Genomic DNA, 115343 nt, shown 5'->3' on the forward strand with positions numbered 1-115343 from the left:
GGCACCGGCACCGGTTTGAAGTCCCACTTCGTACCCGCAGGAATAATGGGATCTTCCTGAGATGGATAATCGGGAAACAGATCGTTCGTTACCACGGCTCCGTACTTTTTCAGTACGTTACTCATGTTCAGGTCATCAGCGCCCAGCGCCAGCACACCCGACATATATTTCAGAAAGTAAGCGCATTTGATCGGTTGCCAGGGTTCCGGCGCATATCCAAGAAGTTTGTACTCAAGTGGGTATTGAGCCGGTTTTAACTGCTTGATATAGGTGTTGATTCCGGCGGTATAGGCCTCGATCGACTCACGAGAACGCGGATCGGCCAGCATGGCCTTTACGGCCTTTTCGGCACCGAAGCCCATTCCCAGTCGCCGATTGTAGCGATCCAGCTCCAAAGCTCTGTCACCGACAATTTCAGCGACCCGACCAGCCGCGGCATGCGTTTGAAACTCCATTTGCCATAGCCGGTCACGAGCCGTCAGGTAACCCTGAGCGAAGTACGCATCGTAGTCGTTTTGCGCGAATACGTGCGGAATGGCCAGATCGTCGAATACGACCGTTACCGGCGCTTTGGTGCCCTCCAGCTTAATTGTTTCGTCGGCACCCGTGTCGATTGTTTCCGCATTTTGCCAGAATCCAACAAAAGGGCTTAATAAAGGACCAAAAGCCGGAACACTTCCCCAGGGGCGATTTAATGCCCAAACAAGCGCTATGGTAATGATTAAAAAGAGACCAGCTTTTACGTATTGCATGAGTCGTTGAACTACCGATGATAATCGAGTCGCAAGTTTACTATTGCACCCTACAAATAAAAAGTATTCTTTTCCTAATTAACTATTTCTTTTTTTATATTTGTATACAGCGAATGTCAGAAGCTGGGTTAGCTCCCGCCGTTCGTAAAGCCTCTAATTTATGTACGTGGAACTGACAGATTGGGAACTGGCCCTGCGCCTGACGCAGAACGATAAGACAGCGTTCAAAACCCTGTTTTATCGCTATCATGGGCATTTGTATACTATAGCCAGCCAATATCTGAAAGATCCCGTATTGGCAAAAGAAGCTTTACAGGACGTTTATCTGAAGCTATGGAACCAGCGACATAGCCTGGATTTGTCGCAACCCATTAACGACTACCTGGCAACCGCAATGCGTCGCTATGTTCTTAACCATATTCGTAACGATCGTCAGGCTATTCTTCGCCACATCGAACGTCAGCATAGCTTAACGCTTATTGACACGCTCACGGACGAACAGCTCATTTTTGACGAATACAATACGGTTGTTCGGCAGGGTTTGGATAAACTACCGGCCCAACGGCAGTTAGTATTTATTCTTCGCTCGGTTGATAACTTAACCGACGCAGAAGTGGCTTCTAACCTAGAGATTTCGATCAATAGCGCTAAAGTTCATTACCAGCAGGCCTGTCTTTTCCTGCGGGATTACCTCCGGCAGCATACCGGGGTTGAAACGTTACCCGTCTTGGCACTCTCATTCGTTAATCTACTACAACCTGCCCTCCTCTTCGACTAATCCGGTACACCACATCCTGTACAACCTTTACCTATGACCGAACAATTACTACAGCGCTATTTTACGAATCAGGTATCTGCTGATGAAGCCCGCTATGTACTGGACTGGTTTACCACGCACGCTGGCAAGACGTATCTGACGCGTCAGCTTACGGCTCAGTTGAACGATACCGACTGGCACGTACCTCCGGTCTGTAACGTACCAGATGCGGATCAGCTATTCCAGCGAATTCGCCAGCAAATGGAAGTGCCTACGCAAAGGCTTATTTTTGCTCAGAAGCAAACCTGGTTTAATGATTCCATGCGCTGGGTGGCTATGCTGGTTGGCGCTGCCCGTGTTCACAAGTGACTATTGCGTGCTTATACCAGGCTCATTGCTACCTATCAGCATCGCGAAAAGATAACCGACCAATTACGCTTCTAAACAGTACGACTACGTATCGTTCCTATGGCTGACAAATCCAAAACCGGATGATTGCCAGCTGCGGCTCTACGACAGGAGCCACGAATTTTGTTTACCTTTCCTCCATGCGAGCTTTTTCTATTCTGACCGGATTCCTCTTCCTTACTCTGGTCAGCTGTACACATACCTCCTCACGCTTTGAGCGGTTACCGGCTAGTCAAACAGAAATCGACTTTACGAACGAAATCATTGAAAGCGACACGCTGAACGTAATGGACTTCGAATACCTCTATAACGGCGGGGGCGTCGGTGTGGGCGATTTCGATGGAGATGGCCAAAGCGATTTATTTTTCGCGGGAAACCAGGTATCAAGCCGGTTATACCTGAATAAGGGGAAGTTCAGATTTGAGGACGTAACGGAATCGGCAAACGTAGCTACCCGCAGCTGGTGCACAGGCGTAGCGGTTGCCGATATTAATCAGGACGGCCGACAGGATATTTACGTCTCCACCATTCACCCAAAACGCGACAAGTCGGTTCCCAATCTGCTCTTCCTCAATCTGGGAAATGACGCCAATGGCGTACCGCAATTTAAAGAGGTGGCCCATGCCGCTGGACTGGCCGATTCGAGTTACACTTCTCAGGCTACATTTTTAGACTATGACCGCGACGGCGATCTGGACGTTTTTCTGTTAACAAATGCCCTGGAGTCTTTTAATCGCAACAACGTAATCGGCCCCAGAAACGACGGCTCCGCCCGAAGTGTGGATAAACTGTACCGAAACGACGGCCTCTCAGCCGACAACATCCCTCATTATACCGATGTATCGAAGCAAGCCGGACTAATTCATGAAGGATGGGGCTTAGGGGTACTTGTCAACGACATTAACCAGGATGGCTGGTCAGATATTTACGTAGCCAATGATTTCCAGTCGAACGATGTCTGGCTGATCAATAATCACGACGGAACCTTCACCAACCGCATAAGCGAAGCCCTTAAGCACCAGAGTCACAACAGCATGGGCGTTGACATAGCGGATATCAATAACGACGGCTTGAATGACCTGATGGTGGTAGACATGCTGCCCGATGACAATCTGCGCCAGAAAACCATGTTTTCCAACGTACCTTACGACCGCTTTCAATTAGGTCGTCGGCTGGGTTATCAAACGCAGTACATCCGAAATGTGCTTCAGCTTAACCGGGGATTTCGTCCGCCATCTGCAGGTTCAGCACGTAGCGTCACGTCCCCCAGCGGGCCAAATGATGTGCCTTTGTTCAGCGACATTGCTTACCTGACCGGAACAGCGGCTACCGACTGGAGTTGGAGTGCTCTTTTCGCTGACCTCGACAACGATGGCCTCCGCGATTTGCTGGTCACGAATGGGTACCGCAAAGACATCACCGACCTTGATTTCACCACCTACAACCGGGAGGCCAATGTCTTTGGCTCGGATGCGGATCGGCGGGCTGGTTTACTAAAACGGATTAACGATTTAGAACCTGTTTATAAACCGAACTTTCTGTTTCATAACGACGACAGTCTTCGATTCTCGAACGTAGCCGACAGTTGGGGGCTGGCAGATCCTTCCTTCACGAACGGAACCGCTTATGCCGACTTCGACAATGACGGTGATCTGGATCTGGTCATGAATAATATCAATGATCCGGCTTTTATCTACCAAAATCACACGATTGATGCCGACAACGAATCGCCCAGGCCCCATTACCTGAAGCTGAAGCTCATTGGCAAGCAAGGCAACCTGGAAGGCTTAGGGGCACAACTAATCGTCTGGACTGGTCAGCGTATGCATTATGCCGAATACACCCGGCAGCGTGGTTACCAATCGACGATGGAAGCAGGCGTGCACTTTGGCTTGGGTAATTCGGCCAAGATCGATTCACTGAAAATTCGCTGGCCAAGCGGAGTCGGTCAGGTGCTCCGCAACATCTCCGCCGATCAAACGCTGACGTTGACTGAACGTCAGGCGACTGCTCAACCGAATACGTTTATGCAGCGCCAGCAACCGGCCAGCGCCTTACTCACCGACGTATCAACCTCAGTTGGTCTTGCGTTTCAGCATCAGGAAGATGACTTTGTCGATTATAAAGCGCAGCAGACCTTACTGTTTCATAAGCATTCTCAGATTGGTCCGGGACTAGCGGTGGGCGATGTCGATAACAACGGCTTCGATGATATTTATGTCGCGGGTTCAGCGAATAAAGGTGGGACATTCTTTTTACAACGTCCGGACGGTACGTTCCAGCGGAAAGATCGGCCTGCCAAACGGGCCGAAGAAACGGGGGTGCTTCTGCTCGACGTTGATCAGGACAATGACCTCGACTTATACGCGGTGCATGGAAGTACTGAGTTCGGCAAGAATCCGGCTCTGTATCAGGACAGCCTGTACCTGAACGATGGGAAAGGCAACTTCAAGGTTGCGCCGGGAGCATTACCACGTACCGAAGCCAGTGGCTCGTGCGTAATTGCCGCCGACTTTGACCAGGATGGCGATCTGGACTTGTTTGTAGGCGGCCGGGTTGTGCCTCAGCGTTATCCAGAACCGGCGCGAAGCTATTTGTTACGTAACGATAGCCGCCAGGGCCAGGCTCGTTTCACCGACGTTACCGATCAGTTAGCCCCCGGTTTAGGTCAGGCGGGTTTGGTCTGTGCTGCGCTCTGGACAGATGTGGATAACGACAACTGGCCGGATCTCATGCTGGCCGGTGAGTTTATGCCGATTACGGTTTTCAAAAACCAGAAAGGCCGTCAGCTGTCGCAGCTGACCATGCCGTCTCTGGCAAGTACCGTCGGCTTTTGGAACAGTCTTACCGCCGGCGATTTTGACAACGACGGCGATATGGATTACATCGCGGGTAATCTGGGGCGAAATAACCGCTTTCAGGCTTCTCCCGAGCGGCCCGTATCCGTATACGCGGCCGATTATGATAAAAACGGAACGCTGGATCCCATCCTAAGTTTTTACAATAGCAATACGGAGTATCCTGTTCATCCACGAGATGTGTTAACCGATCAGATACCATCGTTTAAGAAAAATATGACCTCCTATGCTGCCTACGGGAAACTTACGCTGGATAAATTGCTTTCGGTGGATCAACGTAAGGAAGCGATCACAAAACGGGTTACCTACGTATCATCGGCGTATATTGAGAACCGAAATGGTACGTTTGTTATCCATGATCTTCCCTTAGAAGCGCAGTTTTCACCCGTGTTCGGAACGGTGGCTACGGACGTTAATCAGGACGGGAACCTGGATATACTGCTGACCGGAAACGATCACGCTATGGAGGTATTGTCGGGCTGGCAGGATGCAGGCTTAGGGCTGTGTTTGCTGGGTGACGGTACAGGGCATTTTAAGCCCCTAAGTCCTGAACAGTCTGGCTTTGTCGTGGATGGCGATGCCAAAGCGTTCGCGTCCGTTCTGCTGGCCAACGGGCGCATTTGTTACGTAGCAGCGAATAATAACGGTCCGCTCAAAGCCTTTGAAATTACCAACAGCCGCGCCGTTTATAAACCTGTTAATGGACACGTATCTGGTGGTGATCCGAAGCGTCAACCCAGGGTCGAATGGGGGGGTGGTTACCTTTCGCAGTCGTCGCGGTTTATGGCTGTTGTCCCTTAACTACTAAAAGAAATTGTACTTTTGAGCCGACCGTTCATCCATCTGCATGCGCTTCATTGGACTTTTTGTCGGTATGATAACTACTGTATTTGTCTCGTCACCTCCGTCCCAATTCGATCTACAGGGACATCGAGGGTGCCGGGGCCTTATGCCCGAGAACACAATTCCGGCGTTTTTGAAGGCCCTGGATTTAGGGGTTACAACGCTCGAACTGGACGTAGTTATCAGCAAAGATCGGCAGGTGGTCGTATCGCACGAACCGTATTTCAACGCAGCGTTTAGCTATAAACCCAATGGTCAGCCGGTCAGCAAGAAAGAGCAGAGAGGCCTCGTGCTCTACCAGATGAATTATGCCGAAATACGCCAATTTGATGTCGGCTCGGCTGGCAATCCGGCGTATCCTGAACAGCAAAGGTTAAAGACATTCAAGCCTTTGCTCAGCGAAGTGATTGAGCAGGCAGAAGCGTATCGAAATACGAAGAATTTGCCGCTCTTCTCGTATAATATTGAGATTAAAAGTGAGCCATCGGAGTATAACAAAAGCCAGCCGGAGCCTGCTCTCTTCTGCGACCTTGTACAGGCCGTTATCACTAAGCTTCTTCCTCCGGACCGCGTTGTGATTCAAAGCTTCGACTTTGCCATAATCAGGCATTGGAAACAACAGGCGGAACGTATCGACAGACCGGCAGATAAATATCCTTCTGTTCAACTATCTGCTTTAGTAGAAAATCTGCGTAGCCCCGAGAAGAATCTAGAAGAACTTGGCTTTACACCAGATGTATACAGCCCACACTACCGCCTGCTCAGTCAGGATCGAATTCGTCGGCTGCACGAACGGGGAGTTAAAGTTATTCCGTGGACAGTAAACAGGCGGGCGGATATGAACCGACTGAAGAATTGGGGCGTTGACGGCCTTATTACCGACTACCCCAACCGGGCAAGTGGTTTGTAAACTAAGCCACACTTTTGTAAGTTTCTATGATTAACCGACGTTGGCCAGCCGGTTACCAATCCTGTTGATAAGACTATGACCTTTTTAAACACTACACTTAAATGGCTTCTGCAACGGCGCTTGCCGCGCATTGAAACCATGATGACTCAGCCCGGTGTAGTGCAGCAAAAGGTGTTTAATCAGTTGATCCGTTCGGGCCGCCGAACGGAGTGGGGCCGAAAATATGATTACAAATCCATTCGTAGCGTACAGGATTTTCAACGTCAGGTTCCCATATCCAGCTACGAAGACTTGTACCCGTATATCGAACGGGTCATGAAAGGCGAAAGTAAGGTACTGTGGCCGTCGCCGGTTCGCTGGTTCGCTAAATCGTCGGGTACGACCAACGCCCGCAGCAAATTCATCCCGGTCACGCCCGAGTCTTTGGACGAAAGTCATTTTAAGGGCGGCAAGGACATGATGGCCTTATACATAGCTAATAACCCGGATAGCCGAACGTTTGAGGGCAAAGGCTTATCCATTGGGGGCAGCTTACATCAGAATCCATTCGGCTCGAACAGTGCCGCGGGCGATGTATCGGCCGTGGTGATGAAAAACCTACCCAGCTGGGCGCAATTCATACGTACTCCTTCCATTGAGATTGCCCTGATGGACGAGTGGGAGTCTAAACTGGAGCGAATGGCTGAGATAACCGCGCAGGAGAACGTAACGAGCATCTTGGGAACACCAACCTGGGGGCTGGTGCTTATCGACAAAATTCTGGCAAAAACCGGTAAGACAAACATCCTCGAAGTGTGGCCGAACTTTGAGCTGCTGGTACACGGAGCCGTTAATTTCCAACCCTACCGAGATTTGTTTCAGCAACAGGTATTTCCGTCGAAAACGGTTCGATACCAGGAAGTTTACAACGCGTCCGAAGGTTTCTTCGCCATTCAGGACGATCTGAGCCGCGTTGGCGAAATGCTGCTGATGCTTGACTATGGAATCTTCTATGAATTTGTGCCCATCCACGAAGCGGATCAGCCTTTCCCGAAAGCGTTGACGATTGAAGAGGTTGAAGTCGATAAGAACTACGCACTTATTGTCTCTACCAACGGGGGACTCTGGCGGTACCGGGTCGGTGATACGGTACGGTTTACGTCGCTCTACCCGCACCGTCTGAAAGTCAGTGGTCGCACAAAACATTACATCAATGCGTTTGGTGAAGAGGTCATTGTAGAGAATGCGGAGGCCGCTATCACGCGGGCCTGCGAACTGACGGGTGCCATCATTACCGACTACACAGCGGGTCCTATTTATATGAGCAACGGCACCAACGGCTGCCACGAATGGGTTATTGAATTTGCTCAGAATCCCGAGAGCCAGCAACGGTTCAACCAGATCCTCGACGAAACGCTCCGCCAGGTCAATTCCGATTATGACGCCAAGCGGTATAACGATATGGTGTTAAAACGGCCCCGTGTGCATGTGGTGCCGCGTGGTACGTTCTACGCCTGGATGAAGCAGCGGGGCAAACTGGGTGGCCAGCACAAAGTACCCCGCCTGGCCAATACGCGCGAGTATCTGGATGATATTCTTGGGCGAGTGCTTGAACTTTAACTCCCGAATTATCGATTAGATTCTGACAGCCAGTGAAACTGCCGTTCGGCAAGCTGGAAGTGCCGCTTCTGCCGTTTAAGCGCAATCGAAATTGTATCGTTTCGGATCAGCCCCCGCAAGAGTAAATGGTTAGTGTCGGGCATGGTATAGTTCAGCGTGAACAGTGAACTCGTATCTGAACTAAACTTTTTGAACGCAATGATATTTTTGGCGGAATCCAGCGCATACGAAAAATATCCCCGACGATAGCGTTGCCGCAGCAGCGTATCCGCTGTCAGAATACTGCCCGATGTGTTCTGTTCGAAAATCACGTCTTTCCAGCGAAGGCTATCAGCTACGTTTCCCTGAAAGCGTTCAACCTCAAAATAGCCAGTAGTTAACCTGCCCTTAGCTCCGGAATCAGTATACCTCGTCATGTTGTAATACATACCCCACAAAGGCAGAACCAGAAACAGCACAACAAAGGCCACTTTCAGACCAGTTCGCGTCATTCGTAACCGCCGGTTTTGCAGGACTATCCGGAACGCCGGTTGGGTTGGCTTATTCAGAACAAAGAAATTTATCAGCCGCTGGGCATCTCCCAATAGCAGGAAGTTACTCATTATAAACAGGTGAATCGAAAACAGCTTCACCGGAATGTCGTAGCACAGATTCATCATCATAACATTCAGGAAAACGCCCGTTGCTATAAACGCTCCCAGGGTGCTCGTTCGCCGGAATAGCAGCAAGACGCCCGCCAGCACCTCGATTGCCCCCGAAAAAAACTGGTATGGAGTCGAATACCCGATAAAAAACCAGGAGAAACGCATGGGTAGGAAATCTCCTAATGGAGTGGCTAAAGCACTTAACGACGGAAAGACCATTTGCTGCCCAAACAGTTTGATGATGCCGTACCGTAGCGCAACCATAGCTACGTAATACCGTACCCCGACCGGTAGCCAATAGTACCCAACATCGTAGTTCTTGCGCTTATCCAGACCAGTCCAGATTACGGTTCCAACTACAGCCAGTAGCGTGAACAAACATAACTGCGCGTACCCATACGACGTATCGCCACTACCGTTGAGCGGCACCAGTACGTCTTTGACATGAAACAAGTATGTGTTTCCCAGGTTAACCAGCCAGTTTTCGGCTTGGGCAAACAACTCCGCTATTACATTTAACAAGGGCAGATCGCCCAGCCAGCTCCAGGGCGACATATAGAGCAATAAATAGATGCATGAGAATCGAAACAGTACCTTACGCCACCAGGGCCAATGGTCAGCAAAACGTACTATAAAGCTGTTTTCGTTAGTCAACGACGAAGTCATATTTGGAAAAAGTTTAGGAATGACTTCACCAAATATAAGTAAAACAGCTATGCGCGTATCAGCTTCTTTTCCTTTAAAAATGAGTAAGTCATTACGTCCTTTTCGGGGTTGAGCACGACTTGTTTTACTACTTCACATACGAACAGTTCATGATCGCCAGCGTCGGTGCTGTGCAGAACGCGACATTGCACGTAACCAATAGCCTCAGTTAAATAAGGACAGCCACGGTCATCGAGCGCATAGGGCAGATTCTTAAACTTATCTGTTGTTCGGCCCGACTGTCTGCCAAGTTTCCGGATTAAGCGAGTCTGGTCTGTGCTCAACAGGTTAACGTTCAGAATACCACTTTCCCGCACCAGTTCGATTGTGTAATCAACCTTATACAGCGCTACGGCGATCACTTTACCACCCATAGCCGTCTGCATGATCCACGTAACGATGTTTGCATTCCTGCGGTCGCCAGCTACCGTTGTAACGCTTTGTACGTCATAGTTTTTGTAGGACAACAGTCGGTTGGGCATATCGCTAAATCGGTTGGTGACTCATGCAGACAGGTATGCTAGAAAGGGTTAGTTTTGTAGCGAACAAAGCGTGAAAAGCATTTGTTGAAATTTAACAGAGGTCAACCTTACAGCGCCATTACCAGCGGCCGGACGCGGCACAGATAACCAGCTACCGACAATGAAATCGTTCGATATACCCGAGTATTACCGGAGCAGCCTGATCACCCCGCTGAAGGAGTTTCGGCGAAAACGCGACAAACTCAAGCGCGATTTTACGCCGACTCTGCTTGACTTTGGTCCGATTCGGTTTCTGATTGCCCGTCACTTCGGCTTTTGCTATGGGGTCGAGAACGCCGTAGAGATTGCCTATAAAGCCATTGCCGAGAACCCGGATAAGCGCATTTTTCTGCTCAGCGAAATGATCCATAATCCCGATGTCAATGCCGACTTGCAGGATCGTGGGGTGCAGTTCATTATGGATACGAGCGGCAAGCAATTGACGCCCTGGTCGGCCCTGACGGCCGATGATGTCGTTATTATTCCTGCGTTCGGTACAACGCTCGAAACACAGCAACAACTAGCCTCTGTTGGGCTGGATATTGAGCGATACGATACGACCTGCCCTTTTGTGGAGAAGGTCTGGAATAAAGCCGGGCAAATTGGCCAGAAGGATTATACCGTTGTTGTGCATGGCAAACCGAGTCACGAAGAAACGCGGGCTACATTTTCGCACAGTAAAGAAGCCGCGCCAACGGTCGTTGTTAAAGACTTGAAACAAGCTCAGCAACTGGCCAAATACATTACCCGCGAATTGCCGGCTGAACAATTCTATCGGGATTTTGCCGGTCAATTTTCGGAAGGATTCGACCCAACCCGTCATCTGGAACGTATTGGCGTGGTTAATCAGACGACGATGCTGGCCTCCGACACGCAGGGCATTGCCGATTATCTGAAAAAGGTGATGATGAATACATATAATCTGACGTCTGATCAGGTTGAAGCCCGATTTGCCAACACACGGGATACGCTTTGTTACGCTACAAACGATAATCAGGATGCTACGTATGCGCTGCTAACGTACTCTGCCGATTTTGCCATTGTGGCGGGTGGGTACAACTCTTCCAATACGTCGCATATCGTCGAACTCTGCGAAGAAAAGCTTCCTACGTATTTCATTGAATCGGAGCAGAAGATACTTTCTAAGTCATTGATCCGTCACTACAGCGGACATACCCGGCAAGAGACGGTTACGGAGAACTTCATTCCTCAACACGACGAAGCCAATCCGGTTACGGTCTTACTGACCTGTGGCGCTTCGTGTCCGGATGCGGTTGTCGAAGGAATTTTGCTCAAACTGGTTAGTTTCTTCCCCAACGCCAGGTCGGCCGGGGAAGCTCTGCAAGCCTACCTGAATTGACGTTACGGTACTTTCACCACGACTTCTTTGCTTTCGTTGTGGAGTCGATCTAAAGCGGTTATTACGTAAGTATACTTCTTTTTAAGATCGGCCGTCTTGTCGACAAACCGCGTTGTTTCTTCGCCCATGCACCGGGCGACAATGCATCGGGGGTCTTCCAAGCGCATACGAGGCCGTCGGCCTTCAAATCGGTAGATAACGTATTGATTCGCGCCATCGCCATCCTGAGCTTCGGCTGGTTGATGCCAGAACAACTCAATACCTTCGGGCGTCATAGCGGCCTTCACCTCACGGGGCGGCAAGGGTGGAATACTATCCAGCCAGGGCATTGTTGGCACCAGCGCCGTATGTCGATAGAAGTTTGTTTGCAGAGAGTCCCGAATACCAAGTGGATTGTCCCTTAAACTTTTGGCGCTGAAAAACACGCTGCCTGCCACAGTTGGCTGCTGGCGGTTATACCGCATCTGATCCGGAAATTCAGTAGCCCTCCACCAGCCCGGATCACGTTCGGACCCCCGTCCGACCCGATAAGCGCCCTGTCCAATGTAAAGATGACAGTTTCCAGCGTTACGAGTCCACCACTCTACCAGAGTTTTGTAGGGCACCCGTCCAAATGCAGAGCTAAAATATACCTGTGGAACGATGTAGTCGATTAATCCTTCCCGTACCCATTTACGTGTATCGGCATACTGATCGTAGTAGGACTGACCGCCATTTGTTGGAGAGCCATCGGGATCATTGCTTTGATTTTTCCAGATACCAAACGGGCTTACCCCAAATTTCACCCATGGCTTGTTGGCCCGTATGGAGTCTCGTAGTTCAACGATCAGCTTATTGACATTGTCGCGTCGCCAGTCATTCTTCTTCATGCCGTTGTAGTTGGCCTGGTACGCTCCGTCGTCATTCAACGTTTGGCCAGCAACTACGTAAGGATAAAAATAATCGTCAAAATGAATGCCGTCTACGTCGTATTCGCGAACCACATTAGCGACAATACCAGCAATGTAGGAACGTACTGCAGGCAGGCCCAGGTTAAAGAGTTTACGCCCTCCGTAGCTCAGTATCCACTCCGGCTTGCGGTAAATAATATTCGTAGGTGCCAGGCTGGCGTTCTTACTAAACATAGCCCGGTCCAGGTTGAACCAGGCGTGAAATTCCATACCGCGCTGGTGGGCCTGTTCAATCATAAACTCCAGGGGATCATAAAACGGCGCAGGAGGCAGGCCTTGCTGCCCCGTTAGCCACTCTGACCAGGGCTCCGAACTCTTCGCGTAAAACGCATCGGCGGCCGAGCGAACCTGCACAACCACGGCGTTCAACCCCATTTGCTGCTGTTGATCAAACATCGCTACGATTTCGCGCTGCTGATCGGCAACGGGCAGCCCTTTCCTGGTTGGCCAGTCGATGTTATCTACTGTGGCAATCCAGACAGCCCGGAATTCGCGTTTGGGGGGCGGAGGGGTCAGGTCGACGACCTCCTCAAACTCAACCGTATCTTCAGGCGGAACAACTACCGCCGTTGTTGGTTTGGGAGTCGTTGTCTTCGGCGCAGGAGGCTTGACAGCCACTGACTTTTGCGGAACGGTCCGGGCAGGAAGTGGTTTCTTCGTAGCAAATGGTTTAGACTGCCGACAACTACCCCATACTATAAAACTCAAAAACAGGCAAACGTAAACAAGTGAGCGCATGGGCAATGGGTTAATCGTCAAAATTAACGATAGTTCGCAGACCTACGTCGTCTGGGGCGTTTTTTGCCGTTTACTGGCAGCACGACAGGCATCGCTACAATATAGGACGTTGTCCCAGTCGCGCTCCCACTTTTTGCGCCAGCTAAAGGGACGATTACACACCGGGCAAGTTTTTGTGGGCAAATCGGACTTCTTACGCATTTTCATCGGTAAAATATGTTATTAGCTTACACAGTCCGTTTAACCGTTATGAAGAAACCCGAACCAATCCGCCTGACGAACATCGATATTGACCGCATTGTTGAAATGGCCTGGGAAGATCGCACTCCCTTCGACGCAATTACGGCCCAGTTTGGCTTGTTGGAACAGCAGGTGATTACGCTGATGCGTCGCGAGATGAAACCTTCCTCGTGGCGGTTATGGCGGGCCCGCGTGCAGGGCCGGTCTACAAAACACCTTGGTCTTTCGCAGGCGGCTGCGCTTCGGTTCAAAGCGGATCGTCAACGTGTAATCGCGCACAACAAGGTATCCAAACGGTAAGCCCCCAATTTGGCTACTCAATGATTTCGCTTAATTTTGTGCCGCTAAAGTCCAGAATAGGCTATATTTCTTCTGGTTTTTGCAAAAAACCAATATAGTTTAAGACGATTTTAACGTATTGATAGTAGCTTTGCGCAGTTCTGCAACAAAGTTTCAAAAAGATCACCTCGTTTATGAACCACAAATTAGATCATATAGATCGCAACGTATTGGAAATTCTTCAGGCCAATGCGAAAATCACCAACGCTCAACTTTCTAAAGAAATTGGTCTTTCTCCGGCTCCGACTCTCGAACGCGTTAAGAAGCTGGAAACATCGGGCATTATTCAAAGCTATCACGCTCAGCTTAACCGCGAAAAGGTTGGGTTAGGTGTAACGACTTTTGTAACAGTAACCCTGGTTAGCCACAAAAAAGATACGACCATGTTGTTTGTGGAGAAGGTGAATAAAATCCCTGAAATTATTGAGTGCCACCACATTACCGGCTCGGGCGATTTTATGTTAAAAGTTATCTCGAAAAATATTGCTTCTTATCAGGCGTTAATGCTTGACGTAATCAATGAGATTGAAGAAGTTGCCAGTACGCAAACCAGCGTTATCATGTCCACGTTCAAGGAGAGCAAAGTACTGCCTATCCCTTGATTGTCCGGCACAAAAGAAGGCGGATGTTAATGAGAGTCTCATTAACATCCGCCTTCTTTTGTTATAAAACATTGTTACTCTCTACGTTTCCGGCGCTCGTCCCGTCTCGACTTTTTCGCATCTTCCAGCGCTTTTTTGGCTTCCTTATATTGATTGGATTTGCGCTCGGCTTTGTCCATCACTTCCTTAAAATACGACTGCGCTAAATCATAGTTCTTTTCTTCCGTGGCAATCTTAGCCAGGCCCAATACCGACGACCAGTAATAACCGGCATTCATGGCATTTGTCTGCTTCGCAAAATCAATAGATTGCTGGTAGTACTTCTTGGCTTCGGGTAGGTTCCTGTAGAACAGATGGTTGACATAGGCCAAGATATAAGCTGCGGTTCGTCCACTTACGCCTTCGTAGCCCGACTGGGTACGCGACACTTTTTCCAGAATGTCTTTAGAAATACGTTCCGCTTCGTTCAACCGCCCCTGCACAAAGGCGGAACGGGCGTAATAGCGCTCGAAAAACGGATTATCAGGATACTGTTCAGCCATGTACTTCGCCATCTCATAGGCTTTGTCATACTGATTCTCCATGCTGTAAATCTGGAGTAAAAAGTACCGGGCCTCAACCCGGGTATAAAACGCCGTATTCGCCGTTTTTTCCAATTGCTTTATACCACTCTGCTTATTTCCTTTTGGAAAAAACACCAGAATTGGCTTCAGCAAGGGATAATTCTCGGGTATCCACTGGGCGTAGTAATTGTACATACCATCGCCGAATAGCAACTCTGGGCTGAAGTCAGCATTCCCTTTGCACTTTTCAAAATATTTGAGTGCGCTTTTACCCGCCAATGTGGCCTTGGCCCACTTCTTCCGCTCGGAGTATAATCGACCTTTAAAGGCGTAGGCAGCGGCCAGGAAAAAAGAAGGTTCAAGCTTATTGTCGCTCTCTTCGTACAGATTTTCCGCTAACGTAATGGTGGAGTCCATATACATCAGGCACTTTTCATCGTAATCTGTTACGTCGGTATTGGGCACAATTTTCCACCACTCAGCCAGGCCCATCAGGAAGTAGGGCATCGGATGCTTCGGGTAACGAACGCGCAACCACCGAAACTCTTTGTCAGCCTCGTAAAATTTATAGTTATACATCTGGTTGATAGCTTCCGCCGATTCAATCTGAACCCCTGGATGCTTCAACAAGCCGTCATATTTTTTGTCAAACGCCGACGGATCGTACAGTTGGGCCTGTGCAAAAGCAGCCAATCCTGTCAGCCATACCGTCAACAATAGCTTTTTCATTCGTTTTTAGTTGCTTACCGCTTATATCAACGTAATCAGTCGACTGTACGTTTGCATTCGCTTATTTTTCGACGAAATTTTGTCGGCTAGCCTACGCCCGCCGTATCTTTGGCGCTTGCCGATGCTGCTATGTTAACAATTAAGGACAAAACGTTCGTCCCATTTATTGCCGCCGATGCCATTCAATCGCGAATACGGGAATTGGCCGGACAAATCAACCAGGCATACGCCGACAGGCAGCCGCTCATTGTGGTGGTCTTAAACGGAGCTTTTCTGTTTGCCGCCGATCTGATGAAGCACTTGACAATTCCGTGCGAGATTACGTTCATACGGGTAGCTTCCTATACCGCTACAGAATCGACGGGGCAGCTCAAACAGATCCTGGGCCTGAGCGAGCCGATAACCAACCGTGACCTGATTGTTATTGAAGATATTGTCGATACCGGCTTAACAATCTCCGACGTTTGTAATCAATTGCTTGGTCACAAGCCCGCATCGCTTGCGATTGCTACGTTACTGTTTAAACCAGCCGCCTTAAAGAACTCCATTGATTTACAGTACGTTGGTTTCGAAATAGAAAACCGCTTCGTCCTTGGCTACGGTCTCGACTACGATGGTCTGGGGCGTAATACGCAGGATATTCTGGTGTTGGAAGAAAGGAGTTAGCGACGGGAACGCGGCTACTTTCTACCGATCCACTTCTCCCATCACGACGTCGATTGATCCGATAATCGCAACCAGATCGGCCAGCATAGCTCCTTTGGAGATTTCGCTGATAACGGATAGGTTGTGGTAACAGCAGGAGCGGCAACGGCAACGTACGGGAATGTCCGCCCGGCCGTCGGTTCGGAAAAAGAAGCCCAACTCCCCTTTCGCGCTTTCGCCCCGAACGTAAAAGTCCATCGCCTTCGGCCGGATTTTCTTCGGCACAACGGCTTGCGGATCATACTCACGGTTGCGCTTATGTTCGCCGGTTAATTTATCCAGGCACTGCTCCACGATACGTAACGACTCCCAGCACTCCAGCACCCGAACGTTATTCCGGTCCCAGCAATCGCCTACGGTACCCATCTCCCCTGTGCCAATTGGAACATCAAATTCCAGCTCTGGATACACCGAATACCCATCGACCCGACGCAGGTCGTACCGTAGGCCAGAACCCCGCAGCATTGGCCCCGTACAGCCGTAGTTAATTGCTACCGGTAAAGGCAGAACCCCCACGCTGGCAGTACGTTTAATGAAGATCTCATTTTCAATTACCAACTGCTGCAATTCGACTAACTTAGGCTTTAGATACGTTACAAACTCACGGCAGCGCTCTTCAAAACCGACGGGCAGGTCATAGAAAAGGCCACCAATCCAGATGTAATTATACAACATGCGGGCACCACTCACCCATTCGAGCAGGCGCTGAATATGCTCCCGATCGCGCATAAGCCACAGAAAAGGCGTGTACGCTCCGATATCCAGCGCATACGTACCAACAGCCACAAAGTGAGCGGCTATCCGATTAAGTTCAGCGACTAGCACGCGGATGTATTCCGTCCGTTTTGGAATATCGTTCTCGATTCCGAGCATTCGCTCCACGCCCATTACAAAAGTGTGTTCCGAATTCATAGCCGCCAGGTAATCGAGCCGGTCAACAAACGGAATTGTCTGGTTAAACGGCAACGACTGAGCGTGCTTCTCGAAGCAGCGGTGCAGGTAGCCCAGATGCGGCACTACGTCGACAATAATCTCGCCGTCCGTAACGACTTCGAACCGTAACACACCGTGCGTAGATGGGTGCTGAGGGCCCATATTTAAGATCATTTCTCCTTCGTTGAGCATGTCAGGCCGGTACAGGCTCGGCTCTGACGCCCGAAAGTGACCGGGAGCGTATTCGTATTGGATCGATTGCGTAGTCATTTCCTATCCCGCCAATAGTAGTTAGCTACCGGCGACGTTATAAACTCAAAGGTCGCCAGAGCTTGCCCTAAAATCAACGCGTGTTGAGAATTTATCGGGTAACCAGCTACAAATCATTACTTTTTATTGACAACCTGTTTGTCAAATACCAGATAGTTCGTACCTTTGCGCTCCTTATCGAGAAAACGAACTTTAGCAATGGCAAAGAAAGGCGCCAATAGAATCCAGGTTATTCTGGAATGCACCGAGCAGAAAGACAGCGGTGTACCCGGCATGTCCCGGTACATCACCACGAAAAACCGGAAGAATACGCCGGCCCGTATTGAGCGGAAAAAGTACAATCCGTTCCTGAAGAAAGTAACGCTGCACAAAGAAATTAAATAAGAGTTGATCAGTTAGTGAGTGGGCTAGTGGGCCAGTATTTAATAACGAATCAACTGACAAACGAATTAACTGACAATTAAGTCATGGCAAAAAAGGTAGTTGCAACCCTGAAAACGAAGGACAACGGCAAATCATTCGCCAAGATTATCAAAGCCGTTAAGTCGCCTAAGACCGGCGCGTATACCTTCAAAGAAGAAATGGTTCCGGTTGACGAAGTGCAGACTGCTTTGAAAAGCTAGTTTTCACGAATCGCTACGGCGAACGAGTACCGCACAGAAATACAGGAAGTCCCACAGCCAGCATGGCCACGTGGGACTTTTTTTGCTAAAAAACAGTTAGGTCGTTAGTGAGTCAGGCAGTATCTGAGTAATTATGCATAAGTGACGGCCCGGCAAAACGACTGAACAACTCACTGCCTATCAATTCATATGGCTCTATTCGGCTTATTTTCAAAAGAGAAAAAAGAAACGCTCGATAAAGGACTGGAGAAAACTAAAGATAGTTTTTTTTCTAAGTTAGGTCGGGCGGTCGTCGGCAAATCGACTGTTGACGAAGAAGTGCTCGATGAGCTGGAAAACGTATTAATTTCGTCAGATGTCGGCGTTGAAACGACGGTGAAGATCATTCGCCGGATCGAAGAACGGGTAGCTCGGGATAAATACATGGGCACGGATGAGTTAGACCGTATTCTGCGCGAAGAGATCGCGGCACTGCTCTCGATCAATACTACAGCCACAACCGCTCGTGACGGTTCTGATGATTTTGCTCTGCCAACCGACAAAAAGCCGTATGTGATCATGGTCGTTGGTGTTAATGGCGTCGGTAAAACGACAACTATTGGCAAGCTAGCCGCCCAATTTCACAAACGGGGTAAGCAAGTCGTGTTAGGAGCCGGTGATACGTTCCGGGCAGCCGCTGTGGACCAGCTTAAACTTTGGGGTGATCGCGTTGGTGTACCGGTTATCTCGCACGGCATGAACACCGATCCATCAGCCGTAGCTTTCGATGCGGTGAAGAAAGGAACCGAAATGAACGCTGACGTTGTTATTATCGACACGGCGGGCCGTCTGCACACGAAAGTTAACCTGATGAACGAGCTGACTAAGATCAAGCGCGTTATGCAGAAGGTTACACCCGACGCACCGCATGAAGTACTTCTGGTACTCGATGGTTCTACGGGACAAAATGCGTTTATTCAGGCAACGGAGTTCACGAAAGCAACCGAAGTAACAGCTCTGGCCATTACCAAACTGGATGGTACGGCTAAAGGCGGGGTGGTGATTGGTATCTCTGACCAGTTTAAGATCCCGGTTAAGTACATCGGTGTCGGCGAAAAGATCGAAGACTTACAGACGTTCAATAAAATGGAATTTGTGGATTCATTCTTCAAGAAGTAAGCTAAATGCCGTATCAGCTTTCCTTCCCTGATCGCGGGCATTGAAAAGCCTTAAGAAGATACCTAAATCTGACGCTCAACGAGTACTTGACGCTTTAGAAGAGCTAGCTCAGAACCCTGACACTAACGTTAAGCGGTTAACTAATCACCCGGACGCTGTTTTCAGATTACGAGTAGGAGATTGTCGCGTTTTGTATGACAAGCAAGACATAGTGCGCATTATTGCAGTTATCGACGTTGGACATCGAAAAGATCTTTACGAATGACGCTTAACGCTCAAGTTATTCAATCTGAAGGAAAGCCGAAGTTTGCGGTTATTACGTATGAAGACTACCAGGCGCTGGAGAATAGCCTGGCTTCATTTGATAGCCTTGAAGACTTGTTCGATTACGTTCATGCGCTGAATGTAAAGAATGAGACCACGACTTGGCATTCGTTAGAGGAAGTGAAAAAAGAAACAGGCTTATGAGGGGCCTAAACGTCTCGTTTCGTAGTCAATCGCATTCATTTTTGACTCGACTAGCGTTACTTAGCGTAACCTTACTAGTAGCTCATACTACTTTCGCTCAAAAAAGCTCTCGTCAAAAATCCGCTACAGCCATTGTCAGACAAGGGATTTGCGGAACTGTCGTCGAGAAGCGTGGCAACTACATGCCAAGCCCCGACTCACCTCAGCCAGACTCAAACGGAACTCCCGCCGAGCGTGACGTATTGATTTTTCCGTTGCTGAACTTAGGCCAGATAGACGCGGGCGATAATGGCTTCATCAACTCGGTTCGTGGGGTGAAGCCAATTAAAACCATAAAATCGAAGAAAGACGGTACGTATTGCGTGAGCTTACCCGTTGGTCGCTACTCGGTTATGGTACGCGAGCCAAAGGGCTTGTATGCAAACCTGTTCGATAGCCAGAGCAACATCAATCCGGTTACCGTTACCCGAAACCGCCTGTCCCGAAACAGACTGGAGATAACCCATCAGGCCGTATTTTAGATTTCGGGTAAGCTTTTTTGTCTACTGACAATTCGTTCGGCTGCCCATCAATCCTGATTAGTACTCACTTACTGACCCGATTTAACGAACTTTGCGCATAAAACTGCCGTTCTTCCAATCACGGCATTGTACAATTACTGTTTTGAAAACAAAAGGCTTACGTACCAATAAAATTAATATAGTCACACTGGGTTGCTCGAAGAATCTGGTCGATTCGGAGGTGCTCTTTACGCAGCTCAGAGGTAACGGAATGAACGTGACGCACGAGTCGAAGAAGGATGACGCAAACATCGTCGTTATTAACACCTGCGGCTTCATCGACAACGCCAAAGAAGAGTCTATCAACACGATTCTGCGCTACGTAGACGCCAAAGACGCGGGCGTCGTTGACAAAGTATACGTAACGGGTTGCCTCTCGCACCGCTACAAAGATGAGCTGGAAGTCGAAATGCCAACGGTTGACGCCTGGTTCGGCACCAACGAACTGCCTCGCCTGCTGAAAACCTTAAAAGCCGATTATAAACACGAACTGGTTGGCGAGCGACTGCTGACAACACCGGCTCATTTTGGCTACCTCAAAATTGCCGAAGGCTGCGATCGTCCCTGCTCGTTCTGCGCAATTCCCTTGATGCGCGGTGGTCACATTTCCCGATCTATTGACGAGTTGGTAACCGAAGCGAAGTCGTTGGCTCGCCGGGGTACTAAAGAGCTTATTCTGATTGCGCAGGATCTGACGTACTACGGATTAGATCTGTACAAAAAACGGAACCTCGCCGACCTGATCAATCGGTTAGCCGACGTGGAAGGTATTGAGTGGATTCGGTTACAATACGCGTACCCATCGGGATTTCCGATGGATGTGCTCGACGTAATGCGTGATCGATCGAACGTCTGTAATTACCTGGATATGCCGTTGCAGACGGGTTCGACCGAGCTACTAAAACTCATGCGCCGGGGTATCACCCGCGAAAAAACTGAAGCGCTCATTCAAACGATACGTGATCGGGTGCCGGACATTACGTTGCGGACAACGCTTATTGTGGGTCACCCAGGTGAAACTGAAGCCATGTTTGCCGAAACCTACGACTTTGTGGAACGGATGCGTTTCGACCGGATGGGCGTGTTTACGTATTCGCACGAAGAGAACACGCATTCGTTCAGTATGCCCGATGACATTCCCGCCGATATCAAACAGGAACGCGCTGATGAGCTGATGGATCTTCAGCAGGGCATTTCGCAAGAGCTGAACCAGCACAAAGTAGGCCGGACGTATAAAGTGTTGTTCGACCGCAAGGAAGGGGGCTATTTCATCGGTCGAACCGAAGCCGATTCGCCTGAAGTCGACAACGAAGTACTCGTACCCGCCAGTCAGTACGTACGACTGGGCGGGTTTGCCCAAGTTCAGATCAATCGTGCCGAAGAATTTGATTTATATGGAGAGGTTGTTCTCTAAGTAATTTAAAACCCGCAAGGCAGGCAATATTGACCGAACCTTGCGGGTTTTCTCATTGTTGAGCCGAATAAATCCTAACCTTCAATGGACTGTCAGTACCTACCGCTTTCATCTACCGGCCAGTTTTCTCAGTTATTCCTTGATTACCTCGACCAGAAAGACAGTCTTAGCCCGTTCTATAGCCGTTTTCCTGAGTTAGCCGCTTTCAAAGAACAACTGCAGGATAAAACCTTTGATGAGTCGAAACGGCGGGTTTTGGTTAAAAGCCTGGAACGACAGTATCAGAACATCCCCAACAGGCCCGACTTTTCGGTATTGCTGCACCCCAATACCTTTACGGTAACTACGGGGCATCAGCTGAATATTTTTACCGGACCGTTGTACATCGTTTACAAGCTGATTACGACGATTAAACTGGCCCGGCAACTCAAGGAAGCCTATCCTGACTATACCTTTATTCCGGTGTACTGGATGGCGACCGAAGATCACGACTTCGCCGAAATCAACCACTTCTCCCTGTTCGGCAGAAATTACGCCTGGCAAACAGAACAACGGGGTGCGGTCGGTCGGATGAATCCGCAGGAGCTCAAAAGCCTGTTCAACCAGATTCCGGAAAAGCTGACCTTGTTTGAAGAAGCGTATCTGAAACAGCAGACACTGGCAGAGGCCGTCCGGTATTACGTTCATGAGTTGTTTGGTGCGGAAGGGCTTATCTGTCTGGATGCGGACGACGCTGCCTTGAAACGCGTTTTCTCGCCCGTTATGCGCGATGAACTGGTCTCTCAGCATTCGGGTCAGCTTGTTCAGGAGCAAACAGAGCTATTGGCCAACATGGGTTATAAGACAGTTATCGCTCCTCGCGATATTAACCTGTTTTACCTCGACGACCAGCTTCGCGAACGAATCGAGCGCCAGGAAGATGGTACGTACAAGGTAATCCATACGAAGATTCGGTTTTCGGAACCTGAGCTGCTGGCCTTGCTGGATGAGCACCCCGAACGGTTCAGCCCGAACGTAGTGCTACGTCCTTTATATCAGGAAACGATCCTGCCCAACCTGGCCTACATCGGTGGGCCGTCGGAGGTGCCTTACTGGCTTCAACTAAAAAAGGTGTTCGACCATTTTCAAACGCCTTTTCCAATGCTGATGCCGCGTAACTTTGCCATGTACGTACCCAACGTCTGTGCAAAGCGCATTCGTAAACTCGGCTTAACACCCGAGGAGCTGTTTAAAGATACGCTGACCTTGAAGCACGAATATGTCGATACGCATACCCGACATTCCCTGAAATTCGACAAAGAGAACAAGACGGTTAACCAGGCGCTTGATGCGATTCTGCACAAAGCGCAAATGGTTGATCCAACGCTTGAAAAAGCGGTACTGGCGGAAACAAAGCGGTTTGCCAATGCCGTTGTCCGGCTGGAGAAGAAGTTGCGCCGGGCCGAAGAGCGTAATCAGGAAACCGGACTGCGGCAGTTGTTGACCGTCAAAAACGAGCTTTTCCCTAACGGTGGCTTACAGGAACGCAGCGAAAACTTCCTGACCTTTTATCTGAACGATCGGGCGTTTTTGAAAAAGATGCTGGCTGCGTTCGACCCCTTCGATTATCGGATGCAACTCTGTTTAGAGTGAGCATGTATGGCAACCAAAGCTGAATTGAGAACGCACTTTTTGGCCCTACGGCGTTCTTTATCCACCAATGATGTCGATACGTCCAGTCGATTAATTACTTCTCTTTTTTTCGATACGATTGTGCTTGGAGGAGAATTCAAATCGTCCGCCAAGGCATTTGTTTTACATACTTTTTTGCCCATTAAGCGGCAGAACGAGGTGGATACCTGGCCCATTATCCACCAGATCTGGCAAGACTATCCCCACGTTCAGATTGCGGTTTCAGTGACCGATACACAATCCGGCCAGTTGGCTCATTACATCCTCACGTCCACAACGAAGTTAGCCGAGAACCGCTGGGGTATTCCGGAACCTACTGTTGACGATCAACGAGAGATCAGCGTTAAGCGTATCGACGTAGTACTCGTTCCGCTTTTAGCCGTTGACAACGCTGGCCACCGCGTCGGGTACGGTGGAGGCTTTTACGACCGGTTCCTTGCCGAATGTCGTCCTGATTGTATCAAGGTAGGTTTGTCGCTCTTCGATCCAGCCGGGTCAATTGCGGACGTTGAGCCAACGGACATACCGCTAGACTTCTGCATAACTCCCAACAAGCTCTTCAACTTTGGTGTATAATCTGAATTGCTATTAATTAACAGCTCCCTTTTAACTCTCATAAAAATAAGTACATTTTTTTATTCGACAGTCTGCTTGGTCTGCGTACACGACTACTTTTGCACCGATATCCGCAATATCATTCACTTTAATTTTCAGTTTCCATGACAAAAAGATTTACGCTGGTAGTCGCTACGTTGGTATTATGTAGCATGGCATCGTTTGCTCAAGTTCGGGTCGGTGTAACAGGTGCCGTTCAGTTCGCCAACCAAACGCTTAACTTTGGTAGTGTATCCTTAAAAGGCACCAATAAGATTGGCTTCCAGGCAGGCTTACTGCTCGACGCCCCGCTGAGCGAAAGCTTTTCGATTCGGCCCCAACTGCTCTATTCGGTAAAGGGTACCAAACTGGCCAATCTTAATTTCGGCTTAGGTGCGGGCGACGTTACCACGACGTTTAATTACCTGGAAGTTCCTATTCAGTTGCTGTACAATATTGAGGCTGGACCGGGTTTTGTTACGTTAGGCGCTGGGCCTTACGTAGCCTATGCCTTAAATGGCAAAACAACCGGCGAGGCCTTAGGGCAATCAGACAGTCAGTCTATTGAGTTTGGTTCGGGTGAAGACCAGACAAAACGGCTCGACTATGGCCTCCGGTTATCGGCGGGCTATGAGCTATCGTCAGGAATCAGCATCAGTGGTTACTACGCGCCTGGTTTAGGTAATCTGAGTAACACTTCTGGAGGGAAGGCGACTAACACCGCCTTTGGTTTATCACTTGGTTTTCTCTTCGGTGGTGAGTAATTAATTCAGGTTTCTCCCGTACGTAACGTTCAGACCGCTCAGGCATTTATACCTGAGCGGTCTCTTTTTAAGTATACTTTAACAACAATCTGAAGTAGTATTAGTCTAGAATTTATTAACTTATCATACTTTTCTAATTAAAACCCTGACGATTATGAAAACGATATTATTCCCTCTGCTCCTTGTTTCCTTTAAGCTTTTGGCTCAGTCACCTGTGGTGCCAAGTCTTATCCAGTCAGACACGCTGAAGCTGATTGAAAGTGAATTGCAACCCGGTTATTACAACCGGTATGGTCAGACTGTTCGGTCCCAGTACATGTACGATGGTCTGGATATAAAAGCGAAAAATCTGAAACCGTATATAATGGCCTCGGGTGACCCTGTGGCAATCCGTGAATTTCAATCCTACATGAATGGTCGCCATACGGGAGGCTGGTTAATTGCGGGCGGTATCACGTCTGCCATTATAGGCGCTATTATTATGGGGTCGAACGGGCCCAATTCCAACGGTAAGTTCATCGTACAGCAACCTATAGTTTGCCCACCCGGCTATGCCTGTGGTGGTTCTGCTACCGGTGGAAAGCTTGTATACGGTGGGCAGATCGCTGGATATCAGGACGTTATAGACACAAAACGTCAGAATACGTATGCGGGTGGGGGCATTACTCTTATTAGTGGAGCTATACTGGCTGGAATTGGCTGGTGTATGCAAATACCTGGTCCACACGTACGTCGAGCGGTTCAGCATTACAATCGCACGCTAAAACAACGGGGCGTATCCTGGCAGGTAAAACCTTACTCGTCGTTTAGTAATTCAGGTGTTGGCTTAGTAGGCCGATTTTAGATTTTTTCGATTTACAGCAGCTATCCGTCAACGTTTTACGTACCTTTGCGCTCAATTTCACAAAAATCAGAGTAAATCAGTATGAAAATCGCAGTCGTAGGGGCTACCGGCCTAGTCGGTGGCGAAATCCTGAAGGTATTGGAAGAACGTAACTTCCCCGTGTCCGAACTCATTCCCGTTGCTTCCGAGCGGTCGGTTGGTAAACAGGTTGAGTTTAAGGGTAAGCCATACACGGTTGTTAGCTTTGAGGATGCCATTGCCGCCAAACCGGCCGTTGCGATTTTTTCGGCGGGTGGCAGCACATCACTGGCGCTGGCTCCTAAGTTCGCCGAAGCGGGTATTACGGTGGTCGATAACTCGTCGGCCTGGCGCATGGACCCCACCAAGAAACTGGTCGTACCCGAAATCAACGCCGATACGTTGACCCCCGACGATAAAATTATCGCCAATCCAAACTGCTCGACCATTCAGATGGTAGTGGCCCTGAAGCCGCTGCACGACCGCTACAAAGTGAAACGGGTAGTTGTATCAACGTATCAGTCGGTGACGGGTACGGGTAAAGCCGCCGTTGATCAGCTTTTCGCCGAGCGGGAAGGTAAGTCGGATGTGCAAAAAGTATATCCGCACCCGATCGATCTCAACGTATTACCCCACATCGACGTGTTCCTCGACAATGGTTATACAAAAGAGGAAATGAAGATGGTCAATGAGACCAAGAAGATCATGGGTGATGACTCGATTCAGGTGACGGCCACAACGGTACGTATCCCGACGATCGGTGGTCACTCCGAAGCAGTGAACATCGAATTCGAAAACGAGTTTGAGATTGCTGACGTCATCGAGTTGCTGAGCAATGCCGAAGGCGTGATTGTGCAGGATGATCCGGCCAATAAAGTATATCCGATGCCCTTGACCGCCCACGGCCGCGACGAAGTTTTCGTGGGACGTATCCGCCGGGATGAAAGCCAGCCGAAAACGCTGAATATGTGGATTGTTGCTGACAACCTGCGGAAAGGCGCGGCCACCAACGCCGTTCAGATTGCCGAGTACCTGATGAAGCATGAATTGGTGGCTGCTACGGAGAGCGTAGCCCAGTAACCGATTATCCGAATAAATAACCTGGAGTCCCGTTTGGCTTGCTGCCGAGCGGGACTTTTTCGTTATCTTTCAGAGATGCTGCCCCTTCCAAATGGCGTAACAACTAGCGACATGAACTCCATTATCCAACTCCAGGACGTCTATAAATCATACGGGTCAACGCCGGTTCTGAAAGGCATAAACCTGAGCGTCGAAGCCGGTCAGGTTGTGGGCTATATTGGTCCGAACGGGGCCGGTAAGTCCACAACCATTAAGGTTCTGATCGGGATGCTACCCGACTTTTCGGGCGAAGCGACCGTGCTGGGCATGAACGTCAAGAGCCAGTCGATCGACATCAAACGCCGGATTGGTTACGTTCCCGAAAATGCCGCGCTCTACGATACGTTAACGCCCCTTGAGTACCTGCAATTCATTGGTCAGCTCTACGAACTGGATACCAGCCACATCGACCGGAAATCGCTCGAACTGCTCCGGTTGTTTCAGCTCAGCGACCACGCAACTGCCCGCATGACCACGTTCTCGAAAGGGATGCGGCAGAAGGTACTGCTTATCTCGGGCCTGCTGCATAACCCGGATGTCATATTTCTGGATGAGCCGCTCTCGGGGCTCGACGCTAACGCCGTTGTACTGGTTAAAGAAATTATCCGGCAGCTGGCCAATAGCGGGAAAACGATCTTTTACAGCTCCCACATCATGGATGTCGTCGAGAAGATTTCGGATCGGATTATTATTATCAATCAGGGGCAGATCATCGCCGACGGCACCTTCGCGGAATTGCAGCACCAGCGCCCCGAATCGCTGGAGCAATTGTTCGCAGAGCTAACCGGTAGCGATGGCCAGAGCAGCGTAGCCGAAGAGTTTATTCACACGCTGAACAACTAGCCCAATGACCAACGTAATACTTTGGGTGCTCGACCGGCTCCAGCCGCTGATTCGGGCAGCAGGAGCGGATTTTGGTCAGCTACGTGCCATCGTACAGGTGAAGCTCACGATGGACAACCGACGTAGCATGGGAACTTTGGGTAATTTCGGGAAGCAGTCGGGGGAGAGCAACAGCAGTTTCACCCGTATTCTGGTGATCTATCTGTTGGTGGGTGGCCTGATCAGCGCCGGTATGCTGGCGGTACCGCCGAAAGATACGCTGTTCTTCCCGCTGACGCTCCAGTTTTCCTACGTCATGGCCCTTTGCGCGATGACGCTGATCTCCGATTTTTCGTCGGTTATTCTCGACTCGTCCGATAACCAGATCATCTTACCCAGACCGGTGAGTAGCCGAACACTCTGGCTGGCCAGGGTCATTCACATCACCAGTTATCTGTTCGCCATTGCTTTGTCCTTATCGGTTATCGGCATACTGATTGTTGCGTATCGGTTTGGGGCACTGGCCGCACTGCTATTTCTGGTGTTAAGCCTGCTATCGGCGGTGCTAATGGTGTTTCTGACGAATCTGGTATATCTGGCACTCATGCGGTTCATCAGCGAAGACAAGCTACGGGAAGTCATCAATTACTTCCAGATCGTGATGGCCGTGCTGTTCTACGGCGGTTACCAACTGCTACCCCGGCTGATCGATTCCAGTATGCTTGGCCAGGCGTTTGCCCATAAGACCTGGCATTACGCTGTTCCACCTATGTGGATGGCAGGTGCCCTTGAACTTGTCATTGGCCCCGTGCTGGACTCAACCCATCTGGTGTTTCTGGGCCTGGCGCTGATTATGCCCTTCGCCGGACTGTGGTTTATGAATCGCTTCCTGACGACCAATTTCACCCAGACCTTAAGCAGTATCGATCAGGAAAATCGTCCCGCGCTCGCAGCAGAAGCGTCATTAAATACCCAGTTTAGTACGAGTTGGGTGGATCGGCTCTCCGCCTGGTTTACTACCAATACGTTGGAACGGGCCTCCTTTGCCTTTACCTGGCGCGTCACCAGCCGCGACCGCAAGTTTAAACTCAAAACATATCCCCAGTTAGGGTTTGGGCTCGCCTACGTAGTAGCCATGTCTTTTCAGACCCGAAGCCTGGGCGGCAGCAATTTTTTCTATCTCTTCGCGCTTTATTTCGCTGGCATCTACGTAATGGTGGCTCAATACCAGTTGAGCGTTTCAGACAACTACCGCGCTTCGTGGATTTATGGAAGCGCCCCCATCCGCGAGCCCGGAGACGTATTATCCGGCTCCTTAAAAGCACTCATCCTAAAGCTGCTCACCCCGTTCTACGCCGTACTGGCCGGGTATATCCTGTATCGGTATGGTCTTGATAAAATCAGCGACGTATTGCTAGGGTACAGTAACTCTCTGGTTATGCTGATCGGCGCAGCTTTGCTATCGACCCGACACATGCCGTTTTCCGTAGCGCAGGATGCTCTCAAGCAAAATAATACCGCGCGGGGCCTGATGGTCAGCGTAGTTCTGGGCGTTGTCGGCTTCTCCCATTACGGCCTGACCTACCTCCCCTACGGTGTCTGGGCTGCCATTCCCCTATCTATTGCGCTCTTCTGGCTACTGTTCCGGCTGTACCGACAAACGAGCTGGAATCAAATCGAAATGACGTAACGAAAAAAGCCCAACTGTATCGGGGACAGTTGGGCTTTAAGTACTATGCCAAGTTATAATATAGCCCATACGCCATTTTTTGCTCTAGGGTTGCGTTGGTCACTAAATATTTACTGGCGTAAGTGAGTGGGTAATCATCTTACATAAGAAAGGTCAGTTTGTCAACTGAACACAGTTCTGGCACCTGGCTAAACCAGCTAAACTTAATCAGATTAGCTATGAAGTAGATCACATAGCACTTGTGAAGAAAAAGAAAACGGTCTGTAAGATATCTTACAGACCGTTAGTGCCGAAGGCGAGACTCGAACATGTTTAATTTCTATTTTATTCTACCTAATAGAAAAAGCTTAAAATATGCCTTTAGTTAATCATATAGCCACATTTCTAAGTTACGCTCGATTAAGTAGAGTTAGTACCGATTAATATAAATTAAGCCATTCCGTCCCCCATTCCGTCCCCCGTTTGTATATTCGTGTCATACCAGTATTGCTAGTAGGTAAATGGCACGTACCGCAAATAGCCCAGTCAGTTATGTTCTCCGCGACCCGAATGGGAAAACTCCTACTCCCATCATTGGGCTGGTCCGCTTCAATAACGAGCGTATTAAAGTCGCCACGGGATTTAAAGTCAAACCAGCTCATTGGAACGACGATAAGGGACGGGTGAAGAACGTTGTCGATGCGTTTGATAAGGACGAGATTAACGGTTACCTGGAGCGGTTGGAGAAGGCCGTTGGCAAGATCGTTACGGACCTAAAAGCCAATCTCACTCCGTTAACGAAGGAGACGCTAAAGCAACGAATCGATGAGTTTCTAAACCCAGTCATAGAAGTCGAGAAACCTAAGACTTTACTTGATTTCGTTCAATGGTATGTTGATACCTGCCCGACACGGTTAGTCCGTGGTTCAAAAGCCCGAGCAGGTCGATTTATTTCTCCGGATACCATACGGCGATATAAAACGACGCTGAACGGCCTTAAAGCCTTCGCCCAGACATACCCCCGCACCCTTGACTTTGACAACATTGATGCTGGGTTCTATAAAGCATTCACAGCCTGGCTTACAGCAAGGGACTACGCAACCAACAACGTCAGCAAATACGTCGAAAACGTCAAAGGGTTTATGAGTGCGGCCGTTGATGAAGGCTTTACTGCAAATATGGCTTACCGCAAGTTCAACAATCTGCGAGAGGATGCTGAAAACATCTATCTGACAGAAGCGGAACTTCAGCGGATTTACGAGCTTGACCTAAGTGGGAACGTTCGGTTAGACCGGGTACGTGATCTGTTCATATTCGCGTCCTGGACTGGTTTACGATTTTCCGACTTTTCAACCCTGCAACCGGAACATATCAAAACCGATGAGGTTGGAAACCAGTACCTCGATCTGCGACAGCGCAAAACTGGTGGCCGGGTACAAATCCCCATCGTTCACGAAGCGATTACAGAACTGCTCGCAAAGTATTCGGGCAGTTTACCGGCTGGCATCTCTAATCAGAAGACCAATGATTATCTCAAGGAATTATGCCAGTTAGCCGAAATCAACGAACGTATTCTAAAGCACGTTACCAAGGGAGGAAAGGCAATGGTGAAGACCACGGACGGTTGGGGCAAGATGTCAGCTGGCGTTGAGAAGTGGACACTGGTCAGCTCTCATACCGCCAGGAGAAGTTTTGCTACTAATATGTTTAAACGTGGTATGCCAACAGTATTGATCATGAAGCTAACCGGCCATAAAAAAGAAAGCGAGTTCCTAAAATACATTAAGATTGATGCAGCTGAAACGCTTGATCTAATGCGCCAATACCTTGGCCGGAAGCAGTCTAACATTTAAGGTAAGATAATAAAGAAGCCTGCCATAATCTGGAACCCTATAACGAGCCAATAATCATATAATCAAAATGGTAAACGAAAATAATCCACAACATTTATTTGCAAAAAATAAATGGTTGGTTACAGATATCGATAAAGTAAACTCATTGTTCTACGATACCGTCAACGCCTTACCTTGGCATAAAATAGATCAAGCATATACATGGAGACACATACTACCTCCGCCTGTAATAGGGCCATCTGCTACAGAACTAGAACTTCGTACATACTTTCCTAAAGGAGCCCAGAGTGACGAAGAGATTATTAAGTCGAATAAAAATCTTTGGGAAGGCAAAGCTGATGAGTGGTTTAGTTATGCAACACTTGAAATTAGGTTGAAGAAACGACGGGCGAAGTGCGTCATAAGAAAAGGTTTACCTACTCTAAACAAAAGGCATCGTACTGATCTTGCAGTAGACGAAGTTTATGATATATGGGTAAAATCAATTAGACAGCTTACCTGGCGTGAATTTGAAAACTTAAGTGTAACAGACAAAATTATAGGTCCTGAAATAGGAAAGATTGTAAAAGAGTTGAGTGATAATTTTACTCCTAAAGCTCCCCCTGATCCTGATTATAAATCGTTTGAAGAATTATTTTATGACCCTAACGATATAAACAAGTGCCTTGAAGCATTACGCAACTTTCGTCCAGATAAGCCTGTACTTGGAGAGGGTAAAAATTGGACAGGAGGACCAAAAGACGTAGGTATACTTGTAGCATGGATTGATCGGATGGAAACAATGAAAAAAGCTAAAATACGTAAACTCACAGATCATCCTCAATTGGTATGTTTGCTCAAGCAATTCTTCGTTGGCCTTGATAAGATGGGTAAACAGGCACGAATATTTGACAACATAGTTAAAAAAGATCAACGGGACAGATTTATCGCATTAATGCCTGAATAGGCTAAACGTGCGAATGGTGCATTATCGCATCATTCGCACTTCCCCATTAAACAGACCCGCCAACTTGCGTCCATGTTCAACGCTAAACAACGCGAAACATGGAAATGGTACTAATGCCCGCAGACCAGTTGCGGACTATGATGATTGAAGCGGCCAGTATTGCCGTAAAGCACAATTTGCCACCTGTTGCTCCAGTCCCTCAACCTGATGAGCTACTTACTTGTGAAGAAACTGCTAAAGTTCTTAAGGTTTCCAAAGTCACAGTTTGGGATTGGTCCAAGCGTGAAATCCTGACTCCTCACAGGATCGGAAACCAAGTTCGCTATTTGCGTTCCGAAGTATTGGCCGCTGCCAAACCGAAAGGAGGTAAGGCGGTATGATTGTCTCCCAACCCCTCGATAATTCTATCAATCGACGTAAGAAAACGGCCGTACCCATTCTTGCTGGTGACGTCGCAAAAGAGATTAGGTCGGTTGGCGCATCAATCTGGCTTATTCAAAAGGCAGCATGCGGCCTTCTCTTTCGATGTGAGCTTGGGGCGCGCCAGTTTCGTCTCGTTCTGCCACCAATCAGTAGCCTATCTACTGAAATACCGCAAGAGGGGCGAGTTCCTCTCCATATTGTCACTGACCTGTCCAGTCTTAAAGATTGGTTGCAAGAGCTTTCCGCTTAAAATCCACCCCACAAAAAACGGGTAACAGCCCCCGCCGTTACCCGCCAAAATCTCTGTTATAATGATCGCCAAAGATACAGCATTACCGCCTTCTTTCGTCGGTTTGTCAGGAAACTTTTATATCCGCCAGCACCGAGCCGATGGAAGTGGATATTCCGATCGAGTTACGAAATGGCCGTCGGTTGACTCCTACAACAAACGTACGCCCGTTGCGCTTGAATTTTGCGATGTGGCCGATGCGCTATTGGACTTTAGTCACGAATTAAAAATTTATTCCGAAAGCTTAACAACGACCCCACCAGTTTACGAACCTGATCGGGATGAAAGTGACCGCGGCCTAACTCCTATCCGTAATATTTGGGCTGATCGATTGCAGCGCGCGAGGGAGGGCCGTAGCCATGTCGCATAAAGTCTCGGTGTATGCTACCGTTTCTCCCAGCTCGTATAAAGATGATTATACAGTTGAGGAGGTGCTGAAAGTAGTACGCTCACCAAAATTCAAAACACCAACTGAGCATCTACGATCGTTGGTTGACCCTGAGGAAGCCCGAATCTTCAAAGCTGGTCAACAGGATGAACAAGGACGCTTGATCAAAGCTGGCCATTTCTACGGGGTAACCTGGACGGGTCGATTTGAAGGCGGAAAAACTGCGGCTCACCTTAAAGAATATAGCAGGCTCATTTGTATGGATATAGATGGACTTACCGCCGACCAGGTAAGTGCATTGATTGAGCAACTTCGTGCCGACGAATACACCCATGCTTTATTTGTGAGTCCATCGGGTACTGGCGTCAAATGGGTGGTAAAGAATGATGTGCAGAACCTCGATGAGCACAAAGCCTTGTTCTACCAACTATCGGAATACCTACACGATAATTACCAGCTAACTCGGAAGCAGGATGTTGCAAAGGGCGCTAAGCCCCAGATTGATCCTAGTGGAAAGAACGTTGATCGCTTGTGCTTCCTGCCCTACGACCCCGATGCCTACCACAACCCCACTAGTTCGGTTATGCCGCTGGTGGAAGATTATCTATCCCAGCAAAAGCTCCATGCCGCACCCACTGAACCTACTGAACGATATGCCGCAACGGAACCAGTTGAGGACAAGACCCGGCGTCTGCTGAATGACTGTATAAGTGCGCTCCAGGCAAAACGGATTGATCTGACAGATACCTACGAGGCTTGGGTAGAAATCGGCTTTGCTTTTGCCAGCATGGGCGATGAAGGACGCATTTATTTTCATGAGGTCAGTCGGCTAAATGCTGGCTACAACTATCAGCAATGCGACGCTAAGTTCAGTGAACTACTCCGAAATCGAAATGGCAGCGTTTCAATCGGAACCTTCTTTCGCCGGTGCGAGGAAGCGATGGGGAGGACCTGGGAGCGGTCAAATACAATTACAAACAATGCCTCCCTTCAGAGAGCAGCCGTTGATTGGCCACAGCCAAAGCCGCTTCATACTCCCCTTTTGCCGGTTTTGCCGGTAACGCCCGATATGCTTCCTGATTCTTTACGCCCCTGGCTGATGGACATCGCGCACCGCATGAAATGCCCACCGGACTTTGTGGCCGCTACCTGCGTGGTTATGCTGTCAGCTTTGATTGGAACTCGTTTGGCTATCAAGCCTAAACAGCGAGATGACTGGACCATAATTGGGAATTTATGGGGCGGTGCAATTGGAGACCCTTCGACCATGAAAACGCCTTCTGTGGCCGAAGTCTTTAAACCCTTGTACCGGCTAATGGCGGAGTCAAGAGAGCAGTATGAAGAGCAGCTGATCGCTTATGAAGCGGAACGTATTGGTTATGAGACTCAAAAGAAAGTTTATCAAACCCAAGAACAGGATCGGCTGAAAGGCAAAGCAGTCTTATCGCCTGTTGAGTTTCCGACTCCTCCTCAGAAGCCCACCGAACGGCGATTTATTGTCAATGATTCAACGATCGAGAAGTTAGCTGAACTTTTAAACGAAAATTTAGCGGGACTGTTGGTTTGGCGCGATGAATTGACGGGGCTGTTAGCGGGTTGGGACCGCTCGGGTCGTGAGGAAGATCGGGCCTTTTACCTGGAAGCCTGGAATGGCAACGGGTCAAAAACAGTTGATCGGATTGGTCGGGGAACAACGCACGTTAGCAATCTGTGCGTGTCATTATTCGGAGGCATCCAGCCCGCCAAGCTACTCGGCTACCTGCAAGCGGCTACTGGGTACGACAACGATGGCTTTGTTCAACGATTGCAACTGGCGGTATATCCTAATAAGCCGCATTGGCAATATATTGATGAGCATCCTGACAGCTATGCACGGGATACGGCGTTTAACATCATCAAGCAGTTGGTTGAGACTGATATATCCCTGATCGGTTATGAAGCTGACCCCTATAACCGGTACCCTTATACGCGATTCTCGGAGGAAGCCCAATCCACCTTTAGACAATGGCTAACCGAATGGGAAACTCAGGTATTACCTGCGGAGAACGGACTGCTACTTGAACACTTTACGAAGTATCGTTCTCTGATGCCTTCACTGGCATTGGTCTTTCATGTCGTCAACTGCATTGCTCAGTCAGATTCACCAATTCCGTCAAAACAACCCGTCTCGTTGGAAGCGGCCCAGATGGCGGTTCGCTGGTGTGCGTATCTGCAATCCCATGCCCGGCGTATCTACGGACTACTTGACACCATCAACGTTACGGCCGCCAGAGAACTGCTCCGCCATTTAAAGGCAGGTGATCTGAAAGATGGCTTTAAAGTACGGGATGTTGCCAAGAAGGGCTGGTCAAATTTGACAACAGCCGACAAAGTAGAGTATGCCCTGGCAGAACTAGTTGCCAGTGGATGGGTGCGAGAAGTACAACCACCCGCTCCCGCTACTGGTAGACCAGAAGCACCTTATTACCTGATACACCCTAAAATTTTTCAAAACGAATAGGTGAGTTACCGGCAAAACCGGCAAAACCCCTTCTGCCGGTTTTGCCGGGTAGGCGAGTAATACATTTTACATAATTGGATGGCTTTAATCACATAGCCATCGATCTGAATTTTCACATAAACCAGCTTGAACTCATGGAAAACCAATCTGAATTTACCCCAACCCAGGAAATTAGCGATAATCAGTACCGCATGATTCTCTATTTGACAACGCCACCGACTAGCTACTTGGGGGGCGTAACCTGCGGGTTTGACCATCAATCGTTAACTTATCTACAGCATGCGGATTCGGTCGAGCTAGCCCTTAAGCAGTTCCTGGCGGGCATGACCACTGGCTACGACAACCTCAATAGTGAAATACAAGCTTTCATGGATGTCGATCAAAGGATAGCCTCAAGGCTTATTACCTCCGTAGTACGAACAATTCAGGAGGACATACTACGCCATGATTGGGTTGACCTTATGGCAGACTACCTACGCCTTTACCAGCACATCTTTCTTGAATTTGGCATCCTTGTTCCATGAGACCAGCTACTCCCTTCATTTACGCGGCCTATCATTACCAGCCCGCTTACGGGTGGCATCAGCAGCTTGACAATATAGAGTTGCCACCTCAAATCAAGCTACAACCGCCTATAGATACTCGGTTGTATAAAGGCATTGACACGGTGGCTAAGGCCCGCAATGGCTATCGCAACTGCCTCTGGTTTGCCGCCTGGCATAGCACTCCCCTGCCTGATGTTTTCTTCGAGGTTATTACCGGTGAGCAGGGGAAAGATTTGGCTTGCTTTTACCAACCCGTGCCAGGTCACAAGTGCCCGTTTTTTTTGGTTTTATACCGAGTGGACGAACACTTCCCCTCGGTTAAACAAGCCGGATTTTGGGCGATGGTGCGAACGCATCTGAACACGCTGCCTCCGCTGCTTACCGACGAGACTACTACCCGGCTCCCTGACTTACATCCTCATTCCTAACACCACACTTTTATGCAACCCACTCCCGTCAAGTCACCCAAATTACCCTCTCTGACCTACCCCCACGATGTAGCGGCTCGCATGAAAGCCTCAGGCAACGACCCGCTGGCCGCCGAACAACGACTGGCGGGTATGCCCCGTGACGAAGCCGAGACGACGTTAGCCAACGTTATTGATTATTACCGGCATAGTACCGATATGGCCAGCAAAGTTGCTGCCTACCAGGGAGCCTCACCCGCCTATCAGCAAGCCCGGATGCGAAAACCGGCCAACGAAAGCTGGACCACCTTTGACGATATGGGGTCTCGTTTTAAGAACTCGTTTATGGACCTGGCGCAAGGGGTGACTGATTTCATTCCCTCCACGGTTGATCTGGCTATGTCGGCGGTCTCCAACCCCAGCGACACAAGTTGGTACCGCCAGTGGGATAAGGCTACGGATGATTACTTCGCTAAATCCAAATACTACGTTAGCCCCGAAGCACAGGCCGCTTTGTGGGATGAGAAAACGGGCTTGAATTGGCGGGCAGTGGCGGGTATGGCGGGTAGTACGATGGGCTTCCTGACCTCGACTATGCTGCCTCTGGTGGGGCAGGTCGGCCGGGCCGGTCGGTTGATGCAGGGTGGTAGTTTACTGACCCGAGCCATCACCGATCCTCGCTTGCAGTCGGGAGCTATCGGCTATTTACAGTCGCTACCCGGCTATAAAGAATCGGCTCTGAACGCGGGCTTCACTCGTAACCAGGCGGCTGTTATTACTCCCGTCCTGTCGGCCGCGCAGTCGGTACTGGAATTTGCCGGAGCCGATGCCTTAATCAAAGGCGCTAAACTAGCCCCCGCACAGGCCAGCCGGATCGTTCGGCAACTGGGTCGGGAATCGGCGCTGGAAGGCTTTTCGTCGCTGGCCGGTCGGGAGTTAAGTGAAGAAGCGTTCCGCGATGTGATCAACGTAACGGGCAAACGTTTCTTTGGCAAACTCGCCCAACCCGAAGTTCGTCAGGCGATCTTGCAGAACATCAAAGCCAGGGCCATCACCGAAGGGCTGGAGGAGCTAACCCAGACCGCAGCCGAAAAGGCGATTGAAAAAATGGCTGATCTGTACTACGGTTACGGGGCTGAGGGCGGCAAAGGTTTCGATCCGACTGTCAAACAACTTCTCATCGAGTCGGCGGCTGGTGTGTTGATGGGCGGAGCCGTGGGTGGTTCGATGGGTGGTTTTCTAGGAGCGGTGCCTACGTCAGTAGGTCAGCAGACCATTTGGGGTAAGCTAGATAGCGATGTACGCAAGCTGCTTAACAACAATCCCGATCTGAGCCTAGAGAATAACAAAGCCGGACTGCCGATCTACCGCATGGCCGAAAGTCTGGCTCAGAAAGGTAAGCTCTCGGAGGAACAGTATTTTCAAGCAATGGCTAACCTCGACCACATGGCTAAGGTTAGCGAACGCCTGGCCAAAACAAGTAGCGCGGATGCACCAACCCGCTATGCTCTCTATAACTTGGACAGCGAACAGCGGAGTTGGTTGTCTACAACGCAAATGGAGGTTGATCAACCCCTGTACCGATTAGCACAACTAGCGGACGAACGTTCACCGGGTGAATGGTTTCCCAAAGCTGACCTTTCAGCCCTTGATTTGAATGAAGCCCATGAATTGATCAGCCAAAACCTGCCCCGCAAAGCACAGTTGGCGCAGACTATACAGCAGACCATCAACGAGTCGATTGCTGGGCTGGCCAATCCCCAAACCCGTCAGCAGGTGTTGGCCTCATACCGCCCCCGGCTGGATGCGCTGGCCGAAGAGTGGGACAATGGGCCGGTTGAAGCCGAGCAGGCACCCGATCGGTACAACGAAGATGAGTTATCTGGTCTGGTACAGACACTCGACACCCCCGATGGCCGGTTTGCGCTGGTTGAGAATGCCGATGGTCGGCAGGTAGTCCGGGTGGAAACACAAACCGATGGCGCACGTACTGACGTTAGTGAAGACAAAGACCCGGTAGTGGGTCGCTTCAAAGGCTACCAGCTTCCCTCCAAAGGGCAGCCGGTTGTTACGTTCCATACCATTGCCGACCAGACCCGTCACGATGAACTTCTTGATGCGTTTGAACGCAACAGCGATGCCGCCGAAGATTACGGTGCGTGGCGGTCCCGGCTGGCCGAAGGCTACGGTGATGATCAGCTAACGGGATTAGAGCAGGCGCAAACGCAGTATCAGCAGGAACGGGATTCGCTACCAGCCGATGCGCCGGACTGGCAGCGGCAGGATTTGGCCCGTAAGCAGAACTGGCTGAAAGCAGCCTATGCCTCCCGTGCATCCGACAGTAACGAATCCCGCTACGGCTGGGCGAACTGGGCAGAGCAGTATCTGGCCGACGAACTAAAGGCGGCTAAGATCGACGCTAAAACGTTGGCCAAGCTACCCACCCCCGCGCAGGCGCAGGTCGTTGATCTGTTGCAATCGGGAGAGCTGCAACAGGCGGCTGAACTAGTCAAGCAGGCACAAACCGGACAAACCAATATCTTCGATGAATCCTTACCAACCACCCCAGGAGCGACTGAGTTATCTACTCAACTTACAGCAGCGACAGAACGCGGCCGTAGCCTTGCGGCAGTCGAATCAGCTATCAACGCGGTACTTGACGGGACAGCGGGCCTTGACGAAGCTGAACGGTTTGCTGAGCCCCCAGAACACGAGCTTGATACCGAACAGCGACTTGTGGCTGAGTCTGTCGAAAGAGCGAGAGCATTGGCAGAAGAATCAGCAGCAATTGCTGCGCTTGATTCAAGCCAGTCCGGCGAGTTTGCTGGCGCTGAAACGGGAACTGGCGAGTCAGAAGCGGCAGGCGATTCAGTTGCCGACGAACTCGGTTTCCAGCCCGACGAGCAAACCGACGCGCAGACAACCGCCGAACGTGCGGATGAACTAGCGCGTCCGGCCAAACGCGATACGCGGGCCAAAAAAGAGCAGCCTATCGACCGGCAGCCGCAGGACTGGCGCGAAGCGATCTTGCAATACTTTAGTGGTGGGGGCCGGATGCGTCGGTCTGATCTGGTACGGTACGGGGATGCCAATATGCTCAAAGGAGCTAAGGGCGGTAACCCCTATTTGGTCTATACCGCAGGCGATGAGAAAGCGCCGGGTTTGGACACGTTAGTTCGTCAGTTGTGGGAAGAAACACTGGGTCGTCCGGCTGAACAACTGGACGAGCAGGCAGCTATGCAGGAAGTGATTGATCTGGTGGAGTCGTTTGCTAAAAACGGTACCCCTCGCCAGCAGTTAAGCCGCTACCAACAGGCCCAGACGCAGGCAGAATTAGACCAATCTGACGCCCAAGTAGCCCAACTGGCAGCCAGCACCCCGCTGGAGACACTGGAGCCGCTAATGAGCAGTATGGATCAGGTTGGGGTTCCTCTGTATATTCAGGACCAGTTACTGACTATTATTGCCGACAGCTACGTAACGCCCGATGGGCTGGACTGGGTGGGCGTCGTTCATTTGCTCCGGGCCAATGGCGTATTTGAACGGTATAATGAGTTGCGGGATGTGCTTTGGCCGATGATTGATGAAGCTGCCCGGCGTTTACCGATCACCAATAAAGAGTATGCAGACTGGTCACGGCTCGTATTGGCCGATCAGCAAGCCAGCCGCCTGAGCGCCGATGCCTGGGAACAGGTCGGCCATTTGCAGGCGTTATCCGATAATGACTATAACCAACTAACCGATTTATTTTATGGACCCCAACCAACCGACACCCCAGCCGCAGGAAAATCAGCCCGAGAACGCACCGATGGGCGAACCGACACCCAACCCGGAGAATCAGCCGGACCCCAACGTGGTCGGGATGGCGCAGCGGGCCAAAGCCCTGGGCTATCTGGCGCGGGAGATAACTCGTCGGGAAGCAGCGGGGCAGACGCCACCGAAAATCAACTGGGAGAAGCCCCAGAACTAACCTCCGCCCAGCAACAACGGGTCGATGCCGCCAACGCGCAGTTCGATGCCGACCGGGCTACTTTAGAACGCCACAACGACCGGCTCGAAAAGCAGGCTGAATCGTTACGTAAGCAACTAAAAAGCCGGGTGTCAACCGGCGAGTTGTTTGGTGATTCGCCAACATCTGCCTATAAATCAGCCCTAGCCGACTTACGAAAAACGGCACAAGTGGCGTTAAATGCCTATAACAATGGCATACCTCTGATTCCAAATACAACAGATCGGCTCGTTATTCGGGATGGTCAGATTGTAGATGTTGGCTATATGAATGGTCAGCAATTTGTCTCGTCAGGGGTTCCGGTAGGCCAGTATATAAAGAACAATCCAGACGTAGTTAGGACGTTTAACAGTATTCGCAAAAACCAAGCGGATTATCTTAACTTAATCAATGAAGGTTGGGCGGATACGTTTGTCAATGTAGCCGATAAGTCTTCTCCTGAAAAGATAGTCGAGTTAATAAAAGCTGCGCCTAGTCAAACCAGGAAGATATTTGAATCGCTGGAAAGTAATGTAAAACGTGAAAGGTATCGCCAGCTTGATCTAACCAGCGGTCAGCAAACCGGTATTGATGCCGAATCGGCGGTTAAAGAACGTCTGCTTGACATCGAGCGGCAGATTGCAGCCAATCAGGATCGGATCGAAAACCTGGAAGCCAGTCGGCAGAAAGCACTGGAAGTCGTTCGACAGGCAGCGGAGCAGACGGTTTTGTTCCAGCAGGATACGACAGCGCCAGCCCCACTTGATTCGGCTATCGTTGAGGGGCTGGTTAACCGGCTCAAGCAAACCTTTGGCTCACTGGTAAACGAGGTTACCCTGTTATCTCAAACCGAACTGGTGGCTAAAGCGCGGGAGCTGGCAGGCAGTCAATTCCAGGTTGTTCCGTTTCGGGACTTTACCTACGACGGAGCGTATTATCATTACCATGAGTATATAGATGCGTCTGGTGATCGAAAGGAACTATTTTCCCGCGACGGCAGTCCGATTACGCGTCAGCAATACGAAGCCCAGCATCATCAGGCGGAAGTTCTCGACGCCAGCAATGTTCCGTACGTCCTGCATACGGCCCCGTCATTTGACAAAGCCGTATTTAAACGCGTTATTCGTCAAACGGCGGAACAGCTGCCAACCAAACTCTATGAAGAGTCGGTCGTTAATGACCTTATTGCAAACGCTTTCGATCAATATGGACAACAAGGAATCGACTTCACCCAGCCCAGCGACAAACTCTTCGCCTGGGAAGCCATACGTCGTATCGTTGAAGCCCTGCCTGACCGATCAGCCACCGGTGAGCTACGGGGGCAAGCGCGTACACCATCCGATTCGGATAACCCGGTAGCGTTCATTCGCCGGTCCGACGGTACCCTCTATGGCTTCCTGCATCAGCAAACCATATATTTGAATGCTGACAGGCTGAATGCCAATACACCGATCCACGAGTTTGGTCACCTGTGGGGCCAGTGGGCCAAGCAGAACCAGCCTAAACTGTACCGGGAAGGACTTAAAAAAGCCCGGCAATCGCCCTACTATGATCAGGTAGTAAATGATTCCTTCTATCAGCAGCAGGCCGACGCTCAGCAGCTAACTGATCAGGCGAGAGCTAATTTCTTTGCCGATGAAGCCCTGGCAATGGCCATTGGGGATAAGGGGGAGGCATTCGTCCAACAAGCCGCCAAGAACGGGTTCAAAGGCTGGCTGGAGCGCTTATGGTCGGCGATTAAAGACAAGTTGGGGCTGGAGACCATGACCACCAGTGAGGTTGAGAACCTGACGCTGGATGAATTTGCCGAATCGGTAGCGGCTCGTCTATTGTCAGGAACCCCACTCGAATCAGCGGTAACACTAACCGCTGACTCAACCCCGCGTTATTCGTACGGCCCAGCGCCAACCGCTACTGATCAGCCTGTTCGGCCAGTGCAGAACCCAACCGCCCAGTCGATCGCAAGATTCGCGGAGGTGTTTGCCAAAAACTCAGCTGATCGGCAAACACTGCTCACTCAGTCGGCTCCTGATCTGGCGAACTTCCTACGGCAGACCTTTGAACCAATGGCAGGAATCATTCTGCGTTACGCCCCTGATTCGGCTGTGGCCAACGGACTAAAGAAAGTTAGAGGGGGCAATCTGACTCTAGCCTCTCCTGATGGCCGTTTCAACCCTTCCGTCTTAGATGCGCTGGCGGCTGAGTTAATCCGAAACAAGCCTAAAGGCAGCGAAGCAACGGGGCGACTGCGGGATATGATCTGGAGTGGAGAAGATGGTGAGCCAACCATCCTGACAGCCTATCGTACGCTGGTCACCCAGCAGGCGATTCTTAACGAAAACGGCGATTATGAGTGGCCCGATCAGGCCGAGGAAAGTCGGGATGTGCTGGCCAGTATTCAGGCGTTCGACAGCTCGGCGAGTGATCCGGCTGGAGTCCGATTGTTGAAAGGTCTGCTGACCGCAAAATGGGCGGGTAATGTCGTCAATCCCGAAACGGTGGGCAAGCTGCTTTCGCTGGGTGAAGGCAGTGCGCTCTCCCGGATCACGAAAGATATTCGACGGGTCTGGAACAACCGGGCCGCTGAGGTGCGTCTGCGTCGTAACCGGACGCTGGGTGATCTAAGTGAAGCCCTGAAAGGACTCTCCCGCTTTGCCTCCCCTTCGGGACAGGTGGGTGACATGAGCCAGACGGTGAAAACCCTGGGGCTGGGCGGTTATCAGGATGGCAAAGCCACTACGCTGGAGCTACCGATAGGTGATTGGCTGGACATCTACCTGACCATTCGCACCCAACTAGCCACCACGGGCCGAATGAATCCGGCTAAAGCAACCTCGACGGTGCTGGCGGATCTAGACCAGGCGGGTCAGCTGATTCCAACCCGATCGACCAAAGACCGTCAGCAGCAGCTTCGCACCGGTGCTTATGGCTATCAGTATACCGCTCCGGGGGAAGATCGGCCCAAAACGCTGCTTATCTCCCAGTCCATTTATCAGCAACTGGAGCAGACGCTGCAAACCGACTATGCCCATATGCTCAAGCTAGTGGAGCAGACGACGACCGACCCGGTTGCCCTTTCGTACGTTGGTGGCTTATATGAAGCGGAAAACGGCCTTGTGTTCCCAGTCGAAAAAGGCGGCACGTACTATCCGACGCAAAGCTGGACATCGCCTACTGAACGGGATAGCATCCCCACTATGGAGACGGTGTTGGAAGAGGCTCGTTTCTTGCAGCAGCGGACAGGCATCCCTCTTAAAGTGGTGGGTCGGGATGTGCTGGCCCGGCTCAAGACCTATGCCAACACCGAACACCGCTACATTGCTAACTCGGCTACCCGGCTGAATCTGACCCGCTGGCGCAAGCGCAATGCGGATGCGCTGGATCAGGCTCCAAACTGGCTGACGACGTATTTGATAAAGCTTGAACACGGTCTGAATAATCCGTATGCGAATCAGGTTGATGAACAAAGTCTGGAATTCGAGGTGCGGGGTGTTGATCTGGGCCTCAGGGCCTGGCTGCGCCGGTTCTCGCGGTCAACCTTTGCCTTCTCGCTGACAACGGGTCCTAAGCAGCTCATCACCTTTGCCAATGCATTTGGGCTGGGCATCATCGACAATACGTATCTCCAGCAGGCGAGTCGTGATCTGGCCCGACTGGCGGTTGATAGCTACAAACTGGCCAAACAAAATGCTGATCGAAGCCTGTTCGGGGGAGACTTGGCAGAAACCAGCTACTTGCAGGAAGCCGCGCAGAATCCATACCTAGCAACGGTGATGGATCGGCTGATTGGTTCGGATGAGGCTTATTTAGGCCGTCCGACCGGTGAGGACATGCTAGCCCTGCCCCTGGATGCGGGCATCGCCCTGGCTCGTCAGGCAACCCACGCCATCAGTGACGTTGGGCTTCGCTGGATCAGAGCCGCTGACCGGGCGGTTATCCTCTCCTTCTGGAAAGCCGCGCAGTATCAGGTTACCGATAAGGTGGCGAAGGGGCTATTGAAGGATACCTCTGGTCAGATCGTCACCGACACCAAAAGTGACTATGCGTTACGGGAAATTGCCCGATTGACGGAGGAGTTGACGTACGCAACCAACACGATGTCAGGCGAAGGGGATGCCTCTGCTCTGCAACGTGACCGCTCCATTACGGGCGCTATTCTAGGGTTGTATTCAGGTCAGCAGCAGCGGCTGTTCTCTACTTGCGTGTCGGCCGTCAACGACTGGCTCAAAGCCAGAGCGATCGGTGATCCAACCGTAGACCAACTCCGGGATCGAGCGATCTGGACCAGTGCCAATCTGCTGCTCTTTAACGCCGTTGGGGTGGCAATGGTCAATCTGCTTTATAAAGCCTTAACAGGTTTACTAACCGGGGAAGAGCCGCAGGAGGAGGTACTCGCTTCCCTGAGTTGGGATGTGGGCCGCAATCTACTGGGGTCAGTGCCGAGTGTGCCAACCGAGGTGCTGATTGCCGCCAGCAGTTGGGTCGATGGGCCGCGCTGGTCAGACGAGGTGCTGGATTACGCCCCCGGTCAATCGTTCGAGCAGGTGGTTAAAGGACTGGTGGCAGCCAAAGACTACCTGGAAGCCGATGATGAGCAAACGGCGGCTAAGCGCTGGAATACGCTGACGGCTAACCTCATCGACGGCGGAGCGCATCTAACGTCATTACCGGTACAGATACCCAAGCTCCTGCAAAAGATGAGTAAAGCCGAGCCGATAAACGAATCCGACTGGCAATAAGTCGCAACAACTCTATTCCTTAATATGGCTATACAATTTAGTGATCAAGAGATTGCCCTACTTGCCAGCTACTTGCAGAAGATTGAAGCTGGAGAGAACCAGTCGCTTGGATCGACGGAAGCATCGGCCGAGTGGAACCAGCTATTTCTGCTACTTAGAAAGCTTCTGGCTTATGGCGTCCATGCAGCGGTACCAACTAGCTCAACCGAAAGTTATACCGACTTGCAGACCAGCACTCAAAAGCCCAACGATATGCGGGTGGGGGTTCATGCTCACTATAGTCTATTTGAACGATTGCTGGCAACGTATATAGCGAACCATTAACGCATCTATCCTCACTGAGCAGGCAGCAGTCACTATCTCACACAGGTATGGCTGCTGCTTTTTACTGTATGAGTCAAACTCGGTAAAGACCGCAGAAGAAGACAGTCCACTTCTCTATTTTTTTCACTTTTCCTCCCCTTTCTATCGCCAAACGACGATTAGCCCAATGAAGCATACCTTTGTTGCTATGTCCTCAGGCGTTTGTTTGCAATGCGTAGAGGTATCCACACGATTCTGATGTATGGTAAGTATGTTTTCTTTTAGTACGGGCATAAATAAATTCTGTCTACTACCAATCTAGTTATAATTCTATTGTATCGTGATTAGCAGATAGCAGTAAGGGGGACCAAAGGTGGGGTTATTGTTAACCTATGAACAGTGACTTTATGACTATGAAGGTTGCTGAGTGAAACTGCGCAGTTGAAATCAGGCTTTTTGATAGAGCGACAAATAGCATTCAGTCACCTGTTAAACCGGCTTTTCAGCCTGATTGCCAGCGTTACGGGATTATCCCTATCCGCTTTTAAGCCTTCAGCGTTTTCTCGCCAGATTGGTAAGGTACTGCTTTTTTTGGCCGGTGCCGGTTTCTTCTCGCCCCCACCTACCTCTCTTTATTTGTCAGGAAAAGATAGTACTCTACATGCGCATTCAAGACAGCAGATTTAATACTGATTATCAGGCAAGTAAGATTTTCGTTACTCCCTCTTGATCAGGATCAGGTAACAGCCAGCAGGTGTACAGTCAGCAGGTATAAAACGATAGGAGTAAAAGAGTATCCCCCGCGCTGGCAGCAAGCCCCGGCCGTTTTTTACCTTCCCCCGGCCTGTTTGCGGGGATGTTTGATAAGGAATCCCTTCCAATTGAAACGTAGGCAGGTTGGCGTTTGATGATTCGTTTTTGAATCAGAACCAGCTAGCGAGTGGTGGGAGAAAAAGCGTAACGGCTGATTATCAATATAGTGTAACCATCTCAGTTCGCTCTTTAGCGCTGGCTATGAATGTGTAATTGCCTGGCAATCAGAATAACCAGAAAATCTGGTAATTGACAATACCAGACCAACAGAAACTAGTTGGGAGTGTTGTCATAGGTTTTTTGCCGCTCGGTTAATGCGCTGTTGAAGTGTCAATGTTCTGCGCTTATTCTTTCCTTTAATCACTCTTTCGGCTACGTAGCAGATGGTTTTGGTGACCACCAGAGAGGCTTTATTGTGGCTGACCGCCCGCATATCGTTCGCTCCTTTCAGCGAGTCCAGCGTTGGTTCTACATCCGCCAGTTGCCGGTGCCAGTTCTTATCCAGTTTTGGCTTTAGCTCGGTATGGAAATAGTTGCGCCAGTAGGCAACGGTGAATTCCTGATTGTCGGTTTGCATAGGCTGTAAAAGTTGAAGTATGAATACATATACTTAACTGTAAAAAGCTCTTATCGGCAAGCACTTACAGGTAAAATATACCGATTAATATATTTTAAATATTTTTAATGTAACATTATTGTTACGTAACAATAGTGTTACTATCTTTGATATAGTCAAACGAAAAGAGGTGGCAACTCTATAATCTCAGCACACAGACCTATGTCACATTCAGCACACAATTCGCAGGTAGAAATTGAGTTTCGTGTTTCAGCAAGTATTGCTCAAGAGTGGGGAGAGTCAGAATTCCAGATTCTTCTATTCGCCTTGGATAGTTACCGCGAGAAGATAATGGGATTAATGGAGCAATGGCGTAATGAAACGGATAGTGAGATTGACCATTACCGTATCCACGCCAACACGGTTCAAACGATCAATCAGATGTCAACACAGTTAGCTCTTAACTTGTGTCTTGCTCATCAGCAAAATCAATCACCCAAAACCAAGGTGTAGTAATGTCTTTTCTCCCACTTAAGGTAGTGGGGGATTTTGCCAACTACTGTTTAATAAAACCGCTAGCGAACCATGAACGAAGAATATAAAGAGTTATCCAAAGAGCAGTCTCGACAGGTGTGTAAGAACCTTGGCAAACTGGCTTCTGACTTAAAAATTACCCAGGAAGCTTTAGCCGCAAAAACCGGTTACCAACGTACTAGCATCAACCGTCTATTTTCTGGCCGCTTTGCTCCCCATCTGGACATTCTATTCTGCATATTGGCCGCAATCAACGAGCTGTCTGGTAACACCTTTTCCCTTAAAGACATTGATGCTCCTAACCAGGAACAGGCAGAGAAATAACTGGAATAGCAAAGTCCATAAGCGTCTACCATTTTTAAAAGCCCTAACGCTTGCTCTAAGTCAGACGTTAGGGGCACTAAGAACCTACAGAACTTGCAATCTTATGTCTAACCAAAATATTGTTTCCACAGATGATCGGCATTTCGCCAGTAAGTTAAGAGAGCTATGCGATAGTTACGGTCTTGATAAGTTCGTTCTATACGGCCGTACTACCGCTACCGTTGGGCCAAATGGTCTTCAGCCTAGCAATTCCCTGGTGGTCTTTGATAACGATCCTATCTTACTGGAAGAGGCATGCTACTATACGGACCAATACCGGCTGGAGTTGATGGAGTAACCAGAGAAGGATTTAATTTGTTGACAGAGAGCGTAGATACTAAAGAAGTCCTTGCCAGATTAGCAAGGACTTCTTTATGTACTTGATAATCAGGCTCATCAAAATTGATGAACGGCTAATTGGTTACGGGTGACAGTTCTGATTTCAAATCCTAGGTGCTAGCTAAACTAATAAAATTTGGTGTCTAGAAAGGCGTATCCCTGACGACATAAAGAATCAGTTAAACGGGAAATTTCCCGTATGAACATATTCTCTTAAGCGGTAGCTTCGGCACTTATGAAAACTTTTATATAATTCTCATATTCGATAAGTTACATTTTGGCCTCATAGGAGTAAACAAAACCACACAAATGAATTATAGCGACCGTATTGACCGGCAAAAAGAAGACGATAAATCCCTACTTAAGGCATTTGTAGAAGACCAGTTAGGAATCTTACTCACCATCTTTGGTGCTTTGCCATTACTTAGCGACTCATTTCGTAAGAATAATGCTCCTCCATTTTTAGAGGATTCGCTTAGCACCATCAACTTTGCTACTATACTTATTTGCGGATTGATCATAATTTTCGTTTATGGAGAACGTCAACGCTTTGTTGGTGAAAAACGGCTGTATGCATCCTTATTTTCACTACTCCTTTTCACGATTGGTATTTCGATGTGGGTGATTTCAATTTATCTATCTCAACATAACAAGGTAAGGCAACAGGTAGCGGCCCAAAACCAATCTGTTTCTGCTCCAGTATCAACTAGGTCAGCATCTACTACATTAGTTTCACCAGTTAACGTTTTAACTCAATCTCCTACATCAACTACTTCACTATCTACCTCAGTCCTTTCACCAAAGCCCAATGTCTATTATATCAGGTATGACTATTGGGTATTGATTATTCTATTCTTAGTTATTCTCTTTATTGGCATATATCAGATTCTCGACCGATTATTTTCATTAATTAATACATACGATATAAAAGGATTAACACTTGAAGAAGGCTTAATGAAAAGAAGTAAGCATCAAGATATGCCTTATAGTCGAGTGGTAGTTTTTAAACATTTGATTACCAAAAGTCGGCTCAACCGGTTTACTCTATCCTTACTAGGAATAGTTATTGTAGTTTATTTATTAACTATTCCGCTTTTTAAAGAATCTATTCCAAAGGCCGAATTTACAGCTGAGACACTGATGTTAATTCATATTCTCACCTATGTAGGTAGTTATCCATTCTTCCTTTTGGGTTCTATTTTCTTATTAATTATGATGCTAGTGAGTTATTCTCGCAAACGGAGCTTTTACCAGCAAATAGCCGGGCTGAGTGATCAATATTATGAACCGATCGAAAACATGGTTGATAGTTTGGTAAATTTTGAAGTTTGGTTTGATCAACAGGAAAAAATTTTACGAAGTAATATGCTATCGTCTAATAGGCAGAAAGACCAAAAATTGTATTCTGAAGATGAAGCAAAACGCTTAGCCCAACGTACTTTCATCTGGAAAGCTATACGAGAAAAGCTAAGCTTTTACAGTAATGTAGTCACTTTACTAGCCTCCAACCATAATCGGACTTTATATGCAGCAGGTGAGCTAATTGATAAAATCCTTCTCTACATGCCAGATAACCCTCAAGACATCAGTGAATTTAAGGCCGTCAGCCACGACGATCTTTATTTCTGGCGAAAGCGGGGTGAAGAGTACCTAGCTTGGAACCGAAGTATGTTTTTGAATAAAGTTCAAGTTGAACGTATCTTTCTTTTTAATAGCTCTCAAAGCTTAACTTATGAAGGCAATATTGTTTTTACTGAAAACCTACAAGCTATTATGCGTCAAATTGGCCTAGGCATTAATATAGGCGTTTGCTATATGGACAACTTAAAAAGCTATGATGGGAGTCAAGCCGAGCCTTATTTTGATTTTGGTGTGTATCCTAACTTTGCTATTTCCTTCTTCGAAAAACCTTTACATGTAGGTGGAAGAAGTTTAAGTATGAATTTTGACGAGAATTTTATTAAGAAATTGACACTTCATTATGACGCAATAAAACGTTCTTGCGAAGACACTTACTTGTCACCAGCCCAATCCAGAATACGTAAAGGTGAGAGCTATATTGAATGGCTAGACAGTTATGAAAAAGAATCTTTTCTACTGATTATGGATTTTGTCGATAACTTCGTCAAGCGATTCATTGGATCAGAAGATCAAAATTCTACGCCAATTGAAATTCATCAAAGTGTTAAAAACGCATTTGAAGGCTGGCTAGCCGAATATCAACGCCAGATCACAAAGGAAATTAGAGAATATATAAAGGATTGTTCAGATTCGGTTGAAGTAAACCTTTTAAACAATAGAATTATAACAAATAGCTTTGGGTTTTCAGCCGAAGAAAGCTTTAAAGAATTTGTTAGAGCAAAGGGCATTATCTTGCCTTGGGAAAGAAACAATTAAACTACTAACGAACTAAAGCCTTTTCAACAGCTAAATCTATCGCTCAACCTTAAAAAATCAGTTTGCAAGATTAGACTAATTTAACAAAATGTACTAACTGCTATTATAAGTTTATAAACCATGTAATCAGTGCATAAATTGACATGTAGTGAAGCGGTAAGCATATAGCAGCTATCAAGCCAACAATACCTGTCGCCAATTTAATAAACCACAGCAGGCCCAAATCAATATTGTCGTAGCGGTAACGAATACAAGCCGGGTCACTAAGGATATAAAGTATACTTAAGCTAATGGAGATGTATAGAATTGAGTTATAAGTCATTAAGCTTCTTCTTTTTTTCTGCTCGATTTTTCTCTTCCGCTTCTTCATTGCACATCCTCAATTCAAAAAGCCAATCCTCAGAGCCAATCGAAAACGAATAGTATAAAAACTCGGAACAATTGTAGGACCTAGAAGATGCAAAATAGCTAGTTGCGGAAATATCTTCATTGCCCCACTTTCTAGTATAAGTCTTTTCCAATCCACCACAGTTTGCAGATGGCTTTTGTTCAGCTTCCAGCTTCGATTTGCCATATTTTACATCAAAGGCATCGTCAAGTGTGTTAGAACCATCGCATCGTAAATAGATCAGCTTGTCATTGAGAAAGGTTAAAATGATATGCTCTAGTTTTATATCCGCTACTTTATAACTGCCAACCATAAACACCCTTGCCTTGCTGCATAGTTTGGCGTCTGAGGGTGATTCATCAGGATTCTTCGGGTTGTTAACGATTTCATACAACTTTCCAGAAGCGGCCTTGAAGCGGTTTCTGGAGTCAATTATTTGAATCTTAGTGCGCATCTCTTTTGCTAAGTCATCAATAATCGTAATCGTTGTCTGGCCAATCTTAAACGGACCAAGGCCTTCAACTTTATTCTGAGCATTGGCAGCAAGCAAAATTAGACTCAGTAGTGTGGATAATATTCCTTTCATATTTTTAGGGATAGTCTGCTACAATCATACGTAGAAAAGTAGTAAAAAGTAAACTAGATAAGTAATACTCAATAAAAAAGCCCGGCTGCATAGCGACCAGGCTTTCCTCCTACTTTATATTCATACGCACCAACAAAGGCGATCTGTCGCGGTTTATACTACCTCTACCTCATCGAATAGAACTGATCAAATGCTCAAGAGCCCGGCGCAGGTAGTGATCGGGTTTCTTTTTATGACCAAGACGTAAGATACAGGTCTTACTTTTTGAAAAGAATATTATGGGCATCATAAAGCTTTGGCCGGATTGGTTTTGGCTTTTTATGTATCTGATAATCAGTCTCATCAAAATTGACGAACGGCCAGTTAGTAAGGTATGACAGTTCCGATTTCAAATCGTAGGTGTTATTGAGTCATTATGTACCTGCTTACAGTACTTGTATTCTGGTAAGCATGGTACAGACTACTGCTCATACCTGCCGTTTTATCCGCTGTAGATACAAATCCAACCCCTGATCACTGCCCTTGCCTGAATCCAAAAAAGCCTTGGCCACTTGCTGGCGATCTTCAGGGGCGAGGGCAAGGGTGATCTCAAAAGTTAACTCTCTAGCCACCCACTGCTGATCCTGACCGGCCTGTCTGGCTTCATCAATAATAGCACGACTAAGCTGTTCAGCGCGGGTCGTATCGTTAAGGGCAAGAGCAAGCCCGTTATGAAGTTTGTTAAACAGGCTTAAGCTTTCAAGTGGCCTTGCAGGTTTTGAATCGTCCCAGCCTAGATTAATAAAGTCAACTTGCAGCTGCTCTAGTACTTCGCGCTCATTCATAGCTCAAACTTACTCAATCTTATCGGCTGTTTAGCTTGAGCTTCGTTTTTGTCAGCAAAAGACCTACCTTTGGGCACAACAGCGTACCAATCTTTGGTATGTTACGGTAGATTACCTAAGCCCTAGCTGCCATGCAGTTGGGGCTTTTTGTAGTTATAGGGGCAGTATTGCCGTGGTCAAATTCTCATCCGTCACCGGCTCAAAGAACGGCCACAGCGTCTCACTAACTAGGTAAACGGTTCGGATAGGTACCTCTACACCGGGACGGTCTGGATGCTCAATATGGCGGATATACGGCAGCATCGCTACCACGTACGTTTTCGGTTTAGGATTTATATCAAGGAAGCATAGTTCGAGTCTGGACTTATAGCTGTAACGACCACCGTAGACGGTTTCGTAATCAGTCCAGATGTCAGGGCCGAGTTGAGTTGCCCGCCTGCGGTTGATGTCGGTGTAAAGCATGAAGCGAATTAAGCCCTCGGCTTTTAGAAAGTCAACGTCACTGTTCATCGTATAAGTTGTTTGGTGTTAATGCACCACTCGGATATCCTTCCAGTTGGTGGTATAGCAAGGAGAAAGAAAGCGCTGCTTCATGTGCCAGTGCCTACTGAAGCCCTGGTTGGCCAGCCGTACCCGATCACGGCCAAAGCGCTGGTTGAGCTGATCAACGGTCTTGAACAGCTTGCTTAACCGTTGATCGGGCAGGTCGGTGAACAGCGATGGCTGCTCAAAATCGGCGGGCATCAGATCCGTCAGCCTCACGCCTACTTTCTGATAGTCGTAGCCAAACTTATAAATTGAATCCAGCGCGGCCAGGGCGTAGCGGGTTATCTCGGCCGTGCTGGCCGTCGGATGAGGCAATTCCACCGCCCGGCTGTTATAGTACTGCTTGGCCAGTTCGCCATTGTAAGAACGCTTAAAGCGGTTCGTATGCAAAAACACGGTGAGCATACCCGCAGCCGAGTTCTGCTTACGTAACTTCTCGCAGGCTCTGGCAATGTGGGTCGTGAGCGCTTCACCGATGGTTTTCTTGTCGGCCACTAGTTCTCCAAAGCTAGGCGCGGTGCAGATGGCTTTCTTGGCCGGTGGGGTAATCTCCAGCAGTTTGCAGGGCACCCCGCGAAGTTCATAGGCCAATCGAAGCCCGTTCACGGTCAGGTGCTGGCTGAGCCAGTCGTCGGGCAAATCTCTGAACTGAGCAGCGGTCTTGATCTTGTTGCGCCTGAGCATTGCCGCGTAGCGCCAGCCAATGCCCCACAGATCATCAATGGCAAAATCCTGTAAGGCATCCGCTATCTTATCACCCGTATCCAGCATCAGTACCCCTTCGTGCTGGGGTTGCCGTTTAGCGTACCAATTGGCCACTTTGCAAAGCGTTTTAGTCGGTGCAATGCCTACACTGACCGGCACCCGCTGACAGCGCTTAATCGTCCTTTTGATTTCCCGCCCTGTTTCCAGTAAGTCCGGGTAGAGGTGCTCACAGCCGTACAAGTCTAAAAAAGCCTCATCAATGCTGTACACCTCCGTAGGGGCAAAGGCGGCTAGCTTGTTATGAATTCTTGAAGAAATGTCAGCGTACAGAGCGTAATTGCTCGAAAAGAATATGATCTCGTGCTGGCTGCGTAGCTCTTCCAACTGAAAGAAAGGCTGCCCCATCTTGATGCCGAGTGCCTTAGCTTCGTTGCTCCTGGCCACCACGCACCCGTCATTATTGGAAAGCACAACAATCTCCTTTCCTTCCAGGTCTGGCCTAAAGATACGCTCACAGCTTACGTAAAAGTTGTTGCAATCGACAAGAGCTAGCATGATTAGAAAAACTTAAGCAAACTATGGGTAACGATGCCTATCACCTCCGCGTCTTCGCCTTCACGCACATAGATTGGCTTGTACTTAGGATTGGAAGGTACCAGTTTGACCAGGTCGTCTTTGACGTACTCGATTCGCTTCACCGTAAAGTCAGTACCTAGGCGAACCAATACGACTCTACCATCAATAATTTCCCTGGCTGTATAGTTGTTATCGACAATCAGCATATCACCCGGCTCAATCCGGTCGCCAATCATGGAGTCTGAACCAACTATGAAAAAGTAGGTATCGTCCTTGTTGTAAACGCACAATTCATTCAAGTCGCAGACCTTCTGAATGTGCGTTTCAGCGGGACTAGGAAAGCCAGCCGCTACGTGATGAGAAAATAAGGGAATGTTGTATTTAGTCTTGGCGACGACCTTAAAAACGTCACCTACTTTGATTTTATCGCGTTCGTCAAGCATAGCGGTCCCGGTCACGTAGAGCAAAGAACTGCTATAATATACTTTTGTTATATATGTTGCAACTTTAACATAAAAGCACCGCTACTGGTGGATTACCGGTAGCGGTGTAAGGCGGCTTAATAAATGATTCAAATCCACGTCGACTGTACGCATACTACATCGGATGGGCTGTGCTCCTTCAACCACTCGGACACGGCTTTAAGAAAAACAATTGAACAGAGAGCAACGGGCTCAGACTGTTGAATGGCCTTGGCTTTCTTAGCTTTCGAGTGTCATACGCTAACATCAGCAGCTACAATTCTGATTTACAGTCGATTATACCTCTACCTTTGATCCTTTGCCGGTTTGCCGGTTGTGATTCCTGACCAAATTGGCAATCATTTCGCGCACCTTGTTTGACATGCTAATTTCGCTCTCATCACAGATAGCCTCAAACTGCTGTTTTAGCTTTGGGCTTAGTAAAATGTGTAAGTGGCTGTTTTCCTTAGCCATTAGCTTAGTATTTTGGTCTGCTAAAGATAGTAAAAAAATGTTGAGAAGTACAACATTTTATTTGTGTTCATACCATGTACATGGTATCTTTACACTCGTTAAACGGACGTTCAACGAGTGTAAAATTTGACTGAAATGCAGCAAAAAAACTTTTCCCCTGATCCAGTATTGCCCAGTGAGGCAGACGCTAAGTCCATCGCTTTCGCCTTGTTGGGCATTGATCCAGATCTAAAAAGACGCAATTCACAGTATAATGATTTCCAGCTTGAGAATTTGAGTATTACAAGTCCAATTAATGCTGAGGGGAGATTTGTTTTGATTGAATTTTTTTTAAAGGAAAAAAGCGATAAGGGCGAGCAAGAGCAAACTTCTCAGTATAGGATTGTTATAAGTTGGCATGACCGGGCCAGTAATACCAACCCTCACGTTATCACAGTACAGCAGCATATTGAAGGTATATCTGGAATTGGCTTTGTTCAAGTTGATCCGCTTTATAATTTAAAGACTGTAATGTCTCTCTTAATTAAAGCTAGAGTTTGGTAACACTTTCAATGGCTAAGAAATCAACCTCAGCACTGGCCACCGTAAGTCCTGCCAAATATGTAGTCTATTACCGGGTATCCACCAGAGCACAAGGCGAATCCGGTTTAGGTCTGGAGGCCCAGCGCTCGGCCGTGGTTAACTTCGTGAAAGGGGTTATCGTTGCCGAGTATACCGAGGTCGAATCTGGAAAGAAGAACCAGCGTGAGCAGCTAGCCGCAGCCATTGAGAGGGCCAAGAAAGAAGGCGCTGTGCTAGTCATTGCCAAGCTCGACCGGCTAAGCCGCAACGCTTCGTTTATCTTTACCTTGAGGGATTCAGGCGTTAACTTTCAATGCGTTGATATGCCCGATGCCAATACACTCACTATTAGCATATTTGCTACCTTGGCACAGCATGAGCGCGAACTGATCAGTTCACGAACCAAGGCAGCATTAGCTGCCAAGAAAGAGCAGGGCGCGCAGCTGGGCAAACCCGAGAACCTGACGCCCACTGCTCAGGCAAAAGGTGTTGAGGGTAATGCACGCCGGGCAGCCCTGAACGAGAACAACCGCCGGGCCTCCTATATGGTGAATATGATGCTGAGGGCGGGCAAGAACTATACGCAGATAGCAACTGAGTTGAACCGGGCAGGTTTCCGTACTTCAATGGGTTGCGAGTTCCAGGCTACCCAGGTTATGCGTATTATTCAGCGCATTCAGAAGGAACCTGTCTTGTAAATGGTATTTATAGGGTGCTACAAGCTTTACATCTTGACTCTGTTTGAATGCCTGCTGCCTTCTCTGCATGTAGATTATCCTTTAGCTTGATTGAAAATATAAAAAGTTACACTTTGCCTAACATCAACCGGGAGAGACTTTATGAATAGGAAAGACCTACCAGAAAATGAAGAATTTCCTTTTTTTTCAATTCCCGACACGATTGGGGTTTTGAATGAATTTGAAAAGAAACATGCGCCAATCAAAGCTTATTATTCTGGCAACCTTGACTTGTTAAGAAAAGGGGGCCGTGTATCTGTAGTCGGAACCAGAAAGCCTACGCTCAATGGAATAAGAAGGGCAATGATTGTTTCAAAGCGGTTGGTTGAAAATGGTATTACCATTGTAAGCGGTCTTGCCGAAGGAATTGATACGGTTGCTCATCAAACCGCATTAAACTATAACGGTAGAACAATAGCCGTTCTGGGGACTCCTTTGAGCAAACCTTATCCAAAATCCAACCAAGAGCTCTTTAATCGATTGGCTAATGAGCAGTTAGTTATCTCTCAGTTTCCGTCGTATACTTCTTATCAGCCAAAAAATTTCCCGATCCGTAACCGGACTATGGCCTTGATAAGTCATGCAACGATCGTCATTGAGGCCTCTGAGAAGAGTGGAACTGTTCACCAGGGGTGGGAAGCATTAAGACTTGGAAGGCCTCTGTATCTATTAGAAAATCTTGTTACAGAAGGAAAGCTTTCGTGGGCTGAGGAAATGATAAAGTATGGCGCTCAGTTGCTATCGAAGGAGAGCTTTGATGATTTATTTTATACTATACCATCTGGCATAGCCAATGAAGAACGCTACGCAGATTTCCCCGGTTAAGTATGCGACGGTAGCCAATTATTCGCCAAGAGGAACTACTGATGTGTCAAAACGCTCGAGAGATACTTGCTACAGATTTAAAAATGGAAGTGCAGAAACATTGGAGAAATTTGCGAATTACCTCAAGGGCTTATATGAGGGGTCAGATATCTTTAATGACTTCTTTGGTGATGACGTTGTACTTGTTCCTGCGCCAAGTAGTTCTCTTTTAGTAGCAAATGGGCTGTGGTCGTCCCAATTGATTGCTACTGAACTTGTCAAAGCCGGTCTCGCCAAAATAGTTATGCCTTATCTCTATCGAGCTCGCGCAATAAATAAGTCTTCAAATTCTCCACAAGGCCATAGACCAACAGTCGAAGAGCAATACAACAGCCTAGCTGTGAAAAAAGTGGAAGTAATCACCCCAAAGCATATAACGGTAATAGATGATGTTCTAACCAAGGGAAGAACATCTTTTGCCTGTGTGTTACGTCTCTCAGAAGCTTTCCCTGATACAGAAATAAGGGTCTTTGCACCTATACGAACTCAAGGGCTTACACAGGATATTACTCACATCCTCGAGCCGGTTATTGGTGAAATAACTTTTGATGGAATCAGTGACGTAAGCAGACATCCTTAATTAGTGCTCACAAATGGGCGATTATCCCTTGTGACATTCGACTCCGAACAACGTAAGTCCTTGGTTCAATCGTAAACGATTAGCTTTATGCATCAAGATCTGCTTACTCAAGATGAAATCCTGCAAGTTTTAGAAGAGGCTAAAAAGCCGGACTGGTTGATGCCAAACCTTATGAATCCGATCGGAGGTAAAACCTCTATTTTTAGAGTGTTAGCAACCAAAGGGCTCATTATGGTAAATGGCAATGAGTCGACTGGCTTGCAACACATCGAACATAGGCACCGATTTGGACGGCAGGTCTGGAGGGAAGATAAAGACGAATTGGAAAATTCTTCAGAAATCCGTTTTGGCGTGGCTCCGTATGATTACATCACAATTGCAGGATCTATTTATAAGCCAGAGAATTTACGCCCTGAGTTGAACAAGCGACCGGATGACTTTGATTTTTATATGGGTGGTCATGTACACAGGAACGGCGACCTAGTGGAATACAGATTACTAACCTACAAAGGTACTGGCATCATTCACACCCTTTTTCCGTCCAAGTCTGATAACAAATCCAAGAAGCTTTTAAAATATCGACAGTGCGGTATTGGACTGGTCAATGATATAATGAGGGGTACTTATATCTATACCATTCCGTATAAAGACAAATCTGAAACGGAGGTTTTCAGGCTAGTAATTCGAGGCATACGAAGCCACCCCGTGGAGCGGTGGTATGTTCAAATAAACGAAGGCAACCCGGTAAATCCACAGACTATATTTTTAAAAGAGATTGTCTTATCTGCCCCTGTCCAGCATGGCCCCCTAAGGGCATTTTTTCTTTCAGATGCAATTAAGTATGAGTTTGAGCAGATTGTATTGAAGATACTCAGAGAGCAGTATAAGCCAGACCCAAAAGAAAAGTTGCATGTAACCGAGGGGCGGACAACCACCATTACACCCACTTACTTCGCCTGGTGATCCCTACCGCTTTTTGCTGCGAGTAATCTGCTCTTGTAGCCTTGCTCTGTTGCGGGCCTGGCTATTCTGCTCTCTGGCCTCAATGATTAAGGCCTGGTGTAAGTCTTTGTTGATAGGCACAAAGGTTTTGCTTTTGGGTTCAGTACTTACGTTCTTAAGCTGCCAGTAGTTCGTGTCCGAGGTGTCGGGTATCGAGGTGTATTGTGCTGTTGTGCTTATCCTTAAAGTTACGCTTTTGCATCCAAATAATTAAATGTTTAAAGCATCCAATGGCAACCACATCAACAAAGGGAGTGATGAGTTGTCGCCTGCTTAGGCCAGTGAAATATATTTCTCATCGATACTCAGTTTTGAGAAACATACTTCACTGGCCTAAGCAGGCGACACGGTGTCGAAACGTAGCGCGGTGTTGACCACATACACTGCTCAAAAGCAGTGTATGCATTTCTCGGATTAGACATAAGGAAAGTGGAAAATTATCCTCTGTTAGCCGCATATTTACGTGCCGTAGGGTTTTTCGATAATTGACGACCTCCCGCATGTCTTCTACGTTGTCAACCTTAAGATGAGAATCGGCATAATAACGTAACACTTCTTCCAAAGTAGCCTGTGTGCCCTCAATCTGAGACGATAGAACTGCTTCTTGAGTTGTAAGAGGGGATAGAAGGATGTTAGTATTTAGTATGCTTTGTAAGATACCATCGTATCGGGCTAAAGCTGCGTTAGCCTTTCCAATAAGCGGAACAAAGCGACCCCAATCTAAGTCTGATAAAGGAAGTTCGTCGGGAATAGTAGCCGTTGGCATACGTTGTCGAATTACAGTAGATATAATGATGACCTCCCGTAAGCGGCTACTAATCAAAGAATTTATCAGCGAAATTAGCCGCCTAGTAATTCATAAAAAGCTACTATTTCTGCCCGCGTATCAAAAACGTAAGCGTATGTTCCGGTTCGGGCCTGCGGTGCAGTCGAGGGCTTTAGGTTTTGGTATTTAATAATGTGTCTGTCAAGTCTACTCATGTCGAAGGATTTTTCCTCATCGTATAGGCGTTTGATTTCACTAAAGAAATTGGGGCCGTTTAGTTGAGCACTAAACTCGCGGGTAATGCCCTCTACAATCACTATCTCTACTACTGGCTTCATCGTTTTATAGGAATAATTAACCTTATATAGCGCTATCAAATTTAGAGCAACGTTTGATCAATTTTTGCCTCAACAACTTGTTGCAAACCTTCTGGTACTTTTGATAGCAAGTTATATCCAGTTTGCTTCTCTACTTCGTCTACGCTGACTCGGTAATTCCCCCAAGATTGTTTCCCCCCTGCACTAGTATTGGGCATCCAAACCGCAATAACCCGCGTCTGAGCGTTTATTCGGTTTACATCGTCCGATCCCACCGGCAACACCACAATCACCTTCCACAGCGCAGCAGGAACCGTTAACTTGCCATTAGCTATACTGCTGGTTTTCCCGTTGTCACCCTCCCCACCTTTGCCTGATGTACCTGCAATGATGTAAAGCTCATTGCCTTGAGCAACTAGGCTACGACAGTACTCTTCTAATAGACGCCACGCTTGCCGGTTGTGCTGAGGTGCCTGGGGGACGATGTTGGTTAGGATAAACGTAGTCCGGTTTTCTTCGGCTGTGCTGTCTCGATCATCGGACGGGCAAAGGTGGCCACGGTCAAAACCAGTATTAGTGTAGTCCGCATGCCGAGCCTGATACCATCCAGAAGGTAAGGACTGATCCGGAATGAAGTTACCCGCGTAGCGCGAAGCCGATCCTTTCCAGGCGGCTGATAGATGCCAGCTGCACCAATTGGCTATACCTGTCGATTGATTGTAAGATAGGCTATAGGTCGGCCGGGTGATGAGGTAAGCATTAGGGCTGGATTCGCTGGCTCTGGCTCCGTCTGGATTACCCAGCGCCAAGTTATCGTCCCGAGTTGGAACAGTCGATTGTGGGGCAGGTGCATCGCCCTGCTTACACTGGCTGACAGCTACGATCAAACATACCCATAACCAAGTTCGGAAAAGTCGTTTCATACAATATAAAATCAATCGAATGTATCCGTCCCCGATTCCGTCCCCGCCCTACAAACAAAAAGCCGCAACCAACTGATTTACAATTGATTGCGGCTAATAACTGTGCCGAAGGCGAGACTCGAACTCGCATGTCCGTAAAGACACACGCCCCTGAAACGTGCGTGTCTACCAATTTCACCACTTCGGCAATTCCATTGTGGCAACACTTTCCCGTGTATTGGGATTGCAAAGATACGGCGCCCAGTTTGGCTTATGCAAGCATTTTCGGCAAAAAATTCACGCGCTTTATCGGGTAAAGGTGAGTCGTTCGCCCGCACGGTCGGTGCGGAAGCTGCCGTTCTGATACACCAGCTCGCCCGAAACAATGGTGTGCGTGACCGTAACCCCAAACGTATGGCCTTCTATCGGCGACCACCCGCACTGGTACAGGATGTTTTCTTTAGATACCTGAGTCGGCGCGTTTGCATCGACCAGGACCAGGTCGGCCCAATACCCTTCCCGAACGTAACCCCGGCGGTCAATCTGGAAACAGTCGGCCGGTGCATGACACATCTTCCGGACAACCGTTTCGATAGACAGCTTACCCTGCTTCACAAAGTCGAGCATCATCAGCAGCGGATGCTGTACCAACGGTAAGCCCGATGGTGCCTGCCAGTACGATTGCTGTTTTTCGTCCCAGGTGTGCGGTGCGTGGTCGGTGGCGATAATGTCTAACCGATCATCGAGCAAAGCAGCCAGTAACGCTTCTTTGTGGTGCGGAGCCTTAATAGCCGGGTTACATTTAATCAGATTGCCGAGCCGGTCGTAATCGCGACTGTCGAACCACAGGTGATGTACACACACTTCCGACGTAATGCGCTTTTCGGTCAGCAGCTTGTCATTGTTGAACAACGGTAACTCATCCGCCGTGGAGATATGTAGAATGTGCAGGCGCGTATTGTGCTGACGAGCCAGCTCTACCGCCATTGACGATGATAGTAAACAGGCTTCTTCATTCCGGATAAGAGGGTGCAAATTCGCACTGGCCTGACGTGGCCCGGCTTGTTCACCATACTCCGCCTTGTACCGCTCGGTATTCGCCCGGATGGTCGCTTCATCTTCGCAGTGCGTGGCAATAAGCATGGGCGCTTCCCGAAACAACTCGGCGAGTACGTGCTCATTATCAACGAGCATATTACCCGTAGACGAGCCCATAAAGACCTTGATGCCGCAAACCGTACGAGGGTCGGTACGTAGCACCTCATCGAGATTGTTGTTCGATGCGCCCATGAAAAACGAGTAGTTCGCCAGCGACGTTTGCGCAGCAATGGCGTACTTATCGGCCAGAAGCGCCTGCGTTAAGGCGTTCGGAACGGTATTGGGCATCTCCATGAACGTAGTAACGCCCCCGGCCACCCCCGCCCGCGATTCAGAATGGATAGTGGCCTTGTGCGTCAGACCCGGCTCCCGGAAATGTACCTGATCGTCGATTACACCGGGTAACAGATACTGCCCGTCAGCGTCAATCACTACGTCAGCGTTCTGATCAGACAAGCCTGTGCCGATCTGGGCAATAAAGCCGCCTTCGGTTAACACATCCGTTTCGACGATACGTCCTTCGTTCACGAGCCGGGCGTTACGTATTAAAAGTCTGCTCATAAAATCCGGGCGGCTTCTTTGGCGAAATAAGTTAGAATGATTTTGGCACCGGCTCGTTTGATGCTCATCAGCGATTCCATCATGGCGCGTTCGCCATCCAGCCAACCCATTTTAGCAGCGGCCTTAATCATGGCGTATTCTCCGCTAACGTTATAGGCCGCAATGGGCAGGTCGAAATTGTCGTTCAGCAGTTTGATGATATCGAGATAAGCTAGGGCTGGTTTTACCATCAGAAAATCGGCTCCCTCGGCGTAGTCGAGCTGCGCTTCGATCAGCGCTTCGCGGCTGTTGGCCGGATTCATCTGGTACGTTTTCTTATCCCCAAATTTTGGGGCCGAGTCGAGCGCATCGCGGAATGGTCCATAGAAAGCACTGGCGTACTTAGCCGTGTAAGCCATGATCGCTACGTCGTGAAAACCGCCTTCGTCGAGCACCTGCCGAATGTAGCCCACGCGGCCGTCCATCATATCGGAAGGCCCGACGATATTAGCGCCGGCCTGCGCCTGCGCCAGGGCCATTTTACCGAGCACTTCCAGCGTTGGATCGTTCAGAATCTTACCATCTTCAACAATACCGTCATGCCCGTCGGAGCTATACGGGTCCATTGCTACGTCGGTCATGATCACAGCCTCGGGAAACCGGTCTTTAACGGCCCGAACGGTTTGTAGGTACAGGCCATCAGGATTATAGCTCTCAGTGGCGTACTTATCTTTCTTCGACTCGGCAATGTTCGGGAACAAATCGAATGTGCGAATCCCCAGATCCAGGCATTCCTGCACTTCGTCCAGCAACAGATCCGTCGACAGCCGATGGATACCCGGCATGGAAGCTACTTCGGAGCGGACGTTCTGACCTGCCATGACAAACAGGGGAAGAATAAAATCGCTGGGTAACAGGCGCGTTTCCTGCACCATATCGCGGATGGCGGCCGATTGGCGATTCCGGCGCGGACGGCGAATGAGATTCATCGTAAAGACAATTAAGCGTTCTGCAATTGAGTGATGGGTACCGTATTCTGAAGAAGATATTCAGGATACGAATAGAACCTTTTGACATCCCAGGCTTGCAAGGGATGACAAAGTAAAGTCCTGAACGGTCTTCTGCTACGTTACCCAGTAACCAAGCTAACGCCCGATACGGATTGTCTGTTCCTAAACGATGAGTTTAAATCCTTCGCCGTGCACATTCACCAGTTGAACGGTTTCATCCGGCCTGAGGTATTTGCGTAGTTTCGTTACGTATACGTCCATGCTGCGGGCGTTAAAATAGGAGTCATCACCCCACACCATTTTTAAGGCAAAACTTCGGCTAACGGGTTGGTTGAGGTTCTGGGCCAGCAGCTTCAGCAATTCTGATTCTTTGCTGGTCAGCTTCTGCGACTGCGCTTCGCCCGTGTCATTCTGGTGAACGAGCAACTGATGGGGGTAATCGAAGGCGAACGAGCCAATCTGATACGTAGTCGGCTCCATGCTGTCGTTCGTTCGCTGATAACGACGTAGTATGGCCTGGATCCGAAGCAGCAGTTCTTCCATGCTAAATGGCTTCGTGATGTAGTCGTCGGCACCCACTTTGAAGCCCTGAATGGTATCTTCCTGCATGGATTTGGCCGTCAGAAAAATGATCGGCACATCGCGACCCGCCATACGTACTTCTTTGGCCAGGGTGAATCCATCTTTCTTCGGCATCATTACGTCGAAGATGCACAGGTCATACGGGTTCGCCATAAACTGCTGCAACCCCTGATTCCCGTCGGTAGCCCGGTCGGTTTCATACCCTTTCAGGGTCAGGTACTCCTGTACCAGCAGGCCGAGGTTCGGGTCGTCTTCAACAAGTAAGATTTTAGGCATAACATGAACGAGTGAATGAGCGAAAGAGCGAATAGGCTGACGCAAACAAGGCGTTCACTCTTTCGCTCTTTCGCTATTTGTATAAGGTAAGATTATCTCGAACGAGCTGCCTTTGCCGGGCTGGCTCTCAACCTGAATCTGCCCGTGGTGCTCGTCAACCATTTTCTTTACGTAGCTCAACCCTAAACCGAACCCTTTAACATCGTGCCGGTTACCGGTCGGTACGCGGTAAAACTTCTCAAAGATTCGGCTGATCTGTTCTTTGGTCATGCCCAGTCCCTGATCCGCAACGGTGATGCTGATGCCTTCGGGCAAACTGCGCGTTTGAATAGTAATGTGCGGATGTTCGGGCGAATACTTGATGGCGTTGTCGAGCAGATTATACAGAATATTAGTCAGGTGAATCTCATCGGCTTCCACCACCTCGTTGTCAGCCTCAAAATCCAGATCGACTTCCCCTTCGCGCTGTTCAATCTGAATACCAATGTTGTTCAAGACTTTCTCGATAACGTCGTGAACATTCACGGGCGATAATTTCAGCTTTATCTCGCCCCGATCGAGCAAGGCCATCTGCAACACTTTCTCTACGTGCGAACCCAACCGCCGGGTCTCATCTCGGATAATTCCCATGTAACGGGTTAGCCGCGCTGGTTCGGGCGACGTAGCGGCCGTGTCCGACCGCAACTGTTCCTGCGCCATTTCAACCGCCAGGGAGATGGTAGAAATCGGCGTTTTAAACTCGTGGGTCATGTTGTTGATAAAGTCGTTCTTAATATCGGCCAGCTTTTTCTGTCGGAGAATGGTACTGATGGCAATGTAAAAACAAGCCAGAATAACGAGAATCAGCACAACCGAAGCACCCGACATAAAGCCCAGCCGACTCAGAATAAATTCCTCCTGCGAGGGAAAATAGACATACACGTAGTTGCCGGTTTCGAGCAGATTGTTGGGGAATAGAGCGGCCTTGTACCCTTTATCCTCGAACTGCCGGAATTCAGACCCCATCGACGTAAACAAAAACTGAGGGCGCAACCGCGTACGAACACCATACGCGAACGGAATCGTAATGCCCCGCTCCACCAGCGCCTGCCGAAGCAACGTATCGAGCGCCAATCGGTTCACCCGATCTTCGATCGGCCGATCCGATAACAACAACCCTTTAAGCACGTCTTTAATCATGTGCGACTGCTCTTCGGCCCGATGCTGGCTTAGACTCGCCGGACGACTAATCGGTACTGAGTCGGCGGCTTTCACTACGTCGGCCTGCTGTACTTTCTGCTGTTGTACAAACCGACGAAGTTTACTTTTGGCCATGCGCATGGTTGAATCTTTCCGGCGGGCCGACTGCGCCACCTGGTTGTTGATGTGGTTCAACTCACTCGTCATCACCCGCTCTACCCACTGATCGAACTGCTGTTGCTGCACCAGCTGCGTTTGCCAGTCGCCCACAGCCATGAGCTCCTCCTGCTGCCGGAAAAACTCCTCTACGACCATCATCTGTTCGGGCGACAATGGTTTTACTACCGGATGCAAAACGTCGGACTGCACCACAACCGCTCCGGCCGGGGTCGTACCCGGAATCATTACCTGCCGGGCCGAGGCCAGGGCATCAATCGGTTCTTTAGGTTTGGGCTGAGTCCGGGTAACCGGGGGGCGGGACGACGATTTAAGCGTTGATTTCGTTTCTTTCTTGGCAATAGCCATCAGCCGATTTTGCTGTTCGCGCGCCTGCACCCGCTGCTTGGTCAGGTAAACGATTTCCTGACGCTCCAGCGTCCGGACAACCTCCTGTAAGGCATCCGTCACTTTATAAGCGAACTGCTCTTTCTGCAATTGCAGCGCACTGCTAATCCAGTACAACTGTAAGCCTACCAAACCCAGCAGCCCAACCGCCATTAGCGCGACAATCCACTGTATGCGTTGTTTAGACATTTTTTTACCCGCTCATGCAACCTTCGCTCAATTTCACTAATCTATTATGAAAAACGGCTTAGGCTGTCAGTAAAAGTACGAACCACGGCGGCCACTCATTGGGCCTTTAACAAACTTTAACAACCCTGACATCAACCGTTTTATCAACTTCTCGTTCCTTCGTCTGATAATGTTTTGTCCCATGAAAAAAACAGTTTTCGTATGGCACCGGTTCGTTCCGGCCCTGTTACTTACGGGTGCTTTGAGCGGAATAGCCGTTGCGCAAAAGTCAGGTTCTGGCTCGCCTAAAGCACCGGGAAAAGAAATAAACGTTCACATTATCGAACGTAACGGTGATGAGGTGCGTGAAATCGAACGTACGTATCGCGTGGATAGCATGACCGACTCGGAGCGCGATAAACTGGTTACGAAACTAGTCGACTCGTTGAAGGCAGCTCGTAAAGATACCCGTAAGCACCAGATGACAATCATCATCGATGATACCAATGGCGACCGGGTCGTAACACGAGAACGGCTTAACTTAGGAAAACGGCGGCTCCCCGGCGACGTATACGTTCACCGTGGCCCACTAACCGAATGGAATAATCAGAACTGGAGTTATGAATTCCGTCGGGGTACCGATTCGCTGGCCGACCGGCTCAACCGGTTTCGGTTTCAGGTGCCCAGAGACTTGGACCGGCAGTTGGCCCGTCCGTTCGAGGATTGGTCCCGCAACCTTAACGCGAAGCCCTCCACCATCCGGGGCCTGGACGCTTACCCGAATAATCCGGATCAAAACCAGCTTAATATCCGGTTCACGGCCCCAGCCAAAGGCGACATAACCATTGTTGTCACGAACACCAAAGGCAAAGAAGTGGCCCGGCGTGACATCAAAGATTTCTCGGGCGAGTTTGTTGGCCAGATTGATCTGGGCAAAAAGTCGCAGGGCACTTACTTCATTACTGTAACGCAGAACGAAGACGGAGCGGTACGGCGCGTGGTTGTCGACTAAAATTAACGCAGTCAATAGGGGACAAGTGGCATTTATCCGTCATCGCACTGGAAAATCCACTTGCCCTTTACTAGCTCTAATAATTTTTAAGAAATTTTAGTACTATGTATTGCAAGATACCAAACAAAACCTATAACTTTGCGTTGTAAGTTTAAAAGTAAGGTCATGAAAACATCCTTAATCATCGGAATTTTAGTACTGGGGCTGAGCGGACAGGCAATGAGCATGGGGCACCCCCACAACGTATTCGCAGCCCGTAAGCAGATGAAAGCCAAAGCGTCGATGGCCATTACGAAAACCAGATCGACGGCTACGGTATGCTGGCAGCCAACGGTTGAACTTAGCAAGAGTACGCTGAGTAAACGCTTCGTGCAGGCCCTGGTACGGATGCGCTCGACGCAAGCATACTAAGCCAACTTCATTACGTTCGAGTTAAATGTCCCAACTCTTGGGCCATACGAGCGCATGGTAGCAGTAGTCTCCTCCGTTGCTGTCCCTGCTGAATTACCTTCTATTCGCTAAGTTGCCGTATCCCGGCTGTACTCGCTTCTTTCACTTTCCTGTACCTGTCCGCTCCCGGCTTTTGATCAGGCACTTTTCGCCTTTTGACGCGGTTCTCCCCCGTTGCGTTTTCTCTATACTACGTGCCTTAAGCGGTGATTTCGCTCAGTTTCTGTATTCTCCCAAATGCCGCTTCCCTCTGCTTTAAGGCCGGATTTTCAGTTATGCCACGGAGTATAGCTTCGCTACGTTAGCTCATGCCCAACTTGTTAGCAGTAATTGGTACAGTTTATTGAAAGCGATAGGTAGCCTATTCTAATTAGGTCATTAAACTTATAGACTTAATTACTATCTAACAATCAGCTTTTAGTCAGGTTCTTAAGGCGTCAAACGGCGCCAATTCATTTCTTTTAAGGAATAGTTAATCAGTTTTCAGAACGATAAAACTTTATTTTTTCGTTAAAAACTTTGACTATTCTAGTACAAGTTATGGATTTAAACAGGCAATGGCTACTTTTATGGTTTGTCGAAAACCACCGATAGCTGACTGTACCTTTTTTACCTCTTAAGTACCCATGCGTAGTAATGTAGTAAGGCCATTCCTATTAATTGGCTGCTTATCTGTCAGTTTATTAACTGCGTTTGGCTTAACAAAACCGGGTCGCTCCATCTGGGCGCGTATTTCTCATTCGGCCTCAAAGGCTGTCGCAAAACGTTCTGTTGAACGTCCTGCACGGGTAGAAGTCCCGACGTACGTACCAGGAGCCGCAGCTCGTCCCGTCGAAGTTTTTACCCTGCCTGACAGTGGTCGCCAGTGGGTCGACAGCGTTTTTAATACGTTAACGCCTGAGCAGAAAGTTGGTCAGTTCTTTATGGTGGCCACCTTTTCCAACCGACACGAAAATCATTACCAATACATTGATCACCTCATTCAAACCAATCACATTGGTGGCCTTATCTTCTTTCAGGGTGGCCCCTACCGGCAGGCTATCCTGACAAACCGGTATCAGGCTGCCTCTAAAATTCCGCTGCTGATCGGTATCGACGGGGAGTGGGGATTGGGCATGCGGCTCGACAGTGCCATGGATTTTCCGAAGCAGATGGCGCTCGGTGCCATTCGTGACAATGACCTGATCTATCGTATGGGGGCCGAAATTGGTCGGCAGTGCCAGCGGTTGGGTATTCACATCAACTTTGCCCCGGTTTCCGATATCAATAGTAATCCGGCGAACCCCGTTATCGGCGTGCGCTCGTTTGGCGAATCAAAAGAGAACGTAGCGCTAAAGGCTTCGGCTTACATGCGCGGCTTACAACAGACTCACGTTATTGCTACGGCAAAACACTTTCCTGGTCACGGCGATACCAATGCCGATTCGCATCATACGCTGCCTACCGTTAGCCGCTCGCCGGAGCAGATGCGCGAGATTGACTTATATCCGTTCCGCAAGCTGATTGCTGACAGTTTAATGGGCATCGTTACGGGTCACCTGCACGTACCGGTTATCGACAACACGCCCGCCCTGGCCGCTACGCTCTCCGAGAAAATTGTAACGGAGCTACTCAAAAAAGAGCTTGGCTTCCGGGGACTGGTCTTCACCGATGCGCTCAACATGGGTGGTATCAGCCGGTCGCCGAAGGCGATGGATGTTAACCTTCGTGCCTTAATGGCCGGTAACGATATTCTGTTGTATCCAGAAAACGTTCGGGAAGCAACCGTTAACATTCTCAATGCCATTCAGCAAGGGGTTATTTCACAGGAGTTTGTCGACGAAAAAGTTAAGAAAATTCTTCGGGCCAAGTACTGGGCGGGTCTGAACAAATACAAACCAATCAATTTAAGCGGTCTGGCCGCGGATCTGAATTCGCCCGAAGCTCAGCTACTCAAGCAGGAGTTGTGCGAACAGTCGGTAACGATAGCCAGCAACGCGAATGATCTATTGCCTTTCAAACGGCTCGATACGTTGCGACTGGCTTCTGTAGCCATTGGGGCCGAGCCGGGCAATGTATTTCAGAAAACGTTGAATCAGTACGCTCCTTTCCAAACGCTGGCGTATCCGGAGAAGCCAGTCTCGGAAGTCGATCTGAACAACATGCTCGCTCAGATTGGTGATGCCAATACAGTGGTGATGAGTTTCCACCGCATGAGCGAATCTGCTTCGCGCAAATACGGCATTACCAAAGCATCCATTGATCTGATTAACCGGCTGAAGCAACGGGGCACGAAAGTTATCGTTGCGGCTTTTGGATCGCCTTACAGCCTGCCGCAGTTTTCGGCGGCAGATGCGTTGATCTGCGCTTACCAGGAGCTTGACGATATGCAGCGGGTCGTGCCGCAGGTCTTGTTCGGTGGTCTGGGCGCGCGAGGTATGCTGCCCGTGTCGATTGGCGATTTGAAAGTTGGCCTTGGTCTGAATCTCTCCCCAGAAGGTCGGCTATCAATAGGCTCGCCGGAAAGCGTTGGCATGAAGTCAGCGGTTTTGGCTAAAATCGACGGTATTGTTCAGGGTGCGGTAAAAGATCGAGTAGTGCCGGGCTGCCAGGTTCTGGTGGCCCGTAAAGGAAAAGTGGTGTACAGCAAAAACTTTGGGGCCTTAACCTATTCGCCGGGAGCCACTAAAGTAACTGACGAAACGCTGTATGATCTGGCTTCGCTCACGAAAGTGCTGGCGACCCTGCAGTCGGTCATGGTCTTATACGACCACAAGCAGATCGACCTCAGCCAGAAAGCGTCGTCTTACTTACCCGAATTACGGGGTACGAACAAACAAAACATTGTTATTCAGGATTTGCTCTGGCACCAGTCGGGTATGGTTTCTTTCTACCCCACCACCTGGGACCGCACCCGGACATCGGGCGGAGGTTTAAAGGCAGAGTACTATAACCCGACGCCCGACAGCCTGCACACGCTTCAGATTGCACCGACTCTCTGGGCTGTTCCCGCGCTGAAAGATTCGGTCTGGAAATGGGTCGTGCACTCGCCAATGTCACGCAAGACCGACGAATCGGGCAAACCAGCGTATGTGTACAGTGATCTGAACTTCCTGATGCTTCAGAAGATTGTGGAGCGTGTCAGCAAACAGCCTCTGGACAAGTTTGTGACCGAACACGTTTACAAGCCCCTCGGTCTGCATCAACTCGGCTTCACGCCCCTCCAGCGCCTGGCCAATCCGCAGTGTGCACCAACCGAGCAAGATACGTATTACCGCAATCAACTCCTGGTCGGCACGGTTCATGATCAGATGGCGGCCGTGCAGGGCGGTATTTCAGGCCATGCGGGTTTATTTGGCAACGCCCGGGAAATTGCTACGCTACTGCAAATGAATCTTCAGAAAGGCGAATACGGTGAACAGCGAATCCTTCAACCCATGACGGTGCCTTATTTTACGCAAACGCTGAGCAATCGGAGCCACCGGGCCCTAGGCTGGGACAAACCGAACCCCGAAAGTCCAAGCAGTGTCTACATGGCTCCGCAGGTATCGCCCCGTTCGTTCGGTCACACTGGTTTTACAGGTAATGTAGTTTGGGTTGACCCCGATCAGGAGTTGATTTTCGTATTCCTCTCGAATCGTATCTACCCGACAGCCGGCAACAATACTATCAATACGACTAAACTTCGCCGACGCATCCACGAGGTTATCTATAGCTCTGTTCAGTAGAGCAATCCAGTAGCCATTCGGCCAGATTATAAATTTCCGGTTACTTACTAGCTGATTTAGCGCCACTACGAAACCGTAGTGGCACCGTTATTGTGGTATCGCTTCACCACATTTGGTAACTTCTTTAGCTTAGCCTGTCAATTAGTATGTTCCACTAACTATTAATCTTTTGCGCAGAAACAAGGCATTTGCTGACGCGCCCTGAACAGCTTGCTGGTGAAATAATAGTCTGTGTTTTTCACAAATGCGTTAACTTTAATCCCCTTAACTGCTCCTATTTTTATGAAAGGACGTAATGTCTACGCCTATCTATTTTGCTGGCTGTTTTTTGCGGGAGTATCGCTTACGCAAAGCTTCGCCCAGACGATAACAACGGGTGCCGTGGCACCTATTTCGGTTTGTCGCGAAGGAACCATAACCGTTACGTTTACACCGAGTGGTGTCTTTGCCGCCGGTAATGTCTTCTCTGCTCAACTCTCAGACGTAACCGGCGCATTTCTCCCGAACCCCACGGTCATTGGAACAACATCAACCGGACTTGTCATAAATGCGAAGATACCACCCAATGTTGATCCTGGCTCCTCTTATCGAATTCGGGTCGTGTCAAGTGCTCCGGCTCGTGTTGGCTCAACTGCGCTGGCGGTGGTCACCATCAATGTACCCCCTGCACCGAATGCTACGCCCCCCGCTCCGTATTGTGAAGGTGATGCAGCGACGGCGCTGACGGCTACTCCATCGGCAGGCGGAACGCTGAACTGGTATGGTACCAGTGCAACCGGGGGTACTCGATCTAGCATAGCTACTTTGCCAAGCACCAATGTTATTGGTAATACGCTCTATTACGTCAGCCAGACAGTCGGAGGCTGCGAAAGCCCCAGAATACCCATAAGTGTAACAGTTAAAGATAAGCCCAATGCGCCGGCAACGAGCCCGGTTACGTTGTGTTTGAACCAGCCAGCTACGGCACTAACCGCTACTCCAGTCGCTGGAGCAACGCTGAACTGGTACGGAACCAGTGCAACCGGGGGGATACGCTCTTCGGCAGCCCCGGTTCCGGTTATAACAGCAGCAGGCAGTACCACGTATTACGTTAGCCAGACGCTGAATGGCTGCGAAGGACCAAGAGCAAGCGTGGTGGTTACGGTTGCCAGTCCGCCAGCGGCACCAACGGCCACTGCCCCCGCGCCTTATTGCGAAGGTGCTCCAGCAACCGCGCTTACGGCGGTCGGCCAAAACTTACGATGGTATGGTACCAGTGCAACCGGGGGAACCCCTTCGGCCCAGGCCACGGTACCAAGTACCAGTCAGGCTGGCACATTCACCTACTACGTTAGCCAAACTGTCAACGGTTGCGAGAGCGCCCGCACGCCCATTGCCGTTCGGGTAAACGATGCTCCACCTGCCCCAGCAACGGCGGCCGCGCCCTCCTACTGCCATAGCCAGACAGCAACCGCCTTGGCTGCCACGCCTGCCACGGGAGCAACCTTAAACTGGTACGGTCTCAACGCAAGCGGTGGCACTGCTTCGGCAACGCCGAGCGTTCCGGCAACCACGCAGGCTGGTTCCAGCACATATTACGTTAGCCAGACCCAGGGCGGCTGCGAAGGACCGAGAGCCGCTATTACCGTTATAGTTAAGGCAACGCCCTCAGTGCCGGCGGTTGTGAGCCCTACGATAATCTGCCAGAACCGAACCGCTACTTCCCTGGCTGCCACCCCTTCGGCCGGGGGAACGCTGAACTGGTACGGTACCAGTCAAACCGGCGGTACCGCGTCGCCAACAGCACCAGTTCTGTCTACGTCTGCGACTGGAAACACGGTTTATTACGTCAGTCAGACTGTAAATGGCTGTGAAAGTACACGTACTCCTCTGACCGTTACGGTTAACGCCGTGCCTGCCGCTCCAGCGGCCATTCCACCCAGTGCCTACTGCGAAGGAGAAACGGCACAACCGTTAATAGCTACGGGGCAAAGTCTCAAATGGTACGGTATAAATCAAACAGGAGGTACAGGTTCTATTACGCCAACAGTTCCCGCGACAACGGCATCTGCGGTTGGCACTACGCTTTACTACGTAACGCAAACCGTTAGTAGCTGCGAAAGTGACCGAACGTCTATTCCAGTGCAGGTAAAAGACACCCCAAACGCCCCCAGTGCCTCGTTAGTGGAATTGTGTCAGGGCGCGCCACAACAACCTTTAAACGCGACGCTGGACGCTAATGCTACCCCAAACTGGTATGGTACCAGCGCTACGGGTGGAGCTCCATCCGCAAATGCACCACTTCTTAGTACAAACAATGTTGGTACGGTTACGTATTACATCAGCCAGTCACTGAATGGTTGCGAGAGTACGCGCGCTGGGTTGAATGTTCGCATTAAAGCGTTGCCAGCTGCACCGAGTGTAAGTTCAGTCAGTTTGTGTAATAAACAGAACGCTAATCCCTTAACTGCCGGCGGGCAGAATCTGAAATGGTACACAGGAAATGATGCTCTGCTGGGTAGCGCTCCAAGTCCAAATACGGATAATGTAGGTACGCAAACGTTCAAAGTATCTCAGACCTCGAATGAAAACTGCGAAGGGCCTAAAGCGACTATAACCGTTGTCGTTAATGCACTGCCAGCTCCGCCGACTGTGTCGAATCTTACGTATTGTCAAGCGCAGCCCGATCAGCCTGCACAGAACGTATCACCGCTGAGAGCCGATGGAGACAATCTGAGATGGTATAATCCGGATGGTAATCCATTTCCGAATGCGCCCACGCCTTCTATTAGTCAAACGGGCGTACTGAATTATCAGGTTTCCCAAACCGTAAACAACTGCGAAGGCGGCAGAGCAACGATCCAAGTGACCGTCAACAGCACAGCTGCGCCGACAGTCGCCAAGTCAGTAGTTTCCTACTGCATCAACGACAAAGCGGCTCCACTGGAAGCATCTGCCGAATCAGGTGGGCGGCTACGCTGGATTGATCCGTATGAGCGGACCACCGACAACGCCCCTACGCCTTCAACTATAAACACGAATGTTGACCCGCGAGGTGATGCTTTTTATGTTTATCAGATCGGGGCAAATGGCTGTTATAGCCCACGCGCAATCATTCGGGTGGTGGTGAACACTACGCCAACTTTATCGTTACAGGCTCCGGCAGCCACATCTGTCAATTTAGGTCGGAGAACATCATTACAGTTAAAATTTACCGGCTCTGCTCCCTACAGCTATACCATTTCGGATGGTTACTCGGGCCGATCGCTCCGATCCGACACGACCATTATGGTGTTACCACGCGGCAACACAACGTATCAGGTGATTGCTGTTACGAATGGATGCGGTATTGGCTTGCCAGGTAACCCGGCTACGGCTGCCGTAGTGGTTCGTGTGCCAACCGTATCGACTACTGCCTTCAATACGTCGACGCTCTGCGCGGGTACGGCGCTGACGGTTCCATTTGCCACGACCGGCGAATTTAATCCGGGGAATAGCTTCAATATTGAGTTAGCCAGTCTGGCCGATACGGCCAAGAAATACGCGGTACCCGCCACCGCGGTCGGCTCTCCGGTAACCGGTACGCTGCCGCTGGCATTACCCAGCGGTCAGTACTACGTCCGCGTCAAAGCGATCAATCCTGAGATAGGCATCACCGGCACTAACAGTCCGACTATACTGACCGTACGGTCGCTCCCTACGGCTACGCTGACCGGCACGCAGGATATTTACGAAGGATCACCGGCCAACCTGACCATTGCGTTCGGTGGAGACGGCCCCTGGACCATAACATACGCCGACAGCGTTCGGAGTTATTCGGCAACGGCGACCACAAGCCCGTACGTGACGGAGGTGCGTCTTGCGCGGACTACAACGTATCGGCTAACAACCGTATCGAATTCTTGCGGTACCGGCGCTATTTCCGGCACAGCTACTGTTTCGGTTCTACCCCTGCTGGGTGTTGAGAACAACCCCCTTGATCCGCTGGTGAAAGCATACCCCGTGCCAACAACGTCAGTGCTGACCGTAGAGCTTGACCTTCCGCTTACACACGACCCGGCAAACTTTGAGGTAACTGATCTGCGTGGTCGGACGGTCCTGCAATCGACATCCCGTAGCCGACGTAACGAACTGGATCTGAGCAGCCAGCCGAACGGATTATACATCTTACGGATTCAGGTCGGTGATCGACATACGATTCGGAAACTGGTAAAACAATAAACAAGCCCCGCAAACAGCCATCCCTATACCTGATGGCTGTTTGCGTGTAAAGCGCATACCTTCAGGTCACGTAACTTTACTGTACTATGTTTTCGGATGATTACTTCATGGAAATAGCGCTCAGTCTGGCCGAAGAGGCCGCTGAGGATGGCGAAATTCCGGTCGGGGCCGTTGTGGTAAGTCGCAACCGAATCATTGGCAAAGGGCGCAACCAAACGGAACAGCTCAACGACGTAACGGCCCATGCTGAAATTCTAGCCATAACCGCTGCGGCTCAACACCTGGGCAGTAAATACCTCCCCGACTGTACCCTATACGTAACATTGGAGCCTTGCGTGATGTGCGCCGGGGCTTTATTCTGGTCGCAGATTGGTCGGCTTGTCATTGGAGCCAACGACCCGAAGCGAGGCTATTCCCGCTTGAATCAGCCCCTGCTTCACCCAAAAACCCGGCTCGAAGCGGGTGTGCTGGCCGACGAAAGCAAAGCCTTACTTGAGAAGTTTTTTAGGCACTTAAGAACATAAATGAAAACGGGGTTGTTAACAAAACCGAATAATCTTCCATCAAACTCATAGTAAAATGGCTTTTGTATTAGATCCCCTACCCTACCCCAGCGATTCGCTTGAACCAAATATCGACAAGCAAACCATGGAAATTCACCACGATAAGCACCACAACGCTTACGTGACCAACCTGAACAATGCCATTGCTGGCACTGATTTAGAAAATAAATCCATTGAAGAGCTGTTGACCAACGTGAGTCAGTCACCGGTAGCAGTTCGGAACAACGGAGGAGGTCATTACAACCATACGTTGTTCTGGAATACCATTTCGGGCAGCGGTGGCGGTCAGCCAACGGGTGAATTAGCGGAAGCGATTACGCAGAAATTTGGCTCGTTTGATGCCTTTAAAGACGAATTCACCAAAGCCGCTACTACCCGTTTTGGTTCTGGCTGGGCCTGGCTCGTGGTAACTCCGGGCGGAGAGCTGGCTGTAACGTCTACCCCAAACCAAGACAATCCGCTGATGGACGTAGCCGACGTAAAAGGCTTTCCCGTTATTGGCCTCGACGTATGGGAACATGCCTACTACCTGAAGTATCAGAACCGTCGCCCCGACTATATTGCGGCTTATTTTAACGTCGTTGACTGGAATGCTGCCGAAAAGCGCTACCAACAGGGTAAACAGGCGTAAGATTATATGCTGGATAATGTACACTGAATAATTCGCCAAAAAACTGATTATTCATTGTACATTATCCATTATTTGTTATTTTTGCAGTCCAAAACGGTGATTGTAGCTCAGTTGGTTAGAGCGTCGGATTGTGGTTCCGAAGGTCGCGGGTTCGAGCCCCGTCTTTCACCCTGGTAAAAGGCCCTGATTTTGTCGGGGCTTTTTCGTTTATACAGGCTAACCTTCTGATCATACGCGCAGTTACTGATGCATGCCTATCAGTATTCCAATAGCTCCACGTTATCACCACGCCGTTCTTACGGTATTGACTGTAGCCTATCTGGCTGGCATCATTGGCCTCCAGCTGCCGGCGCTGGCGGATTATTTCCGGCCGCTTAGTCCATTCACCTTAATCAGTTCCCTGGTTATTCTGCTCCTGTACCATACCGACTGGCGACCTGCTTTCTACGTCTATGCTGCGCTGGCTGTGCTGACGGGCTATTTTATTGAGGTAATCGGCGTTCACACCGGGTCTATCTTTGGGCACTATGCGTATGGCTGGGGCCTAGGCGCCCGCATTTGGGAAGTTCCGCCCGTTATCGGCATCAACTGGCTTACACTTTCGTACTGCTGCGGATCGGTGTGCGATCGGCTCGCGTTGCCTGCGTATGGAAAAACGCTGATAGCAGCTACATTGATGGTTGTACTGGATTTCTTCATTGAGCCAGTGGCCGTCGAGCTGGATTTCTGGACCTGGTTCGACCAACCCGTCCCTATTCAGAATTACGTTGGTTGGTGGCTGGTTTCCGGGGTCTTGTTTACGATTTGGTACGCCTTGCCTTTTCGTAAAGGAAACCGACTGGCAAAATGGCTGCTCGTGTTACAGTTCCTATTTTTCATATCTCATAATTTGTTGATCTTTTTTAAAAAATAATTAAACAAGAACTAAATAAATCTGTTGATAATAGTAAATTTGTTCAGGCTGAAAGCGATCTGTAAGTCCGATTCCTGACGTATATTTCAAATTAATTTTTGGTGAATCCGTAGCCAAGCCAGTTACCAAAACTGCTTGTTAATGTGCGTACTGATGTTAGCTGTCGTTCACACCTAGCAATCTTATCTCATGAGTAGTTATTCAATAAAAGATTTAGAACAGCTATCCGGCATCAAAGCGCATACGCTACGTATCTGGGAGCAGCGTTACAACATCATCTCGCCTAAGCGTACGGATACGAATATCCGCACGTACGACGATCAGGACCTGAAACTGGTACTCAATATATCGTTGCTGAAAGATCACGGCTATAAGATCTCGGAAATATCGAAGCTGTCCGTGGAGGAGATGTACCGGGAGGTCATTAAGATATCCGACCGGCAGCTCAACTACCCTGATCAGATTCATGCGCTCACGATTTCAATGATTGATTTGGATGAGGAGCGTTTCGAAAAAATAATCAGTACGAATATCCTGCAATTCGGCTTTGAGAACACGATGATTCATGTCATCTATCCGTTTTTAAGCCGGATTGGTACGCTGTGGGTAACCGGCTCAATCGGCCCGGCTCAGGAGCATTTTATTTCCAATCTGATCCGTCAGAAAATCATCGTAGCCATCGACGGTCAGGTGAGCAAACAGCGCCCAAACGGGAAGAAATATATGCTGTTTTTGCCGGAAGGTGAACTGCACGAAATCAGCCTGTTGTTTGCCAACTACATCATTCGCGCCCGGTACAACAAAGTGATTTATCTGGGGCAGAGCCTGCCGTTCAATGAACTGGTGTTTGCCTACAATGTGCACAAGCCTGACTACGTATTTACCGCTATTACGTCCGTACCCTCCAACCACGAAGTACAGCCCTTCGTTGACCGATTAGTCAAGGCTTTCCCGGACGCGCACTTGCTGTTTACGGGTTATCAGATCGTCGGCCAGGATATTGACATGCCGGAAAACGCTACGATTATTAATCAGATTGAAGACCTAATCCAGATAGCAGGCACTTAAGCCACAACGTTTTGCGGATTTCCGTTCAGAAAAGCCTGAATATTGTCGGTGACCAGCCCTAACAACCGCTTCCGTGCTTCAAAACTCGCCCAGGCGATATGCGGTGTAATCAGGCAATTTTCGGCGGTGAGCAGCGGGTTCTCTCCTTTAGGAGGCTCAACCGACAATACATCTAAACCGGCACCGGCAATTTTCCCTTTATTCAAGGCAGCAGCAACGTCCTGCTCGTTCAGCAAAGTTCCCCGGCTGGTATTCAATAGATACGCCGTTGGCTTCATTACGTTCAACAAGTCACGGTTAACAAAGCCAATGGTATCTGGCGTTGCCGGACAATGCAGAGACACAACATCGCTCTGCGCAAAGAGCGTATTTCGGTCAACAAACGTAACGTCGGCTCTTTCCTGCTGGGAGGTGCTCCGGCGGTTCACCAGAATACGCATACCGAACGCTTTCCCGATTTCGGCAACTTTCTGACCAATATCCCCGTAGCCGACCAGACCCAACGTTTTACCGGCCAGTTCAACCAAAGGCGACTTGGCGTAGCAAAAGTCGGCGGAACGTACCCAGTCTCCATCATGAACGCTTTGGCTGTGCCGACCAACGTGATGCGTAAGTTCGAGCAGTAAGGCGAAGGTTAACTGAGCCACCGAATCAGTGCTGTATCCCTTTACGTTGGTAACGATAATTCCCTGTTCGCGAGCCGCTGCTACGTCGATTATATCATAGCCGGTGGCCGTAACGCCAATATAACGCAGTTTGGGCAACTGGCTCAATACGTCCCGGTTCAGTTTGACTTTATTGACGAGTACGATCTCAGCATCACGGATCCGCTCCAGCAGCTGATCGGGCGAGGTTCGGTCATAGAACGTAACATTCCCCAGCGATTGAATCGGCTCCCAATCCAGATCGCCCGGATTCAGCGTATAAGCGTCGGTGTAAACAATATTCATCACGATCGAATCGGTTTAAATCAGGTTCTTCGCAAACGCCAGTGCCCGGCGTTCGGCATACGTATATCTATCACGGGGAACCGCAAAACCAACGTGTCCACCTCGCGCGGGCGTTTCCAGAAATATATAAGGATGCTCTTTCGCTAACCAGACTGGCGAACACTCAGCCGTCAGGAGTGGATCGTTCTGGGCGTTCAGCAGCAACGTCGGTACCGTTATTGCCGGCATAAAATTAACGGCTGACGCCTGTGCATAAAAATCGTCGGCATCCCGATAACTATTCACCGGAGCCGAAAAAAACTCGTCGAAATCGCGCCATTGTTTCACAAAACGCAGTTTGGCCATATCCAGCCGTCCTGGAAACCGATTGGCTTTCTGCGTCAGCTTCGTAATCAGCTTTTTCATGAACCGGTTTCTGTAAAATCGATTGCTGGGCTGGTCAAGCATACGGGCGCTGGCTCCCAGATCGGTAGGTGCTGAAATCGCAACACCCCGTTTGACAGCGCTAGGCAGCTCATACCCGTGCACACCCAAATATTTTAGCGTAATGTTTCCACCCATGCTATAACCGACCAATACAATTTCCTCATAGGTACCGGTTTGCAGAGCATGGCCGATTACCTCGCCTAAATCGCCAATCTCGCCATGATTATACAACCGGAATGCGCGGTTCATCTCGCCACTGCAGGAGCGGCAGTTCCAGGCCAGCACATCAAACTCATTCGCAGCAAACAGTTTAGCGGTTCCCCGCATATACTGCCGATTGCTGTCGCCTTCCAATCCGTGCGTCAGGATAACCAGTCGGCTGTTGCCCCCTTTGATCCAGTCCAGGTCGACAAAGTCGTCGTCGAAGAGAGTGAGCCGCTGACGGGTATACGTAACGCCGGTTACGGTACGCGTAAGGCTGGGGAGTATCGTTTGCAGGTGGCCATTGTACTGATAAGCAGGCGGCCCCGGATAAGCTGAGTCTAGTAACGGCATTGAACTAAACAACGAGTATTTTTAGCGTGTTGTTCTAGAGAAAAGCCCTGTTATGCAAGTTGCCAAGTATGTATCTGTTATCGTTGCCAGCACCATCAAATTTGTTGGTGGGCCCTTGTCAGGAGTGGCCCTGGGGCTGAACTGGCTGGAAACAGCGATCTGTACAACGCTGGGAATGATGGTAAGCGTACTGGTGGTTACGTATGCCGGTGCGGCTTTGCAGGCTCTGATGCAGCGTTACCGCCCACGGCAGCCCAAACGATTCACCAATCGAACCCGCATGGCGGTACGCGTCTGGAAGCGGTCCGGTTTAATGGGTATCGCGCTACTGACACCCTTAATCCTGACGCCCATCGGCGGCACCATACTTGCCGTTTCCTTCCGGGCCAAGCGAAGTGAGCTGCTTTTGTACATGCTGATAAGCGGAATTTTCTGGGCCGTTATCCAGTCGCTGGCCGTTTATCAGATTCCCGGCCTCAGGGGGCTTATCAGTCAATAATTGCTTACCGGCTTACGGTCTGCGCTACAGGCGTGGCTGGTTTCTTTCTGAAGTCGCCCTGTGAGAAGTATTTCTCGATCAGGCAGTACATCAGAATAAAAAAATAACGACTGCCCATCTCCTTGATCTTCAATTTCGACTCGCCGTACTTCCGGTTCGTCCAGCTGTTGGGCACCACCGCGTAGGTATATCCACGAACAATGGCTTTAAGCGGCAGTTCGACGGTCAGGTTAAAATGGGGGGCCAAAAAAGGCTTTATGCCCTCTATCGTCTCGCGTTTGTAGAGTTTAAACGCGTTGGTTGTATCGTTGTATTTAATGCCCATTACCAGCTTGACAATGAAGTTGGCAATGCGGTTGATGAATTTTTTGAGGGGCGGATAATCAATTACTTTCCCATCTTTACCCCATCTCGACCCAAAGACAGCATCGACATTGGTTTCAACCATCTTGTTGTAGAACTTAACCAGATCTTCGGGATCGTCCGACAAATCAGCCATAAACACCGCTACACAGTCACCTGAAAACCGTTCCAGTCCGTACCGTACCGCATAGCCGAACCCATTCGGCCCTGGGTTGGTGTAATATACTAAGGTTGGAATTTCCGTTGCGGATAACTGCTTCAGTACCTGAAGCGTACCGTCTTTGGAGTTATCGTTGGTAACACATATCTCGTGCGGAATCCCGTGCTTGGCCAGTGTCTGGTACAACGCACGTAGCGTAGGGGGTAACGATTCTTCCTCGTTGTAGGCGGGTATAACAACGCTTAATTTCATATCCATTCTGGTTTGTCGGCCCTTGGCAAGTACCATCATTCACCGGGCACACTACAAATTACAAGCTTGCTGGCTTAATTCCGATGCGGCAGAAGCCGGATACTACTGTATAACTTGGTAACGGGCCTGGGTAGTACGTAGTCCCGAATGACAAATTTCGTTTTTTCCCAGTCGGGACGGCCTAAGTGTAGGTATTTCAGGGCGTAGAATACCCGCCTGAAATAGCGGTTTTTGTATTGCTTCGAGTCCAGCAGCATCCGGTAGTACCGGGCGATGTTCCGGCGGAGTACCCGGTCGTACTTGTAGTCGAGTTCGCGATTAATATCGCGGTACATCTGAATCCGATTTCGCAAAAACGACTCCTCGTAATAGTTATCGGCGTAGCTGGCTCCTCCCCGGTTTTTTCGGTACACCGACATTACGTCCGGGATGTACCCGATCTTACCTAGCTTGGCTTTAAGGATAAGCCTGGGAATATCGCCACTCGACGATTCACGAAACCAGGTTGGATATTCTTTGATTGCGTTCCGGTACATGGTGCTGGACGTAGCCATGAACCAGATTTCATCTTCGCCGATCAGGTCGTCGACCGTATAGAACGGCTTCATATCCGAACCGTTGAGCAAATGCGAAGGCGTCCCGTCTTCGTACGTAATCAGGGCATTGTGAAACACCGTCGAATAATCGGGGTGCGCATCCAGCAGATCGGCCTGCTTCTGAAGCTTAAGCGGATCGGTCCAGTAGTCATCCCCATCCATCAAGGCATAATATTCGCCCTGGGCCAGTTTCAGCGTTTCCAGAAAGTTTATCCCCCCGTTTTTACCCATGTTACGTGGGTGCAGTACGCCTTTCACCAGGCCAGGGTGCAGGCGCTCGTAGTCCTGGATGATGTCGCGGGTGCCATCGCTCGAAAAATCATCACCAACCAGAATTTCAATCGGAAACGTCGTTTTTTGCGCAAGGGCACTATCGATAGCCTTACGAATAAACTTCTGCTGGTTGTAGGTGATAATCAGGACGCTTACTTTAACCATAATACGAAAAATAAACCCGGTCCGAACGCAACCTGGCGGGCGTTAGAGACCGGGCTTTCGTTTCACCGACAAAGATAGGAACGAATACTCCGTTCACCGTCACTCGGCAATGAGTATTTCTTGATTAAACGGCGGCCTCCGACGTAGCGGTTTTAGCCGACTGAATATGAGTTTTCCAGCCTTGCGGCTCATCTTTATCCGCCGGTGTTCCCCACGGATCATAAAACGGCAGAATGGCAACCCAGCGGCCAGCGGGGTCATCCCAGCTAAACCGATCGGCAAAGCTTGAGGGGCTTACCCAGTGCGGCAAATCGTAACGGAACAAAATCATATCGCCTATTTCCTGAAAACCTTCGGTTTCCACAATGTGGTCGTTAATAACGTATCCCGTACCACCGGATGTATAGTCTTTCCCGTACTGATTAAGGGCAAGAATCGTACCGACTTTCTGCGGATTAAGCGGGTGCCAGTGCCGACCAAAAAAACTACCGCCCATTGGGTAATGTGTAACCTGCGGGTGGAAATATGGCTGTCCTTTCCGAACGCCGTATTCTTCGTCGTTGCCCGTCAGGCTGTTCCAGAACCGGCGCATCGGATCGAAGACCTGCAGCAGCGACTGCCTGGTTGGCTCATCAAGCTCCAGAATGGCATCGAACGTATGGTCATGAAACAACTGCGGGGCCTGCTGTATTTTGGCGATGTGAAGCCGCTGCTTATGCTGGTTATTGTCGAACGTATCCGGGCCCTCAGCCAAAGGGGTTTTAGCTGCCCAGCTACGGGTTGTGTCGATAATTGTACGTAGCGTTTCTTCCGGAATGCCCGTGCGGATAACAACAATGTTCGGCTCATTGACGAGTTTCATTACGTCTTCGTAAGGAATCTCAGGAACGATCTTACCGTCTTTGAACTCAGCGTTGACTTGTATGAGGTATTTTGATAACTCTTTCATTTCTGCCTACTGTTTTGTACAAAATAGAGCGCTAACTACGAATAATACAAACGTAATCTATCAAAGGGCCTGACTCCTATGATTATTGTGCAAGAAAGGCCTGATAAAAGTCATCCGATCTTTTTTCACTACTGCTCAACGGCATACCCGAATCCGGACGCCCCAAATCCGTTGCCGTTGTACAGCATGATTCGCTGACCGTTATACTCAAAAATATGACAGTAGTCCATCATCATGGAGTCCCATCCTTCAGCAGAGCGTTCAATCCCGGCGCGTTCATCGTTTCGCTCCCAATTCAGGCCATCTTTCGACTCGGCGTATCCAATCCGGTAGCTTTTCTGAACGTCGGTGCGGTAGTTGGTTGCGTTGCGGTACGAGAAATACATTTTGTATAGCTCACCATCCTTGTAAACCGTTGGTCGGCCAATAGCATCGGTGAATTCATCGTATCCCACGCAGACGTGACCGGTACGTTGCCAGTTAATTCCATCCGTCGACTCCGCGTATTTCACGTTATAAAAAGGTTCGGGATGGCCGTTAATGACTTCAATTTTGGTGCAGGACAGATACCACATCCGCCATAAACCCCCTTCACGAATAACGCACGGCTGGGCCACCCAAACCTGATCGTAGATCGAGCGGTCGAGTAAGGGGCCCGTATATTTCCGCTCGAAGGTGAGTCCACCATCCCGGCTGATGGCTAAGCCAATACCCAAACGATAACTGGCGGTTTCGCTCTTGTTCCAGCCCGTATAATACAGCCAGATTTCGTCACCTACGGGTACGAACCACGACGGCATAGCGCCCGTTTCGTCGAACATACCGACGGCTCCTTTTGTCAGGCATGGTTTATCGTGAACGTAGGTGACCTTCGATATATCCTGTGGATCAAGTTCTACGAACGAGGTGGCCGATGCGATGTTTTCATCGCGGGTCGAGAAATAGACACGCAGCTTATTTTCCAGCGGAAAGCCAAATGGCACCTGTGCGTGCGTGCGGCTGAATGGCTGCGATCCGTCAGGTTTATAAATCAGTCCTTTTTTTGTCCACATAACTCTTTTTAATCAGTCAATCGTGTTTGGTTCTTTTACCGGCTACTTCTCGGCCAAAGGATGATCGGTCTCCAATGGCGAAGGCCGGATACGATCCCGACGAACGTATAAACGGGTATCGTCGACCAGCCCTACGTAGCGATAATGGGCGGCAATAAATTTGCCAAGTGGTTTGATAATTTCGTGGCCCTGCGTTTTCCGATCGGTCATCCACAGATTCCGACTGCCCACCGCATCAACAAAAACGGGAGGAAACGAGCGAACGAAATCGCGCACGTACCGTTTCTGATAGATTGCCTGCATCGGATGTTTGAAGCCACTCCGGATGGTATGATTCTCCGCAACTCCCTGCGGCATCTGCGTCTGCACGTAATAATCACAGCGCCAGCCCCACACCACCAGCTTTTCGCCCGGTTGGGCATATTTAGCAATTTCTTTAGAGACCGGTGATGGCTGAACGACCCAGCCCTGCTGCCACTCCGACGGGTAGCGATTCAAGGGAACAGCCTGTCGATGCCTGACCAGTACCTGAACGGCGAAGAGAACGAGAAAAGTACCCATGATAGCGGGCTCTATCCAACGGCTTCGTTGCCTAAACGTCGACAGTTGACTCCAGCCGTAAGCCGCTCCGAATACAAGTGGCCCCGTCAGAAAAAACAGGTAGTGAATATACTCCGACCCCGTTCGGGTAATGGCGAAGATCGTGGCGATCAGCAACGTAACGCTGAACCCGATCCGTTGCCACCCGCCAGCTCTGCTACGTTCGTTTGTGCGCCGTAAAGCATACACTACTCCTGCAACCCAAACCAGCAGGGATAATTTAATGAACCAGTCAAACGATTCACCGCTGCGAAAAAACTCAGGTAAGCGCAGGATGCTTTGCAGTTGATTCGTGTCGCTGGCGTAACGAAGATTTCCAACCAGATAGAACGTAACAAAATCGTCATATACCTGGTTAAGCCAGGTCAGGCTGGTAAATACCGCCGGAAACAGCAGGCTACTCCCGATAAGTACAGCTACCCGGCCAAGTTTTTCGGAAATGCGCAGGCGGGTTGCCTTAAAAACCGTCAACAGCGTAAATAAGCCAACGACGGCGGCCATAGGTGCGGCCTGTAACTTTCCAAATGGAACCATACCCAGCAACAAGCCGATCAACGCAATACGCCAGATGCTGAACGGTCGTTCGCTTTCCAATTTTGCATAGAGGTAGTAACTTCCGCTTAACAGGACGAGCGGCACCAGTTCGCTATTGTAATGAAGAAAATCACCGGACTGCGTTAGCCCAAGTACGAACACCAGGGGTAGTAGAGCTAGTCGGGCAGCCTCTTCGCCAAACCAGAGCGATGCCGTTTTGAAGAGCAGATACAAACAGACGGCAATGAGTCCGAAGGCGGTCAGATGCGCTGTGATGTAATCGAAGGGAAGTCCCAACAATGAGGGCAGGATTAAAAAATAGCTGTCCAGCGGGCCACCGGTGGTCCCATCTACGGCTCTGAAGTATACCGGATCGTAATGGAGCGTAAGCGCCTGGGTAATGATCTGACTCTCGTCCGGATTGATCTCGTAGTTGTATACGATGCTGGGTAACCGCAGCAGAAACAACAAGCCCAGCGCGGAAGCAATGAATATCCGGTTACTGATCCGTAGTCTACTGCTTACCCACACCAACCCCCAGCACAGACCGTACGTAATTAGCCAATAGATAACCGGATATGTATCAAAACGGGGCATAAAATAGCCCGGACGCTGGCGCATCCGGGTGCTGACCTATGAATGTATAGCTCGTAAAGTAGCGTTACAGATGCTTATTTTACGACTGCCAACCGAGCAGCCATGCTGTCGTGAATCTGGATCATCGTTTCTTTCAGATCGTACGTCCAGTTCCAGTCCGGGTAGTGTTGTTTGAACTTGGTCAGATCGGAAATATACCAGATATGATCACCACTCCGGTTTGTTTCAGAGTATTGATAATTCATTTTGTTGCCCGAAATTTCTTCGCAAAGCGCAATGGCTTCCAGCATGGAGCAGTTTGCGTATCGGCCACCGCCTGCGTTATAGACTTCGCCCGGCCGCGGATTCTGGTAGAAATGCCAGAACATATTCACCAGATCCCAGCTGTGGATGTTGTCGCGTACCTGCTTGCCTTTATAACCAAAAATGGTGTATTGATTGCCCGTAATTGCGCACTTCATCAGGTACGATAAGAACCCGTGCAACTGGGCACCCGAGTGATTAGGCCCGGTCAAGCAGCCCCCCCGGAAAACACCGGTGTTCATGCCGAAATACCGACCGTATTCCTGCACCATAATATCAGCCGCGACCTTCGATGCGCCAAAGACAGAGTGCTTCGTATGGTCAAGACTCATGTACTCATCGATCCCGTTTTCGAAATAAGGATGATTCTGGTCGATTTCCCAACGGGTTTCGGTTTCAATCAGTGGCAGGAAGTTCGGATTATCGCCGTATACTTTATTCGTCGACGTAAAGATGAACACCGCTTCGGGACTGTGCAGCCGGGTCATCTCCAGCATGTTCAGCGTACCGACGGCATTAACGCCAAAATCCGTGAACGGCTCACGAGCGGCCCAGTCATGGCTTGGCTGAGCGGCTGTATGCAGGACAAGTTTTATATCAGACCCAAATTCCTTAAAAATGGTTTCCAGTTGCGCGACTTCCCGGATATCAGCAGCACGATGCTCATAATTCGAGTATGCTTCGGCCAGCCGGCTGCGGTTCCATTCCGTAGAGCCATCAGCCCCGAAGAAGTATTGCCGCATATTGTTGTCAATACCAACGACCAAGTCAAATTTATCAGCAAAAAAAGCAACGGCTTCGCTACCAATCAAGCCAGCTGACCCAGTAACCAATGCAATTTTCATAGCGTATTTCAGGCCTAATTAAATTTTATCAACAGAAAAATACTATTAATCAATTCGTTTTGCCGACAAAGTAACACAAAAAATTATATTCGTAGGTAGATAAACTTAGTGTTAGGTAACGGCAAAATAAAAGCGATAAGCCAGCGCCGGAACGCTCACTCATCGCTTTCAAGATCTATTAAAATTACTTAAGCGCCTTCGCCGATTGTACCCGCGCCGAACAGTTTTTCGCGAATTTTCTGCGTACGGCCTTCCAGTTCCGGATTAGGCGTGTACTTATATTTAGTCTGTACAGCCGCCGAATCTTTGCCGGTTCCGTACACTTCAGGATCACCAGCGCGGTAGTCGGCTCTGAAATCATTAGCCCGGACGTCCTTCTGGCGAATAGTATTGTATTTTTGATAGTCGCAGGATGCGAGCGACAATACTGCCGCGACCAACAAACCTGCACTGAATACGCGTTTCATAGCCACTTGATTACGAATTGATTCGGCAAAATTAATGAATAGTCACTAGTCGTCAGCCGTAAACGAAGAGTTTTTTTGGTTTATCTCTTCTTCCGGCTTATTCCTTTACCGCCTTTACCGCTGGCTCAACGATTTAATCTCGCCATTTACAAAGCCCATTAGCTCGCGGATGTAAGCCTGCGAAAAGTCGAAGGGTACGTCAGCCGCAGCGTAAATCGCCCGAATGGGTGCTTTATAGCCCAGACTCAACGCTCGTTTGTACCCCGCTAAGCCAGCCTCCGGGTCACGCCGGTAATTGCGCCATACGCCAATCGCCCCTAGTTGCGCTATACCGTACTCGATGTAATAGAACGGCACTTCATACAGGTGCAATTGACGCTGCCAGATATACTCTTTGTAATAGGCAAAGCCGCTCCAGTTTGTTACGTTATCAGCAAACTGCTCGTAGATACGTATCCAATTCTCGCGCCGTTCGCTGATCGTATGGGTCGGATTTTCGTAGATCCAGTGCTGAAACTTGTCGATCGTCGCCACCCAGGGCAACGTTTCAATGATCGATTCGAGATGCTGAAGTTTCGCGCGACGCAGCTCTTCGGGATTCTCGAAAAATACGTCCCAGTGATCCATGGAGAGGAGTTCCATACTCATAGAAGCTAGCTCTGCAACTTCCATCGGTGGGTTCCGGAACGCTTTCAACGGTAAGTCGCGCGTCAGAAACGAGTGCACCGCATGACCACCTTCGTGAACCATCGTGACCAGATCGCGCAGACTGGACGTAGCGTTCATAAATATGAACGGCACACCGATTTCTTCCAGCGGATAATTATACCCACCCGGTGCCTTTCCTTTTCGGGACTCCAGATCGAGGTGGCCCATCGCGCGCATGATGCGTAAATCATCGCCCAGTTCCCGGTCGAGCCGGTCGAAGCAGGTAATGGTTTTTTCGACCATTTCCGCGCCTGTAGCGAAGGGCTTCAGGGGCAGACGACCTTCCACATCGACTTTAGCGTCCCACGGACGTAGCGGCTCTACGCCCAGCTTTTCTTTACGTTCGTTGGCAAGCGTATTCAGCAGGGGTACAACGGCATCGGCAACCGATTCGTGAAAGTTAACACAGTCCTGGGGTGTATAATCAAACCGGCCCAGCGCGGCAAACGAATAATCCCGGAAGTTGGCGAAACCCGCGTTCAACGCCACCTGATGACGCAGATCGCGTAACCGATCGAAGAGTTCGTCGAGGGCTTCGTGGTCTTTATAACGGCGTTCCCAGATTTTGCGCCAGGCTTCTTCCCGTACGGCCCGATCGGTCGACTGGAGGAGATCGCTGGCTTCCGGCAAGGTCATTTCCCGACCGTTAATTACGACGGTCATGGCCCCCGCAATGGCTCCATACTTCCGCTCTTCGGTCTGGAGTTCGGTTTGCAATGGAATGTTTTTCTCTCTGAATATGTCTATGGCCTTCTTCATGCCCCGTACCATTACGTCGTAGCCTTCGTCGGTTAGCTGGCTCAGAAACGGGCTATTAACCGCTTTTAGGTCAAGATCGTTACCGTAGGTGGTCATGGGAGGCTGAATTTCGGCGATGAAGAAATTGAGCTGATTAATCAGTTCTTCATTGGCCGTGTCGCACGTCATTCGGATGTAGCGCCAGGCAAAATTTTCGGATAAATACGATTCCAGTTCGCTGCGGTCGAGCAACCACTGGCGTAGATCCGAGGCATTCTGTATCGTTCGATTCAGTAAATCGTCGTAGAGTGGTCTGACATCGTCCCAACTCGTTAAGGTTAATTCATCACCAATAAATCGTCGGTCCGGACGGGCAGGAAGTTGAAGGGTTTCGTTAGAGTGCATACCGATCATTTAATAAAATCTTGAAAACGTATAGCCACTATTATAAGCCATTGTAAAAGTTTTTTGTTCGCATATTTGCATCTACGAAAAACTTCGTATAGGTTTACTACGAAATTATTCGTAGATCAACTATGAAGCCAACCGACTCTGAATTAGAGATTCTGCATGTGCTCTGGGCCAGTGGTTCCAGCACCGTACGCCAAGTTCACGAAAAGCTAAGCGAAAACCGGGACATTGGTTATACGACGGCCCTTAAATTGATGCAGATTATGCACGAGAAAGGGCTGGTAACGCGTGATGCCGAAGCGAAATCACACCTGTATTCGGCCGCAGTGAGCGAAGAAGATACCCAACGTAATCTGGTCGACCGCTTTGTTGAAACGGCTTTTCGCGGGTCAGCGTCGAAACTGGTTATGCAGGTATTAGGCCAGCATAAGGCATCGCGTGAGGAGTTAGATGAAATCAAAACCCTTTTAAACCAGATTAATTCAGCCGATGAACGCCATTGATTTTCTGACCAGTCCGGTTGCTTATGATTTAGGCTGGTCGCTGCTACATGCCATCTGGCAGGGCTTCGCGCTCGTTCTGTCTGCCGCGCTGGCTTTACACATCTTCCGGAGTCGGTCCAGTGCCTTTCGGTACCGCATTGGCGTAGTAACGCTGTTTGTTCAGGTGCTGACTTCGGTTATTACGTTCGTTTGGTGTTATAGGCCATCTCCGTCTGCCAGCGAACTCGTTTTTACCAGAAGTGCGATTCAACCTGCGGTTTCTATTCATTGGCAGACGGTAGCCCAGACTGTATCCTGGCCGCAATACGTTCAGCAATTTCTGGAAAATCACCTCGCCGAGCTTGTTCTGGCTTACCTGATCGGTGTTGCCGCCTTCGGGTTGCGCCTAATTGGTGGCTGGGTGTATCTGCAACGGTTGAGCCGTGTATCGGGCCGATCCGTAACGGCCTGGATCGAGCTGAGCGACCGCCTACGGGCTTCGCTTGGTATTCGTATGGCCGTACAAGTGAAAGAGTCGGCGCAAATTGCCATTCCTATGGTCATTGGTGTTCTTAAGCCGGTCGTTTTGCTGCCGGTTAGCCTAGCAACGAATTTGTCATTACGTGAGCTGGAGGCTGTTTTGGCCCATGAACTGGCCCATGTCAAGCGGTTCGACTACGGAGTAAATTTGCTGCAATCGGTAGTTGAGGTATTATACTTTTTTCACCCGGCCCTGTGGTGGCTATCCGCGCGAGTACGGGAAGAACGGGAACATTGCTGCGACGATCTGGCCGTTCAGGCTTGCGGAGGTGATGGTCGGATTTTAGCCCAGGCGTTGGCCCGCGTTGAAGAATTACGACTCGCTCAAGTGTATCAGACCCCTACCCTGGCGATGGCGTTTGTCTCGAAGCGGAAGCAGCTGCTGCACCGGGTTCGGCGTATGCTTGGGGTTCCAACGCAGCCTTTTGTATCGAACAATCGACTGGCCGGGCTTACGCTGGCAACTTTGCTTCTGGTGAGCGCGTCGGTATACGCAGTACAGCAACAGAATCCTCGGCCTAAGCCGCAGGCAACGCAACAAAAAACGACACGGCGCCATAAAGCGGGAAACGGTACTGAGTATGGTATGACTGATAAGCAAAAGGTAAGCTACGTTATCTGGAAAGGTCAGAAGTTGCCCGCTACCCGAGTGGCTAAGCTTCAACAGCAGCTTGATCAAGTTATGGCAGGACAGCTTTCGCTTGATGACGTTAATCAACCCGATCGTGACATTCTGCTCACCATTATTGAAACGAACGTCGGCTTCGATACCGGAATGAAGGCCTTATCAGAAAGCCTTGCCCATATTGACTACGACAACATCGTTGCTTCAGCTTTAGAGAATGTTCCACTTAGCCCTGACGCAATGGTCGAAGGTTTAGCTAAAGTTGATTACAGTGCCATTATCAACGATGCGATGGCTTCGGTGGGTACCTTTCCAGCCTTGTCGCCCGCTTCTTCTGACTCGCTGAACCGACTACGTTCGCTGCGCCAGCATCAGGTAGACAGTTTGAGTCAGCTTATGGAAAAAAATGCTCAGCAGGCCGAAGCGATACGTCTCCAGATGGAAAAACTTCGGTTTCCGGTAGAGGAATCGGAACGAAGCCGGGAGGTACTGGAATGGCGGAAGAATAAACTGGCCGAAAAACGAAGCAGTTTGCTCGATAAACACCGTCAGCTCCTGTACGCGGATAGTAAGCAAAAGCTCAATCAGGCCGAAATCGAGAAGCAGTTAGAAGCTCTGGAACCAGAAATCAAAAAACAGGAAATAGGCATTGAAGAGCTGAACAAGCAAATTAAGGGTATCGAGCAGAAGATCAACGAAACGCAGGAGCCGCTCGACAAGCTGGAACGTCAGGCTGAGGAGCTAGCGATCCAGATGAACCAGTATGCGACCCAGTTGAGCGCCCAGCATGAAGGGTTGACTGGCCTGAACATCCCAATGCCAGCCATACCGGGCATTCCCGCGCGCTCACGGCGCGCTCCCCGCCCGGCTCTGGCCCCGGCCGCGGTTATACCGCCTGCTCCACGGGTTGCTCCCGTTCCGGATCGTGTTATACCTACTGCACCCGCGCTGGCACCAACACCACCCGCCTTACGCTCTAGCCCGGCCTTAGCCCCTCCACCTAAAGTAAAGAAGCAACATTAAACCCGTATCTACCTCAAAAAAGGACCGAAATCAATTCGGTCCTTTTTTGAGGTTTACTCTATCTCAATTATTACGTCACGCCCAACGGGATGGGCTACGCAGGTCAGGACGTACCCCGCTTTGAGTTCCGAGTCCGACAGCCCATCCTCTTCGTCCAGTTTGACCTTACCCGATGTGCATCGTCCCATGCAGGCGGTACACATACCCGCCTGACAGGAATAGGGCAAGTCAATATCCAGATCTAAAGCGGCCTCCAGAATGGTCTGATGCGGAGCCACGGCGAACTTATACTCACTGCCTTCGTAAATAACCGTTACCTCCGGCGATCCTTCATCGTCGGCCGTTAGCGGCTCTTCAACGACATCGCCAGCCGGTACAGGAGCCGTGACATAACTTTCTTTGAAAACGCGTTCGGCAGAAACGCCGACTAAAGCCAGAGCCGAGCGCGCTTCAGCCATCATACCATCGGGACCGCACAGATAAAAGCTGGCGTTCTGACGATCGGCCGCAGGCATCTGGTCCAACAGCTTCGTAAGTGTATGCTGATTCAGACGCCCTTCCAGACCCGTCCATCCGGCATCGGGTTGACTTAATACGTGCGTAACCTGGAAGCGCGACCGCCCATAGGCCTGTTCCATCGCATCGAGGTGGGCTTTATAGATGATGGATGCCTGATTTCGGTTGCCGTAAATAAGCCAGACCCGGCTATTGGGTTCGACGTGCAGGGCCGACTTTGCCATCGAAAACAAAGGCGTAATACCGCTACCGGCTCCAACCAATACCAGCGTCCTGCGATTCTGTGGGTCGAGCTTAGGCGTGAAGGTTCCCATCGGATCAAGCGTTTCGACAATGTCTCCGGCTTTGATCCGATCGCAGAGATAATTCGATGCCAGGCCACCCGGCACCCGCTTCACCGAAACGGCCAGTGATACGTCTACATGAGGAGACGACGCCATGGAATAGGAACGCCGAATTTTCTGACCGTTTATGGTGAGCAGGAATGTTAAAAATTGACCGGGTTGATAACGCACCTCTTCATTGATGGGGTGCCAGAAGGTTATCGTTACGGCGTCGGCTGTTTCGCGAACAACCTCCTTTACTTTTAAAAAATACCGATTTGCCATTATACTATTCTCAGGTTGTCAATGGTCGTTTGAAGCCCCGCGTAATCCGTTTAACCAAATCATTTGCTTCAACCTACGGGCATAATGCTCCGACCATAATGCAAAAGTACGGCAAGTAGGCCGCTTGATTAACAACCGACTGTGTAAAGTCAGTGTTTTTGGTGGACCGCAACTAATTGGTCGGCGGGAGCTTTCAGAATGCGACCCATTCTTAAATCAATCTGAGTTAAGGCTCTACGTAACGGTTCCGGAAAGTAATAACCGATCGATCCGACCACGTGAACTGGCCACTCACCTGCTTCCGGAAAGCGGCTTACGTACGTAGTAAAAAACTGAACGAAAGCATCCGTTATCAGCCGGGTTATGTATGGATGGGCCAGATGCTCGGACAAGAACGAGGTGAACGAAGCAAAATACCGGTTTGGATAGGGTTTCTGATAAGCGTTTTCCAGTAACGTCGCCCGATCAAGCGCGTAACGTTCCTGAAACATGTCGCGCAGGTCGTCGGGTAACCGTTCCTGAAAAAAATCCCGAACCAGCGTTTTCCCCAGGTATCCTCCGCTACCTTCATCACCGAGCCAGAACCCCAATGACTGAATACCCCGCGTAATTTGCTGACCATCGTAACAACAGGCGTTGGACCCCGTGCCGAGAATACAGACAATACCCGGTTCATGGCCAGCCGCCCCTCTGGCCGCACCCAGCATATCGCTGTTCACCGAAACCGTTTGCAGAGTCGGCAGCACCGCTCGCAATGCCTTGGCAACAATGTCATTAGCAGAAGGCCCGCTGCATCCGGCGCCATAAAAGAAAACCTTTGTTACGTCGTTACCACTTATAGACGGCAAAAGCTGCACCCGGAGAGCCGCTTCTATCTGCTCGCTGGTTTGATAATACGGGTTAAATCCGTCGGTATGAATAGCCCGAGTCGAACCATCGGCGGCAACGATCCGCCAGTCAGTTTTAGTAGAGCCGCTATCGGCAATGAGCATGAGAAGATACGGATTAAGATTGGTTGTTAAAGCAGCCGCCCCACCACCGGAAAACGGTCGAAAACCCATTCGGCATGGGGCGCATCGGCGAGTTCGGCGGTGAGGTCCTGCCCGGCCCAGTGTTCGTAGTGTTTACCCCGTCGCCAAAGGCGTGATGCTGATACGTCATAGATGATACCGGCGTAGGCACACCAGATCTCGTCGCGGTCCTGACCGTTACGTAAAGCAAGCTGAGCACGACTGTATGGGATTAACAAATCGGGGTTAGTGAGCATTGTCTGTCCGTTTAGTCAAACGGATGAATAAATAGGCATCGTTTTTGACGGTGACAACAAAATTAGCGTAACTTTAGCCACTTTAGTTTACACGCATCGATTGACCATGAGAAAGATTCCATTTCTTGCTTTCCTTTCGGTAATAACCCTTATTAGTTTACTGACGAGCTGCAACGGCGATAAGACCCCACCTGTTTCTGAACGCATTGCCAAAGTATGGACAGCCCGTGTTGTAGACGAAAACACTCAAACGGTTTATACGCGGGGAGGTACTGCCAATGTTCGTAACTACACCAACTTCAAGCTTGATCTGAGTTCAGCCCCAACTGCTTCCTATACCGAGTTTGACGGAAACACCTTTAGAGGCCAATATTCTGTTCCATCGGATGATCGCCTTGTACTGACTAACCTGACCCCTGTCCCAACCGGAACGAATGGTACTATTGAGTTTACCATCAACAGCATCAGTGATACCGAATTAAAGCTGACCCGGACAACGACCAGCCAGAAAACCGGCGGCACAACGAATGTGTACACGCTGTCGAATCCGTAAGAGTTGGTAAACCAATTTTATTTCTGAGCCGTTCCGTAACCAAGCGGAACGGCTTTATTGTTTATAAAGTGTATTGCTGATTGACATTATAACCAACAGATGACTGACCTCAACAACCTCGGAGAAATTGGTTTGATCGAACGGATTCGGCAGGCAACGCCCTCGCCTGCGCACCCGGAAACCGTGCGCGGTATTGGCGACGATGCGGCCGTGTTCGACTGGGGTGACAACTATGGTCTGCTGGCAACGGATCTGCTCATCGAGGGCATTCATTTTGACCTGACCTACGTCCCCCTTAAACACCTTGGCTATAAAGCCGTTACGTTCGCCGTTTCGGACATTGCCGCGATGAACGGACTACCGTTACAGATAACGGTTGGCGTTGGGCTTAGCAGCCGATTTCCGGTAGAAGCCGTCGACGAGCTGTACGAAGGCATACGGGCCGCCTGCGAGTCGTATAAAATCGACTTAGTAGGGGGCGATACGACGTCTTCCCGGTCGGGGCTAATTATTTCGGTTTCGGTTATGGGAAAAGTTTCAAAAGATCTGATTACGTATCGCAATACGGCCCAGGCGAACGATGTTGTTTGCGTAACCGGCGATCTGGGAGCCGCTTATCTGGGTTTACAACTGCTGGAGCGCGAAAAGCAAGTGTATCTGGCCGACCCGAACATGCAGCCGAATCTTTCGGAAGAGCGAGCGTATCTGATCCAGCGGCAGCTTCGCCCGGATGCGCGCACGGACATTGTGCATGAACTGCGCGACCTGGGTATCAGACCTACGGCGATGATTGACGTTTCGGATGGATTAGCGTCGGAACTACTTCACTTATGTCGTCAGTCAGGCACCGGTGCTGTCATCTTCGACGAGAACCTTCCCATCGACGATCAGACGCACTTGGCCGCGGAGGAGTTTAAAATCAGCCCGATTACGTGCGCCCTGAACGGCGGAGAGGATTATGAATTACTCTTTACCGTTCGGCCCCAGGCATTCGAGAAACTGGCATCGAATGCCCGTATTACCGCCATTGGCTACCTAACGGCCGATCCGACGCAGGTTGTTTTGGCCACCAAGGCGGGTCAGCAGACGCCGATTCGTGCCCAGGGCTGGCAAAGCGGAGTGCAGCACTAATGCAGATGCAGAAGGTTGCTACCGGACACGTAACAGTTTGAGGTAGTAGCCTTCGTCGCATTGCCCTTCGGCACAGCGGGGCAGAATAACCAGCGTATCCTGCCGGAACGCTATATTCTGGCGGAACGGAATATTAGCCCGATTGGTATTGATGAATAACGTAACGCCCAGTCCATCGAGGCTGGTTGAATCGACCCGGAAGTAGCGTATTGGGTAATAATAAGTCATTTCCGCGCCAGATGCGGCCAGTTTACCATCCGCGCTGAACGTTAACGTCTGCGCATTGATGGGCGTATACCGTTTGAGGGCATAAAAACTGGTATCGCGCGGAGTGTTCAGGCTATCCACCCGAACCGTGTAGGTTGAGTCCTTAATGAACCGGCGTTCCAGAAGCTGCCAGGTACCCGTGATGCGCGGATCCCCCGCTCCGGGCGAAAATTCGGCCTGATCATCTTTGCAGCCCGCGAGCGCACCTGCCGCGAGCATTGACGTCAAAAAGTAAAGGAAAACGTTCTTCACGGATTATACCACCAATTCATACAGCCAACGAATATACGGCTTCGTAGATTGTTCTAATACGCAACCTTGTGGGGCCAGCCCATTTGTTTAAGAAGGCTGGCCCTATAAGGTTGCTTATACAAATTGTGTGCCCTGATCTTTGGCGTCGGCTACAAACGCCTTCACTTTCTGCTCGTCTTCTTTCCGGCAGATCATGAGTACGTTGTCGTATTCGGCCACAATGAATCCATCGAGCCCGTTGATGGCGACTAACCGATCTTTGGGAGTTTTGATGATGCAGTTTTTGGTGTCGTACAGCATGACGTGCCCATCCACTACGTTCTGATCGCTGGTTTTGGTCGATGCCTCATACAGCGATTTCCACGTCCCTAAATCCGACCAGCCGAAGTCACTTAGTACTACGTACACATTAGCAGCTTTTTCCATTACGCCATTATCGATCGAAATACTTCTGGTAAGTGAGTATGCTTTCTCGATAAAGGCTTCTTCGCGGTCGGTATAGTAGGCCTCCCTGCCTTCTTCAAAGATCTCAGCGACTTCGGGCAGGTAAGCTTCAAATGCTTTAATAATTGCCTGTACATTCCAGACGAAGATACCCGCGTTCCAGACAAACTCACCGCTTTCGACAAACTGCTGGGCTAATTCAAGATGAGGCTTCTCTGTAAACGTTTTTACTTTTTTAATCGTATTGCCCGACTCGGGAATGTACTGAATATAGCCATAGCCCGTATCGGGGCGGCTCGGCTGAATACCCAGCGTTACCAGAATATCCTGGTTCTTTGTCGAGTCGAGGGCAACCTGGATGGTCCGCTTAAACTCGTCTTCCTTTAAAATGATATGGTCGGCTGGGGCCACAACGATGTTTGCCTCTGGATCGCGCTGCGCAATTTTGTAACAGGCGTAGGCGATGCAGGGAGCCGTATTGCGGGCAATCGGTTCACACAAAACCTGGTCGTCGGTGAGCTGAGGTAACTGCTGCTGACAAAGGTCTTTATAAAGCGCACTGGTAACGATAAAGATGTTTTCGGGCGGGCAAACGCCGTCAAACCGATCGGCCGTTTGTTGAAGCAAGGTCCGGCCAGTACCTAATACATCGTGAAACTGCTTGGGATAACTCGTCCGGCTGAACGGCCAGAATCGCGTTCCGACCCCTCCAGCCATTATAATAACATACGTGTGATTCATTGGCATTAATCAAGTAGAATAGAGAATGCTACAGCAAAGTTGCCATATTCTTACTGATTTAAGCCAGAAAAGTTCAGGAAAGCTATTGAGTTGTAGCTTAATTCGAGAGCTTAGTTTACTGACATCCAGATTGATTTAATAATCTCCTCCAATTGCCCGGAGCAGAGCCACGGCGTACTGCGCTTCCTGGCTGCGAAGCTGCACCAACTGCTGTTCGGTGGTCAGGATGGTTCGCTGGGCGTCGAGCACTTCCAGATACGTAGCCAAACCCCGCACGTACAGCTCCCGGTTATACTGCTCCGTCCGACGGGCCAACGCCAGTGTCTGTTGCTGCAAATCGATTTGCTGACGTAACAGCGTGAGGTTATCTAGAGCGGTTTCGGCGTCGCGCTGGGCCAATTGTACGGCCTGCTGATACGTCTGCTGACTCGTTTGAGCCAGTTGTTTCGATAAGGCGATGTTCTGACGAGCCCGGTGTCCTTCATAAAGCGGTACTGAAGCATTGACGCCTACGATGTACGTAGCGCTACTTGGCGTAAACCAGGGGCCGATACGTCCCGACAGGACGCCCCCCGACCCGACCAGCGTTACTCTGGGCTGGGTGCTGGCCTGCTGGAGGGTAACCTGAGCTGCTGCAATCTGGTTTTGCCGAATGAACTGGACCAGATCCGGTCGACGCTGTAGCTGCTCAACCGATACGCTGGCGTAGGGATACGTTAATCCGGCGGTTGGCAATGTACCGGCTGGAACATTGAACTGAGTCGGGTCCTGGGCGCAGAGCTGCGCGAGTCCGTTTACCAGTTCAACGCGGGAGCGTTCAAGCCCTTTCAGGGTCACCCGTAACCCGGCATAATCCGTTTCGGCCCGCTGCACGTCAATCTGGTTGATAAGGCCAACCCGAAAACGTTCGCGGAGGATAGACAATGTCGTATCCCTGGCCTGAATATTCCGACGAAATACGGCCTGCTCAGCATCGTTGCCGCGTATCAGCAGATACGTGCGGGCAATATCCGACGCGAGTGTCAGCCGAAACGACTGAAAATCGGCGTCGCTGGCCTGCGCCTGTAAATCGGCGACTGCAATGCTGCTCCGAATGCGTTTAAACAGATCAAGCTCGTAGCTGGCGTCGATTGGCAACAACTGAAACGTATTCAATTGAAACCGGGGCAGTAAGTCTGCTTGATTTGGCACAGATAGGGGTCGGCGCTCCGACAGGCTCTGCGTGGTTATCAGCACCGAGCTACGCAGGGATGGCGACAAGAACGACTGCGCTACCCGCACACGGATGCGGGCTTCTTCGAGCCGGCTCAGCGCAGCTTTCAAGTTCGGACTGTTGGCAAGCCCCAGCTGAATCAGGGATTCAAGCATGGGATCGCCAAAGCGTCGGAATCCACTAATGCTAAGAGCCGAAGTTGATTCGTTTGGATTGACTGCTGCACCTGTTACAGTAGTCGGCGATGAATCCGTTCTGGATGGCTGCGGCTGAACCGTACCCGTTGCACCAGTCGGAGCAGCTCCCGGCTGAACCGTTACGGCTCCCCCCGGCGCATTCAATGGGTTTGTCTGCGCCATAGCGCATACGTCAAGAAAGAGGAAAAAAGCACTGAATGTTATAAACTGCTTCATCGTTGAGCTACGATTTTCTGGGTATTTACCTGACGAAGGCGCACTTTTTGCCCATCGCGCAGGCGATCGATCATTCGGGTTAGTTACGACGTATTTCTGACCAGTCAGACCCGTCGATGCTTCGAGGGTTGTTCCATAGTCGCGGCCGATTGTGATGGGAACGAATCGAACCCGCTCATCCGCTTCGGCAATCACAACGCGCGGGCCCTGGGGAGTTATGTGCAGGGCGTTGGCCGGTATCAGTACCGGAGCGTTAACAGCAATCATGTTGAATTTAACCTGACTGTACAGACCAGACGGTATTTCCTGTCTGGGGTTCGGAATGGCGACCTCAGCGAGTAACGTCCGCGATTCACTCCGCAAGGTACCAGAGGTCCTGACAACTTTACCAGTAAATAATCGATTTTTCAACTCAGTCACCACGACGGTAGCCGATAGGCCAGTCTTTACATACTGAAACTATGTCTGCGGCACATTGACAACTACGCGCAACATACCCAGCCCGGAGATGGTGAACAAAGGCTGCCCAGAACCAGGCGACACCAGCGTTCGGTTCACCACCTTCGCCTACTCCTAACGACATAGGCAGCGTACCAATAATTATGGCAATATCAGTCATCCGAATAGGCCGTAAACGCGTTCAGTCTATTTCGAGGGTGGTTTTATCCCCACTTACCTCAGGCAGATAAGCTTTGGCAAAGCTGACCAGCAGAATACTGTTCGCCGTTGCTACCCCTACGCTCATAATTGCGCCCATCAACGACGCAATACTAAATCATTACCCGTCAGAAACAACATTCGGATCATGTCGCCTGAAGCACTGGGGAAACTAGCACTGATAATGAACAGATACCGCAAGATCGAGCCTTGATCATCAGAAGGAAACCAGCAAGGCGGTAAACAAAATGCCTATCCTCAAACGATCGAAGGTACTTTTTACCCAGTCCTGGATAACGAATATAACCGGAATATTAATACGCTGGATAATACCAGATGGCGTCTGCAATGCTGCTAACTTACCCACAATCCTAATGAGCAGGGCTGGAATAGGTGTGTTTTAGAATTTCACTGGCAGAAAATAGCAAAGCAACGGTTGGTCGCACCGATAGATTTTACCGCCTTCAAAAAGTCGGGCAGGTTATTATAATCGGGTATTGCCTGATTTTCCACAGTGATGACGCGTAGGAACGACCAATGGACGTAACAGCCGGAAAGTTAGGAAAGGTTTCGATACGTCTCAAGGCAGCTTTTCCGTCAAATCAGTCCCTGTGCCTAAGTCTTGGCTGACCTTTGACGTAAATCGTTGTAATTTTGCAGTCTGGTAAACCGACCATGTATGGTCGGTTTGATACGCTTATTAAAACAAGTCAGCTATGCCAAAGGCACAAATGAATACCGATAAGGGCACGATGCTCATCGAATTCTTCGACAAAGACGCGCCAAAAGCGGTTGAGAATTTTATCTCGCTCGCGAAGAAAGGTTTTTACAACGGAATTAGCTTCCACCGCGTTATTCCAAATTTCATGATTCAGGGGGGGGACCCTACCGGAACCGGTGCGGGCGGCCCAGGTTACACCATCGACTGCGAATTAACCGGCGAGAACCAGTACCACGACCGGGGTGTATTGTCGATGGCCCACCGCGGCCGTAACACGGGCGGTTCTCAGTTCTTCATCTGCCACAACCGCCAGAATACGCAGCACCTCGACCGCAATCATACCGTTTTCGGCAAAGTAGTTGAGGGCTTGGACGTGATCGATCAGATTCGCCAGGGCGATAAAATCAACAGCATTACGGTGCTGGAAGACGAAGCGTAGTCTGAACGTAACGTAACACGTTAAAGAAGGGCATCTCCTCAAGTTATATACTCTGAGGAGATGCCCTTCTTTTGGTATTTATCGTTATGAATAAACCGGCGTCTTACGCGATATGAAACCGGTAATCGCCAACAGGACAGCGCCTATAGCTCCGGCACCGGCAATCACCTGTATCTGGCTATATCCCTGGTTTTCGACAGCAATCGCAACGTATGCCCAGGCAAATACAAGAATATAGGTTATGCTGCGGTATCGATTGAATACGAAAGCAGCTACCACCAGACCAACAACCAGAACCGCCATCGCCCAGGTTGGTTCGCTCAATCCCATCAGACTGAAGTTGGTGGCTTTCAGATAAACCGATACGTTCAGAATGGTAGCCACCGTTACCCACCCAAAATAAATTGAGAACGGAATACGAGCCAACCAGGTTTCTGCTGCCGTAGCTGGCGACTCCGGTAACGTAGCGTCTAAATCCGGCGCGACAACTGGTACGTGGGGCCGGGCTAGTAGCCGTTGCTCAATAATGACCAGCGAGAACAACATCACCAGGATAACGAGTAATGCTAAGCCGATCTGCTCATTATTGAAAAGCGGGCTCCAGATCGCATTGCAAAACGCATTCAGCACAACCCACCAGCCAGCTGCTCGAAAACGCGGATTCGTTCGTTGCGAGGGTAGTGCCTGATAAACAGCAAACGCTAATAGTCCCAGAAAAATAATTCCCCAAATAGAAAAGGCGTAACCGGCTGGCGTGACAAACGTGTGGTATTTGTCGGAGACATCGCCGTTCGTTCGGCCGCCAAAGACACCCGCATTCGACAGGTAGTTTAGTATAATCAGAGATACAACGCCGAAAACGACGAAGAACTGGCGCAATTTGTCATTATTCATACATACAAAAAGGCTTGGTGTCTATTCAACAACCAAGCCCATTCGCATAGTGTTTTCGCACAATCAGTCAGTTTGCATATTACTGACTGCCAGCAGCGTCCCTATAACTCGAGAATCTTAAATTCAGTGCGCCGGTTCCGCTGGTGTTCTTCCTCGGTCTTCGCGTTTTTGACAATCAACTGCGTTTCGCCGTATCCTTTAGCCACGAGTCGGCTGGCGTCGATTCCCTTCGACGCGATATAGTCTACTGCCGATTTTGCCCGGTTCTGCGACAGACGCATGTTATACGCATCCGGAGCCCGAACGTCGGTATGGGAGCTTAGTTCAATTTTAAGAGTCGGGTTATCCTTTAAAATCGTAACTAGCTTATCCAACTCCTCGGCCGCATCCGGACGAATGTTAAATTTATCGAGATCATAGTAGATATTCTCTAGCACAAACGTCTTGTTCAGCGTTGCCTTATCCAGCAGGATAGCCACATTGAACGTAGTATCCGTCTGCGCTTTCGTCAGGAAAATTTGCGGAATGCTTTTGCCCTGCATCGTGAACGGCTCCCGACGCGTCAGATAGCCTTTGCGCTCGGCCAGAATCGTATAATCTTTACCTTCCTGCAGCGGATACTTTCCGAACGTACCGGGCTGACCCGTTGTCACCTCCGCAATCGGCTGACCGCTTGCATCGTCGATGATCCGCACCCTGGCCGAATCGAGCGGAGCCACTGGCGTTTCGTTAGCAGACACCGTTCCCGCCAGGAAATAACGTACCGTCTTGGGCGCGTCTTTGGGGGGATTCTGCGCAATGGTCGTTGTGTCACTGGCGGGGCCTTCCTGGAAGAAGTAAATGTCATCGTCGCCTTTACCACCCGGACGGTTCGAGGCCAGATACCCTTCGGTTGGCTTCGTATAAATCAGCCCAAAATCATCGGCTGGCGAGTTGATCGGTTGGCCCATGTTCGCCACTCGGGTAACGCCACCCGAGCGCGTTGCCACAAAGACGTCCAGCTTACCCAGACCGGGATGGCCATCCGACGCGAAGTAAAGCTTGGCATCGGGTGCTACGTAGGGAAACATCTCATCACCGGGCGTATTGATATCGCGACCCATATTTACGGGACGACTAAAACGCCCAGACGCATCGATACTCGTCCGATACAGGTCAATGCCCCCCGCTCCGCCAGCGCGGTTCGAGGCAAAATATAACGTTTTACCATCTCCTGAGAACGCCGGTGAGCCGTCCCATGCCGTTGAATCGCTGATAGGCAACCGCAGCGGCTGGCTCCAGGTATTCCCTTCACCCAGTCGGCTGAGGTATAAATCGACGTCCAGACCACCTTTCCGCTTCCCGTTGTTGCCGCGGGCAAACACCATCATCTTCCCGTCTTTCGAGAAGGCCGGTGTTCCTTCGTTCACATCACCCTGAAAAACGTTGGTACTAAACGGCTCGGGCGGTCCGGCACTCCCCGTTTCATCGGGTGTCTGGTTCAGCTTGGTTTTGTATAAACCCAGCATCGGCAAGCCGTTGTTTTTATAAACCTGTTCTTTGCGCGAGGCCGTAAAGACAAGCTCATCCCCTTTTATCACCGGCGCAAATTCGGTTCCAGGCGAGTTCAGGTTGCTCATATTTTTTAACGTAATGAGCGCCTTATTCTTGGCAATAATGTCGATGGCCTTCAGCGTTTCAATCTCACGTCGGGCTTTATCCAGCACGGGTTTAGGCGTCGTTTTGGGCGCACTGGCAACGTACTGCTGAAGCTGATCGAGCGCCCCGGCATAGTTCCCCTGCGATTTCAGGGCGTAGGCATAATTGAGATGCGCATCGATCTCTTTGGTATCGGCCTCTATGGCTTTCTGGTAGAAAGGTGCCGCTTCAGCGAACCGATTCGACAAGCGGTAGGATTCGGCAACGTAATAGTTTAAACGGGCGGGGTCGATGTCTCCCTTGGTAGCTTTCTGAAACTGGCCCAGGGCCATATTGTACTCCCCGGCGTCGAAGTGCCGAACTCCTTTTTTGTACGCCTGCATGGCCGAGTTACAGCCCGAGAGTCCAAGGGCTACACTCAATACCACCAGCAGCGCAGACGACGTATTGATTTTCATAGATTGTAATGAGCAGAAACCGACATGGCCGCCAAGATATGAAGTTTTTTGGCGGGTCTAATTTTTAACGAATACAATTCGTTTTTATTGAGGATTGTTTAAACGTAAAGTGGACGGTTGGTTAAGCCAACCGTCCACTTTATAAATTGACAAATGGCTGCTAGCCCTGCTGCTCCATACCTGCTTCCTCAGCCACTTCGGCTGCATAGGCATCGGTTGGCACACAGGCACACACGAGGTTACGATCGCCGTAAGCCGAGTCGATCCGGCTAACACTCGGCCAGAATTTACGGGCACGAACGTAAGGCAGCGGATAAACGGCCTTCTCACGGCTGTACGGCCGATCCCAGGCATCGGATAGGGCTATATTGGCGGTGTGAGGGGCGTGCTTCAATACGTTATTAGCCCGGTCAGCTTCGCCATTCTCAATCTCACGAATTTCGTTTCGAATCGCAATCAGGGCATCGCAGAAGCGGTCAAGCTCGGCCTTCGATTCTGACTCGGTTGGCTCGATCATCATCGTACCCGCTACCGGAAACGAAACGGTCGGTGCGTGGAAACCGTAGTCTATCAACCGCTTGGCAAGGTCTTCAACCTCAATGCCAACCGATTGCTTGAACGGGCGGCAGTCGATAATCATTTCGTGGGCGCAACGACCGTTCGTACCGGTGTACAACGTATCGTAATGCCCTTCCAGCCGTGCTTTGATGTAGTTCGCATTCAGGATCGCCCGCTTCGTTGCGTTGGTCAAGCCTTCGCCACCCATCATGGCAATGTATGCATAAGAGATTGTCAGGATGCTGGCCGAGCCATACGGAGCCGCTGAAATAGCATGAATGGCCTGCTCACCTCCCGTTGGCACGAGTGCATGACCCGGTAAGAACGGCACTAACTGCGGAGCGACACCGATAGGTCCCATACCTGGGCCACCGCCACCGTGCGGGATACAGAACGTTTTGTGCAGGTTCAGGTGGCAAACATCGGCACCAATGCTAGCCGGTGAGGTTAATCCAACCTGTGCGTTCATGTTGGCTCCGTCCATATACACCTGTCCGCCGTGCTGATGGATGATGTCACATATTTCGTTGATGCTTTTTTCAAACACACCGTGCGTTGACGGATACGTTACCATCAGGCACGACAAGTCGTTGCTGTACTGCTCGGCTTTGGCCTTCAAATCCGCTACGTCGATGTTACCCCGTTCATCGCATTTCACGATAACCACCTTCATACCAGCCATAACGGCACTGGCCGGATTCGTGCCATGCGCCGACTGCGGAATCAGAGAAACGTTCCGGTGGTGATCGCCCCGGCTTTCGTGATATGCCCGGATGACCATTAAGCCTGCGTATTCGCCCTGTGCGCCGGAGTTCGGCTGAAGCGACATAGCCGCGAAGCCCGTAATTTCACAAAGCCACTTGTTCAGGTCAGTAAATAACTGCTGATAACCACCCGTCTGGTCTTTGGGCGCAAATGGGTGAATTTTCCCGAACTCCGGCCACGTTACCGGAATCATCTCAGCCGTAGCGTTTAGTTTCATCGTACAGCTACCCAAGGGAATCATTGAATGGACCAGCGACAAATCTTTCTCCTCCAATGATTTAAGGTAACGCAGCATTTCATGTTCAGTATGGTGCGTATTGAATACGGGGTGCATCATATACTCCGACTGCCGCACAAGCCGCTCGGGCCACGTAATTTCCAGTTCGTCGATGATTGCATCGAGATCCGTCTTCACGTTGAAAACGGTCAGTAGTTCCGAGACATCGTGAAGCGTCTTAGCTTCGTCGAACGAAACGCCAACGTGTTCGCCATCCGGCAGGTACCGCAGATTAACCTGAGCGGCCTTAGCCGATTTTTTCAGGGACTCAGTATCACTAACCTTAACCGTTACGGTATCGAAGTAATTTTCGGTGTCAACCTCATACCCATTCCAACGTAACGCCGTAGCGAATGCTTTGGTCAGTCCATGCACCTGCTCGGCAATGTTACGAAGCCGTTGCGGACCATGGTATACGGCGTAGCTGCTCGCCATAACCGCCAGCAGTACCTGCGCTGTACAAATATTCGATGTCGCTTTCTCGCGACGGATATGCTGCTCCCGGGTCTGGAGCGCCATACGCAGGGCAGATTTACCCTCAACGTCTACCGAAACCCCAATGATACGTCCCGGAATCTGACGCTTGAAGGCATCACGCGTAGCAAAAAAAGCCGCGTGAGGCCCACCGTAGCCCATCGGTACCCCAAATCGCTGCGCCGATCCAACCACTACGTCAGCGCCCATTTCACCCGGAGAAGTCAACAGGGTCAACGCTAACAGGTCAGCGGCTACCGCTACGGTGATGTTTAGTTCGTGCGCAGTAGCGATAAGGTCGGTGTAATCGAACACTTCGCCATCCGAAGCCGGATATTGCAACAGGAGACCGAAAATGGCTCCACTGGTCAGATCAACCGTATGGTGATCCCCAATCAGCAAGGTAATGCCGATGGGTGTAGCCCGAGTCTGCAGCAGGTCAATCGTTTGTGGGTGGCAACGTTCAGACACAAAAAACGTATTCGCCGATTTCTTCGCGGCCGGACGCATAGCATACAGCATGTGCATGGCTTCAGCAGCAGCGGTCGCTTCATCCAGCAGGGACGCATTGGCCAGATCCATGCCCGTCAGGTCAGATACTACGGTCTGAAAATTCAGGAGGGCCTCAAGCCGCCCCTGCGCAATTTCGGCCTGATAAGGCGTGTAGGCTGTATACCAGGCTGGATTTTCTAGAATATTCCGGAGAATTACGTTCGGCGTAATGGTATCGTAATAGCCGGTTCCGATGTACGATTTGGCAACTTTATTCTGCTCAGCCAGCTTCTTAAAATCAGTCAGAAACTGCATCTCCGACTTAGGAGCTGGTAAGTTCAGCGGATGATCGATCCGGATCGCTTCCGGCACTGTCTGATCAATCAGTTCGTCAACGCTGGTAACGCCTATAGTTTGCAGCATCTCAGCCTGAGCCGCTTCGGTCTGACCGTGATGACGGTCTTCAAATAAGTCTGTTGGGTGAAGATTGAGTTTCATGCCGGGATTAACCCACGTTTCGTTTTTTTGGAAACTCAAATTTACGGCAGAAGGTGCGATTTTGAGTAAAAGTTACGAGTATTATGGCCTGATAATTGTCTAACCTACAGTGATGGTTAACTCTACTACTCCACTTGTATCCGTAGTCATGCCTGTTTACAATGGGGAGCGGTATTTGGCGGAAGCAATCGAGAGTATATTGACACAGACATACACTCACTTAGAACTTATCATACTTAACAATGGCTCTACAGATGGAACAGCTGCTATACTTGACAGGTATGCCCGGCGCGATAAACGAATCAAAATTGTTTTTTATCCTGAGCCATTGGGTCACGCCGGAGAAGCTGCTTCTAACGTAGCTTGTCGCCATGCTACAGGTAAATATATTGCCAAACTAGATGCAGATGACGTAGCCGTACCTGATAGGATCGCTAAACAAGTGAACTTCTTAGAACTTAATCCGTCTGTGTTTTTAGTTGGAAGCTATTTGGAACTTATTGACAATAATGGTCAGAGCAAAGGCATTAGGACGTATCCTTTGTCAAATGAAGCAATCTACTATGAATTTTATTTACGTTTTCCAGTGGCCAATCCAGCTATTATGTATCGAAGTGGCATTATTAAAGGCGACTTTTACGTATTAAGACATAAGTTATTTACGGATGATTACTATAGCTTATTCATTCACATTCACAATGGTTTAATCTTTGTCAACTTACCAGAGCCTCTTACTCGCTACCGGATCCATGATAGTAATACTGTCTTTACTAATGTAAGGAAGAAATGGGCTATTAATATGGAAGTTAAGCAGATTTTCGTTCGTGACTTTGCTTATACACCACCTACCTCTCATAAGCTAATGATATGGTTTATTTCTACTGCAATTAAATGTATTCCAGAATCAACCCTAATCTATTTTATGAATAGAATGCGAAAAATTTTAAAAGCTTAATCATTTATGATTGGACGTATCATTAAAATTGGTTTACAAATCGTTTGGGGCGGTATAAAGGCAACACCTGCTTATATAAATGATTATTTTACACTTAGGAGTCAGCTAAATGGTCATTCCGACTTTCCAATCCGAAGTTATTACCCTGCTATTTTTGATCGCTACGCAGAAAGTGGTGAGTTAGTAAAGCATTATTTTCAACAAGACCTGTATGTAGCTCAGCGCATTTTCAAAAACAATCCGGTTAAGCATGTAGACATCGGTTCTCGTATTGACGGATTCGTTGGTCATGTTGCTTCATATAGACCTATCGAAATCATTGATATCAGACCTTTATCCCGATTAATTCCTAACGTTAGCTTTCGTCAGGCGGATCTGATGAATCTACCAGCGGATCTTGTTCATTCAACCGATTCTATCTCTGCCCTACACGCTATTGAGCATTTTGGCCTCGGTCGTTACGGCGATCCAATTGACGCCAATGGCCATATCAAAGCCTTAAATAACATTCGACAAATCATTAAACCGGGAGGCACGTTTTACTTTTCATCGCCAATTGGCCCTCAAGGAATCGTGTATAATGCACATCGGGTGTTCTCAATTAACTACCTAGCTAACTTGTTTACTACGGACTACGTCATAAAACGTTTCTCATATATTGATGACAATGAGCAATTTGTAGAAGACGCGGATTGGTGCTCTGAGGCAGCTCAAGCTAACTTTGGTTGTAACTATGGATGCGGCATTTTTGAAATGATTAGACGATCTGATTAAAGGCGTGCAGAAGTTTACAAGAGAATAGCAACTCTTAAATGTGAATAAAAGGTTGATTCACATTCTTAAGACCGGTTTACAAGAACACAAGCTAGCCGTTTAGTATGGAGGGGCAAACAATTCAGACGTTGGCATTCAAACTATCAATTCGAATTCGAGGCATAAGCGCTTATGGTCATCTCTATACTTGCGGGGGGATTAGGTAATCAGTTATTTCAGTACGCCTTCGGTTTTAAACTGTCTCGACAACTACAAACCGAGCTACGATTGGAGCACCACTTTCTAGAAAGTCATTCCTTAGCTAGGCTCCGAAATTATACGCCCAGACAGTACGAATTAGATATTTTTGGGTTACCGACTATAAAGGCTTCACTATATGATACGCTCCGATGCCTAAGCCGCACCTTGTTGCCTGGCCGACAAGCTGTTTTACTACGCGAATCTGCTCGGCCAGATCAAATAAATTTTGACGGGCCAACGTACGATGCTTTATGTTTTGGTTATTGGCAGTCCGAAGATTATTTTAAGGCAGAAGAAGAAGCATTGCGAAAACAACTAGTTTTCAAAAAGCGTCTTTCTGACCAGACTGCGGTGGTTGCTGAAAGCATTATATCGGGCCAAAGCGCCACATTTGTGCACGTACGCAGGGGCGACTATATAACCAACCTTATGGCTAACCGACGCCATGGCGTTTGTGATAAAGCGTATTATCACCGCTCGGCCGAATACCTCCGTCAACGAGTATCAGGCGCTCAATTCTTTATTTTTTCAGATGATCCCGACTGGGTTAAACAGGAGTTGGGAGGTTTATTTTTTCCTGCCACGTTCGTCAGTCATAATAAAGGGGCCGACAGTTGGCAGGATATGTATCTGATGAGTTTATGTCGCCATGCTATCGTAGCAAACAGCTCATTCAGTTGGTGGGGAGCCTGGCTTAACCCAGCAACCGACCGTGTAATTACCGCACCTAAACAGTGGTTTGCAGAACAATCTGCCCTTAACGACCGAATTGCTCCCTTCTATTGGGCTCGTATGTAGAACTGTTTTTTGCCTTGCAGATTATAGAACTTGTTTGGCTAATCCTTTAACGTTTTATTAGTTAAGCGAAGGCTTTTGTAATTATTAATGGCATTTTGCCTTATAATTTGCGTAAGAATAACGTCGTGTTGTAATAATCGACGATATAACACCGCTATTAGCAACAAAAAACCGGTAAAAAGTAAATAAAATACCAAGTCAACACCACGACCGACTCCTAATCGATTCGCTAAGTAATATGGCAACTCGGGGACAGCCACAAACAGAATACCCGTTAATACAATAGCGACAAAAAATAACCGGTAAAGCAGGCGATTTCTAAAAAGCCTCAACGAGGCTACAGCTACAACCAGCAACAATACAGACAGCAGCAGCTGAATTGGCGTAAACGTAATATGAAGGTCCGTAAACATTAGCGGAAGTATTTGTTAATAAATACATCAATTAAAATATCGATCGCCCCCTGCCAACGTTGCCCTTTCACCTGGGAGTACTCGGTGTACACTATGTGGGTCGGGTATTCAATATATCGTAATTGCTGCCGTCTTATCTGCATTAATATCTCGGTAGCGTGAGCCATCCTATTTTCTTTTAACTGGATAGTCCGCAACGCCTGTCGGTTCATAACCCGAAAGCCGTTATGAGCGTCAGATAGCCATAATCCAGTGAGCAACCCGTTGATAATTCGTGCAATACGTAACAACAAGCGCCGTAAACGTGGTATAGCCAGCAAATCCTCCTGACGCATGAATCGAGAGCCTAATACAACGTCAACTTTTTGAGTTTCTAAAATATTAATAAATCGGTCAATGTCAGCTGCATTATGTTGCCCATCTGCGTCGAAATGCACTACAACGTCAGCCCCTTGCTGAAGGGCAAAGTCCATTCCGGTTTGTAGAGCGGCCCCCTGTCCAAGATTGATGTCGTGACGCAGGTAATAAATAGGTAAATCACGTACGGCTCCAGCAGTGTCATCAGTAGAGGCATCATCAATGAGTACAATAGTATACTGCTCCCCTAACGACCGGATTGTCTGGCGAATGACTTTGCCTTCATTGAAAGAAGGGATCAGAATGAAAACCTTATTAGTCATTAGTCCGATAAATTTCGATACCACCCAATTTTGCAACTTGCTTCATGCATCGAATTTCAACCGGCTGAGGAGTACGGTCAAAAATGACATACCGCACGTTCAGCTTCCTAAGTTTTGAAGAACAAGGGTCGAGTGCTACCTGATAACCATCCTCAAATCCGTTTTGTATAATAACAGTATCAGGATGAACAGGATCGATGTATGTATTATATACCGTATGAGCATACCGGTTGTAGGCCGAGTCGCGTTTAGCCGTTGGGTCTAATACGCGCATGGTCTTAAAATCGGGCTGATTCTTTACACCACTTAATTGATTGACCCCTGTCGCTGTCACTAGATACGTAATGTACTGGTTTCCAAGCACCACCCACCGGGCCTTAGGTTCCTGTAAGTGCAATTCCCGTACTTTTTGGTACAGTGCATTTTCTGTGATAGGAGCCATGCCTTTACTGACCGGGTTGATTTTTAAGTTGGGCAGTGTAAAGAGCGCTACGGCGCCAGCAACAGCCACTTCTTTGTATTGAAAGTTACTAATCGGTAATAGCAGAAAATTTAGCCCCATGAAAAAGAGGGTAGGCAAAAACAGTTGGTGAGATTTATAGAAGCCTTCCGCATCTTTTAAATTTAACCAAGCGGCATACACCATAAATCCAACAACGCCCACACTAAGGGAAGCTGCCACGATTCCGCTAACCTTAATTTTTTTAGAATGTATGTAGCCTAGATACAGAACTGCCAGCACTACGTTACCAATACCAAAAGGAATTTGAGTCCGACGCGTTGGACTAACGTCGAGTAAGGTTGCTTTCGCCAGGAAAGCCGGAAATCCAACTTCAATCCAAATCAGCAAAATCAGAACATAAACTAAAGTAATTGCTAATAATGGATCAACTTTCCGAGTACTGGCAAAATAGATTAATGTGCAAACAGCAATGACGGGCGTGAACGTAATAAAATGTGACAACTCACATATATTAAGCCAGTTTTTCGGGAACAGTTGATCATTGAGTAGCCAGCCTGCATAATACTCCGAAAACCAGTTTGCAATGAATCCAGTACCGCCTGTTTCACTACGTTTACCGGGATAAACGGTATTAGACATGACGTCGATCGTTGATTTAGCATCCAGGTAATAAGCATAAAAAATAGCCCCCATTGCCAGAAAGGCCAGCGCAAAAACGCCCAGCTTCAACCATACTTTATTTAACAGAAGCTGTTTGTTAAAGTGCTGCCAAGTGTACCCAGTTAACAGAAACAAGAGCAGATAACCCAGGGGTACCTGATAAGGCGGGTACAGCGTTAAAGCAAACATGGCAAAGCACCAGAAAAACAGAACGCCCGCAATGAGAATACTTTTAGTTTTAGTAGAGAAAAACATGTAAGCCGAAGCGACTAACATGCCAAATCCGGAGTAAATACTTGTTAAAAAGAAGAATGACCACCACGCTAGACCCGGCGAAAAAACTAACCAGAAGGCTCCCAGCACAGAAAGCCAGAACTGATTGCGAGTTAGGAGCATAAAAGTTAGCATAACGGAAATTAGTCCAAAACACAAAATGAAGTTCCAGCGCCAGGCAAAGCCGTGTTCAACATCAAATAGATAAAACCCCCAATAGTCAGGTCTGAAAAAGGAGACAAAGTGCTTTATTGGGAAATAACCAACTAAGGCCACTTTTTCGCCACCAATCGCCGGGTTCTCAAGTGGAAAGCCTTGGTGCGCTTGTGATAACATAAATGGGGTAAGGACCCCCCATTCATCAATCCGTATAGGCCTCGGTTTACCCGATAATATGCCACGTTTGGCGTCTGAGCCATCAGGCATAACGGTATTCCACATACCTATTGACGAATAATTGATCTTGAGCAACGTCAGCAGCACAAACAATCCTACACAAATACCAATAAACCACTTGACTCGTCTATCAAAGCGAATTAATTCGAATGATTCTTTGGCCTCAGATTTATCGTTTTGTTCAAGCTTAGCTGTCAGTAAAGTCGAAGCGGAAGCTGATTGCTTTTTTTCTATACGGGATGTTATAACTGTAGGCTCGCCTTTCTTTTTCTTTGACATGATTGAGGCTATGGGGTAAACTATTTATGGGTCAGTATTTGCTCGATGATCTACTCAATCAAACTTACTAATACCGTGCCAGTCTGGCAAGGCAGGGTGGTTTCCTTTCTAAATTTAGTTAATTTGCCCGTATGGATAAGGTGTTTGCCCGGCAGATTCTGCCGATTCTATTGGCAATCGGGCTGTTATGGTACGTATTGAAAGATGTACCTTTAGCTCAACTGGCGGAGCAGTTTCATCGGGCAAACTACCGCTGGCTATTCATTGTCGCAGGTCTTACAAGCCTATACTTTATCGTTCGGCCCCTTCGCTGGCGACTTACTTTACAAGCGCTCGGCTATCACCCATCCTTTTTTCGTACGACCGTTGCCTTGCTGGCTGGCACTATGGCTAGTATGATCGTGCCTGGTGCTGGTGAGTTAACGCGTTGCGGTACGTTACAGCGTACCGATGGCGTTCCATTAGCCCAAAGCCTTGGTTCTGTTGTAGCCGAACGTGTCATTGATGTAATAATGTTAATTGTTCTGGTGGGCTTAACTTTTTTGTTTGAGTTTAAGCGCGTTGGGCAGTACATCACAAACCTTCTCACTCCGGTTGCGAGCAGGTTTACACCTGAAGGCAAGTCAGGTATAAACCTGCTTATAAGCGGCTTACTTCTACTGGCAATCAGTATTGCCCTTATATTCTGGTTGGTCAAAACTAAAGCGTTTCAAGAACACCGATGGGTTGTACGGGCAGTAGCCATTGGACGTAATATTGGGAAAGGGTTTTTAAGCATTCGTCAGCTCAAACGACCGAAGTTGTTTATAGCGCTAACGATAGGCAGTTATGTCTTATCGTTTAGCATTACCTACGCGTTATTCTTTGCATCGGCTCAAACGGTTTTCTTACCGCCAACAGCCGCGCTAACCGTTCTGACAGTTAGCTCCCTGGGCGGTTTGGCCGTACCGACACAAGGCGGCTTAGGTACGTATCATTTCTTAGTCAGCCGGGTATTAATTCTGTATGGAATGAAAGAAACGGATAGCGTTATTGTAGCTACGTTTATGCATGCTATTGGCTTTGGTATAAATCTGCTATTGAGCAGCGTCAGTTTTTTGATTATCCCCTTTTTGCTTAAACACCGCTCTACTCAACTCAACAAGCAAACAGCCTAAACGACCTACTAAATGGCTTGTGATATTCGTTAGTTGATTAGGACTTACCTCCCAAGAATTGACAAACTAGAAATAATTTATTA

Annotated in this window: 100 protein-coding genes and 2 tRNA genes (1 of these 102 only partly in view); 59 read left to right on the forward strand and 43 right to left on the reverse strand. The window is 49.3% G+C overall.

All coding sequences use genetic code 11. The annotated features are described in order from the left end of the window. Positions 1 to 752 carry the 5' portion of a penicillin acylase family protein gene (locus tag ACYVBJ_RS00665; RefSeq protein WP_460980374.1) on the reverse strand. The gene continues 1678 nt to the left of window position 1, outside the view, so the window shows 752 of its 2430 coding nt (coding positions 1–752); the start codon lies at positions 750 to 752; its stop codon lies beyond the left edge, outside the window. A gap of 160 nt (positions 753 to 912) precedes the next feature. Here ACYVBJ_RS00665 and ACYVBJ_RS00670 point away from each other — a divergent pair, with 160 nt between their 5' ends. From ACYVBJ_RS00670 to ACYVBJ_RS00690, 5 genes are all read left to right on the forward strand, one after another. Continuing rightward, positions 913 to 1530 (forward strand): sigma-70 family RNA polymerase sigma factor, encoded by a 618-nt coding sequence (locus ACYVBJ_RS00670; RefSeq protein ID WP_460980375.1) that lies wholly within the window; start codon positions 913 to 915, stop codon positions 1528 to 1530. Between the two features lie 33 nt (positions 1531 to 1563). After that, positions 1564 to 1878: a hypothetical protein gene (locus ACYVBJ_RS00675; protein WP_460980376.1), complete on the forward strand. Its 315-nt coding sequence runs from the start codon at positions 1564 to 1566 to the stop codon at positions 1876 to 1878. A gap of 179 nt (positions 1879 to 2057) precedes the next feature. Further along, on the forward strand, positions 2058 to 5576 hold the full coding sequence (locus tag ACYVBJ_RS00680) for a VCBS repeat-containing protein (RefSeq protein WP_460980377.1): 3519 nt from the start codon (positions 2058 to 2060) through the stop codon (positions 5574 to 5576). A gap of 73 nt (positions 5577 to 5649) precedes the next feature. Next, entirely contained in the window at positions 5650 to 6528 is an 879-nt protein-coding gene (locus tag ACYVBJ_RS00685; protein ID WP_460980378.1) for a glycerophosphodiester phosphodiesterase family protein, read from the forward strand. Positions 6529 to 6603: 75 nt separating this feature from the next. Further along, positions 6604 to 8127: a GH3 auxin-responsive promoter family protein gene (locus tag ACYVBJ_RS00690; protein WP_460980379.1), complete on the forward strand. Its 1524-nt coding sequence runs from the start codon at positions 6604 to 6606 to the stop codon at positions 8125 to 8127. A gap of 8 nt (positions 8128 to 8135) precedes the next feature. On the opposite strand, the gene ACYVBJ_RS00695 is transcribed toward ACYVBJ_RS00690, so the two are convergent. Together ACYVBJ_RS00695 and ACYVBJ_RS00700 are read right to left on the reverse strand one after the other, a co-directional pair. Beyond that, entirely contained in the window at positions 8136 to 9437 is a 1302-nt protein-coding gene (locus tag ACYVBJ_RS00695) for a hypothetical protein (RefSeq protein ID WP_460980380.1), read from the reverse strand. Positions 9438 to 9484: 47 nt separating this feature from the next. Then, entirely contained in the window at positions 9485 to 9958 is a 474-nt protein-coding gene (locus tag ACYVBJ_RS00700; protein WP_460980381.1) for a flavin reductase family protein, read from the reverse strand. Positions 9959 to 10118: 160 nt separating this feature from the next. Between ACYVBJ_RS00700 and ACYVBJ_RS00705 the strand changes: the two genes are divergently transcribed. Then, positions 10119 to 11357 carry a 4-hydroxy-3-methylbut-2-enyl diphosphate reductase gene (locus tag ACYVBJ_RS00705; protein WP_460980382.1) on the forward strand — a complete coding sequence of 413 codons (1239 nt, stop codon included), beginning with the start codon at positions 10119 to 10121 and terminating at the stop codon, positions 11355 to 11357. Between the two features lie 2 nt (positions 11358 to 11359). Here ACYVBJ_RS00705 and ACYVBJ_RS00710 read toward each other — a convergent pair whose 3' ends face one another. Together ACYVBJ_RS00710 and ACYVBJ_RS00715 are read right to left on the reverse strand one after the other, a co-directional pair. After that, complete coding sequence (locus tag ACYVBJ_RS00710) at positions 11360 to 13045, reverse strand: glycoside hydrolase family 10 protein (protein ID WP_460980383.1); 1686 nt, start codon at positions 13043 to 13045, stop codon at positions 11360 to 11362. Between the two features lie 42 nt (positions 13046 to 13087). Then, positions 13088 to 13252, reverse strand: a complete 165-nt coding sequence (locus ACYVBJ_RS00715; RefSeq protein ID WP_460980384.1) for a DUF2256 domain-containing protein — start codon at positions 13250 to 13252, stop codon at positions 13088 to 13090. Between the two features lie 42 nt (positions 13253 to 13294). Between ACYVBJ_RS00715 and ACYVBJ_RS00720 the strand changes: the two genes are divergently transcribed. Next, complete coding sequence (locus ACYVBJ_RS00720) at positions 13295 to 13585, forward strand: TIGR03643 family protein (RefSeq protein WP_460980385.1); 291 nt, start codon at positions 13295 to 13297, stop codon at positions 13583 to 13585. Positions 13586 to 13758: 173 nt separating this feature from the next. Continuing rightward, positions 13759 to 14226 (forward strand): Lrp/AsnC family transcriptional regulator, encoded by a 468-nt coding sequence (locus ACYVBJ_RS00725; RefSeq protein ID WP_460980386.1) that lies wholly within the window; start codon positions 13759 to 13761, stop codon positions 14224 to 14226. 74 nt (positions 14227 to 14300) lie between these two features. Here ACYVBJ_RS00725 and ACYVBJ_RS00730 read toward each other — a convergent pair whose 3' ends face one another. Next, a complete protein-coding gene (locus ACYVBJ_RS00730) occupies positions 14301 to 15518 on the reverse strand; it encodes a tetratricopeptide repeat protein (protein ID WP_460980387.1) in 1218 nt (405 codons plus the stop codon). A gap of 129 nt (positions 15519 to 15647) precedes the next feature. Between ACYVBJ_RS00730 and hpt the strand changes: the two genes are divergently transcribed. After that, on the forward strand, positions 15648 to 16184 hold the full coding sequence (gene hpt, locus ACYVBJ_RS00735) for a hypoxanthine phosphoribosyltransferase (protein WP_460980388.1): 537 nt from the start codon (positions 15648 to 15650) through the stop codon (positions 16182 to 16184). Between the two features lie 21 nt (positions 16185 to 16205). Here the strand turns inward: hpt and ACYVBJ_RS00740 are convergent, their stop codons facing one another. Continuing rightward, the gene (locus ACYVBJ_RS00740) at positions 16206 to 17426 is read right to left on the reverse strand and encodes an NADH-quinone oxidoreductase subunit D (protein WP_460980389.1); all 1221 of its coding nucleotides are present in this window, start codon (positions 17424 to 17426) and stop codon (positions 16206 to 16208) included. A 198-nt stretch (positions 17427 to 17624) separates the two neighbouring features. On the opposite strand from ACYVBJ_RS00740, the gene rpmG reads away from it, so the two are divergent. From rpmG to ACYVBJ_RS00855, 23 genes are all read left to right on the forward strand, one after another. Continuing rightward, the gene (rpmG, locus tag ACYVBJ_RS00745; RefSeq protein ID WP_012929817.1) at positions 17625 to 17810 is read left to right on the forward strand and encodes a 50S ribosomal protein L33; all 186 of its coding nucleotides are present in this window, start codon (positions 17625 to 17627) and stop codon (positions 17808 to 17810) included. A gap of 83 nt (positions 17811 to 17893) precedes the next feature. Next, positions 17894 to 18049 carry a DUF4295 domain-containing protein gene (locus tag ACYVBJ_RS00750; protein ID WP_460980390.1) on the forward strand — a complete coding sequence of 52 codons (156 nt, stop codon included), beginning with the start codon at positions 17894 to 17896 and terminating at the stop codon, positions 18047 to 18049. A 189-nt stretch (positions 18050 to 18238) separates the two neighbouring features. After that, positions 18239 to 19207, forward strand: coding sequence for a signal recognition particle-docking protein FtsY (ftsY, locus tag ACYVBJ_RS00755; protein ID WP_460980391.1), 969 nt, complete (start codon positions 18239 to 18241; stop codon positions 19205 to 19207). Positions 19208 to 19247: 40 nt separating this feature from the next. Beyond that, positions 19248 to 19472: a type II toxin-antitoxin system RelE family toxin gene (locus tag ACYVBJ_RS00760; RefSeq protein ID WP_460980392.1), complete on the forward strand. Its 225-nt coding sequence runs from the start codon at positions 19248 to 19250 to the stop codon at positions 19470 to 19472. Beyond that, complete coding sequence (locus ACYVBJ_RS00765; protein ID WP_460980393.1) at positions 19469 to 19675, forward strand: prevent-host-death family protein; 207 nt, start codon at positions 19469 to 19471, stop codon at positions 19673 to 19675. Before ACYVBJ_RS00760 ends, ACYVBJ_RS00765 begins: the two co-directional genes overlap by 4 nt. Positions 19676 to 19857: 182 nt before the next feature. After that, positions 19858 to 20196, forward strand: a complete 339-nt coding sequence (locus tag ACYVBJ_RS00770) for a carboxypeptidase regulatory-like domain-containing protein (protein WP_460980394.1) — start codon at positions 19858 to 19860, stop codon at positions 20194 to 20196. Positions 20197 to 20338: 142 nt separating this feature from the next. Then, positions 20339 to 21649 (forward strand): 30S ribosomal protein S12 methylthiotransferase RimO, encoded by a 1311-nt coding sequence (rimO, locus tag ACYVBJ_RS00775; protein ID WP_460980395.1) that lies wholly within the window; start codon positions 20339 to 20341, stop codon positions 21647 to 21649. An 84-nt stretch (positions 21650 to 21733) separates the two neighbouring features. Then, positions 21734 to 23281, forward strand: coding sequence for a bacillithiol biosynthesis cysteine-adding enzyme BshC (bshC, locus tag ACYVBJ_RS00780; RefSeq protein WP_460980396.1), 1548 nt, complete (start codon positions 21734 to 21736; stop codon positions 23279 to 23281). A 6-nt stretch (positions 23282 to 23287) separates the two neighbouring features. After that, positions 23288 to 23896 (forward strand): 5-formyltetrahydrofolate cyclo-ligase, encoded by a 609-nt coding sequence (locus ACYVBJ_RS00785; RefSeq protein WP_460980397.1) that lies wholly within the window; start codon positions 23288 to 23290, stop codon positions 23894 to 23896. Between the two features lie 143 nt (positions 23897 to 24039). Continuing rightward, complete coding sequence (locus ACYVBJ_RS00790) at positions 24040 to 24678, forward strand: porin family protein (protein ID WP_460980398.1); 639 nt, start codon at positions 24040 to 24042, stop codon at positions 24676 to 24678. A 154-nt stretch (positions 24679 to 24832) separates the two neighbouring features. Further along, a complete protein-coding gene (locus tag ACYVBJ_RS00795) occupies positions 24833 to 25522 on the forward strand; it encodes a hypothetical protein (protein WP_460980399.1) in 690 nt (229 codons plus the stop codon). Between the two features lie 81 nt (positions 25523 to 25603). Then, a complete protein-coding gene (locus ACYVBJ_RS00800) occupies positions 25604 to 26620 on the forward strand; it encodes an aspartate-semialdehyde dehydrogenase (RefSeq protein WP_460980400.1) in 1017 nt (338 codons plus the stop codon). 111 nt (positions 26621 to 26731) lie between these two features. Next, on the forward strand, positions 26732 to 27502 hold the full coding sequence (locus ACYVBJ_RS00805) for an ABC transporter ATP-binding protein (RefSeq protein ID WP_460980401.1): 771 nt from the start codon (positions 26732 to 26734) through the stop codon (positions 27500 to 27502). Between the two features lie 4 nt (positions 27503 to 27506). After that, entirely contained in the window at positions 27507 to 29171 is a 1665-nt protein-coding gene (locus ACYVBJ_RS00810; RefSeq protein WP_460980402.1) for a hypothetical protein, read from the forward strand. A 500-nt stretch (positions 29172 to 29671) separates the two neighbouring features. Then, a complete protein-coding gene (locus ACYVBJ_RS00815) occupies positions 29672 to 31003 on the forward strand; it encodes a tyrosine-type recombinase/integrase (RefSeq protein WP_460980403.1) in 1332 nt (443 codons plus the stop codon). A gap of 67 nt (positions 31004 to 31070) precedes the next feature. Then, complete coding sequence (locus tag ACYVBJ_RS00820; protein ID WP_460980404.1) at positions 31071 to 31949, forward strand: hypothetical protein; 879 nt, start codon at positions 31071 to 31073, stop codon at positions 31947 to 31949. A gap of 98 nt (positions 31950 to 32047) precedes the next feature. Continuing rightward, entirely contained in the window at positions 32048 to 32329 is a 282-nt protein-coding gene (locus tag ACYVBJ_RS00825; protein ID WP_460980405.1) for a helix-turn-helix domain-containing protein, read from the forward strand. Between the two features lie 354 nt (positions 32330 to 32683). Continuing rightward, a complete protein-coding gene (locus ACYVBJ_RS00830; protein ID WP_460980406.1) occupies positions 32684 to 33031 on the forward strand; it encodes a hypothetical protein in 348 nt (115 codons plus the stop codon). Then, positions 33021 to 35549: a DUF3987 domain-containing protein gene (locus ACYVBJ_RS00835; protein WP_460980407.1), complete on the forward strand. Its 2529-nt coding sequence runs from the start codon at positions 33021 to 33023 to the stop codon at positions 35547 to 35549. The genes ACYVBJ_RS00830 and ACYVBJ_RS00835 overlap by 11 nt, the downstream gene beginning before the upstream one ends. Before the next feature lie 134 nt (positions 35550 to 35683). Further along, complete coding sequence (locus ACYVBJ_RS00840) at positions 35684 to 36073, forward strand: hypothetical protein (RefSeq protein ID WP_460980408.1); 390 nt, start codon at positions 35684 to 35686, stop codon at positions 36071 to 36073. Beyond that, positions 36070 to 36522 (forward strand): hypothetical protein, encoded by a 453-nt coding sequence (locus ACYVBJ_RS00845; protein WP_460980409.1) that lies wholly within the window; start codon positions 36070 to 36072, stop codon positions 36520 to 36522. Before ACYVBJ_RS00840 ends, ACYVBJ_RS00845 begins: the two co-directional genes overlap by 4 nt. 12 nt (positions 36523 to 36534) lie before the next feature. Then, a complete protein-coding gene (locus tag ACYVBJ_RS00850; protein ID WP_460980410.1) occupies positions 36535 to 45228 on the forward strand; it encodes a hypothetical protein in 8694 nt (2897 codons plus the stop codon). 24 nt (positions 45229 to 45252) lie between these two features. Beyond that, on the forward strand, positions 45253 to 45552 hold the full coding sequence (locus ACYVBJ_RS00855) for a hypothetical protein (RefSeq protein ID WP_460980411.1): 300 nt from the start codon (positions 45253 to 45255) through the stop codon (positions 45550 to 45552). 1081 nt (positions 45553 to 46633) lie between these two features. Here ACYVBJ_RS00855 and ACYVBJ_RS00860 read toward each other — a convergent pair. Further along, positions 46634 to 46921, reverse strand: a complete 288-nt coding sequence (locus tag ACYVBJ_RS00860) for a hypothetical protein (protein ID WP_460980412.1) — start codon at positions 46919 to 46921, stop codon at positions 46634 to 46636. Between the two features lie 201 nt (positions 46922 to 47122). Here ACYVBJ_RS00860 and ACYVBJ_RS00865 point away from each other — a divergent pair, with 201 nt between their 5' ends. The 3 genes from ACYVBJ_RS00865 (at position 47123) to ACYVBJ_RS00875 (ending at position 50533) form a co-directional block, all read left to right on the forward strand. Beyond that, on the forward strand, positions 47123 to 47413 hold the full coding sequence (locus ACYVBJ_RS00865; RefSeq protein WP_460980413.1) for a hypothetical protein: 291 nt from the start codon (positions 47123 to 47125) through the stop codon (positions 47411 to 47413). A gap of 72 nt (positions 47414 to 47485) precedes the next feature. After that, positions 47486 to 47758, forward strand: coding sequence for a helix-turn-helix domain-containing protein (locus ACYVBJ_RS00870; protein ID WP_460980414.1), 273 nt, complete (start codon positions 47486 to 47488; stop codon positions 47756 to 47758). 687 nt (positions 47759 to 48445) lie between these two features. Continuing rightward, the gene (locus ACYVBJ_RS00875; RefSeq protein WP_460980415.1) at positions 48446 to 50533 is read left to right on the forward strand and encodes a hypothetical protein; all 2088 of its coding nucleotides are present in this window, start codon (positions 48446 to 48448) and stop codon (positions 50531 to 50533) included. A 311-nt stretch (positions 50534 to 50844) separates the two neighbouring features. Here ACYVBJ_RS00875 and ACYVBJ_RS00880 read toward each other — a convergent pair whose 3' ends face one another. The 5 genes from ACYVBJ_RS00880 to ACYVBJ_RS00900 all read right to left on the reverse strand — a co-directional run bounded on the left by ACYVBJ_RS00880 (position 50845) and on the right by ACYVBJ_RS00900 (position 54601). Further along, positions 50845 to 51507: a hypothetical protein gene (locus ACYVBJ_RS00880; RefSeq protein ID WP_460980416.1), complete on the reverse strand. Its 663-nt coding sequence runs from the start codon at positions 51505 to 51507 to the stop codon at positions 50845 to 50847. 467 nt (positions 51508 to 51974) lie between these two features. Further along, on the reverse strand, positions 51975 to 52331 hold the full coding sequence (locus tag ACYVBJ_RS00885; RefSeq protein WP_460980417.1) for a hypothetical protein: 357 nt from the start codon (positions 52329 to 52331) through the stop codon (positions 51975 to 51977). 153 nt (positions 52332 to 52484) lie between these two features. Beyond that, entirely contained in the window at positions 52485 to 52841 is a 357-nt protein-coding gene (locus ACYVBJ_RS00890) for a hypothetical protein (protein ID WP_460980418.1), read from the reverse strand. A gap of 18 nt (positions 52842 to 52859) precedes the next feature. Beyond that, entirely contained in the window at positions 52860 to 54137 is a 1278-nt protein-coding gene (locus ACYVBJ_RS00895; protein WP_460980419.1) for a Y-family DNA polymerase, read from the reverse strand. Positions 54138 to 54139: 2 nt separating this feature from the next. Then, complete coding sequence (locus ACYVBJ_RS00900) at positions 54140 to 54601, reverse strand: LexA family protein (RefSeq protein ID WP_460980420.1); 462 nt, start codon at positions 54599 to 54601, stop codon at positions 54140 to 54142. 627 nt (positions 54602 to 55228) lie between these two features. Between ACYVBJ_RS00900 and ACYVBJ_RS00905 the strand changes: the two genes are divergently transcribed. The 5 genes from ACYVBJ_RS00905 to ACYVBJ_RS00925 all read left to right on the forward strand — a co-directional run bounded on the left by ACYVBJ_RS00905 (position 55229) and on the right by ACYVBJ_RS00925 (position 58798). Then, positions 55229 to 55636, forward strand: coding sequence for a hypothetical protein (locus tag ACYVBJ_RS00905; RefSeq protein WP_460980421.1), 408 nt, complete (start codon positions 55229 to 55231; stop codon positions 55634 to 55636). A gap of 8 nt (positions 55637 to 55644) precedes the next feature. After that, positions 55645 to 56352 carry a recombinase family protein gene (locus ACYVBJ_RS00910; protein ID WP_460980422.1) on the forward strand — a complete coding sequence of 236 codons (708 nt, stop codon included), beginning with the start codon at positions 55645 to 55647 and terminating at the stop codon, positions 56350 to 56352. A 141-nt stretch (positions 56353 to 56493) separates the two neighbouring features. Beyond that, the gene (locus ACYVBJ_RS00915; RefSeq protein WP_460980423.1) at positions 56494 to 57216 is read left to right on the forward strand and encodes a DNA-processing protein DprA; all 723 of its coding nucleotides are present in this window, start codon (positions 56494 to 56496) and stop codon (positions 57214 to 57216) included. Continuing rightward, the gene (locus ACYVBJ_RS00920) at positions 57185 to 57835 is read left to right on the forward strand and encodes a hypothetical protein (RefSeq protein WP_460980424.1); all 651 of its coding nucleotides are present in this window, start codon (positions 57185 to 57187) and stop codon (positions 57833 to 57835) included. Before ACYVBJ_RS00915 ends, ACYVBJ_RS00920 begins: the two co-directional genes overlap by 32 nt. 87 nt (positions 57836 to 57922) lie before the next feature. After that, complete coding sequence (locus tag ACYVBJ_RS00925) at positions 57923 to 58798, forward strand: hypothetical protein (protein ID WP_460980425.1); 876 nt, start codon at positions 57923 to 57925, stop codon at positions 58796 to 58798. Positions 58799 to 59162: 364 nt separating this feature from the next. On the opposite strand, the gene ACYVBJ_RS00930 is transcribed toward ACYVBJ_RS00925, so the two are convergent. The 8 genes from ACYVBJ_RS00930 to ACYVBJ_RS00965 form a co-directional block, all read right to left on the reverse strand. After that, positions 59163 to 59603 carry a Fic/DOC family N-terminal domain-containing protein gene (locus ACYVBJ_RS00930; RefSeq protein ID WP_460980426.1) on the reverse strand — a complete coding sequence of 147 codons (441 nt, stop codon included), beginning with the start codon at positions 59601 to 59603 and terminating at the stop codon, positions 59163 to 59165. A gap of 74 nt (positions 59604 to 59677) precedes the next feature. Further along, on the reverse strand, positions 59678 to 59941 hold the full coding sequence (locus ACYVBJ_RS00935; protein WP_460980427.1) for a hypothetical protein: 264 nt from the start codon (positions 59939 to 59941) through the stop codon (positions 59678 to 59680). A 41-nt stretch (positions 59942 to 59982) separates the two neighbouring features. Further along, positions 59983 to 60843, reverse strand: coding sequence for a DNA/RNA non-specific endonuclease (locus tag ACYVBJ_RS00940; protein WP_460980428.1), 861 nt, complete (start codon positions 60841 to 60843; stop codon positions 59983 to 59985). Positions 60844 to 60946: 103 nt separating this feature from the next. Next, a tRNA-Leu gene (locus ACYVBJ_RS00945) sits at positions 60947 to 61030 on the reverse strand. A 98-nt stretch (positions 61031 to 61128) separates the two neighbouring features. After that, entirely contained in the window at positions 61129 to 62481 is a 1353-nt protein-coding gene (locus ACYVBJ_RS00950) for a dihydroorotase (protein ID WP_460980429.1), read from the reverse strand. Next, on the reverse strand, positions 62478 to 63449 hold the full coding sequence (gene hemB, locus ACYVBJ_RS00955; RefSeq protein ID WP_460980430.1) for a porphobilinogen synthase: 972 nt from the start codon (positions 63447 to 63449) through the stop codon (positions 62478 to 62480). The genes ACYVBJ_RS00950 and hemB overlap by 4 nt, the downstream gene beginning before the upstream one ends. A gap of 183 nt (positions 63450 to 63632) precedes the next feature. Next, positions 63633 to 64328: a response regulator transcription factor gene (locus ACYVBJ_RS00960; RefSeq protein WP_460980431.1), complete on the reverse strand. Its 696-nt coding sequence runs from the start codon at positions 64326 to 64328 to the stop codon at positions 63633 to 63635. Between the two features lie 54 nt (positions 64329 to 64382). Continuing rightward, positions 64383 to 66260: a sensor histidine kinase gene (locus tag ACYVBJ_RS00965; RefSeq protein ID WP_460980432.1), complete on the reverse strand. Its 1878-nt coding sequence runs from the start codon at positions 66258 to 66260 to the stop codon at positions 64383 to 64385. A gap of 181 nt (positions 66261 to 66441) precedes the next feature. Between ACYVBJ_RS00965 and ACYVBJ_RS00970 the strand changes: the two genes are divergently transcribed. From ACYVBJ_RS00970 to ACYVBJ_RS01010, 9 genes are all read left to right on the forward strand, one after another. Next, the gene (locus ACYVBJ_RS00970) at positions 66442 to 67251 is read left to right on the forward strand and encodes a T9SS type A sorting domain-containing protein (RefSeq protein ID WP_460980433.1); all 810 of its coding nucleotides are present in this window, start codon (positions 66442 to 66444) and stop codon (positions 67249 to 67251) included. 165 nt (positions 67252 to 67416) lie between these two features. Next, positions 67417 to 67662, forward strand: a complete 246-nt coding sequence (locus ACYVBJ_RS00975; protein WP_460980434.1) for a hypothetical protein — start codon at positions 67417 to 67419, stop codon at positions 67660 to 67662. 665 nt (positions 67663 to 68327) lie between these two features. Continuing rightward, a complete protein-coding gene (locus ACYVBJ_RS00980; RefSeq protein ID WP_460980435.1) occupies positions 68328 to 71408 on the forward strand; it encodes a glycoside hydrolase family 3 N-terminal domain-containing protein in 3081 nt (1026 codons plus the stop codon). A gap of 282 nt (positions 71409 to 71690) precedes the next feature. Further along, on the forward strand, positions 71691 to 75608 hold the full coding sequence (locus ACYVBJ_RS00985) for an Ig-like domain-containing protein (protein WP_460980436.1): 3918 nt from the start codon (positions 71691 to 71693) through the stop codon (positions 75606 to 75608). 86 nt (positions 75609 to 75694) lie between these two features. After that, positions 75695 to 76132: a nucleoside deaminase gene (locus ACYVBJ_RS00990; RefSeq protein ID WP_460980437.1), complete on the forward strand. Its 438-nt coding sequence runs from the start codon at positions 75695 to 75697 to the stop codon at positions 76130 to 76132. A gap of 55 nt (positions 76133 to 76187) precedes the next feature. Then, positions 76188 to 76802, forward strand: coding sequence for a superoxide dismutase (locus ACYVBJ_RS00995; protein WP_460980438.1), 615 nt, complete (start codon positions 76188 to 76190; stop codon positions 76800 to 76802). Positions 76803 to 76897: 95 nt separating this feature from the next. Continuing rightward, positions 76898 to 76973: transfer RNA gene (locus tag ACYVBJ_RS01000), tRNA-His, on the forward strand. A gap of 79 nt (positions 76974 to 77052) precedes the next feature. Further along, positions 77053 to 77715, forward strand: coding sequence for a carotenoid biosynthesis protein (locus tag ACYVBJ_RS01005; RefSeq protein WP_460980439.1), 663 nt, complete (start codon positions 77053 to 77055; stop codon positions 77713 to 77715). A gap of 189 nt (positions 77716 to 77904) precedes the next feature. Beyond that, positions 77905 to 78783, forward strand: a complete 879-nt coding sequence (locus ACYVBJ_RS01010) for a MerR family transcriptional regulator (RefSeq protein WP_460980440.1) — start codon at positions 77905 to 77907, stop codon at positions 78781 to 78783. Here the strand turns inward: ACYVBJ_RS01010 and ACYVBJ_RS01015 are convergent. Together ACYVBJ_RS01015 and ACYVBJ_RS01020 are read right to left on the reverse strand one after the other, a co-directional pair. Beyond that, entirely contained in the window at positions 78780 to 79733 is a 954-nt protein-coding gene (locus tag ACYVBJ_RS01015) for a D-2-hydroxyacid dehydrogenase (protein WP_460980441.1), read from the reverse strand. The genes ACYVBJ_RS01010 and ACYVBJ_RS01015 overlap by 4 nt on opposite strands. Before the next feature lie 15 nt (positions 79734 to 79748). After that, positions 79749 to 80714, reverse strand: a complete 966-nt coding sequence (locus tag ACYVBJ_RS01020) for a YheT family hydrolase (protein WP_460980442.1) — start codon at positions 80712 to 80714, stop codon at positions 79749 to 79751. Between the two features lie 52 nt (positions 80715 to 80766). Between ACYVBJ_RS01020 and ACYVBJ_RS01025 the strand changes: the two genes are divergently transcribed. After that, complete coding sequence (locus ACYVBJ_RS01025) at positions 80767 to 81213, forward strand: hypothetical protein (RefSeq protein WP_460980443.1); 447 nt, start codon at positions 80767 to 80769, stop codon at positions 81211 to 81213. A gap of 4 nt (positions 81214 to 81217) precedes the next feature. Here ACYVBJ_RS01025 and ACYVBJ_RS01030 read toward each other — a convergent pair whose 3' ends face one another. The 8 genes from ACYVBJ_RS01030 to ACYVBJ_RS01065 all read right to left on the reverse strand — a co-directional run bounded on the left by ACYVBJ_RS01030 (position 81218) and on the right by ACYVBJ_RS01065 (position 90220). Next, positions 81218 to 81988, reverse strand: coding sequence for a glycosyltransferase family 2 protein (locus tag ACYVBJ_RS01030; protein ID WP_460980444.1), 771 nt, complete (start codon positions 81986 to 81988; stop codon positions 81218 to 81220). Between the two features lie 74 nt (positions 81989 to 82062). Next, on the reverse strand, positions 82063 to 83022 hold the full coding sequence (locus ACYVBJ_RS01035) for a glycosyltransferase family 2 protein (RefSeq protein ID WP_460980445.1): 960 nt from the start codon (positions 83020 to 83022) through the stop codon (positions 82063 to 82065). A 124-nt stretch (positions 83023 to 83146) separates the two neighbouring features. Beyond that, positions 83147 to 83971 (reverse strand): hypothetical protein, encoded by an 825-nt coding sequence (locus ACYVBJ_RS01040; protein ID WP_460980446.1) that lies wholly within the window; start codon positions 83969 to 83971, stop codon positions 83147 to 83149. Positions 83972 to 84099: 128 nt separating this feature from the next. Beyond that, entirely contained in the window at positions 84100 to 85023 is a 924-nt protein-coding gene (locus ACYVBJ_RS01045; RefSeq protein ID WP_460980447.1) for a hypothetical protein, read from the reverse strand. A gap of 42 nt (positions 85024 to 85065) precedes the next feature. After that, positions 85066 to 86778, reverse strand: coding sequence for a hypothetical protein (locus ACYVBJ_RS01050; RefSeq protein ID WP_460980448.1), 1713 nt, complete (start codon positions 86776 to 86778; stop codon positions 85066 to 85068). A 50-nt stretch (positions 86779 to 86828) separates the two neighbouring features. After that, on the reverse strand, positions 86829 to 87902 hold the full coding sequence (locus ACYVBJ_RS01055) for an NAD-dependent epimerase/dehydratase family protein (protein WP_460980449.1): 1074 nt from the start codon (positions 87900 to 87902) through the stop codon (positions 86829 to 86831). A gap of 188 nt (positions 87903 to 88090) precedes the next feature. Beyond that, positions 88091 to 88369, reverse strand: coding sequence for a hypothetical protein (locus ACYVBJ_RS01060; protein WP_460980450.1), 279 nt, complete (start codon positions 88367 to 88369; stop codon positions 88091 to 88093). 114 nt (positions 88370 to 88483) lie between these two features. Further along, the gene (locus ACYVBJ_RS01065) at positions 88484 to 90220 is read right to left on the reverse strand and encodes a M3 family oligoendopeptidase (protein ID WP_460980451.1); all 1737 of its coding nucleotides are present in this window, start codon (positions 90218 to 90220) and stop codon (positions 88484 to 88486) included. Between the two features lie 131 nt (positions 90221 to 90351). On the opposite strand from ACYVBJ_RS01065, the gene ACYVBJ_RS01070 reads away from it, so the two are divergent. Both ACYVBJ_RS01070 and ACYVBJ_RS01075 read left to right on the forward strand, forming a co-directional pair. Next, positions 90352 to 90729 carry a BlaI/MecI/CopY family transcriptional regulator gene (locus ACYVBJ_RS01070; protein WP_460980452.1) on the forward strand — a complete coding sequence of 126 codons (378 nt, stop codon included), beginning with the start codon at positions 90352 to 90354 and terminating at the stop codon, positions 90727 to 90729. Further along, entirely contained in the window at positions 90716 to 92896 is a 2181-nt protein-coding gene (locus ACYVBJ_RS01075) for a M56 family metallopeptidase (RefSeq protein WP_460980453.1), read from the forward strand. The genes ACYVBJ_RS01070 and ACYVBJ_RS01075 overlap by 14 nt, the downstream gene beginning before the upstream one ends. A gap of 53 nt (positions 92897 to 92949) precedes the next feature. Here the strand turns inward: ACYVBJ_RS01075 and ACYVBJ_RS01080 are convergent, their stop codons facing one another. From ACYVBJ_RS01080 to ACYVBJ_RS01090, 3 genes are all read right to left on the reverse strand, one after another. Beyond that, positions 92950 to 94020: a 2Fe-2S iron-sulfur cluster-binding protein gene (locus ACYVBJ_RS01080; protein WP_460980454.1), complete on the reverse strand. Its 1071-nt coding sequence runs from the start codon at positions 94018 to 94020 to the stop codon at positions 92950 to 92952. A 149-nt stretch (positions 94021 to 94169) separates the two neighbouring features. Then, positions 94170 to 95012: a BadF/BadG/BcrA/BcrD ATPase family protein gene (locus ACYVBJ_RS01085; RefSeq protein ID WP_460980455.1), complete on the reverse strand. Its 843-nt coding sequence runs from the start codon at positions 95010 to 95012 to the stop codon at positions 94170 to 94172. A gap of 26 nt (positions 95013 to 95038) precedes the next feature. Then, a complete protein-coding gene (locus ACYVBJ_RS01090; RefSeq protein ID WP_460980456.1) occupies positions 95039 to 95287 on the reverse strand; it encodes a cytochrome b5 domain-containing protein in 249 nt (82 codons plus the stop codon). 106 nt (positions 95288 to 95393) lie between these two features. Between ACYVBJ_RS01090 and ACYVBJ_RS01095 the strand changes: the two genes are divergently transcribed. Next, complete coding sequence (locus ACYVBJ_RS01095; protein WP_460980457.1) at positions 95394 to 95840, forward strand: hypothetical protein; 447 nt, start codon at positions 95394 to 95396, stop codon at positions 95838 to 95840. Positions 95841 to 95939: 99 nt separating this feature from the next. Beyond that, entirely contained in the window at positions 95940 to 96971 is a 1032-nt protein-coding gene (thiL, locus tag ACYVBJ_RS01100; protein WP_460980458.1) for a thiamine-phosphate kinase, read from the forward strand. An 18-nt stretch (positions 96972 to 96989) separates the two neighbouring features. On the opposite strand, the gene ACYVBJ_RS01105 is transcribed toward thiL, so the two are convergent. From ACYVBJ_RS01105 to ACYVBJ_RS01115, 3 genes are all read right to left on the reverse strand, one after another. Then, positions 96990 to 97457 (reverse strand): hypothetical protein, encoded by a 468-nt coding sequence (locus ACYVBJ_RS01105; RefSeq protein WP_460980459.1) that lies wholly within the window; start codon positions 97455 to 97457, stop codon positions 96990 to 96992. 147 nt (positions 97458 to 97604) lie between these two features. Then, positions 97605 to 98675 (reverse strand): mannose-1-phosphate guanylyltransferase, encoded by a 1071-nt coding sequence (locus tag ACYVBJ_RS01110; protein WP_460980460.1) that lies wholly within the window; start codon positions 98673 to 98675, stop codon positions 97605 to 97607. Positions 98676 to 98810: 135 nt separating this feature from the next. Then, on the reverse strand, positions 98811 to 100301 hold the full coding sequence (locus tag ACYVBJ_RS01115) for an efflux transporter outer membrane subunit (RefSeq protein ID WP_460980628.1): 1491 nt from the start codon (positions 100299 to 100301) through the stop codon (positions 98811 to 98813). 1373 nt (positions 100302 to 101674) lie between these two features. Between ACYVBJ_RS01115 and ACYVBJ_RS01120 the strand changes: the two genes are divergently transcribed. Continuing rightward, a complete protein-coding gene (locus ACYVBJ_RS01120) occupies positions 101675 to 102118 on the forward strand; it encodes a peptidylprolyl isomerase (protein WP_460980461.1) in 444 nt (147 codons plus the stop codon). An 84-nt stretch (positions 102119 to 102202) separates the two neighbouring features. Here the strand turns inward: ACYVBJ_RS01120 and ACYVBJ_RS01125 are convergent, their stop codons facing one another. The 3 genes from ACYVBJ_RS01125 to gcvP all read right to left on the reverse strand — a co-directional run bounded on the left by ACYVBJ_RS01125 (position 102203) and on the right by gcvP (position 108172). Then, positions 102203 to 103012, reverse strand: a complete 810-nt coding sequence (locus tag ACYVBJ_RS01125; protein WP_460980462.1) for a TspO/MBR family protein — start codon at positions 103010 to 103012, stop codon at positions 102203 to 102205. 101 nt (positions 103013 to 103113) lie between these two features. Further along, positions 103114 to 105108, reverse strand: a complete 1995-nt coding sequence (locus ACYVBJ_RS01130; RefSeq protein ID WP_460980463.1) for an OmpA family protein — start codon at positions 105106 to 105108, stop codon at positions 103114 to 103116. A 160-nt stretch (positions 105109 to 105268) separates the two neighbouring features. Next, a complete protein-coding gene (gene gcvP / locus ACYVBJ_RS01135; protein WP_460980464.1) occupies positions 105269 to 108172 on the reverse strand; it encodes an aminomethyl-transferring glycine dehydrogenase in 2904 nt (967 codons plus the stop codon). A 112-nt stretch (positions 108173 to 108284) separates the two neighbouring features. Between gcvP and ACYVBJ_RS01140 the strand changes: the two genes are divergently transcribed. The 3 genes from ACYVBJ_RS01140 (at position 108285) to ACYVBJ_RS01150 (ending at position 110939) form a co-directional block, all read left to right on the forward strand. Then, positions 108285 to 109127, forward strand: coding sequence for a glycosyltransferase family 2 protein (locus tag ACYVBJ_RS01140; RefSeq protein ID WP_460980465.1), 843 nt, complete (start codon positions 108285 to 108287; stop codon positions 109125 to 109127). A gap of 6 nt (positions 109128 to 109133) precedes the next feature. Then, positions 109134 to 109901, forward strand: a complete 768-nt coding sequence (locus ACYVBJ_RS01145) for a DUF268 domain-containing protein (RefSeq protein ID WP_460980466.1) — start codon at positions 109134 to 109136, stop codon at positions 109899 to 109901. A 171-nt stretch (positions 109902 to 110072) separates the two neighbouring features. Beyond that, the gene (locus ACYVBJ_RS01150) at positions 110073 to 110939 is read left to right on the forward strand and encodes an alpha-1,2-fucosyltransferase (protein WP_460980467.1); all 867 of its coding nucleotides are present in this window, start codon (positions 110073 to 110075) and stop codon (positions 110937 to 110939) included. A gap of 38 nt (positions 110940 to 110977) precedes the next feature. Here the strand turns inward: ACYVBJ_RS01150 and ACYVBJ_RS01155 are convergent, their stop codons facing one another. From ACYVBJ_RS01155 to ACYVBJ_RS01165, 3 genes are read right to left on the reverse strand one after another with little or no spacing between them, the layout of a single operon-like run. Further along, entirely contained in the window at positions 110978 to 111352 is a 375-nt protein-coding gene (locus tag ACYVBJ_RS01155; RefSeq protein ID WP_460980468.1) for a DUF2304 family protein, read from the reverse strand. After that, positions 111352 to 112032: a glycosyltransferase family 2 protein gene (locus ACYVBJ_RS01160; RefSeq protein WP_460980469.1), complete on the reverse strand. Its 681-nt coding sequence runs from the start codon at positions 112030 to 112032 to the stop codon at positions 111352 to 111354. Before ACYVBJ_RS01160 ends, ACYVBJ_RS01155 begins: the two co-directional genes overlap by 1 nt. Then, positions 112025 to 114103, reverse strand: coding sequence for a DUF7657 domain-containing protein (locus tag ACYVBJ_RS01165; RefSeq protein ID WP_460980470.1), 2079 nt, complete (start codon positions 114101 to 114103; stop codon positions 112025 to 112027). Before ACYVBJ_RS01165 ends, ACYVBJ_RS01160 begins: the two co-directional genes overlap by 8 nt. Before the next feature lie 131 nt (positions 114104 to 114234). Between ACYVBJ_RS01165 and ACYVBJ_RS01170 the strand changes: the two genes are divergently transcribed. After that, positions 114235 to 115260, forward strand: a complete 1026-nt coding sequence (locus ACYVBJ_RS01170) for a lysylphosphatidylglycerol synthase transmembrane domain-containing protein (protein WP_460980471.1) — start codon at positions 114235 to 114237, stop codon at positions 115258 to 115260. Positions 115261 to 115343: the final 83 nt, after the last annotated feature.

This window comes from Spirosoma fluminis, from assembly GCF_054778895.1.

Excerpts from the sequence above, each read along its gene's own strand:
- ftsY (WP_460980391.1), top strand. The coding sequence starts at position 18,239 with ATGGCTCTATTCGGCTTATTTTCAAAAGAGAAAAAAGAAACGCTCGAT.
- ACYVBJ_RS01090 (WP_460980456.1), bottom strand. The coding sequence starts at position 95,287 with ATGCTCACTAACCCCGATTTGTTAATCCCATACAGTCGTGCTCAGCTT.
- ACYVBJ_RS01145 (WP_460980466.1), top strand. The coding sequence starts at position 109,134 with ATGATTGGACGTATCATTAAAATTGGTTTACAAATCGTTTGGGGCGGT.
- ACYVBJ_RS01060 (WP_460980450.1), bottom strand. The coding sequence starts at position 88,369 with ATGAAACGCGTATTCAGTGCAGGTTTGTTGGTCGCGGCAGTATTGTCG.
- ACYVBJ_RS00830 (WP_460980406.1), top strand. The coding sequence starts at position 32,684 with ATGATCGCCAAAGATACAGCATTACCGCCTTCTTTCGTCGGTTTGTCA.
- ACYVBJ_RS01170 (WP_460980471.1), top strand. The coding sequence starts at position 114,235 with ATGGATAAGGTGTTTGCCCGGCAGATTCTGCCGATTCTATTGGCAATC.
- ACYVBJ_RS00930 (WP_460980426.1), bottom strand. The coding sequence starts at position 59,603 with ATGCCAACGGCTACTATTCCCGACGAACTTCCTTTATCAGACTTAGAT.
- ACYVBJ_RS00740 (WP_460980389.1), bottom strand. The coding sequence starts at position 17,426 with ATGACTACGCAATCGATCCAATACGAATACGCTCCCGGTCACTTTCGG.
- ACYVBJ_RS01075 (WP_460980453.1), top strand. The coding sequence starts at position 90,716 with ATGAACGCCATTGATTTTCTGACCAGTCCGGTTGCTTATGATTTAGGC.
- ACYVBJ_RS00795 (WP_460980399.1), top strand. The coding sequence starts at position 24,833 with ATGAAAACGATATTATTCCCTCTGCTCCTTGTTTCCTTTAAGCTTTTG.
- ACYVBJ_RS00990 (WP_460980437.1), top strand. The coding sequence starts at position 75,695 with ATGTTTTCGGATGATTACTTCATGGAAATAGCGCTCAGTCTGGCCGAA.
- ACYVBJ_RS00840 (WP_460980408.1), top strand. The coding sequence starts at position 35,684 with ATGGAAAACCAATCTGAATTTACCCCAACCCAGGAAATTAGCGATAAT.
- ACYVBJ_RS01050 (WP_460980448.1), bottom strand. The coding sequence starts at position 86,778 with ATGCGCCAGCGTCCGGGCTATTTTATGCCCCGTTTTGATACATATCCG.
- ACYVBJ_RS01150 (WP_460980467.1), top strand. The coding sequence starts at position 110,073 with ATGGTCATCTCTATACTTGCGGGGGGATTAGGTAATCAGTTATTTCAG.
- ACYVBJ_RS00685 (WP_460980378.1), top strand. The coding sequence starts at position 5,650 with ATGATAACTACTGTATTTGTCTCGTCACCTCCGTCCCAATTCGATCTA.
- ACYVBJ_RS01160 (WP_460980469.1), bottom strand. The coding sequence starts at position 112,032 with ATGACTAATAAGGTTTTCATTCTGATCCCTTCTTTCAATGAAGGCAAA.
- ACYVBJ_RS00800 (WP_460980400.1), top strand. The coding sequence starts at position 25,604 with ATGAAAATCGCAGTCGTAGGGGCTACCGGCCTAGTCGGTGGCGAAATC.
- hpt (WP_460980388.1), top strand. The coding sequence starts at position 15,648 with ATGTTAACAATTAAGGACAAAACGTTCGTCCCATTTATTGCCGCCGAT.
- ACYVBJ_RS00940 (WP_460980428.1), bottom strand. The coding sequence starts at position 60,843 with ATGAAACGACTTTTCCGAACTTGGTTATGGGTATGTTTGATCGTAGCT.
- hemB (WP_460980430.1), bottom strand. The coding sequence starts at position 63,449 with ATGAATCTCATTCGCCGTCCGCGCCGGAATCGCCAATCGGCCGCCATC.
- ACYVBJ_RS00710 (WP_460980383.1), bottom strand. The coding sequence starts at position 13,045 with ATGCGCTCACTTGTTTACGTTTGCCTGTTTTTGAGTTTTATAGTATGG.
- ACYVBJ_RS00965 (WP_460980432.1), bottom strand. The coding sequence starts at position 66,260 with ATGTCTAAACAACGCATACAGTGGATTGTCGCGCTAATGGCGGTTGGG.
- thiL (WP_460980458.1), top strand. The coding sequence starts at position 95,940 with ATGACTGACCTCAACAACCTCGGAGAAATTGGTTTGATCGAACGGATT.
- ACYVBJ_RS00935 (WP_460980427.1), bottom strand. The coding sequence starts at position 59,941 with ATGAAGCCAGTAGTAGAGATAGTGATTGTAGAGGGCATTACCCGCGAG.
- ACYVBJ_RS01125 (WP_460980462.1), bottom strand. The coding sequence starts at position 103,012 with ATGAATAATGACAAATTGCGCCAGTTCTTCGTCGTTTTCGGCGTTGTA.
- ACYVBJ_RS01115 (WP_460980628.1), bottom strand. The coding sequence starts at position 100,301 with ATGAAGCAGTTTATAACATTCAGTGCTTTTTTCCTCTTTCTTGACGTA.
- ACYVBJ_RS01165 (WP_460980470.1), bottom strand. The coding sequence starts at position 114,103 with ATGTCAAAGAAAAAGAAAGGCGAGCCTACAGTTATAACATCCCGTATA.
- ACYVBJ_RS01070 (WP_460980452.1), top strand. The coding sequence starts at position 90,352 with ATGAAGCCAACCGACTCTGAATTAGAGATTCTGCATGTGCTCTGGGCC.
- ACYVBJ_RS00670 (WP_460980375.1), top strand. The coding sequence starts at position 913 with ATGTACGTGGAACTGACAGATTGGGAACTGGCCCTGCGCCTGACGCAG.
- ACYVBJ_RS00675 (WP_460980376.1), top strand. The coding sequence starts at position 1,564 with ATGACCGAACAATTACTACAGCGCTATTTTACGAATCAGGTATCTGCT.
- ACYVBJ_RS01015 (WP_460980441.1), bottom strand. The coding sequence starts at position 79,733 with ATGAATATTGTTTACACCGACGCTTATACGCTGAATCCGGGCGATCTG.
- ACYVBJ_RS00925 (WP_460980425.1), top strand. The coding sequence starts at position 57,923 with ATGCATCAAGATCTGCTTACTCAAGATGAAATCCTGCAAGTTTTAGAA.
- ACYVBJ_RS01055 (WP_460980449.1), bottom strand. The coding sequence starts at position 87,902 with ATGAAAATTGCATTGGTTACTGGGTCAGCTGGCTTGATTGGTAGCGAA.
- ACYVBJ_RS00720 (WP_460980385.1), top strand. The coding sequence starts at position 13,295 with ATGAAGAAACCCGAACCAATCCGCCTGACGAACATCGATATTGACCGC.
- ACYVBJ_RS00970 (WP_460980433.1), top strand. The coding sequence starts at position 66,442 with ATGAAAAAAACAGTTTTCGTATGGCACCGGTTCGTTCCGGCCCTGTTA.
- ACYVBJ_RS00985 (WP_460980436.1), top strand. The coding sequence starts at position 71,691 with ATGAAAGGACGTAATGTCTACGCCTATCTATTTTGCTGGCTGTTTTTT.
- ACYVBJ_RS00785 (WP_460980397.1), top strand. The coding sequence starts at position 23,288 with ATGGCAACCAAAGCTGAATTGAGAACGCACTTTTTGGCCCTACGGCGT.
- ACYVBJ_RS00980 (WP_460980435.1), top strand. The coding sequence starts at position 68,328 with ATGCGTAGTAATGTAGTAAGGCCATTCCTATTAATTGGCTGCTTATCT.
- ACYVBJ_RS01035 (WP_460980445.1), bottom strand. The coding sequence starts at position 83,022 with ATGGTTAAAGTAAGCGTCCTGATTATCACCTACAACCAGCAGAAGTTT.
- ACYVBJ_RS00680 (WP_460980377.1), top strand. The coding sequence starts at position 2,058 with ATGCGAGCTTTTTCTATTCTGACCGGATTCCTCTTCCTTACTCTGGTC.
- ACYVBJ_RS00900 (WP_460980420.1), bottom strand. The coding sequence starts at position 54,601 with ATGCTTGACGAACGCGATAAAATCAAAGTAGGTGACGTTTTTAAGGTC.
- ACYVBJ_RS01095 (WP_460980457.1), top strand. The coding sequence starts at position 95,394 with ATGAGAAAGATTCCATTTCTTGCTTTCCTTTCGGTAATAACCCTTATT.
- ACYVBJ_RS01080 (WP_460980454.1), bottom strand. The coding sequence starts at position 94,020 with ATGGCAAATCGGTATTTTTTAAAAGTAAAGGAGGTTGTTCGCGAAACA.
- ACYVBJ_RS01120 (WP_460980461.1), top strand. The coding sequence starts at position 101,675 with ATGCCAAAGGCACAAATGAATACCGATAAGGGCACGATGCTCATCGAA.
- ACYVBJ_RS00820 (WP_460980404.1), top strand. The coding sequence starts at position 31,071 with ATGGTAAACGAAAATAATCCACAACATTTATTTGCAAAAAATAAATGG.
- ACYVBJ_RS00690 (WP_460980379.1), top strand. The coding sequence starts at position 6,604 with ATGACCTTTTTAAACACTACACTTAAATGGCTTCTGCAACGGCGCTTG.
- ACYVBJ_RS00895 (WP_460980419.1), bottom strand. The coding sequence starts at position 54,137 with ATGCTAGCTCTTGTCGATTGCAACAACTTTTACGTAAGCTGTGAGCGT.
- ACYVBJ_RS00880 (WP_460980416.1), bottom strand. The coding sequence starts at position 51,507 with ATGAAAGGAATATTATCCACACTACTGAGTCTAATTTTGCTTGCTGCC.
- ACYVBJ_RS01105 (WP_460980459.1), bottom strand. The coding sequence starts at position 97,457 with ATGCTCGCGGCAGGTGCGCTCGCGGGCTGCAAAGATGATCAGGCCGAA.
- ACYVBJ_RS01065 (WP_460980451.1), bottom strand. The coding sequence starts at position 90,220 with ATGCACTCTAACGAAACCCTTCAACTTCCTGCCCGTCCGGACCGACGA.
- ACYVBJ_RS00910 (WP_460980422.1), top strand. The coding sequence starts at position 55,645 with ATGGCTAAGAAATCAACCTCAGCACTGGCCACCGTAAGTCCTGCCAAA.
- ACYVBJ_RS00905 (WP_460980421.1), top strand. The coding sequence starts at position 55,229 with ATGCAGCAAAAAAACTTTTCCCCTGATCCAGTATTGCCCAGTGAGGCA.
- gcvP (WP_460980464.1), bottom strand. The coding sequence starts at position 108,172 with ATGAAACTCAATCTTCACCCAACAGACTTATTTGAAGACCGTCATCAC.
- ACYVBJ_RS01110 (WP_460980460.1), bottom strand. The coding sequence starts at position 98,675 with ATGAATCACACGTATGTTATTATAATGGCTGGAGGGGTCGGAACGCGA.
- ACYVBJ_RS00730 (WP_460980387.1), bottom strand. The coding sequence starts at position 15,518 with ATGAAAAAGCTATTGTTGACGGTATGGCTGACAGGATTGGCTGCTTTT.
- ACYVBJ_RS01045 (WP_460980447.1), bottom strand. The coding sequence starts at position 85,023 with ATGTGGACAAAAAAAGGACTGATTTATAAACCTGACGGATCGCAGCCA.
- ACYVBJ_RS01085 (WP_460980455.1), bottom strand. The coding sequence starts at position 95,012 with ATGCTCATTGCCGATAGCGGCTCTACTAAAACTGACTGGCGGATCGTT.
- ACYVBJ_RS00815 (WP_460980403.1), top strand. The coding sequence starts at position 29,672 with ATGGCACGTACCGCAAATAGCCCAGTCAGTTATGTTCTCCGCGACCCG.
- ACYVBJ_RS00865 (WP_460980413.1), top strand. The coding sequence starts at position 47,123 with ATGTCACATTCAGCACACAATTCGCAGGTAGAAATTGAGTTTCGTGTT.
- ACYVBJ_RS00890 (WP_460980418.1), bottom strand. The coding sequence starts at position 52,841 with ATGAACAGTGACGTTGACTTTCTAAAAGCCGAGGGCTTAATTCGCTTC.
- ACYVBJ_RS00770 (WP_460980394.1), top strand. The coding sequence starts at position 19,858 with ATGCCAAGCCCCGACTCACCTCAGCCAGACTCAAACGGAACTCCCGCC.
- ACYVBJ_RS01025 (WP_460980443.1), top strand. The coding sequence starts at position 80,767 with ATGCAAGTTGCCAAGTATGTATCTGTTATCGTTGCCAGCACCATCAAA.
- ACYVBJ_RS01005 (WP_460980439.1), top strand. The coding sequence starts at position 77,053 with ATGCCTATCAGTATTCCAATAGCTCCACGTTATCACCACGCCGTTCTT.
- ACYVBJ_RS00790 (WP_460980398.1), top strand. The coding sequence starts at position 24,040 with ATGACAAAAAGATTTACGCTGGTAGTCGCTACGTTGGTATTATGTAGC.
- ACYVBJ_RS01020 (WP_460980442.1), bottom strand. The coding sequence starts at position 80,714 with ATGCCGTTACTAGACTCAGCTTATCCGGGGCCGCCTGCTTATCAGTAC.
- ACYVBJ_RS00850 (WP_460980410.1), top strand. The coding sequence starts at position 36,535 with ATGCAACCCACTCCCGTCAAGTCACCCAAATTACCCTCTCTGACCTAC.
- rpmG (WP_012929817.1), top strand. The coding sequence starts at position 17,625 with ATGGCAAAGAAAGGCGCCAATAGAATCCAGGTTATTCTGGAATGCACC.
- ACYVBJ_RS00715 (WP_460980384.1), bottom strand. The coding sequence starts at position 13,252 with ATGAAAATGCGTAAGAAGTCCGATTTGCCCACAAAAACTTGCCCGGTG.
- ACYVBJ_RS00915 (WP_460980423.1), top strand. The coding sequence starts at position 56,494 with ATGAATAGGAAAGACCTACCAGAAAATGAAGAATTTCCTTTTTTTTCA.
- ACYVBJ_RS00825 (WP_460980405.1), top strand. The coding sequence starts at position 32,048 with ATGGAAATGGTACTAATGCCCGCAGACCAGTTGCGGACTATGATGATT.
- ACYVBJ_RS00805 (WP_460980401.1), top strand. The coding sequence starts at position 26,732 with ATGAACTCCATTATCCAACTCCAGGACGTCTATAAATCATACGGGTCA.
- ACYVBJ_RS00960 (WP_460980431.1), bottom strand. The coding sequence starts at position 64,328 with ATGCCTAAAATCTTACTTGTTGAAGACGACCCGAACCTCGGCCTGCTG.
- ACYVBJ_RS01155 (WP_460980468.1), bottom strand. The coding sequence starts at position 111,352 with ATGTTTACGGACCTTCATATTACGTTTACGCCAATTCAGCTGCTGCTG.
- ACYVBJ_RS01140 (WP_460980465.1), top strand. The coding sequence starts at position 108,285 with ATGGTTAACTCTACTACTCCACTTGTATCCGTAGTCATGCCTGTTTAC.
- ACYVBJ_RS00860 (WP_460980412.1), bottom strand. The coding sequence starts at position 46,921 with ATGCAAACCGACAATCAGGAATTCACCGTTGCCTACTGGCGCAACTAT.
- ACYVBJ_RS00855 (WP_460980411.1), top strand. The coding sequence starts at position 45,253 with ATGGCTATACAATTTAGTGATCAAGAGATTGCCCTACTTGCCAGCTAC.
- ACYVBJ_RS00700 (WP_460980381.1), bottom strand. The coding sequence starts at position 9,958 with ATGCCCAACCGACTGTTGTCCTACAAAAACTATGACGTACAAAGCGTT.
- ACYVBJ_RS00810 (WP_460980402.1), top strand. The coding sequence starts at position 27,507 with ATGACCAACGTAATACTTTGGGTGCTCGACCGGCTCCAGCCGCTGATT.
- ACYVBJ_RS00870 (WP_460980414.1), top strand. The coding sequence starts at position 47,486 with ATGAACGAAGAATATAAAGAGTTATCCAAAGAGCAGTCTCGACAGGTG.
- ACYVBJ_RS00875 (WP_460980415.1), top strand. The coding sequence starts at position 48,446 with ATGAATTATAGCGACCGTATTGACCGGCAAAAAGAAGACGATAAATCC.
- ACYVBJ_RS00750 (WP_460980390.1), top strand. The coding sequence starts at position 17,894 with ATGGCAAAAAAGGTAGTTGCAACCCTGAAAACGAAGGACAACGGCAAA.
- ACYVBJ_RS00725 (WP_460980386.1), top strand. The coding sequence starts at position 13,759 with ATGAACCACAAATTAGATCATATAGATCGCAACGTATTGGAAATTCTT.
- bshC (WP_460980396.1), top strand. The coding sequence starts at position 21,734 with ATGGACTGTCAGTACCTACCGCTTTCATCTACCGGCCAGTTTTCTCAG.
- ACYVBJ_RS00835 (WP_460980407.1), top strand. The coding sequence starts at position 33,021 with ATGTCGCATAAAGTCTCGGTGTATGCTACCGTTTCTCCCAGCTCGTAT.
- ACYVBJ_RS00705 (WP_460980382.1), top strand. The coding sequence starts at position 10,119 with ATGAAATCGTTCGATATACCCGAGTATTACCGGAGCAGCCTGATCACC.
- ACYVBJ_RS00995 (WP_460980438.1), top strand. The coding sequence starts at position 76,188 with ATGGCTTTTGTATTAGATCCCCTACCCTACCCCAGCGATTCGCTTGAA.
- ACYVBJ_RS01030 (WP_460980444.1), bottom strand. The coding sequence starts at position 81,988 with ATGAAATTAAGCGTTGTTATACCCGCCTACAACGAGGAAGAATCGTTA.
- ACYVBJ_RS00885 (WP_460980417.1), bottom strand. The coding sequence starts at position 52,331 with ATGAATGAGCGCGAAGTACTAGAGCAGCTGCAAGTTGACTTTATTAAT.
- ACYVBJ_RS00975 (WP_460980434.1), top strand. The coding sequence starts at position 67,417 with ATGAAAACATCCTTAATCATCGGAATTTTAGTACTGGGGCTGAGCGGA.
- ACYVBJ_RS00920 (WP_460980424.1), top strand. The coding sequence starts at position 57,185 with ATGAAGAACGCTACGCAGATTTCCCCGGTTAAGTATGCGACGGTAGCC.
- ACYVBJ_RS01010 (WP_460980440.1), top strand. The coding sequence starts at position 77,905 with ATGAGTAGTTATTCAATAAAAGATTTAGAACAGCTATCCGGCATCAAA.
- ACYVBJ_RS01130 (WP_460980463.1), bottom strand. The coding sequence starts at position 105,108 with ATGAAAATCAATACGTCGTCTGCGCTGCTGGTGGTATTGAGTGTAGCC.
- ACYVBJ_RS00695 (WP_460980380.1), bottom strand. The coding sequence starts at position 9,437 with ATGACTTCGTCGTTGACTAACGAAAACAGCTTTATAGTACGTTTTGCT.
- ACYVBJ_RS00845 (WP_460980409.1), top strand. The coding sequence starts at position 36,070 with ATGAGACCAGCTACTCCCTTCATTTACGCGGCCTATCATTACCAGCCC.
- ACYVBJ_RS01040 (WP_460980446.1), bottom strand. The coding sequence starts at position 83,971 with ATGAAAGAGTTATCAAAATACCTCATACAAGTCAACGCTGAGTTCAAA.
- ACYVBJ_RS00950 (WP_460980429.1), bottom strand. The coding sequence starts at position 62,481 with ATGAGCAGACTTTTAATACGTAACGCCCGGCTCGTGAACGAAGGACGT.
- ACYVBJ_RS00765 (WP_460980393.1), top strand. The coding sequence starts at position 19,469 with ATGACGCTTAACGCTCAAGTTATTCAATCTGAAGGAAAGCCGAAGTTT.